At 43.8% G+C, this 114,815-nt stretch carries 111 protein-coding genes, 1 other RNA gene and 1 pseudogene; 75 read left to right on the top strand and 38 right to left on the bottom strand.

What is annotated here, in order from left to right; all coding sequences use genetic code 11:
- Nucleotides 1–315: 315 nt before the first annotated feature.
- Both I8J31_RS20905 and I8J31_RS21050 read right to left on the bottom strand, forming a co-directional pair.
- A complete protein-coding gene (locus tag I8J31_RS20905; RefSeq protein WP_233402824.1) occupies nt 316–576 on the bottom strand; it encodes a VF530 family protein in 261 nt (86 codons plus the stop codon).
- A gap of 103 nt (nt 577–679) precedes the next feature.
- Nucleotides 680–805 (bottom strand): hypothetical protein, encoded by a 126-nt coding sequence (locus I8J31_RS21050; RefSeq protein WP_267905900.1) that lies wholly within the window; start codon nt 803–805, stop codon nt 680–682.
- A gap of 162 nt (nt 806–967) precedes the next feature.
- Here I8J31_RS21050 and I8J31_RS15580 point away from each other — a divergent pair, with 162 nt between their 5' ends.
- Nucleotides 968–1,615 carry a LysE family translocator gene (locus I8J31_RS15580; RefSeq protein ID WP_199469498.1) on the top strand — a complete coding sequence of 216 codons (648 nt, stop codon included), beginning with the start codon at nt 968–970 and terminating at the stop codon, nt 1,613–1,615.
- A 138-nt stretch (nt 1,616–1,753) separates the two neighbouring features.
- Here I8J31_RS15580 and I8J31_RS15575 read toward each other — a convergent pair whose 3' ends face one another.
- A complete protein-coding gene (locus tag I8J31_RS15575; RefSeq protein ID WP_199469497.1) occupies nt 1,754–2,080 on the bottom strand; it encodes a hypothetical protein in 327 nt (108 codons plus the stop codon).
- A gap of 492 nt (nt 2,081–2,572) precedes the next feature.
- On the opposite strand from I8J31_RS15575, the gene umuD reads away from it, so the two are divergent.
- Nucleotides 2,573–3,013, top strand: a complete 441-nt coding sequence (gene umuD, locus I8J31_RS15570; protein WP_199469496.1) for a translesion error-prone DNA polymerase V autoproteolytic subunit — start codon at nt 2,573–2,575, stop codon at nt 3,011–3,013.
- A gap of 11 nt (nt 3,014–3,024) precedes the next feature.
- On the opposite strand, the gene I8J31_RS15565 is transcribed toward umuD, so the two are convergent.
- The 4 genes from I8J31_RS15565 to I8J31_RS15550 form a co-directional block, all read right to left on the bottom strand.
- Nucleotides 3,025–3,921 carry a sensor domain-containing diguanylate cyclase gene (locus I8J31_RS15565; protein WP_199469495.1) on the bottom strand — a complete coding sequence of 299 codons (897 nt, stop codon included), beginning with the start codon at nt 3,919–3,921 and terminating at the stop codon, nt 3,025–3,027.
- Nucleotides 3,921–4,730 carry an alpha/beta fold hydrolase gene (locus I8J31_RS15560; RefSeq protein ID WP_199469494.1) on the bottom strand — a complete coding sequence of 270 codons (810 nt, stop codon included), beginning with the start codon at nt 4,728–4,730 and terminating at the stop codon, nt 3,921–3,923. Before I8J31_RS15560 ends, I8J31_RS15565 begins: the two co-directional genes overlap by 1 nt.
- 191 nt (nt 4,731–4,921) lie before the next feature.
- Nucleotides 4,922–5,122, bottom strand: coding sequence for a carbon storage regulator CsrA (csrA, locus tag I8J31_RS15555; RefSeq protein WP_199469493.1), 201 nt, complete (start codon nt 5,120–5,122; stop codon nt 4,922–4,924).
- Nucleotides 5,123–5,286: 164 nt separating this feature from the next.
- The gene (locus tag I8J31_RS15550; RefSeq protein WP_233402823.1) at nt 5,287–5,976 is read right to left on the bottom strand and encodes a LexA family protein; all 690 of its coding nucleotides are present in this window, start codon (nt 5,974–5,976) and stop codon (nt 5,287–5,289) included.
- A 50-nt stretch (nt 5,977–6,026) separates the two neighbouring features.
- On the opposite strand from I8J31_RS15550, the gene I8J31_RS15545 reads away from it, so the two are divergent.
- The 3 genes from I8J31_RS15545 (at nt 6,027) to I8J31_RS15535 (ending at nt 7,326) form a co-directional block, all read left to right on the top strand.
- On the top strand, nt 6,027–6,236 hold the full coding sequence (locus tag I8J31_RS15545) for a helix-turn-helix domain-containing protein (RefSeq protein WP_199469492.1): 210 nt from the start codon (nt 6,027–6,029) through the stop codon (nt 6,234–6,236).
- A gap of 181 nt (nt 6,237–6,417) precedes the next feature.
- Nucleotides 6,418–6,534: a helix-turn-helix domain-containing protein gene (locus I8J31_RS21045; RefSeq protein ID WP_199469505.1), complete on the top strand. Its 117-nt coding sequence runs from the start codon at nt 6,418–6,420 to the stop codon at nt 6,532–6,534.
- 336 nt (nt 6,535–6,870) lie between these two features.
- Nucleotides 6,871–7,326, top strand: a complete 456-nt coding sequence (locus tag I8J31_RS15535; protein WP_199469491.1) for a S24 family peptidase — start codon at nt 6,871–6,873, stop codon at nt 7,324–7,326.
- Nucleotides 7,327–7,527: 201 nt separating this feature from the next.
- Here the strand turns inward: I8J31_RS15535 and I8J31_RS15530 are convergent, their stop codons facing one another.
- On the bottom strand, nt 7,528–7,743 hold the full coding sequence (locus I8J31_RS15530; protein WP_199469490.1) for a hypothetical protein: 216 nt from the start codon (nt 7,741–7,743) through the stop codon (nt 7,528–7,530).
- A gap of 441 nt (nt 7,744–8,184) precedes the next feature.
- Between I8J31_RS15530 and I8J31_RS15525 the strand changes: the two genes are divergently transcribed.
- Nucleotides 8,185–8,739 carry a YaeQ family protein gene (locus I8J31_RS15525; protein ID WP_199469489.1) on the top strand — a complete coding sequence of 185 codons (555 nt, stop codon included), beginning with the start codon at nt 8,185–8,187 and terminating at the stop codon, nt 8,737–8,739.
- A 34-nt stretch (nt 8,740–8,773) separates the two neighbouring features.
- Here the strand turns inward: I8J31_RS15525 and I8J31_RS15520 are convergent, their stop codons facing one another.
- Nucleotides 8,774–9,517 carry a dienelactone hydrolase family protein gene (locus I8J31_RS15520; protein ID WP_199469488.1) on the bottom strand — a complete coding sequence of 248 codons (744 nt, stop codon included), beginning with the start codon at nt 9,515–9,517 and terminating at the stop codon, nt 8,774–8,776.
- 81 nt (nt 9,518–9,598) lie between these two features.
- Between I8J31_RS15520 and I8J31_RS15515 the strand changes: the two genes are divergently transcribed.
- Together I8J31_RS15515 and I8J31_RS15510 are read left to right on the top strand one after the other, a co-directional pair.
- Nucleotides 9,599–10,729: a tRNA-queuosine alpha-mannosyltransferase domain-containing protein gene (locus tag I8J31_RS15515; RefSeq protein ID WP_199469487.1), complete on the top strand. Its 1,131-nt coding sequence runs from the start codon at nt 9,599–9,601 to the stop codon at nt 10,727–10,729.
- Nucleotides 10,726–11,472, top strand: a complete 747-nt coding sequence (locus tag I8J31_RS15510) for a hypothetical protein (RefSeq protein WP_199469486.1) — start codon at nt 10,726–10,728, stop codon at nt 11,470–11,472. The genes I8J31_RS15515 and I8J31_RS15510 overlap by 4 nt, the downstream gene beginning before the upstream one ends.
- A gap of 55 nt (nt 11,473–11,527) precedes the next feature.
- On the opposite strand, the gene I8J31_RS15505 is transcribed toward I8J31_RS15510, so the two are convergent.
- The 4 genes from I8J31_RS15505 to I8J31_RS15490 are packed head-to-tail and all read right to left on the bottom strand — an operon-like array spanning nt 11,528 to nt 13,917.
- Complete coding sequence (locus I8J31_RS15505; RefSeq protein ID WP_199469485.1) at nt 11,528–11,881, bottom strand: hypothetical protein; 354 nt, start codon at nt 11,879–11,881, stop codon at nt 11,528–11,530.
- Between the two features lie 37 nt (nt 11,882–11,918).
- Entirely contained in the window at nt 11,919–12,737 is an 819-nt protein-coding gene (locus I8J31_RS15500; protein ID WP_199469484.1) for an alpha/beta fold hydrolase, read from the bottom strand.
- Between the two features lie 38 nt (nt 12,738–12,775).
- On the bottom strand, nt 12,776–13,246 hold the full coding sequence (locus tag I8J31_RS15495; protein WP_199469483.1) for a DUF2867 domain-containing protein: 471 nt from the start codon (nt 13,244–13,246) through the stop codon (nt 12,776–12,778).
- 23 nt (nt 13,247–13,269) lie between these two features.
- Nucleotides 13,270–13,917, bottom strand: coding sequence for an MOSC domain-containing protein (locus I8J31_RS15490; protein ID WP_199469482.1), 648 nt, complete (start codon nt 13,915–13,917; stop codon nt 13,270–13,272).
- A gap of 145 nt (nt 13,918–14,062) precedes the next feature.
- Here I8J31_RS15490 and I8J31_RS15485 point away from each other — a divergent pair, with 145 nt between their 5' ends.
- Entirely contained in the window at nt 14,063–14,839 is a 777-nt protein-coding gene (locus tag I8J31_RS15485; protein ID WP_199469481.1) for a helix-turn-helix transcriptional regulator, read from the top strand.
- A 5-nt stretch (nt 14,840–14,844) separates the two neighbouring features.
- Here I8J31_RS15485 and I8J31_RS15480 read toward each other — a convergent pair whose 3' ends face one another.
- The 3 genes from I8J31_RS15480 to I8J31_RS15470 all read right to left on the bottom strand — a co-directional run bounded on the left by I8J31_RS15480 (nt 14,845) and on the right by I8J31_RS15470 (nt 20,013).
- Nucleotides 14,845–16,158 (bottom strand): alpha/beta fold hydrolase, encoded by a 1,314-nt coding sequence (locus I8J31_RS15480; RefSeq protein WP_199469480.1) that lies wholly within the window; start codon nt 16,156–16,158, stop codon nt 14,845–14,847.
- 143 nt (nt 16,159–16,301) lie between these two features.
- Nucleotides 16,302–18,776 (bottom strand): AAA family ATPase, encoded by a 2,475-nt coding sequence (locus I8J31_RS15475; RefSeq protein ID WP_233402822.1) that lies wholly within the window; start codon nt 18,774–18,776, stop codon nt 16,302–16,304.
- A complete protein-coding gene (locus tag I8J31_RS15470) occupies nt 18,757–20,013 on the bottom strand; it encodes an ATP-binding protein (protein WP_233402832.1) in 1,257 nt (418 codons plus the stop codon). Before I8J31_RS15470 ends, I8J31_RS15475 begins: the two co-directional genes overlap by 20 nt.
- A 258-nt stretch (nt 20,014–20,271) precedes the next feature.
- Here I8J31_RS15470 and I8J31_RS15465 point away from each other — a divergent pair, with 258 nt between their 5' ends.
- Entirely contained in the window at nt 20,272–21,318 is a 1,047-nt protein-coding gene (locus I8J31_RS15465) for a hypothetical protein (protein ID WP_199469479.1), read from the top strand.
- A 228-nt stretch (nt 21,319–21,546) separates the two neighbouring features.
- Nucleotides 21,547–21,741 carry a hypothetical protein gene (locus I8J31_RS15460; RefSeq protein ID WP_199469478.1) on the top strand — a complete coding sequence of 65 codons (195 nt, stop codon included), beginning with the start codon at nt 21,547–21,549 and terminating at the stop codon, nt 21,739–21,741.
- A gap of 96 nt (nt 21,742–21,837) precedes the next feature.
- Here I8J31_RS15460 and I8J31_RS15455 read toward each other — a convergent pair whose 3' ends face one another.
- The 3 genes from I8J31_RS15455 to I8J31_RS15445 are packed head-to-tail and all read right to left on the bottom strand — an operon-like array spanning nt 21,838 to nt 25,445.
- Nucleotides 21,838–22,473, bottom strand: a complete 636-nt coding sequence (locus tag I8J31_RS15455) for an ATP-binding cassette domain-containing protein (protein WP_199469477.1) — start codon at nt 22,471–22,473, stop codon at nt 21,838–21,840.
- Nucleotides 22,461–24,221 (bottom strand): ABC transporter permease, encoded by a 1,761-nt coding sequence (locus I8J31_RS15450; protein WP_199469476.1) that lies wholly within the window; start codon nt 24,219–24,221, stop codon nt 22,461–22,463. The genes I8J31_RS15455 and I8J31_RS15450 overlap by 13 nt, the downstream gene beginning before the upstream one ends.
- A gap of 27 nt (nt 24,222–24,248) precedes the next feature.
- The gene (locus tag I8J31_RS15445; protein WP_199469475.1) at nt 24,249–25,445 is read right to left on the bottom strand and encodes an ABC transporter substrate-binding protein; all 1,197 of its coding nucleotides are present in this window, start codon (nt 25,443–25,445) and stop codon (nt 24,249–24,251) included.
- 184 nt (nt 25,446–25,629) lie between these two features.
- Between I8J31_RS15445 and I8J31_RS15440 the strand changes: the two genes are divergently transcribed.
- From I8J31_RS15440 to I8J31_RS15430, 3 genes are read left to right on the top strand one after another with little or no spacing between them, the layout of a single operon-like run.
- Nucleotides 25,630–26,772 (top strand): succinylglutamate desuccinylase/aspartoacylase family protein, encoded by a 1,143-nt coding sequence (locus I8J31_RS15440; protein WP_199469474.1) that lies wholly within the window; start codon nt 25,630–25,632, stop codon nt 26,770–26,772.
- A gap of 40 nt (nt 26,773–26,812) precedes the next feature.
- On the top strand, nt 26,813–29,125 hold the full coding sequence (locus tag I8J31_RS15435; protein ID WP_233402820.1) for an ATP-dependent helicase: 2,313 nt from the start codon (nt 26,813–26,815) through the stop codon (nt 29,123–29,125).
- A gap of 22 nt (nt 29,126–29,147) precedes the next feature.
- The gene (locus I8J31_RS15430; RefSeq protein ID WP_199469473.1) at nt 29,148–30,116 is read left to right on the top strand and encodes an isopenicillin N synthase family dioxygenase; all 969 of its coding nucleotides are present in this window, start codon (nt 29,148–29,150) and stop codon (nt 30,114–30,116) included.
- A 133-nt stretch (nt 30,117–30,249) separates the two neighbouring features.
- Here the strand turns inward: I8J31_RS15430 and I8J31_RS15425 are convergent, their stop codons facing one another.
- The 3 genes from I8J31_RS15425 to hisI form a co-directional block, all read right to left on the bottom strand.
- Nucleotides 30,250–31,035, bottom strand: a complete 786-nt coding sequence (locus tag I8J31_RS15425; RefSeq protein WP_199469472.1) for a class II glutamine amidotransferase — start codon at nt 31,033–31,035, stop codon at nt 30,250–30,252.
- Between the two features lie 79 nt (nt 31,036–31,114).
- Nucleotides 31,115–32,782 (bottom strand): methyl-accepting chemotaxis protein, encoded by a 1,668-nt coding sequence (locus I8J31_RS15420; RefSeq protein ID WP_199469471.1) that lies wholly within the window; start codon nt 32,780–32,782, stop codon nt 31,115–31,117.
- Nucleotides 32,783–33,014: 232 nt separating this feature from the next.
- Nucleotides 33,015–33,419 carry a phosphoribosyl-AMP cyclohydrolase gene (gene hisI, locus I8J31_RS15415; protein WP_199469470.1) on the bottom strand — a complete coding sequence of 135 codons (405 nt, stop codon included), beginning with the start codon at nt 33,417–33,419 and terminating at the stop codon, nt 33,015–33,017.
- Between the two features lie 270 nt (nt 33,420–33,689).
- On the opposite strand from hisI, the gene ffs reads away from it, so the two are divergent.
- The 21 genes from ffs to I8J31_RS15310 all read left to right on the top strand — a co-directional run bounded on the left by ffs (nt 33,690) and on the right by I8J31_RS15310 (nt 52,353).
- An RNA gene (ffs, locus tag I8J31_RS15410) (signal recognition particle sRNA small type) lies at nt 33,690–33,786 on the top strand.
- A 180-nt stretch (nt 33,787–33,966) separates the two neighbouring features.
- Entirely contained in the window at nt 33,967–34,278 is a 312-nt protein-coding gene (locus tag I8J31_RS15405; protein ID WP_199469469.1) for a hypothetical protein, read from the top strand.
- Between the two features lie 31 nt (nt 34,279–34,309).
- Nucleotides 34,310–35,113, top strand: a complete 804-nt coding sequence (locus I8J31_RS15400; protein ID WP_267905899.1) for a transposase — start codon at nt 34,310–34,312, stop codon at nt 35,111–35,113.
- Nucleotides 35,094–37,241, top strand: coding sequence for a poly(ADP-ribose) polymerase family protein (locus I8J31_RS15395; protein ID WP_199469467.1), 2,148 nt, complete (start codon nt 35,094–35,096; stop codon nt 37,239–37,241). Before I8J31_RS15400 ends, I8J31_RS15395 begins: the two co-directional genes overlap by 20 nt.
- 504 nt (nt 37,242–37,745) lie before the next feature.
- On the top strand, nt 37,746–38,288 hold the full coding sequence (locus I8J31_RS15390) for a type II secretion system protein N (RefSeq protein ID WP_199469466.1): 543 nt from the start codon (nt 37,746–37,748) through the stop codon (nt 38,286–38,288).
- A 187-nt stretch (nt 38,289–38,475) separates the two neighbouring features.
- On the top strand, nt 38,476–40,317 hold the full coding sequence (gene gspD, locus I8J31_RS15385) for a type II secretion system secretin GspD (RefSeq protein WP_325101214.1): 1,842 nt from the start codon (nt 38,476–38,478) through the stop codon (nt 40,315–40,317).
- 14 nt (nt 40,318–40,331) lie between these two features.
- Nucleotides 40,332–41,801, top strand: a complete 1,470-nt coding sequence (gspE, locus tag I8J31_RS15380; protein ID WP_199469465.1) for a type II secretion system ATPase GspE — start codon at nt 40,332–40,334, stop codon at nt 41,799–41,801.
- A 4-nt stretch (nt 41,802–41,805) separates the two neighbouring features.
- Entirely contained in the window at nt 41,806–43,008 is a 1,203-nt protein-coding gene (locus tag I8J31_RS15375) for a type II secretion system F family protein (RefSeq protein ID WP_199469464.1), read from the top strand.
- A gap of 15 nt (nt 43,009–43,023) precedes the next feature.
- Nucleotides 43,024–43,551, top strand: coding sequence for a type II secretion system major pseudopilin GspG (gene gspG / locus I8J31_RS15370; RefSeq protein WP_267905898.1), 528 nt, complete (start codon nt 43,024–43,026; stop codon nt 43,549–43,551).
- Nucleotides 43,548–44,063: a pilus assembly FimT family protein gene (locus I8J31_RS15365; RefSeq protein ID WP_199469463.1), complete on the top strand. Its 516-nt coding sequence runs from the start codon at nt 43,548–43,550 to the stop codon at nt 44,061–44,063. The genes gspG and I8J31_RS15365 overlap by 4 nt, the downstream gene beginning before the upstream one ends.
- Nucleotides 44,044–44,436 (top strand): type II secretion system minor pseudopilin GspI, encoded by a 393-nt coding sequence (gene gspI / locus I8J31_RS15360; protein WP_199469462.1) that lies wholly within the window; start codon nt 44,044–44,046, stop codon nt 44,434–44,436. Before I8J31_RS15365 ends, gspI begins: the two co-directional genes overlap by 20 nt.
- Nucleotides 44,433–45,047, top strand: a complete 615-nt coding sequence (gene gspJ, locus I8J31_RS15355; protein ID WP_199469461.1) for a type II secretion system minor pseudopilin GspJ — start codon at nt 44,433–44,435, stop codon at nt 45,045–45,047. The genes gspI and gspJ overlap by 4 nt, the downstream gene beginning before the upstream one ends.
- Before the next feature lies 1 nt (nt 45,048).
- Entirely contained in the window at nt 45,049–46,023 is a 975-nt protein-coding gene (gspK, locus tag I8J31_RS15350) for a type II secretion system minor pseudopilin GspK (protein WP_199469460.1), read from the top strand.
- A gap of 41 nt (nt 46,024–46,064) precedes the next feature.
- Nucleotides 46,065–47,228: a type II secretion system protein L gene (locus I8J31_RS15345; RefSeq protein ID WP_199469459.1), complete on the top strand. Its 1,164-nt coding sequence runs from the start codon at nt 46,065–46,067 to the stop codon at nt 47,226–47,228.
- Nucleotides 47,225–47,740, top strand: a complete 516-nt coding sequence (gene gspM, locus I8J31_RS15340) for a type II secretion system protein GspM (protein WP_199469458.1) — start codon at nt 47,225–47,227, stop codon at nt 47,738–47,740. The genes I8J31_RS15345 and gspM overlap by 4 nt, the downstream gene beginning before the upstream one ends.
- Before the next feature lie 12 nt (nt 47,741–47,752).
- On the top strand, nt 47,753–48,373 hold the full coding sequence (locus tag I8J31_RS15335; protein WP_199469457.1) for a hypothetical protein: 621 nt from the start codon (nt 47,753–47,755) through the stop codon (nt 48,371–48,373).
- A 278-nt stretch (nt 48,374–48,651) separates the two neighbouring features.
- On the top strand, nt 48,652–48,996 hold the full coding sequence (locus I8J31_RS15330; protein WP_199469456.1) for a hypothetical protein: 345 nt from the start codon (nt 48,652–48,654) through the stop codon (nt 48,994–48,996).
- Entirely contained in the window at nt 48,996–49,973 is a 978-nt protein-coding gene (locus I8J31_RS15325; protein ID WP_199469455.1) for a 2-dehydro-3-deoxygalactonokinase, read from the top strand. The genes I8J31_RS15330 and I8J31_RS15325 overlap by 1 nt, the downstream gene beginning before the upstream one ends.
- Nucleotides 49,974–49,975: 2 nt before the next feature.
- Nucleotides 49,976–50,635 (top strand): 2-dehydro-3-deoxy-6-phosphogalactonate aldolase, encoded by a 660-nt coding sequence (locus I8J31_RS15320; RefSeq protein ID WP_199469454.1) that lies wholly within the window; start codon nt 49,976–49,978, stop codon nt 50,633–50,635.
- Nucleotides 50,632–51,528 carry an SMP-30/gluconolactonase/LRE family protein gene (locus I8J31_RS15315; protein WP_199469453.1) on the top strand — a complete coding sequence of 299 codons (897 nt, stop codon included), beginning with the start codon at nt 50,632–50,634 and terminating at the stop codon, nt 51,526–51,528. The genes I8J31_RS15320 and I8J31_RS15315 overlap by 4 nt, the downstream gene beginning before the upstream one ends.
- Nucleotides 51,529–51,810: 282 nt before the next feature.
- The gene (locus I8J31_RS15310; protein WP_199469452.1) at nt 51,811–52,353 is read left to right on the top strand and encodes a phenolic acid decarboxylase; all 543 of its coding nucleotides are present in this window, start codon (nt 51,811–51,813) and stop codon (nt 52,351–52,353) included.
- Between the two features lie 96 nt (nt 52,354–52,449).
- Here I8J31_RS15310 and I8J31_RS15305 read toward each other — a convergent pair whose 3' ends face one another.
- Complete coding sequence (locus tag I8J31_RS15305) at nt 52,450–54,618, bottom strand: cellulase family glycosylhydrolase (protein ID WP_199469451.1); 2,169 nt, start codon at nt 54,616–54,618, stop codon at nt 52,450–52,452.
- 298 nt (nt 54,619–54,916) lie between these two features.
- On the opposite strand from I8J31_RS15305, the gene I8J31_RS15300 reads away from it, so the two are divergent.
- From I8J31_RS15300 to I8J31_RS15270, 7 genes are all read left to right on the top strand, one after another.
- The gene (locus I8J31_RS15300; RefSeq protein WP_233402819.1) at nt 54,917–56,473 is read left to right on the top strand and encodes an ABC transporter substrate-binding protein; all 1,557 of its coding nucleotides are present in this window, start codon (nt 54,917–54,919) and stop codon (nt 56,471–56,473) included.
- Entirely contained in the window at nt 56,470–57,405 is a 936-nt protein-coding gene (locus I8J31_RS15295; protein WP_199469450.1) for an ABC transporter permease, read from the top strand. Before I8J31_RS15300 ends, I8J31_RS15295 begins: the two co-directional genes overlap by 4 nt.
- Complete coding sequence (locus I8J31_RS15290; protein WP_199469449.1) at nt 57,402–58,190, top strand: ABC transporter permease; 789 nt, start codon at nt 57,402–57,404, stop codon at nt 58,188–58,190. The genes I8J31_RS15295 and I8J31_RS15290 overlap by 4 nt, the downstream gene beginning before the upstream one ends.
- Complete coding sequence (locus tag I8J31_RS15285) at nt 58,187–59,578, top strand: ABC transporter ATP-binding protein (RefSeq protein WP_199469448.1); 1,392 nt, start codon at nt 58,187–58,189, stop codon at nt 59,576–59,578. Before I8J31_RS15290 ends, I8J31_RS15285 begins: the two co-directional genes overlap by 4 nt.
- 125 nt (nt 59,579–59,703) lie before the next feature.
- On the top strand, nt 59,704–59,955 hold the full coding sequence (locus tag I8J31_RS15280) for a hypothetical protein (RefSeq protein ID WP_199469447.1): 252 nt from the start codon (nt 59,704–59,706) through the stop codon (nt 59,953–59,955).
- A gap of 134 nt (nt 59,956–60,089) precedes the next feature.
- Complete coding sequence (locus tag I8J31_RS15275) at nt 60,090–64,625, top strand: PAS domain S-box protein (RefSeq protein WP_199469446.1); 4,536 nt, start codon at nt 60,090–60,092, stop codon at nt 64,623–64,625.
- Complete coding sequence (locus I8J31_RS15270) at nt 64,622–65,539, top strand: GGDEF domain-containing response regulator (RefSeq protein WP_199469445.1); 918 nt, start codon at nt 64,622–64,624, stop codon at nt 65,537–65,539. The genes I8J31_RS15275 and I8J31_RS15270 overlap by 4 nt, the downstream gene beginning before the upstream one ends.
- Before the next feature lie 388 nt (nt 65,540–65,927).
- On the opposite strand, the gene leuA is transcribed toward I8J31_RS15270, so the two are convergent.
- The gene (gene leuA / locus I8J31_RS15265) at nt 65,928–67,601 is read right to left on the bottom strand and encodes a 2-isopropylmalate synthase (RefSeq protein ID WP_199469444.1); all 1,674 of its coding nucleotides are present in this window, start codon (nt 67,599–67,601) and stop codon (nt 65,928–65,930) included.
- Nucleotides 67,602–67,795: 194 nt separating this feature from the next.
- On the opposite strand from leuA, the gene I8J31_RS15260 reads away from it, so the two are divergent.
- Both I8J31_RS15260 and ribA read left to right on the top strand, forming a co-directional pair.
- Nucleotides 67,796–68,269 (top strand): Lrp/AsnC family transcriptional regulator, encoded by a 474-nt coding sequence (locus I8J31_RS15260; protein ID WP_199469443.1) that lies wholly within the window; start codon nt 67,796–67,798, stop codon nt 68,267–68,269.
- A 90-nt stretch (nt 68,270–68,359) separates the two neighbouring features.
- The gene (gene ribA, locus I8J31_RS15255) at nt 68,360–68,971 is read left to right on the top strand and encodes a GTP cyclohydrolase II (protein WP_199469442.1); all 612 of its coding nucleotides are present in this window, start codon (nt 68,360–68,362) and stop codon (nt 68,969–68,971) included.
- A gap of 90 nt (nt 68,972–69,061) precedes the next feature.
- On the opposite strand, the gene I8J31_RS15250 is transcribed toward ribA, so the two are convergent.
- A complete protein-coding gene (locus I8J31_RS15250; protein ID WP_199469441.1) occupies nt 69,062–70,264 on the bottom strand; it encodes a DEAD/DEAH box helicase in 1,203 nt (400 codons plus the stop codon).
- 188 nt (nt 70,265–70,452) lie between these two features.
- On the opposite strand from I8J31_RS15250, the gene I8J31_RS15245 reads away from it, so the two are divergent.
- On the top strand, nt 70,453–71,013 hold the full coding sequence (locus tag I8J31_RS15245) for a DUF1415 domain-containing protein (protein ID WP_199469440.1): 561 nt from the start codon (nt 70,453–70,455) through the stop codon (nt 71,011–71,013).
- A gap of 81 nt (nt 71,014–71,094) precedes the next feature.
- Nucleotides 71,095–71,928: a CvfB family protein gene (locus tag I8J31_RS15240; protein ID WP_199469439.1), complete on the top strand. Its 834-nt coding sequence runs from the start codon at nt 71,095–71,097 to the stop codon at nt 71,926–71,928.
- A 27-nt stretch (nt 71,929–71,955) separates the two neighbouring features.
- On the opposite strand, the gene I8J31_RS15235 is transcribed toward I8J31_RS15240, so the two are convergent.
- The gene (locus I8J31_RS15235; RefSeq protein WP_199469438.1) at nt 71,956–72,903 is read right to left on the bottom strand and encodes a ketopantoate reductase family protein; all 948 of its coding nucleotides are present in this window, start codon (nt 72,901–72,903) and stop codon (nt 71,956–71,958) included.
- Nucleotides 72,904–72,988: 85 nt separating this feature from the next.
- Between I8J31_RS15235 and I8J31_RS15230 the strand changes: the two genes are divergently transcribed.
- Entirely contained in the window at nt 72,989–73,471 is a 483-nt protein-coding gene (locus I8J31_RS15230) for a YajQ family cyclic di-GMP-binding protein (protein WP_199469437.1), read from the top strand.
- Between the two features lie 47 nt (nt 73,472–73,518).
- Here the strand turns inward: I8J31_RS15230 and I8J31_RS15225 are convergent, their stop codons facing one another.
- Nucleotides 73,519–73,842, bottom strand: a complete 324-nt coding sequence (locus tag I8J31_RS15225; protein ID WP_199469436.1) for an MGMT family protein — start codon at nt 73,840–73,842, stop codon at nt 73,519–73,521.
- A 36-nt stretch (nt 73,843–73,878) separates the two neighbouring features.
- Between I8J31_RS15225 and I8J31_RS15220 the strand changes: the two genes are divergently transcribed.
- The 14 genes and pseudogenes from I8J31_RS15220 to I8J31_RS15155 form a co-directional block, all read left to right on the top strand.
- The gene (locus I8J31_RS15220; protein WP_199469435.1) at nt 73,879–74,340 is read left to right on the top strand and encodes an FxsA family protein; all 462 of its coding nucleotides are present in this window, start codon (nt 73,879–73,881) and stop codon (nt 74,338–74,340) included.
- Nucleotides 74,341–74,470: 130 nt separating this feature from the next.
- Complete coding sequence (locus I8J31_RS15215; protein WP_024022707.1) at nt 74,471–74,761, top strand: co-chaperone GroES; 291 nt, start codon at nt 74,471–74,473, stop codon at nt 74,759–74,761.
- A 59-nt stretch (nt 74,762–74,820) separates the two neighbouring features.
- On the top strand, nt 74,821–76,467 hold the full coding sequence (groL, locus tag I8J31_RS15210; RefSeq protein ID WP_199469434.1) for a chaperonin GroEL: 1,647 nt from the start codon (nt 74,821–74,823) through the stop codon (nt 76,465–76,467).
- Between the two features lie 372 nt (nt 76,468–76,839).
- Nucleotides 76,840–79,086: a motility hub landmark protein FimV gene (locus I8J31_RS15205; RefSeq protein ID WP_199469433.1), complete on the top strand. Its 2,247-nt coding sequence runs from the start codon at nt 76,840–76,842 to the stop codon at nt 79,084–79,086.
- The gene (gene truA, locus I8J31_RS15200) at nt 79,079–79,933 is read left to right on the top strand and encodes a tRNA pseudouridine(38-40) synthase TruA (protein ID WP_199469432.1); all 855 of its coding nucleotides are present in this window, start codon (nt 79,079–79,081) and stop codon (nt 79,931–79,933) included. Before I8J31_RS15205 ends, truA begins: the two co-directional genes overlap by 8 nt.
- A gap of 11 nt (nt 79,934–79,944) precedes the next feature.
- Nucleotides 79,945–80,565 (top strand): phosphoribosylanthranilate isomerase, encoded by a 621-nt coding sequence (locus I8J31_RS15195; protein WP_233402818.1) that lies wholly within the window; start codon nt 79,945–79,947, stop codon nt 80,563–80,565.
- On the top strand, nt 80,555–81,766 hold the full coding sequence (gene trpB / locus I8J31_RS15190; protein WP_199469430.1) for a tryptophan synthase subunit beta: 1,212 nt from the start codon (nt 80,555–80,557) through the stop codon (nt 81,764–81,766). Before I8J31_RS15195 ends, trpB begins: the two co-directional genes overlap by 11 nt.
- Nucleotides 81,763–82,569 carry a tryptophan synthase subunit alpha gene (gene trpA / locus I8J31_RS15185; protein ID WP_199469429.1) on the top strand — a complete coding sequence of 269 codons (807 nt, stop codon included), beginning with the start codon at nt 81,763–81,765 and terminating at the stop codon, nt 82,567–82,569. Before trpB ends, trpA begins: the two co-directional genes overlap by 4 nt.
- 31 nt (nt 82,570–82,600) lie before the next feature.
- Nucleotides 82,601–83,464, top strand: coding sequence for an acetyl-CoA carboxylase, carboxyltransferase subunit beta (gene accD / locus I8J31_RS15180; protein ID WP_199469428.1), 864 nt, complete (start codon nt 82,601–82,603; stop codon nt 83,462–83,464).
- Between the two features lie 4 nt (nt 83,465–83,468).
- Entirely contained in the window at nt 83,469–84,725 is a 1,257-nt protein-coding gene (folC, locus tag I8J31_RS15175) for a bifunctional tetrahydrofolate synthase/dihydrofolate synthase (protein ID WP_199469427.1), read from the top strand.
- Nucleotides 84,722–85,336, top strand: a complete 615-nt coding sequence (locus I8J31_RS15170) for an SPOR domain-containing protein (RefSeq protein ID WP_199469426.1) — start codon at nt 84,722–84,724, stop codon at nt 85,334–85,336. The genes folC and I8J31_RS15170 overlap by 4 nt, the downstream gene beginning before the upstream one ends.
- Nucleotides 85,337–85,411: 75 nt before the next feature.
- Nucleotides 85,412–85,945: a CvpA family protein gene (locus I8J31_RS15165; protein WP_199469425.1), complete on the top strand. Its 534-nt coding sequence runs from the start codon at nt 85,412–85,414 to the stop codon at nt 85,943–85,945.
- Nucleotides 85,946–86,022: 77 nt separating this feature from the next.
- Nucleotides 86,023–87,531: an amidophosphoribosyltransferase gene (gene purF / locus I8J31_RS15160; RefSeq protein WP_199469424.1), complete on the top strand. Its 1,509-nt coding sequence runs from the start codon at nt 86,023–86,025 to the stop codon at nt 87,529–87,531.
- A 96-nt stretch (nt 87,532–87,627) separates the two neighbouring features.
- Nucleotides 87,628–87,780: pseudogene (locus I8J31_RS15155) on the top strand (PLP-dependent transferase); the annotation flags it as partial.
- A gap of 80 nt (nt 87,781–87,860) precedes the next feature.
- Here the strand turns inward: I8J31_RS15155 and I8J31_RS15150 are convergent.
- Nucleotides 87,861–90,992, bottom strand: coding sequence for an efflux RND transporter permease subunit (locus tag I8J31_RS15150; RefSeq protein WP_199469423.1), 3,132 nt, complete (start codon nt 90,990–90,992; stop codon nt 87,861–87,863).
- A 13-nt stretch (nt 90,993–91,005) separates the two neighbouring features.
- Nucleotides 91,006–92,106: an efflux RND transporter periplasmic adaptor subunit gene (locus I8J31_RS15145; protein ID WP_199469422.1), complete on the bottom strand. Its 1,101-nt coding sequence runs from the start codon at nt 92,104–92,106 to the stop codon at nt 91,006–91,008.
- A 253-nt stretch (nt 92,107–92,359) separates the two neighbouring features.
- On the opposite strand from I8J31_RS15145, the gene I8J31_RS15140 reads away from it, so the two are divergent.
- From I8J31_RS15140 to I8J31_RS15125, 4 genes are read left to right on the top strand one after another with little or no spacing between them, the layout of a single operon-like run.
- Complete coding sequence (locus I8J31_RS15140; RefSeq protein ID WP_199469421.1) at nt 92,360–94,282, top strand: ATP-binding cassette domain-containing protein; 1,923 nt, start codon at nt 92,360–92,362, stop codon at nt 94,280–94,282.
- A 3-nt stretch (nt 94,283–94,285) separates the two neighbouring features.
- Nucleotides 94,286–94,879 carry a DUF2760 domain-containing protein gene (locus I8J31_RS15135; protein ID WP_199469420.1) on the top strand — a complete coding sequence of 198 codons (594 nt, stop codon included), beginning with the start codon at nt 94,286–94,288 and terminating at the stop codon, nt 94,877–94,879.
- A gap of 3 nt (nt 94,880–94,882) precedes the next feature.
- Nucleotides 94,883–96,634, top strand: coding sequence for an Hsp70 family protein (locus I8J31_RS15130; protein ID WP_199469419.1), 1,752 nt, complete (start codon nt 94,883–94,885; stop codon nt 96,632–96,634).
- Nucleotides 96,634–99,336 (top strand): hsp70 family protein, encoded by a 2,703-nt coding sequence (locus I8J31_RS15125; protein ID WP_199469418.1) that lies wholly within the window; start codon nt 96,634–96,636, stop codon nt 99,334–99,336. The genes I8J31_RS15130 and I8J31_RS15125 overlap by 1 nt, the downstream gene beginning before the upstream one ends.
- A gap of 14 nt (nt 99,337–99,350) precedes the next feature.
- Here I8J31_RS15125 and I8J31_RS15120 read toward each other — a convergent pair whose 3' ends face one another.
- Together I8J31_RS15120 and I8J31_RS15115 are read right to left on the bottom strand one after the other, a co-directional pair.
- Nucleotides 99,351–99,659 carry a type II toxin-antitoxin system RelE/ParE family toxin gene (locus I8J31_RS15120; protein WP_199469417.1) on the bottom strand — a complete coding sequence of 103 codons (309 nt, stop codon included), beginning with the start codon at nt 99,657–99,659 and terminating at the stop codon, nt 99,351–99,353.
- A 16-nt stretch (nt 99,660–99,675) separates the two neighbouring features.
- A complete protein-coding gene (locus I8J31_RS15115; protein WP_199469416.1) occupies nt 99,676–99,918 on the bottom strand; it encodes a type II toxin-antitoxin system Phd/YefM family antitoxin in 243 nt (80 codons plus the stop codon).
- Between the two features lie 239 nt (nt 99,919–100,157).
- Between I8J31_RS15115 and I8J31_RS15110 the strand changes: the two genes are divergently transcribed.
- Together I8J31_RS15110 and I8J31_RS15105 are read left to right on the top strand one after the other, a co-directional pair.
- A complete protein-coding gene (locus tag I8J31_RS15110) occupies nt 100,158–100,571 on the top strand; it encodes a GFA family protein (protein WP_199469415.1) in 414 nt (137 codons plus the stop codon).
- A 33-nt stretch (nt 100,572–100,604) separates the two neighbouring features.
- Entirely contained in the window at nt 100,605–101,066 is a 462-nt protein-coding gene (locus I8J31_RS15105) for a GNAT family N-acetyltransferase (RefSeq protein ID WP_199469414.1), read from the top strand.
- Between the two features lie 167 nt (nt 101,067–101,233).
- On the opposite strand, the gene I8J31_RS15100 is transcribed toward I8J31_RS15105, so the two are convergent.
- Complete coding sequence (locus I8J31_RS15100; RefSeq protein ID WP_199469413.1) at nt 101,234–102,103, bottom strand: lipase family protein; 870 nt, start codon at nt 102,101–102,103, stop codon at nt 101,234–101,236.
- A 295-nt stretch (nt 102,104–102,398) separates the two neighbouring features.
- Between I8J31_RS15100 and I8J31_RS15095 the strand changes: the two genes are divergently transcribed.
- Entirely contained in the window at nt 102,399–102,977 is a 579-nt protein-coding gene (locus I8J31_RS15095; RefSeq protein ID WP_199469412.1) for an HD domain-containing protein, read from the top strand.
- A 38-nt stretch (nt 102,978–103,015) separates the two neighbouring features.
- On the top strand, nt 103,016–103,621 hold the full coding sequence (locus I8J31_RS15090) for a MarC family protein (protein ID WP_199469411.1): 606 nt from the start codon (nt 103,016–103,018) through the stop codon (nt 103,619–103,621).
- Between the two features lie 54 nt (nt 103,622–103,675).
- On the opposite strand, the gene I8J31_RS15085 is transcribed toward I8J31_RS15090, so the two are convergent.
- Both I8J31_RS15085 and I8J31_RS15080 read right to left on the bottom strand, forming a co-directional pair.
- Nucleotides 103,676–104,161, bottom strand: a complete 486-nt coding sequence (locus I8J31_RS15085; RefSeq protein ID WP_199469410.1) for a putative 4-hydroxy-4-methyl-2-oxoglutarate aldolase — start codon at nt 104,159–104,161, stop codon at nt 103,676–103,678.
- 30 nt (nt 104,162–104,191) lie between these two features.
- Complete coding sequence (locus I8J31_RS15080; RefSeq protein WP_199469409.1) at nt 104,192–104,707, bottom strand: hypothetical protein; 516 nt, start codon at nt 104,705–104,707, stop codon at nt 104,192–104,194.
- A 37-nt stretch (nt 104,708–104,744) separates the two neighbouring features.
- Between I8J31_RS15080 and I8J31_RS15075 the strand changes: the two genes are divergently transcribed.
- From I8J31_RS15075 to efpL, 3 genes are all read left to right on the top strand, one after another.
- Complete coding sequence (locus I8J31_RS15075; RefSeq protein ID WP_199469408.1) at nt 104,745–105,899, top strand: M14 family metallopeptidase; 1,155 nt, start codon at nt 104,745–104,747, stop codon at nt 105,897–105,899.
- 3 nt (nt 105,900–105,902) lie between these two features.
- Entirely contained in the window at nt 105,903–106,250 is a 348-nt protein-coding gene (locus tag I8J31_RS15070) for a nucleotide pyrophosphohydrolase (protein ID WP_199469499.1), read from the top strand.
- A 97-nt stretch (nt 106,251–106,347) separates the two neighbouring features.
- Nucleotides 106,348–106,920: an elongation factor P-like protein EfpL gene (efpL, locus tag I8J31_RS15065; protein ID WP_199469407.1), complete on the top strand. Its 573-nt coding sequence runs from the start codon at nt 106,348–106,350 to the stop codon at nt 106,918–106,920.
- A gap of 72 nt (nt 106,921–106,992) precedes the next feature.
- Here the strand turns inward: efpL and trmJ are convergent, their stop codons facing one another.
- The 3 genes from trmJ to I8J31_RS15050 all read right to left on the bottom strand — a co-directional run bounded on the left by trmJ (nt 106,993) and on the right by I8J31_RS15050 (nt 111,683).
- Complete coding sequence (trmJ, locus tag I8J31_RS15060; RefSeq protein ID WP_199469406.1) at nt 106,993–107,775, bottom strand: tRNA (cytosine(32)/uridine(32)-2'-O)-methyltransferase TrmJ; 783 nt, start codon at nt 107,773–107,775, stop codon at nt 106,993–106,995.
- A gap of 47 nt (nt 107,776–107,822) precedes the next feature.
- Nucleotides 107,823–109,106 carry a J domain-containing protein gene (locus I8J31_RS15055; protein ID WP_199469405.1) on the bottom strand — a complete coding sequence of 428 codons (1,284 nt, stop codon included), beginning with the start codon at nt 109,104–109,106 and terminating at the stop codon, nt 107,823–107,825.
- Nucleotides 109,107–109,214: 108 nt separating this feature from the next.
- Entirely contained in the window at nt 109,215–111,683 is a 2,469-nt protein-coding gene (locus tag I8J31_RS15050) for an EAL domain-containing protein (RefSeq protein WP_199469404.1), read from the bottom strand.
- A 177-nt stretch (nt 111,684–111,860) separates the two neighbouring features.
- Between I8J31_RS15050 and moaC the strand changes: the two genes are divergently transcribed.
- The 3 genes from moaC to I8J31_RS15035 are packed head-to-tail and all read left to right on the top strand — an operon-like array spanning nt 111,861 to nt 113,046.
- The gene (gene moaC, locus I8J31_RS15045) at nt 111,861–112,343 is read left to right on the top strand and encodes a cyclic pyranopterin monophosphate synthase MoaC (RefSeq protein WP_199469403.1); all 483 of its coding nucleotides are present in this window, start codon (nt 111,861–111,863) and stop codon (nt 112,341–112,343) included.
- Nucleotides 112,336–112,590, top strand: a complete 255-nt coding sequence (locus tag I8J31_RS15040) for a MoaD/ThiS family protein (protein WP_199469402.1) — start codon at nt 112,336–112,338, stop codon at nt 112,588–112,590. The genes moaC and I8J31_RS15040 overlap by 8 nt, the downstream gene beginning before the upstream one ends.
- Entirely contained in the window at nt 112,591–113,046 is a 456-nt protein-coding gene (locus I8J31_RS15035) for a molybdenum cofactor biosynthesis protein MoaE (protein WP_199469401.1), read from the top strand.
- On the opposite strand, the gene I8J31_RS15030 is transcribed toward I8J31_RS15035, so the two are convergent.
- Complete coding sequence (locus I8J31_RS15030) at nt 113,043–114,290, bottom strand: tyrosine-type recombinase/integrase (RefSeq protein ID WP_199469400.1); 1,248 nt, start codon at nt 114,288–114,290, stop codon at nt 113,043–113,045. The two genes, I8J31_RS15035 and I8J31_RS15030, sit on opposite strands and share 4 nt — an antisense overlap.
- Nucleotides 114,291–114,815 lie beyond the last annotated feature (525 nt).

Raw genomic sequence — 114,815 nt, 5'->3', positions numbered from 1 at the left:
TGCTTAACTGTTGTTTAGAACTTTCAGTTTGGCGCATTGACCCCGTAATGAGGAGCGTCCATCTCATCAACCACCTTTCAAACCCTGTCATACCAAGGGGGTTGGTGGTTTTTCTACTAACGCTCTCTGCCTCACCTTGCCCACCACCCCGCGCCTAATGACCGAAGGGCACATCAATCAAACTTGCGGTTTCGGTAACTTTTCGTCTTGCCATGCTCAGCCGCTTTCAGTGCCTGCTTCTCTCGTACGCGTTCAGCATCTTCCAGACTGAGTTCTGCAGGTTCGCGGTGGGGCTTGTCCTTCAGGGGTAATGTGCTATCTAGGTGGCAATTCAAATTGCTCAGAAGAAACACGCGGCAGGTTTTTAAACGTATAAAGATAGAATATTTCCACTTTCTCCCGTGGCCATTCCGTTTTCTTGAGAAACTTCACACTGGATTCAATGCTAGGGTTAGTTTTGAAACAGTTGATGTTTAGATAAGCGTAGAGAATTTTAAAACCGTAGTGATCAACTACCTGGGTGAGCAGCTCTTGTAATCCCAGACCGTGAAGTGGGTTGTTGATCTCGTCGTTCATAAAAGTGTCCGGTAATAAGTCGAAAGGTTTGAATGTCATCATACCTGTGACGCTTTAGACAATATAGTAAAGCTTAGTCTCAGCCGCTGTGGAATAAATTGAGTCAAACCAAAGTTAGCAATGTTTCATCCAGCGCCGGATAATCGAGCTTGTCCACATCATCAAAGCCATCCGATTCTGCCAACAATAAAACACCCAAGTCTGAGAAGGGCAGAGCGAATGACAGCATCGGCAACCTTAACAAGCCACACAAAACGTCCCCATAGAGTTTTTTAAACGACAGATACTAAAAGTAATGGTTTACTGTACAGCTTCTTCTCTAATCTCTTGTTTTTTCAGGGTATGAATAAAATGTACTGTATTAATAAATTATTTAATTAATGAGGAATGTATGGAATTAAGCATGTGGTTACTTTACATAAGCGTGATCAGTATATTGATACTTAGCCCTGGTCCTTCTACTTTATTATGCGTAGCGGATGGCTTGAAATTTGGTAATAAAAAAGCAATACCGACCGTTTTAGGAGGCGCTATTGCTGCACTGGTTCTAATGTTTATTTCGGCTGTTGGCCTTGGCGCGATCTTGGTCGCCTCTGAAACGCTTTTCTTTATTGTGAAAATTATTGGTGCCTGTTATCTGATTTTTTTAGGCTGGACAGCTTGGAAAGAGGGCGCTATAAAAATAGAAAGTCATGCATCGTCTAGCAATCCGCTGATTAATTATTCATGGTACTCACGTTTTCGAAAAGGCTTTATGGTCGGTATCAGTAACCCTAAAGATTTGTTGTTTTTTATTGCGCTATTTCCTAGCTTTATGAACGCTGAGTTGCCACAGGTTGAACAATATATAGTGCTTGCATCTACTTGGTTCTTCATCGATTGTGCATCTATGTTTATGTATGCAAGTATTGGTTCAAAAATAAGTCCTTTTCTGTCTAATGTTCGTCATATGACATTTGTTAACCGTACTGTTGGTAGTGTATTTGTTTTCTTAGGTGGCGCATTAGCCGCTTCTGCCAGTATCAGTAAAAAAATATAACGGGGTGGGGTTGAGAGTTAGTGACAAATTGGCGCTATCCAAACCTCGCCAACTTTACCTTCATTGATTCTCTAAACAACAAACACTAAAAAGCCCACAAATGTGGGCTTTTTAGTGTTTTTTATAATGGTTTACATACTACTGGGCTGTTTCTTCTTTCATTTCATCATGAGCAACGAGGTCACAAGACCAGCCCCAGCCTATTTGCTTTTCTACGAAAGCCGTGGCTTTGTTTTCGCAATAGCCAACTTTGTAGTTTGCGCTCCACAATGTTTTTGTTTCCCCTAATTTTGTGTATTGCACTTCACAGGGAACGTTACCCTCACCAGAGTAAACAATGTCGATAATGCGTGTTTGGTTGTCGTGTACGCACAGGGTAGTTCGGTTTTCCCGTGCTATTGCTGAAGTAGACATGGCAGCAACTAAACAAGTAGAAACGAAGAGGGTTTTATTTAATTTAATCATAATGATTTCCTTATTGGTTGAGTGCATTTTAGTCTGTAAGTTTATGTAAATCAATGTGCCTCAGTCTTATGCCTTTTAGCGTATTACCATGTTAAAAATCGCTTTGTTGGTCAAAGGAAGTCACGGTAGGTGTCTTTGCCATTTTCTTCTAAAGGGTCTGAATTGAGTGGCATATTTTGGTTTATTGATAGTTTACGGATGATTCTACGTGGTAGTTTATTGCTGTTCAAATACTAACCTAATAAGTCGATGTCTGTATAAATATCGACCATTTAAACGATAAGCAAAAAGAGACAGATGAGGCTTTTAAATTGGGCCCTAGGAGAGGAAAGCGATAAAAGGTTTGGAGTTGATGAAGTTTAGAACCAGCCTTTCCTGAAACTTCGCTTATGGCTATGAGTCGAAAATTCTTCGTTGTAGAAAATTTTACTTGGTTATTCGTGACGTTTAAAACTATACTGTACATATATACAGTATATTTTGGTGTGTTTTATGCGGGTAACTTATCTTGGGGTGTCTCATCTTCAATCCTTTATTGATGCGAACAGTGTTCAGATTCCGCTTTATGTAGAAAGGGTGGGGCTTTCTTCTCCTGTTCAGGAATTAGCTGAGCGAGATTTGAATTCGAATGCGCTTTGCATTCCTCATCCGGCAGCGACTTTTTTTGCACGGGCAAAGGGGGAATCTATGCGGGATGTCGGGGTTGTTTCGGGAGATGTGCTTGTTGTCGATCGTTCGCTAACGGCAAAACACGGGGATATTATCATTGCCAGTATTCATGGGGAAATGACGGTGAAGGCGTTAGAGTTAAAACCAGAGGTGTTGCTTCGTCCTAAGAATAAAGCCTATTCACCGATTCCGGTTACCGAGGCGTCTGAATTCGAAGTGTTTGGTGTAGTGAGAAGTGTGGTTCGTCAGTTAGGGAACCACTAATAATAAGCTTTTTAATGTTGAGCAATGTGGGTTCTGTTTCTCCCTGCGTTTTTGGCCTCATAGAGTGCTTTATCAGATAAGGTGAGTAATGTGTAAAAGTCGGTTTGGGTGTTTTGACGAGTGACGACTAAGCCGATGCTTACGGTGATTTTTATGTTTTCGATCGATTGCTTGCCAATCAAGGTTCTTATTTTTTCTGCCAGTAGAAAGGCGTTCTCTTCATCAATGTCTGGTAAGAGTAATACAAACTCTTCACCGCCCACTCTTGCCACTAAATCGTTTTTTCTGCGTTCTTTGCTGAGGGTATTGGCGAGATGAATTAGCACCTTGTCTCCAGTCTGGTGACCATGGGTGTCGTTCACTTGTTTGAAAAAATCGACATCAATAGCAAACAGGGCAAAGGTTGATGATTTTCGCTCTGCTCGATGGGCGATTTTTTGAGCCTGAGCTTGTAATTCACGTCTATTTAAGAGGCCTGTTAAGGGATCGGTTGTCGCGAGGCGAAATAGTTCTTGAGACTGAGCCTCGAGCTTTTCATTGGCTTTTAATAGTTCGTCTTGAAGTTTGTCACGAGTTTCGCAGACGTAAAGTGACCAATAAGACAGGCCGTCTGCCCCAAGTTTTATATTTACAACAATGGGTATTTTCTTGCCACTTTTCCCTAGCCAAGTCATTTGCATTTCTTGTACATAGGATTGGTTAATTAACAGAGGGTATATATAGCTATCAATAAAAATGGTCGAGGCTTTAGTGAAATATTGAGATATAGGGGTACCCAGTAAATTGGCATTAGGGTGACCACTTAAATCGCACATATAGACATTACAAAAAATAATTTTTCTGTCTTTGTTTACAATGATATGACCAGAAAAAAAATCGTTAAAATCTTGATTTATGTTTTCTTTCATCAGGCGATATTTTTAATGAACTTGAGGGTAATCGGTATAATGTCTTGAGGGTTTGTCATGTGTAGGCAATGACCTTCTGCATTGACAATAGCAAGTTCGCTATGGGGGATTTCTTTGTTCATATACTGTCCGATATTGGTGCCGGCTAATGCATCGGATTGACTTTGCAGTATCAGAACTGGGCAGCTGATGTCTTTTAAGATGTCTCTATGATCAGAAAAGAATGTTGCTTTAGCAAAGGTTTTGGCAATGAGGGGGTCGGTACTGCAAAAGCTTCCTGACAGCTCACCAATGAGCTCTTGTGAGTTTGAGCTTCCCATAACGAGAGGGGCTAAATAATTGGCCCAACCAATGTAGTTTTTGCTCATTAACTCAATGAGTTCTTCTAGGTCGCTTCTTTCAAACCCGCCTTCATAATCAGGGGGAATATTGAGAAAACAGGGCGATGGGCACACCATTACGATGCTTTTTATGTGTCCTGGTGCTTCTAGGGAAGCAATGGAAGCAATAATAGAGCTTACCGAGTGGCCAACGATGGTGACATCTTTTAATTCAGATTCTTCAATGATATCTATGATGTCTTCGGCGTAACCTTCTAGTGTCGAGTATTTTTCCTTTGAATAGTCGGTTAATAAAGAGTTGCCCGAACCAACATAATCAAATACGACGATTTTAAAATGGTTTTCTAATTCGGGTAGCATGTAGCGCCACATATTCTGATCGCAGCCAAAGCCATGGGCGAACATTAGGGTGGGGGCGTTTTCTTTCCCCATTATTTTTACGTTATTTCCTAATGTTACGCTGCTCATGGCATTCGCTTCCGTGTTGTTAATATTTGTTTTAATTAGATTCTTATAACGCTTGTATCTATTGTAGCGGGTTCTTCGTAAACCATAGTACCTTTACCAACCTTTAAACAACAGGCGCAAAAAAGCCCGCCGGAGCGAGCTTTTGTGTTTGCTATTTAAAAGTCGATGGAAAGAGGGTTATGTTCACCCTACTAAACAGAATGTATTGGCTTGATTTTCGCCTGATGTTTATCGGACTGAATACGTTGGTAGACTTCTTCGCGATGTACACCTATTTCTTTTGGTGCGGCAATGCCAATGCGAACTTGGTTGCCTTTGATGCCCAATACTGTGACTTCCATATCATCGCCGATATTGATGGTTTCACCGGGACGTCGAGTGACTATTAACATAATTCCTATCCTTTGGTTGTTTTCGACGCCTTTAAAATACAGTTAAAATTGTTTTTATGTCAACAGTTAATTTTGTATTTTTACTTGTAAGTTAAACAAGGTATGGCGGTGGGCAGATGCTATTAGGCGAGAAAAAAGTGGAAGAGAGGTGGTGGTATAAGCACTTAAAACGTCATTTTTGCTTCTTTTACCACACCAATAATGTGGCAGTTTTTATCGGCTTCAATGGGGCGATAATCAGAATTTAGTGATTTTAGATAGGTTTGACCAGCGTCAATAACGAGTTTTTTGAAGGTCACTTCATTACCTGTTTCAAGCTTAGCGATGACCAGGTCGCCATTGTCTGCGGATAGGCTGGGTTCCACCAGAATCAAGTAACCTTCAGGGATGCTAAGGCCAGATGCCGAGGTCATGCTGTCGCCAACGACCCTGAGCCAGAAAGCGTTTTCCCCCACTATGCTAGGCGTTTCCTCCCATATTATATCTTTTGTTATTGGGCTTTTTCCCTCTGCCCATTGCATGGCTTGGAGATAGCTAATGATAGGGGCTTTATGGATAAAGGAAGAAGACGAAGTGGATTTCTGTTGGTTATTATAGAGCAGGGCAGGTTCTCTGATTTCACTTAATACACCCGATTTTAACCATTCAGCAGTGCATTTTAAAGCGCTCGCAATCTCCACCAAATCCCTTGGTTTTTGTGTGCTGCCGTCTTCAATTTTTTGAAGCGCCTGCTGAGATATGCCAACAAGTTTGGCTAACTTGGCTTGAGTCAGCTCTTGTTCGATTCTCTTTTGTTTTATTCGGTCTGCAATCGTCATGATGCTGATGATTACAACTTTTTCTGTATTTGACAAACAATAAAAACTGTATTTAAACTAACAATAAAGGTTGTTAGGGAGGTTATATGTCAGCCATTGCTAAAGCGGTCCAAATTGTAGGGAGTCAAACGGCGCTCGCAAATATTCTCGGTGTAAAGCAAGCCCATGTGTGGAATTGGTTGCACCTTCACAAGCGCTCTCCTGCAAAATATATACGCCGTATTTCACAAGCGACCCAAGGACAGGTTTCCGAAAGTGAGCTATTGCAGGACCACGAGAGTACAAGCTCTGGATAAGGCAAAGCTAAAACGGCACGATCTTATAAGATTTTAATCGTTCAACTATTATTTAGTCTGCTCATTGTGAAGACGGCTGTTTATTGCAGAGGTCAGTGTAAACAATGATGGGTAGGTAAATTTTGAAGAGTGATTTAGGGGAGCAGATGGAGGGGGTAAACCTAAAAAGCAAAGCGATTCCATTAGTCATGCGGCTTTATATTCTGGCTTTAGTGATCAAAGTCATATGACCAATCACTTCACTAAAACATTTGGGTTGTCTCCCGCCCGTTGGTTAAAAATAGTCGGCATTGTCTGACGTATTTTTATTTGCCCTCATGAAGAAAGCGAATTTTTTTTGTGGGAAATAGGCTTTTTTTCCTTTTATAATTTTTTGTAAAACCCATGCCATATTGGCATGAAAATGTATTGCCATGGCTAAGAAAGGGGCTATCCCTTGAGTTAATTGGCCTGATTAACGGTACTTATTTTTAAGGGCTTTTCTTCTTTTTTTAGAGGGGTTCTTGTTTCATTAAGTCAAGAGAAAAAATGCAGCTTTTGCGTATTTTTTATCATGTAAAGTTACTAAAGTTTACTAGGTCATTTGGGCTCCCGAACCTATGATTAACGCATATGCAATTAGAGAGATTTTGTTATGCGTGTTTCCTATCTTGGCTCATCCGAGTCTGCTGCGTTTATTGCCGCAAATAGTGTTCGAATTCCTCTTTATTCGCAATCAGCGGCCCTTTCTTCTGCCGATGAAAGCTTGGCGGAGGAGTCGATGGATTTGAATGAATTATGTATTCAGGATCCAGCGGCGACGTTTTTTGTCCGCGCTCAGGGGGAATCGGAAACTAAGATCGATATCAACTCTGGTGACGTATTAGTCGTTGATAGATCGTTAACCGCCCGCCATGGCGATGTGGTTATTGCTTGTGAATTCGGTGAACTGACAGTGAAAACATTAGAGTTGCAGGCTGATGTATTATTACGACCTAAAAATAAAGCCTATGCCGCGCGTAAAGTGGTGCCGTTAGCCCCAGCCGAAGCCCCTAAACTAGAAGTGTTTGGTGTCGTGACCAGTGTGGTACGCCAGCTAGAGCGCGGTTAGGTATTGTCCAGAGGGTAACGAAAGTCAGTTTGATACCTTCATGGATAAATCGATATGAACCACCTTCGGGTGGTTTTTTATTGTCTGATGTTGGTTAATTTTGAAAAAAGCCCTTTATTACTCGGTAATAAAGGGCTGGATGGCCTGTCGGCCGAGTGGCTTACCGTCACCTTGGTATGCGAGTCCAAGGTGACGAGGTAATTACCCGTCGCTCGGTTGTTCTCTCGGCGGTACGGGCGCTTGCTCTTTGCTTTGACTCTCTAGATCTTTGTTGCCAGCCAATGGACGAATGTGTCCGTTGTCGCGGTAGAAACCAATGTCTTTGAGGTAGTGGTTGTCTAGATGACGAAATACCTGATTGGTACGACGGGCTTCTAAATATTCTTTCGCTAGGTTGAATAGGGCAATGATACTCATAATATTCTCCAATAATGTTTTTTTGGCGGAATTTACGAGGTATTTTTTAGATAGGTGACCGCGTAAATTCCGCGGTCAATGGTGTTTATTACACAGGCATTGAACGCGTTGAGCACAAAGATGGTCGGTTTTGCTTGGTGCAGATGGCCATCGTCAAAGAAGCAATATGATTCATGGTAATGTTTGTCATGTTACTTCTCCTTAATCTGTGCGTTGTATTCAATTGTGTAATAAATGGTCGCTCTGAGAGCTTCTTAATTAAGTGATATTTTCTGACTTATGTCAATCACTTATATATAAATAACCAGAAAAAATATTTTGTTCTTCAGGGTTATCATCTTAATGGAAAATTCGCATATTGAATGGGTGTTTTACGGTATAATCAGTCGTAAATTTTGACTGTCCTTTTCTGATATTGAATTAAGTGTAGTAAGTGAGCCCATGGCAACGAAAGCAACGGTATATAAAGCATCAGTACAAGTGTCCGACATGGACCGACATCACTACCAAGGTTATGACTTAACCTTGGCATTACACCCGTCTGAAACCGAAGAGCGCATGATGGTGCGTTTAGCGGCTTTTGCTTTGTTAGCCGATGAAAAAGAAGGTGGCGAGCAATTAAGTTTTACCAAAGGCATCAGTACCGAAGATGAACCCGATCTTTGGCAGAAGAATTATTCCGATGAAGTCCTGTTGTGGGTAGAGCTGGGTCAACCAGATGAGAAGCGCCTGCGCAAAGCCTGTGGTCGTGCTAAAAACGTTATCATTGTTAACTATAACGACAAGTCAGATATTTGGTGGGAACAGAACAAGGGGAAGAACAGCCGCTTTGATAATATGCGAGTACTGCAATTCCCTGAATCCCAAGTCCAAGCCCTAGCGACAATCTGCGCCCGCTCTATGCAGTTAAATGTCACCATTCAAGACGGTGAAATGTGGGTCTCTGGCGAATTGGGTGAATGCGCGTTGACTCCAAACTGGCGAGGCGAGCAATAAGCTCACCTCCCATTGGTATTGTTCCACTCAATCACTAGGCTTTATGTAGCGTGCGCTGAAATAAAGCGACGGCCTTGTTGTAGCACTCTAGGGCGAGGGCTGGGTCGTATCTATCGCCTTCGTCGCGCATAAAGGCATGTTGGCCGTTGACTTCATGCCAAGTGAATAAACGGTCGGTATCGATGAGTTGCTGGTAAATTTTCTGGCGACCTGTGGTCGGTACATGGGGATCTTGCTTGCCCCATACCATGACCAATTCCCCTTCAATGTCTTCGGTACGAGTAAAGGAGTCATTGCCTTGTGCGCAAGGTAGGGTATTTGAGTGAATATCGGTCGCGTACAGGCAGAAAGCCGCTTGAATACAAGGGTTTAGTGCCGCGCGATAGGCCAGATGACCGCCTAAGCAAACGCCCATGGCGCCGAATTGCCCCGTGCAATACTCTTCCTGCTCGAAGTAGCTAATCATGGCAACCGTGTCGCTGTCATAGTCCTCTAGTGGCTTGGTAAATTTATCTGAATTGCCCTTGTCTTTGCCGACATCGTCGTAATCTAACACAGTGCCTATCGGGTTCAATTCATGGAAAACTTCTGGCACGATGACCACAAAACCGTGCCCCGCCATGATGGCCGCCGAGCGAGCAATCGGAGCCGTTTGCTGGAAAATTTCAGAATAGAAGAAGATACAGGGAAAGCGGCCTTCCGCTTGTGGGCGATAAACCGTGCACCGCATGATGCCGGTTGGCGTGTTAATATCTTGATCCTGTTTTTGAATGATCATGGTATTCCTTAAAGGGGTCGTTATTTGCCACCATGATAGGCGACCTCACCCAGAAAACGAAGAGCAAAGAGACAAGAATCTGTGCGAATTTTACTGATCAGTGCCTACGAAGCCAGCAGCCACAAAGCGTGGGCGAACACCCTAATGACTGGCTTGAGTGACCATCGCTGGTGCTATTTGTCGTTACCTGCGCGCCATTTTGCGTGGCGTATTCGCGGTAATGCCATGAGTTTTGCCTTTGACCCTAAATTTAAGCCCTTATTGGAACAACCCTACGATCTGGTGATCGCCACTTCCATGACAGATTGCGTCGGTCTAAAAGCTTTTTGTCCTGATCTACAAAACATCCCTTGGTTACTGTATTTCCATGAAAATCAATTTGCTTACCCAGTGAGTGACAAGCAACAAGGCTTGCTAGAAATGCAAATGGTTACCCTCTACAGCGCGTTAGCGGCGGATCAATGTGTCTTTAACAGCCAATTTAATAAGGATTCCTTTTTTGATGGGGCACGAGCGCTGTTGAAAAAACTGCCTGACTACGTCTCGCCGGATTGGCTGATTAAGACGGAAGAAAAAGCACAAGTCTTGCCTGTTCCGTTAGACATCGTATTAGAAAGTGCTTTGCCAAGTGACGGTGCCTTACCTAAGAGAGCGCGCACACCAGACAAGCGAATCAAATTGGTTTGGTCGGCTCGTTGGGAATTTGATAAAGGGCCGGATCGATTGCTGGCGATTCTACAAGAATTAGAAAGCCGCTCTATTGATTATCAAATTGCGATTTTAGGCGAGCAGTTTCGCTCCATCCCGCAGGAATTCGAGCAAATCAAAGCGCAGTTTTCTCACCGCATCGTGCAATTTGGCTTTGCTGAAAGCAGAGAAGACTATTTGGCCTTTTTGGTGGCAGCGGACTTTGTGCTTTCCACCGCGCTGCATGAGTTTCAAGGACTCGCTGTATTGGAAGCGGTGGCGTTAGGTTGCGTGCCTATTTTGCCGAATCGACAGGTTTACCCAGAACTGTTTGGCGATGGCTATCTTTATACGAGCCACATAAAGGATGTGCAGCAAGAAGCTAAAGCCGCGGTGGCGCTAATACAACGGCATGCCCTAAATGTCGTCCAAGCGCCGCTGATGAAAAAGTATCAAGCAGATAACTTATTGCCAGAGTACCGAGACCTGATTGAGACAATCGGTGGGGAAGGTCTTCCGCAATGACAGCAAGGCTTCAGTATTCAGCGGTGTACATTCCTGTTCTTCTCGTCTTGTGGTTTGGTTTGTTTTTGGACAGCGCGTTTGTGGCCGAGCGGATGGAATACAGCCAATGGTTAACGAATGGACTGGTTTTTCTGTGCTTCGTTTGGGTTTATGCAAGAGCGACACGAAAAATACAAAAGCTCATGTTGTACGGTGTGGGGCTCGCTTACCTTGGCGAAGTGGTTTTTTCTATCCTACTGGGCATGTACGAATATCGATTAGAGAATGTGCCTATTTATGTGCCTCTCGGACATTGCTTGGTGTACGCGGCGGTGTTTTATATCCATAAAGAAAAATTAATCCAAACCAATAAAGCCGTTATAAAGTCGGTGTTATATTGGGGGATGATGGTCTATTCGAGCCTTTGGTTGATCTTCGATAAAGACATACTGGGCTTTCTCTGTATGTTAGTGGTCGTGCTATTACTGAAGAAAAAAACGGGCAATGAGCTTTTCTTTCTCATTATGTTTTTCATGGTGGTGTATTTAGAGCTATTGGGTACCTATTACGATTGTTGGGTTTGGCCTGATATCTGGTTTGATAAAATTCCTTTTATCACCAGCAGCAATCCACCTAGCGGCATTAGCGTGTTCTACTTCGGTTTTGATATTGCTTGTCTGTGGATTTATAAAAAACTCAATACTAAAAAATGGCAGCGCATGAAATCCCTAAGACAAATTCGAGCGACTAGGGTGGCGAGCTAGGTTTTTGATTGGGTTAAACTGAGCGGCGTTTTTTCTTAAAACTATCACCGGAATTTTAAGCACTATACACGTTGTGGTTCACGTACCAAACGCCGCTTTTTTGATGAATACCGATAGCAATCAGCAATTCTTTTTTCTCAAATACTCCTTTCCAAAAGAACCTCAGACCATCCGGGTATTTATCTTCATTCGACATTTTAATGGAACCAAAATACTCGCGGCTTTGGTAAGCGCCTAACGTTTGCCTCATATGCTCTATATCTTTATGGAAGTTATCCTTGCTTGGGCCATTATGATTGTCTTTCTCAAAGCGTTGCATCCAAGCCTCGTAATCATCTGCTTTTTCGGCGGCAAGCATTTCATCAAGGTACTTTTCGGCTAAGGCTAATTGTTTAGTGATGTCATTCATTTGCATTCTCCTTGGGGGTTGGCAGTTTGATCTAATCTTATGCTTTAAAAAAGCGTCGTATTTCTGTTACTAACACTGTTGGGTTCTCTTCTATGACTAAATGCCCAGCATTAGGCACAGTGACCAGTTTCGAGCCTTCGATTTTACTTTGCAGTACATGCGCTTGTTCGCAAGGTATCCAGGTATCTTCTTCGCCCCAGAGGATGAGAGTTGGAGCGCTAACATCAGCAAACTTGTGTTGGAATTCATCGGTGAATCTTGAGTCAGCCTGCGCAATTTGTCGATAAAAGGCTGACTTTCCGCCTTCGCTAATCCATGGCGTGAGTATGCCATCTATGGTTTCTTGATCTAAAGCCTGATGAGCAGCGGTTTTAATATAGGCCTCTACAATCGCCGCATGAATATAGTCTGGTACACCAGCAAAAGCGCTTTCATGCTGTTCAATATGTTTAAAAAAGGGGGATCCCCATGGTGATAGAGCGACAGGGTCAATCACGACTATTTTCTTGTAGCGACGTTTATCCAAGATATGATTACGTAATACGGTCGTGCCGCCAAAATCATGGCCAACAATAAAAGATTCCTCTAGTTTCCAGTGGTCGATCAAGGCATCAAGCAGCTTGTTTTGTATGCCTAAAGACACATCCGCGTCACTTTTGTCGGATTCGCCATATCCTAGTAGATCAAAGTAATACACAGTGTAATCACGAGATAGATCATGAATTAAATGCCTGAGGTTAAAAGACGACCAAGGCGTACCATGCACCAAAACAAGAGGTTCGCCTTCGCCTGATATACCGTATTTAACCTTTCGGCCTTTAAACTCAAAGTTGTGTGGAAGTGTCCAAGTGTTCACTACGAATCTCTCTAGGTTTCATCAAGGTGTAATCAATATTAGGTTCTAGTTGGTAAGCTCAATGCCTGAACCCTAGCTAAGGCGTTACGCACAATTAATATATGAAAGGGAAGTATGACTTTAAGGTAGATTTTTCCGCCGATATTGTGTGTATGCACCCATGTCGATAAAAATACTTGCCCATTTTGGGAGATGACAGAGAGCCTAAAGTCCAAATGCTTATCGTTAAATCCTGCGATCAACTCCTGATCGTTTTCAGCCTCGACCGGAAAGAAGCCAACCTTATCGTTGGCTTCTGGCCCATCATCTAATAAGCCAAGTTTGGAAACCACAGCATTACGGATTCTCACCAGTAATTGCGCCCACCCAGGGAAATTGGTCACAATGTCAGCGGCTTGGCGGGGTGATAAGTCGGACTCAACGGCGTAGCAATCAACAAAGTCTGACCCCTTTATTCGATCATGAAGAAGGCTAAAAGAGGGAAGTTCCGCTTCTGTTATTTTACTCATAGTTTACATCCTACTAATTGAGTCTAGTTAACTTGCAAGCGATCAGAAATCACATTTCGCCACTCTGGCGCCAGTTCTGTAACCGATAATGCTTTAGTAAAGACAGTATGGGTATCTTGATAATCCTTATCAAATAACGCTCTAAACAAGGTGTTAACGCTCACCGAATCCTCGTGCTGGTGGATATTAACCAGCTCATCACCGGCTTCAATCCTTCCTTCTTGTATGACTCTAAAATACACGCCAGTACGATAACTCTTTGTGAACTGCTTAGGTGCTCGGGTGTTGTTCAAAGCGATACCGAGCTTGTAGCAAGGCATTCTAGGTTGGCTGACCTCTAGGATGCAGTCACCAAGGCGAAAGCGGTCACCAATGTTTATTGCAGCTTCATCTAACGTGGCTATGGTGAGGTTTTCACCAAATGCCCCTGCGGTTAAACCTGGGTCATTGAATGCGTCACGCCAATGGTCGTAACGATCATGAGCAAAGGCATACACGGCTTTATGAATGCCACCGTGGTTTTCAAGGTCTGCTTGCTTGTCGCCTTCAATATTGAGCGTTTTAACAAGAACCTTGCCTTGTATGGGCTTTTTGAAAATACCCGTCTGTATCGTCTCGCCGTTATAGTCAGCGTCTTTTGGTTTGGATACGTTAATAGAGACCAGTTGCATGTCTTTTTCCTCCGTTCGCTTTATGGGCAGGCGCATTCTTCTCTTTTTTCCTTTGAAAGAGTAACCAATGAGGTGAGTATGTTATTTCAAATCGAAATGTCCTGATTTATCCTATAAGACATAAAATATAGATAAGTTGCCAATCATGACGATTAATGAACTCATCAAAAAATATCCGAGTCGCCAAGTTCTTTCAAACACTTACGACCTGCCTGCGCATTTTTCGGAGGAATTGCATCAACACCCTTGGCATCAAATACTGTTTCCAATTTCTGGATTACTTCAATCTGAGATAGCCGGTAAAAATGTCATCGTGCCACACAATGGATTGATCTTTATACCAGCGAACACCCTTCACAAATCGGTATCCGTAACCAGAACACAGTTTCTAGCGGTATTTCTCAACCCAAAGGGGGCGGTAGACTACGGGCATAGCTTTAAATCTTGCTTGGTCAGCGCCTTTTTAAAAGAACTGATTGTTTTACTCATTGATCAAGGCTTAGATAACCAAGCAGAGCAGATGACGACCAACATGCTCAGTGTTTTGCGGGATCAAATCACCATCGCCGAACGTTACGAGATTCCCTTGCTTATTCCAAAGGACAGAAGGTTACTCGCGATTTTTAAAGAACTGAATCAACAGCCGGATCTACCCCTAACTCTCGCTGAATGGGCGGTAAAGGTAGGAGCCTCACAACGAACCCTATCGCGACTGTGTGCCAAGGAGTTTAATCAGTCGTTCTCCATGTGGCGGCAAAACATCAGGCTGGTGTTATCCCTGCAATGTCTAGAAAGCAAACAGTCCATTCAAGACATCGCATTAGAGCTCGGTTACCAATCCGATTCCGCCTACATCCATGCGTTTAAAGGCTTGTTTAACCAGACGCCAAGCCAATATCGTAAACGGTATTTGTTGGGGTAGATTGATTACTTCGATGTTGTCAAAGGGCCACCTTGGTCCAAAAGCAATTGGCGTAGTTGGCAAAACACCTCCGAAGACTGACGCACGCCATCGTGTTCGTAGCTGTTGGTGATCCACACCTTGGTATTGGCCACTTGCTCGGCTGTTTTAAGGGAAAGCTCTCGTGGCACGTACATGTCGTTGTAATACACCGCCGCGACAACGGGGACTTTGTTATTGGCGAGTTTGGCCATGTCGTAAAGGGGCGCGTAGTTTTGGTATTCCGCGAGGGCATTGGCCGCATCGGCAAAGGGGCGTAATGACGTGATTTGCTCGAACATCCACGAATACATCATTTCTCCCGTCAACATCAGCGGCGAATGGCTAGCATCAAATTCCTTATAGTCTTCCCGAACCTGCTGCGCTGACCAGCTTGTGCTCTGGTTAGATTGGCCGTAGATGCTTTCATGAATCGCCGCAAACAGTGGCCCTTCGTGGTAGCTGGTCATTTGCATGACTTGTTCTAAAAACGTATCGCTTAGTTGGTTTTTATCACTGCCAGCAAAGGCTTCGTCGATTAACCAGTGGATTTGGTCAATTCCCTGCCCCATGCCTAATAAAATACCAATACTTTGGAATCGTTCTAATGTGAGTTGATCACCATCGGGTAACAGCACCTTGTTGTTGGTAAGGCACTCAGCAATCTTTGCCATGACCTTGGCATCGTGCGGGTAACGGGCGTAGTAGTCTTGGTTTTTCTCAATAAGGCGCTGATAGGTAAGCTGATAAACCTCTTTTGCCGATTCTTCTAACCCCGCAAGTCCTCCCGTAATGTAACAAGCCGCCAAGCCTTCAGGCGCTTGGGATAAATACGCCAACGTAATGAAGCCGCCATAACTTTGCCCCAAGGTTTCAAACAAACGACCTTGGTAAAGGGTTTTACGAAGATGCTCGCAATCCGCCACTATGCTGTCGGCACGGAATTTCAGTAAATAATCTCGGCCTGCTTCGGCAGACAATTTACTCATAAGACTCTTATCAACACGGCTACTGCGGCCCGTACCTCGTTGGTCGAGTAAAATGACCTTGTGAGTTTTTAACGCCTCACTCATCCAAGGGGACGAATCGGGCATCGGGCGAGGGGACTTACCACCGGGGCCACCTTGCAAAAACAACAGCAAAGGCAACTCATCATCGACTCGATCCAAACTCACCACCTCACGAGCAAAAAGCGTGATGGTGTCGCTCTTCTCGGGTGAGTGCCAATCCAACGGCACCTCTAATTCATAATCACTGACGAGCATGCCTTTCATTTTGTACTGCTGAGTTACTGCTTTCATACTTTCCTCAAGACGGTTTGTGCTGTGGCTGGCACTTTAGCATATTGCTGGATTAGGGGTTATAGGGGAGTGGTTTGATAAAAAGCCAGTCATTGGATACGACTGGCTTTATGTGGACTGTTATAGCGAATGTTCAAAGAGGTTTATTGATACGTTATTGCTAGCTTCTCAATTTCAGCCAGCACTTCTGCAACGGTTTCTTCTAGCTCTGACCCCATCCGTAAATATTCATTCGGATATTCCTCTTTCATTAAAAACATTAATGCATAATGGAGGGGTTTAAACTGTTCTATTAAATCAAACTCTTTAAACCATTTATCGACAAGATGAGTTTGTTTTTTAGCCAAAAAGAGTATTAATAAAAGAAATGTTTCTTTAGTATTTTCTTCTAAAATTTTCGACCATGAATCGAGACTAAATATTTTTTCCATTGAAGACGCTGCAATATCCAGCTCATTATTCCATAGAGCAGTACACACTAATATGTATAAACTATCAAAACCTTCATTATGGCTAACACCTTGTTTTGCATAGTTAAGGGCTTGGCTTTTTTTATCTACCAATTCTAATGAAAAGTGCATTGATGCTATAGCGGAGTAAGCATCGTAAATATTACGTTCAATAGCTTGAAGATAAGCATGTTCTGCTTTAGCAAAATTATAATCATTGTATAGATATAAATAGCCTAAGTATAAATATGCACGGTGATAACCATACTTGATAGCTTTAAGATAGGCTTGCTCAGCCTTAGAAAAATCCTCAAATTTATCTCTATATAAATGACCTAAATGTAAATAGGCGCTGTGGTCACCATGTTCGGTTGCTTTTATATACATTTGCACAGCCCTAGAATAATTTTTAAAGTTGACTTCATATAAATCAGCTAAGCCCATATAGGAATGGGCTTTGTCATCATCATGTTCTATCGCTTCAAGGTAAGTTTGTTCTGCTTTGGTGAAATTTTTAAGATCAATTTTATATAAAGAAGCTAATTGGAAATAGGCAATATCTATGTTGTTCTTGGTAGCTTTTAGATAGTTTTTTTCTGCTAATTTGATGTCAATAAGTTCATAATGATATAAATAAGCAATTATGTAATAGGCTTCAAAAATATTTTTTGATATTGCTTTTTCTGCGTATTTTATTGCTTCTTCAAACTTTTCATTATCCATACAATCAATCGCATGGAGGGCATATTCTTTTCCTTCTATTTCAGGCAGTGAGTTTAAAAAATTAGGTTCATTCTGTTGTTCAAAAAAGGTATGAGCATGTTGATATATCTGTTCTTTTTCATTGATGCTAAGCGTTTTACAACCGAGCAATGCTGAGGTGTAAGCCAAGGTGCCGGGTAGGTAGGCGTCTTTACTTAACCCTGAGGAGAACTGCATTACTCGTTCTGTTAAATCTTCCTTAGTGCACCACATTTCAATAAATCGAGTGAGCCAAAGCAGTTTGTTTTTATCTCGACGGCGGCCATAACGCATGAGATACCAAATATTAAAAAACCGTTCTTGAATTCTGTAGAGGTGGTTTTTGTTGTCGGTGGGGACTTTTTCGATGATCCACTGCTTTTGCAGTTGGGTTAACTGAGCCGATATGGTTTTACTGTTTATGCGGGTTTTTTGGGCGATCTCTTTTACTGAAATCGCATCCCAGTGTTTGGCTATGGCATGTACAATGGGTTTTTGTTGTTTGCTTAGGTCATCCATCCTGTGCTTGTAAATAGGGGAGGCCATGTCTAATGTGTCATCTAAATAACCAAAGGTCGTGCCGTGGGGGCCTTCGGCCAAAATATCAAATAACAAGGCCATGGTTCTGGGGACACCGCCTGTGAGCCGACGAATGGATTCAATTTTTTCAGGTTGTTCCTCTATGGCTAATGTAATTTGTTTAACGGCATCTTCTCCTGCCACTTCCGCCAGTGCTAAGAGTAAGTCTAGGGCTTCTTTTTGGGTCAGTTTTCCTAAGGTGATAACGTTAAAAAACTGATAAAAAGGCTGCTTGTGATCATAGAAATTTTCTAGCGAAATGGCAGAACCACCAATGATTCTAATATTGGCTTTTTGGCTTAATATTTCTCTTAGTATGGCTAAATCCATGTCAGAGAAGTGGTCAAATAATTCAGCGATGTTATCAATAAAAATAATGATTTTTTGCTGATGCTCATTCAAGGCATTATTAAGCAGATTGAAGGCTGCCTTTGCGTCTTCACCCTCTTCTGGCTCTATGTCTTCTATTGTTTCTGTTAAGTCTTTAAAGTTTGTTTTATACAAAGGGTGTTCTTCTAAATCTTCTGCGATACGTAACCAAAAACTGAATAAAGAGCTAATACCATACTCTTCTTCTTTTAGCTGAATCGGGATTAGCCAAGGTGATAGTGAGTCACTTTCTTCTACCTCAATGTAGAGCCGAGTCAGTAAGGTGGTTTTACCAGCCCCTCTTACTCCCTGAATAATATAATGTTGCTCTGGCGATGCCATATCGGACTGTGAAATGGCTTTCCATAGGCGTTTAAACTCCTTCAGTCGGATGGCAAAGGTGCTTTTTAGTACCGCTGTGGATGTATTTTGCGGATTATATTTTTTAGGTATTTCGTTTTTATAAGGCACGGTCGGCATATCTATTCCACCAGTCTTTTAATATGGGTGAGGTAAAGCGGTAGGTTTTTGGTTCTGTCTCAAAAATGTAGCCATCATGCTCCAAGCAATCAATGACATAACCATGTTGAGTATCTTGGTATTTTTCTTGTTGGCTAATATTAAAATAGTCGTTATATGAGATTTGTTTAGATGTGGAGAGTAAATTTAAAAATTCTTTTGCTAATGCTTTTTCTGATTTTTTCAGGCGATTAAGTCGTTCAACCCAATGATTGAAGTTGGAGCGATAAGCTTGATTAAATAAGGTGTTATAAGCGGTGTCGACATCGCTATTTTCTGGTGTGGTATTTTCAATGTCAAAGCAATGGTCCTCAAGTCGCTCCCATAGAATTTCAATATAGTAAGGCATTAGCCACTGTACTTTTTTTAGCATATAGAGAGCGACATCGTGTGTGATTTTTAATGAACTGTCGTTCTTTTTTGTTAGAAAGTGAATAAACGCCAATCCATCTGTTTCATTTAGAGTCGATAAGCTTAATTTGTGTTGATCGTTAATAAGGTTAGATACTTCAAGTCGATTAGCTAATGAATCTAAACCAATAGAACCTGTAAAAATGAACTGCACCATTTGATTGAGTGATGTGTCTTGGCATAGGGTTCGGGTGTTCTTCATGAAATTTTTGACGGCAGATATGCCGTCATTTTCATAGATAGATTCAATGACATCAGGGTATTCATCAACAACGATGACTAGTTTCTTCTCTAATTGAAGCTTGCGAATCACCATTGCTAAGTCTTGGTGGGTGATGTGTCTGGTTTTGTCGGCTAACTTAATACCTGAACCTGCTATGTTTATGTTCTCAATACTTTTTAAAACACTACCTAGCCACTCTTTGCCTTTTTTGTTGGCTCTCTCCAAATTTTTTATAAAATCAGTATCGTACAGTTGATCAAAAATTTGTTTGTAGAACGCTTGTTCCGTCGTGCAAGACTGAACCATGGTATAGAGAAAAATGTAATCTTCTTTAGGGTTTTGCTCCAAATGCCTGAGCATAGATGTTTTGCCTGACCGCCTAGGAGCCAACAGAATAATATGAGCCCCTCTGTCTAAGTATCTCCATACCTTTTGTTGCTCTTTTTCGCGTTTAAAATATTTTTCTCCGAAAACAACCTGACCAGACATACCAACCTCCATGTATTTTGATATTGTTTTTTTTGACAATGAATATTTTGTCAATATATTCGACAATAAAATCATTGTCAAATAAGTTGACTATAAAAATATAGTTAAATTTTTTAGTCGTACCAGTCGTTACTAGGATAGACACGTTAAGAAGCTTGAATTCACAAAAAGACTTCTGCTGCGTCTTATATATTGGAGCAAGGCATTTTCTATTGGTTAAAAAACCATTAGTTAAAAGGCCACTGGAAAGCATCAATCGCTTATAAATTAGCTTGCAGGTGAATTTATTGCTGTTTTATGCGTGTGGCTTAACAATATAGTAGGAAACAATAAATGGATTACCCAGATAATGATGATTTAAAAGCAAGTAATGTGAGCCAAGACGATGGCATTTCGCTAGCGAAGATAGCCGATAGTGCGGCTTCAGTGGCGGCTTTGAAGCCGCTTTATGATGAGTTGCTTGCGGCCATTAACGAAGGCGATGTGACAGAAGACCAGAGTGTGTTGTTACAATTAGCCCTGTCCATGAGTAACCAGATGAGGGCGAAAAAAGTCTTTCTCGCTACCGGAACCGCCAATGACATCGTATTGACCACCCCTGCTGGTAAACAGCCAGTTAAGGCCCTGCAAGAGCATGATGAAATACACTTCACCGTGGCGCTGACCAATACCAGCACTGTTCAGGTTGCTGTTGATGGCCTAGGGCAGATTGGCGTGGCGAATATCGTTTCAGCCAACCAGTTATTTAAGGGGGCCCTAGCGACCATTAGCTATCTTAATGGCCAGTTGTGGTTGACCAAACAGATTAATCCGTTAACGGGCAGTGATGTCAAAGACATGGCAAAAGTCATCACCGACTCGTTGGACATTATCGAAGTGGGGGAAATCGCCCTAGATGGTGCGACACTCAAGCGTGCCGAACACCCAGTCTACTGGGCCAAAGTGCAGGCCACTTCTAACCTGATCGACCAAGCCACGAAGGACGCAGATACAGAAATGTATGCCGGTTTTTATGGTACGGGGGATGGTGAGACCACTTTTACTATCCCGACCTTAGGCGGTGAATTTATCCGTGGTTACGACAACGACCGTGGTGTGGATGTAAAAAAATCGTTTGGACGTTGGCAAAAGGCATCTGTATCAGCAATGGACCCATCATTAAGTTCAATAAATTTATCATCGCTAATTAATTCCAATGATGATGTAGGTAAAATGTTGAGCAGAGCTGGTTATGATGAAATAAATTACAACAATTATTTAGGCGTAAAAAAATCCCATTACAACTCTGGAACTGGTGTAGGTGCTCTAAATGCCAACGGTTTTTTTGCCGGCGGGGCCCGCCCTCGCAACATCGCCTATTTCTTCAAAACCCGAATCTGACCTTGTCATCTTAGAGTCTAATTTTTACTGAAAATACTTTGTTAATAATGCTCTATTTCGTCGTAATTGCTAGCAGTGCAGGGGGCAAAGATCTCGTAAAGTAACTTTTGTTTTTCACAAATTCATGGACGAACCGTCTTATCTATAGGGTTGTAGCAGGCTTCATGGCTCAGATCATGCTAAGGAGTCCCTATATTGATGATACGGAACCAGTAAGAAGGAGTGTTTATGAATACGATTATTTTGACTGTGTTAAAGGTTACACTAACGAAATTGTTTACTGAAAAGGTGTTGATTGCGATTTTTATACATGTCGCGGAATATCTGACTAAAAAGACCAGTAATACCCTTGATGATGAGCTTGTTGCTGAAGTCAAAAAAGCGCTAAATAAATCGCAAGGTTTAGGGCCAGATCAAAAATAGAATGATTGTGCCTCAAAGTTCTTTTCTCTAAATCCCATTAGAAAAGTCGAACTTTGGGCTGAAAGTCCGATAAGAGCCCTTTGGGTTATGTTTGTACTACTTCATTTCCCCCAATTCTAAATATTCCCCTTCCATGGCTGTGGCGTCTTCTGGGTCGTGGGTAACCAGCAGCGTGGGTATGTTAGCGCGGCGTATTTCAGTTAGTACGAATTCTCTGACTTCCCGTCTTAGGGCAGGGTCGAGTTTACTGAAGGGTTCGTCGAGCAGTAGGTAGTCGGGTTGGGACAGTAGGGTACGCAGTAGGGCGACGCGGGCTTGTTGGCCGCCGGAGAGTGTTTTCGGTAGGGTGTTGGCTTTGTCTGGCATGCCGAGCCGTTGCAGGGAGTTTTGTGCCTGTTGTTGTCGGTTGTGTTTGTCGATGTTTGTGGGAATGGCGAAGAGTAGGTTTTCGATGATGCTCATGTGGGGGAAGAGTAAGGGCATTTGCTGTAATAGGCCGACTTTACGTTGTTGGGTGGGTTTGGTGTGTAAGGCTTCGCCATTTAAAAAGGCGTCTCCGGTGGCGCTTAGGGTGTCAGGAAGTGTCCCGCTCAAGTAGTGCAATAAACTGGATTTGCCTATGCCACTTGGCCCCATGATGGATAATACGTGGCCGTCGGCGATGTCGAAGCTTAGGTTGCTGATGAGGGTTTTGTCATCGAGTGACAAAGAAAACGCGTTTACGCTGAGCACTTTTTATTCCTTCTAGGGTTTATTCTTCTTAACGAGGTTTTTAACGCCAGCCGCCATCTTGTCCAACGTGGTGGGATGTATTGTGCCATCCAAAAGATCATGACGGGGAAGAAGGCTTGTAACAAGGCCATGCTGCCCACTTGTTTGCGGTCACCCGAGGCGGCGCGTGCCACGGCTTCTGTGGTTAGGGTGCTGTATCGGCCTTCGCCTGCAATCAGGGTCGGTAAGTATTGGGCGATGCTGACGGAAAAACCAATGGCGAAGGCGGTAAATAAAGCCGGTTTTAACATGGCGAGTTTAATTCGCACGTAGTTACGCCATGTTTGGCGGTTTAACCGATTGGCTTCTTGTAGGTAGTTTTCCTCGTAGGCTAGGTAGGGGCCTTTTAATGTAAGGTAAACATAGGGCAAAACGTACATTAGGTGCAAAGCGATGATGGCGCATAAGTCACCGTTAAGGTTTAGGTAAATCAATAATACGTGCAAGCCAAATAAGAAGCCGATTTGTGGCAAAAGAATCGGTACGTAAATGAGCCAATCAAAAAGATGTGGTTTGTTATAACCTGATGACTTGTTTGTCGAATAGTGGGTTGATCGGCGTAAAGTTTCCAACATTAGAAGCGCGATGAAACAGGCTAATAACGTTGCGCTGAGCGCGATCAGCAAGGTGTTTGAGGTAAGTTCGATCAATAAAGGAGTAGCGCGATCTATGTTGTCCCATGTCCATTTGGCTGGTAAGGCATCGGGAAAGCGCCAACGTTTGGCCAGTGACCAAATGGGTAATAAGGCTAAGGCGATAAAGCCACTGAGCAAGGACATTAGGCCAAGTATTACGCCACTTCTTAATAGGTTATCCGACAAACCAGAGCGTTTGCCGTTGCTGCGCTCTGGTCGAGTGGCTTGGCTGAATATTTGGTGAGCCAGCTCCCAGCCGCCGAGCACCAGCGCAATAACCAGCATGAGGAAGACGGCCCCTGCGCTGGCCATTAAGCGTCGGTCTAAATCTGGGTCGTTAAACCATCGGAACAGGGTCACGGCTAAGGTGGATGGTGTATTGGGGCCGATGATCAAGGCCAAATCCACCACGGTTAAACTAAAGGCGATGACGATAAAAATCGGCAAACGAATAATGGGGTAAAGCTGAGGAATGAGCACTTTGCGCCATAGGGTAAAGCGACGGTAGCCAAGAGCTTGGCAAGCTTTGATGGTGTCGCTTGCTTGTAGGCTTTTCATGGCGCCGAGCATGACAAACAGTAAGTAAGGCATTTCTTTGATGACGAGGGCGAAGATGAGCGAGGCGCCGTATGGGTCTTGTACGCTAATCCAATTGGGTGGTCGGTCAAAGCCAGTAAGCCAAGGGCTAAAGAGCCGTACTAGCCAACCCGAAGGGCTGAGTAAAAATAATAACCCGATGGCGATGGCGGCGTGGGGGATGGCTAAAATGGGGGAAAGCAGTGTTTCGATCTTCCGGAAAAAGGGCCGCTGGTATCCCCATGCCAGTAAGGAAAGGGAAAACCACAGTGCCAAGATGGGCGCACCGATGCCGGTGATGAGGGTGAGTTTTAAGCTGGCGTAAAATTCCCCTTGTTCAAACAGACTATGCCAAGGGTCAAGGGAAAGTGTGTCTTGTCCAAGAGGCGGGAAATACTGAAACGCAGGAAGCAAGGTGCCGATTAGGCCAATGGCAATGGGGAAAGCCAGTAGTAGGGCGATTGTCCATTGTGTCCATTTTATCTTTTGTAATGGCATCTTACTTCTTATTCAGGAGGTTGGTGGTTATTGAGCGTAGCGCTTACGCCATTCTTTTTCTAATGCGCCCACCCAGCTGCTGTGCGGTTCCGGTAGGGTTTTACCCAGCTCTTCTATGCTTAAGGTCGCAATGCCCCGTGGTAAAGCATCAAACTTGGCTTGGTCGCTGGCGGGTAATTTAGTGTAGGACAAAACGCTTAAGTCACCCCAAATGGTGGGGGTTTGTTTTTTGATTTGCGCTTCGGGGGACAGCATAAAGTTGGCGACCACTTGGGCACCTGCGGTGGCGCTGCTGTTGTAGGGAATGGCTAAAAAGTGGGTGTTGCCAATGGTGCCGCCAGTGAAAACATAAGAGCGCACCGTATCTGGTAAGTTGCCTTTATCGATTTGCACTGAGGCGGCGGAAATATCAAAGCTCAATGCCACGTCGATTTCTTGGTCGTCTAGCAGTCGCATCATTTCTTCGGCGCTGGATGGGAAGGTTTGCCCGTTGCGCCACGCGACTTTATGAAGTTGGTCTAAATACGCCCATAACGGCGCGGTGATTTTATCAAAATCCACAGAGTCTACCGGTTGTGATAGAGCTTTACGGTAAGGGCTTAGTTCATACAGAGCTTGTTTTAAGAAGGTGGAACCAAGGAATTGCGGTGGCTCTGGGTAGGTGATGCGCCCCGGGTGTTGTTTGGCATAAGCCAAGAGTTCGACCATGGATTTTGGCGGTTTACTTAGGGTGGCGGTGTCGTGCATGAAGATAACTTGCGCCATGCCCCAAGGGGATTCCATACCATCGACTGGGGTACCGAAATCTTGCGTTAAGCTTTGGCGAGCGTTTTCGTTTACGTATTTTTGGTAGTTTGGAAGAGATGGGCTGAAAGGGCCAAATAGTAGTTGGTTGTCTTTCATGGCGCGGAAGTTTTCGCCATTGATCCACATAAGATCGATGGAGCCATTCGTGTTTTTACCCGCGGCTTTCTCGGCCAATACACGGTTTACTGCATCGGATGTGTCGGTCAGTTTGACTTGCTTTAGAGTGACATTGTATTTGTCTTTGATTCTATCGGCTGCCCATTGAATGTAGTCGTTAATGTTGTCTGCACCGCCCCAAGCATTGAAGTAAACGGTTTGGCCTTCGGCTTGTACCAATGTGTCCTGCCAATCGGCTTGTACTGGGTTAGTAAATGCTAAGGTGGCTGCGATGGAGGCAGCGATGAACGATTTTTTCATTACATGTATCCCTGTCGTTTTTTTGTTGTGTTTTTGGGGTGTGGCAAACGTTTGTACTCTTTTAGACGCAATGACATTAGCATTTCTTACAGAATAATTATTAATGAGAAGGTTTTTCTTCAAATTGGCTTTTAGCGTAACATGTGCGGGCTGAAATTAGTCGAGCAAATTGGTGCGAGGTTGTATGTCTTATCAAGTTTATTCTCATGTTTTACCGAGTGCGACACCCGGTACTCAGCGGACTGTAAAAGCCCACCATTTTGGTGATGCGGGTGCTCGCCCTAAAGTGTATTTTCAAGCCGGCCTTCATGCTGACGAATGGCCCGGTTTTTTGGTCTTAAACACCTTAATTAAATTGCTTAAAAAAGCCGATGATGCGGGTTTAATTAAAGGCGAAATTATCATTGTGCCAGTGTCTAACCCGATTGGTTTGGCGCAAAATTTTCATGGTTATATTCCTGGGCGTTTTGCTTTTTCGGACGGTGGCGGCAACTTTAACCGTAATTGGCCTAGGTTAGGCGCAAAAGTGGAAAAGCGCATTAAAGGCGATATAACGGGCGACCCTCAGGAAAACGTGAATTTGGTTCGTAAAGCGATTCGTGAAGAGTTGGCTTTGTTACCAGAAACCACCGAACTACAAGGTATGAAGAAAACCTTGTTGGCTTTGTCGATGGATGCGGATGAGGTGATTGATCTGCATTGTTCTGGCGAAGCCAGTATGCATGCTTATGTGCCGCAAGAGTTTGAGGAACATTTTAAGCCCTTGTTGGCGTTATTGGGGGCAAAGGTCGGTTTGTCGGAGTTAGAAACCGGCGCGGCGTCTTTTGATGAAACCAATGTCAGTGTGTGGCGAGAATTAAAAGTGCATTATGCGCATTTAGTCCCTTGGGGCAGTCGTTCTGTTACTTTGGAGTTGCGAGGTGAGAATGATATTTCTAATGAATTTGCCTTGCAGGATGCACAGGCCTTATTTGATTACCTTGTGTTACGGGACATTGTTTCTGGTGAGCTGGCAGAGATTGATGATAGCCAAGTGGAATATTACCCACTGGATGCCATGGATTTAGTGAAGGCGCCTTGTGCTGGCATTGTGTGTTATCACAAAGCCATTGGGGAGGAGGTCGAAGCAGGGGAGGTAATTGGTGAAGTGGTGAACCTGATGGACGATGATGTTGAGTCGTCGAGTTATCCGCTTATCGCTCGAACCAATGGGGTATTTTTTGCCCGTGTACAGCGGCGTTTGGTGGTGTGCGGTGAGTCCATTGCGAAGGTCGCGGGCAAAGAGCATCTTTCTTTTAGAGAAATTGGTCATTTGTTTGAAGACTAACATTAGAAAGTAAACACCATTCACACTAGGCATTATTATTTTGACGCAAGCGCAACAGAGTACAGAAACAGGGCATTTGTTAACCGATGAGCAGGGTCTTGTCGTACAGCATGATCTCACCACACCCGCGAAAGTCATCGCGGTGGCGGGGGCCGGAAAAACCACCACGCTCATAGCCCGTATCGAGCACTTATTCGCTCAGGGCGTCGAACCTTCTCAGATTGGCGTGTTTATGTTTAATAAAAGTGCTCAGGAAGAATTTTCTGGGCGCTTAAGTCAGCAAATCACGGCGGCTGGGTATTTTCGTTCTCCCAGTGTGATGACCTTTCATGCGTTTGGGATGAAGCTATGTCGTCGTTTAGAACAGCAAGGCTGGTTACCCTCTGCGAAACTGTTGACCGATGATTTCAGTTTGGTGAAGCTGCTGCGGGAAGCCTTGCAACGCCTGATGCGTAAAGGCGAAAAAGTTGCTCTGCAAGACGAGAAAGATTGGCTAGAAGATGTGCTGTTGTTTGTCGATCAGGTGAAAGCCTCGGCACAGCCTGCGAAAGAGGTGTTTGATGACTTAGGCTGGTCAAAAGAGCGTGCGTTTTTTCCCGCCTTGTATGACGAGTTAGAAAGCTTGCGCAAACGCGATAATACGCGTTTTTTTGCGGACTTATTGAGTGATCCATACGCTTTGTTGAAAGCGTTAGCCGAGCCTGAGCGCATGCAGGTTCAAACCTTTGTACCGCCATTTCGCTATCTACTTATTGATGAGTTTCAAGACATTAACCCGTGTCAATATGAGCTATTAAAGTTGCTGTATCCGCCACAGGCTTGCCAGTGGATGATAGTCGGAGATGTGCAGCAATGTATTTATGAATGGCGTGGCGCTAGCCCGCACATTATGGCAAAGCAATTTGATGAAGAGTTTGGCGCGGTGACGACCTACCCACTGAGTACCAGTTTTCGTTTTGGTCATGCCATTGGTTTAATGGCGTCAAGCGTGATCAGTGAAAATGATCCTGACGCCTTAGTCATTGGTGCTGGGCAGGCAACGCGAGTGTCGTTCGCCAAAGCACCTAAGACAGGTAAAGCCTTGCTTGGCGAATTAAAGTCGTGGGTTGAAGAAGAAAAGGCGTTGAATGAGACTGCGGTGCTGGTTCGGCTCTATAGTGACATGGTGCCAATTCAATTGGCGCTGATGCATAAGGGCGTGCCGTACCAATTGCATGGGGATTCGCCGCTATTAGAAAACCGTCAAATTCGCATGTTGATGTCTTATCTCGCCGTGATTGCTGGTGGGCTGGAAAACCCTAAGGTGTTTTTTCATTCAGATGACATTGAATATCTGCTGATGATTCCTAGCTTGGGTGGTTCCGTGGCGCAGCGTAAAACCTTGATTCAACAGGCCAAGCAAGCGCCGCATTTATTGCCGCAGATTATTGAGTCATTGGCGGACGCGACAGAAGGCTGGCGGGCGAAAAAACTCTATGAACGAGCCGATTGGCTGCGTAGCCTGAGTATTTATCGTACCGATCCGGCGCAAGGTTTGGCCCATACTTTAGAAAAACTGGGTATTTATCGTTACTTTGAAAGCACCAGTAGTAAGGACATTCAAACCCAAGAGAAAATAGCCACGTGTGATGCTTTTATGGCGTATGTTCGCGGTGTGGGTGGGGATGCGGCGTCGGTATTGGCGCAGCTTACTCATTTGAACGAGCGTCAGACGGACGACAGTCATGGGGTGCACTTGATGACGATTCATAAGTCGAAGGGGTTGGAATTTGATCAGGTGTTGCTGTCTGGTTTGCAGGAAGGGCGTTTCCCTTATTATGATGAAGGCCTCAGCGCGATAGATAAAAAAGCCGCCAGTGAATTGGCGTCAGAAAGACGTTTATTTTATGTGGCGATTACCCGTGCTAAGCAAAAACTGGTGCTGTTGGAATCGCCCACTCCGGACGAGCATAAATGCATGAAGCAGGGTACTATTCCTCGGGTGGCGTTAAAGAGTTTGTCCTTGTCACGCTTTGTTTTTGAGGCTCAGCCTTATGCGGTGAGCCGTATTTGTCAGGTGTGGAATCTGGCGTCCGACGAGAACCCTATTGATACGGAAAAAGGCGCGATTTTTCAGCGTTATTTGAATGCCGTGGCGGTATCGCCTGCCTTGGTGTTTCGTCATCGAGTGAATGAGGGGAAGGGACTGTTGCAGTCGGGGGATAAAGTTCGCCACGATCAGTTCGGGCAGGGCGTGGTAGTACGCCAAGAACAAGATGGTAAACAAATGATTTTTGTGGATTTTGGCGAAGTGGGCTTAAAACGCTTTAATCCTAAACATACGCAACTTATTAAATTGTCTTCACGAAGCTAATCTCGCAGTAGGAGAGAAAAACATGTCTATCCCCTTAATTGACTTATCCAAGTTGATTCATGAAAGTGATGTCGTCCGTCAGAATGAAATTAAAGCATTGGATAAAGCGTGTCGTGAAATTGGATTTTTCTACCTGACCAATACTGGTATTCCGACCGAGCTCATGGCCAAGTTGATGCAAGAAGCCAAGCGCTTTTTTGCTCAACCGCAAGACAAGAAAAACGCCATCGACATTACTCACTGCCAGAACCACCGTGGCTACGGCAATATCGGTGAAGAGCAGCTAGACGAAGTGGGTCACGCGGATTGGAAAGAAACCTTTGATATGGCGCTTGATCTGCCGAGTACACATCCCTTGGCGGTTAAATACCCCACCATGTATGGACCAAATCAAAATCCGAGCGACCCTAAAACCGTTGAAGTGCTGCAAGATTATTATGTGGAAGCCTTTCAAGTGGCACAGAAACTTTTAACCGCCATGGCTCAGGCCTTGTCTTTAGATGACGACTTTTTTACCCGTTGCTTCACAGATCATGTGACCGTATTGCGGATGATCCATTATCCGCCTCGTCCAGCCAATGACCATGACAACGGGGCGGGGGCTCATACGGACTATGGCTGTGTGACCTTGTTATTACAAGATCAAACGGGCGGGTTACAGGTAAAAAACCGCAATGGCGAGTGGGTGGATGCAACGCCCATTGAAAATGCGCTCGTTGTCAATATTGGTGACCTGATGCAGCGTTGGACCAATGATGATTATGTGTCTACTGCCCATCGCGTCAGGGCTTCTTTGCCGGATGTGCACAGGTACTCGTTTCCTTTCTTTGTCGAGCCAGACTACGAAACAGAAGTAAGCTGTGTGGCGAGCTGTGCAACAAAAGATAAGCCTGCGAAATACGCACCTATTTTAAGTGGTGATTGGATTCAGTCGCGCTTTGATGCGACTTATGCTTACCGTGAAGAAGAGAGCCGTGAAGAAGAAAGCTGATAAGAGGAAAGTCGTGAAGAGGAAGCGCGAAGAAGGTTAAGTTAATAAAAGTCACTTTTCAGTCGCTAAGCGCTTGTTTCGAAGGAAAGCGTTGCTGCTTTTAAACTCACCCTATTGCACCAAAAATGACCGCTTAGGCGGTCATTTTTAGTAATTCAGGTAAGGACTGAATGTGGAAACGGTTTTCTTTGATCTTCGCCACGTGGCCTGCTGGAACCAGTGTCCAGCTTTCGCTCGAAAGATCCAGTGGTTCCGAACCAATAACGATGTGATTATCAAATTGCTTGCAGTAAAGACTTGGGGCTTGATCATCACTGGAAAAGCGCACGGCAATGATCTCTTCGCCATTAGAAAGCACGGCAGTGAAGCGTAATGGCTCTTCGATCTTTTTCTGCTTCATCATGCTAATAATTTGTTCCAAAGTCACTGTTATTGCTTGCTCTGGATTGCTTTCTAAGCCATTGGCAATCATTAACAGAAAAATGACTTCTGAGTCTGTCGCCCCATGGCGGTGGTTGTATAAGTGCTCGGGAATTAAGCGATCCATTTGCCAACGTAGGGACTCATAACCACCAATTTGACCGTTGTGCATGAACAGCCAATTCTTGTAGCTGAATGGGTGGCAGTTTGAACGATTCGTTTCCGTACCTGTTGAGGCGCGAACATGGGCGAAGAACAATCCACTTTTTATGTGTCTAGCTAGGCTTTTTAAATTGCTGTCGCTCCATGCAGGTAGAACCTCATGATAAAGGCCGGGCTCTTCTCGTTCGTCATACCAACCTAGCCCAAAACCATCTGCATTTACTGTGACTTCAGATTTTCTCGCACTTAAGCTTTGGTGTATTAAGGAATGTTCCTGTTTGAAGAGTAATGATTCAAGGTATACGGGCTCACCGTGATAAGCCATCCAGCGGCACATTTTTGTCTCCTACAGCAGCGCAATGAAAATAAAAAGAGGGAATGAAAACTTCCTTTCTAATCGATAAGTTTAGAGCATTTTACACTTTAAAATAATGAATTTTAGCGGATAGCTGCGTGGCTAGGTCTGCCAGTTGCTCAGCAGATTGAGTAATAGAGTGAATCGAATCCGTTGTTTGGGAGGCAATGTCGGTAATGTTAGAGACATTATTACTTACTTCTGCTGTGACGCTGGCTTGCTCTTCTGCTGTTGCTGAAATTCTATCATTCATATCGCGTATCTTAGAGACGGAAAGGTTGATATTTCTCAGCGAATCTTCTTCGTGTCTTACTTGTTCTACAGCACTCATTGAACGCTTGTAGCTAGAGGACATGGCGGCTACTGCGGAGTTTGTGCCGGTTTGCAATAGGGCGATCATTTTCTCAATTTGTTGTGTGGCATCTTGTGTGTTTCTTGCTAAGTGGCGGACTTCGTCTGCAACCACCGCAAAGCCTCGGCCCTGTTCGCCAGCACGAGCAGCCTCGATAGCGGCGTTAAGAGCAAGTAAGTTGGTTTGTTCTGCAATGCCTAAAATGACATTTAAAAAACTGCTGATTTCTTTGGTATTGGACTGCAAGTTATTGATGGTATCTGCTGAGCCAGAAATTTCTTCTGCCAGTTCTTCAATGTCTTTAATGGTCGCCGAGACTATGTCAGAGCCTTCCGCTGCTGCACTTTCTGCTATATGGGCGGCTTGACTTGCGTCGCTAGTGGATTCAGATACATGTACCGCTGTGGTTTGGATTTCTTGTATGGCTTGTGAAATGAGAGACGTCTCCTGCTGTTGGCGTTCTACCATCTTGGAAGATTCATGGGTGATTGTATTTAGGTTATTTGCTGCGTTGGTCAAAATTGAGCTGGATTCAGCAACTTCATGCAAAATACTGCTTAATTGTTCGACGAGTTTATCCATCGCGATTTCTAGTGAGCCAATTTCGTCTTTACGGGTGCTTTTAGAGGTGGCTTCTACTAATTCGCCAGAGGCAATTTCTTCTGCTCGTTTTACGGCTTTTTTTAGCGGGTTACAGATGCCGTTAACGATAATGAGACTAATAAAAACACCGACAATAATAAGTACAGTTGCTAGTATGCCACTGGTGTAGATGGCGTTATTTAATTTGCTGCTTTGATTGTCAGCAACCTGATGGCTGTATTCATCGATAGAGGTAATGATGGTTTCCATTTGCTCATTGACTGTTTGCAAGCTGGCATCAGCAATACGACGCGATTTGTTCGCCTGCATTGTCTTAAGTTTTACCCACCATTCATAGGTTTTAGTACTGGCTTCTAAGAAAATGGCTTGTTGTTCTTCAAGGGCGTTGATTTGTTCTAATAAGGCGTTTAAACCGTCGCTTTTAGGAAGGTCGGCAAGAATGACCTTGACGTTTTCTATGCTGGTTATCAATTCTGTAGTATAGGTTTTAAATTGTTCAGAGGATTCGGTAATTCGCTCTGTGCCATATCCGCCAAGGGATTTAGCAATAGATACTTGAAAGAAACCTCGTTCGAATTCAACGGTTTGTTGAAGCAAAAGCTGGCGGCTTTTTTCGAGATTTTTCATTAGTTGTAAGCTTTGATCAGACAGTGTCTGTAATTCAGCGGAAACAGATTTACTGGAAAGGGCAGAGCTGACACTAATGCCAATAATGGCAATGGAAAATAGTGCGATAAGAGAGAGTATTTTCGTTCTTACGGAAAAAATTATCATGATTGCTCCAGTTTTATAACTTGGGGAGGTGTCACCCGAATAGATATAAGCAAGTCCTATGCCTAATTACATAGAGTTACACTTATCGTCCGATCATGATAAATAATCTAGTTTTTTTGTCCACTAAATAAGGAAAAAATTAGTAATAAATATAGGAAAAGCGCACACATCCAGTTTTTTATGCGCTTTGTGTAAAGAATATGACTGATCGGTTCGGTTTGGGGTTATATGGTTAGATTGGAGCGGAATTAATAATGACCTCATTGTCTTCAACTTTAAAGAAGAAGCAATCGCGTCGATTGGTGTGGCAAGCAGGGCCTTGTTGATCGACTTTTAATAGAATGCAGTCACCATCACAGTCAAATGACATAGAAACCAAAGATTGACGGTGACCTGAGCTTTCGCCTTTGCGCCAATAGGTTTGACGAGAGCGAGACCAATAGCATACCTGACCTGTTTCGAGGGTTTCACGTATGGATTTTTCATTCATATAGGCCAGCATCAAAACTTCACCCGTGTCGTGTTGCTGAGCAATAGCGGCAATCAAACCAGAAGCGTCGGCTTTTAAGTTGGCTAATATCGTATCTAAAGGCAGCTTGTCGCCTTTTGCGAGATTTTCGTATTCTTTTAAACTCATATGGCTGTTACCTTGCTTTGTTAGTAATTTTTTTGATAAATAACATCAACTTACCAGTTTTATGACTTTCTAGGCGCGTATCTTAGCGTAAATAGATAATCGGTTATAGATAATGGTAGGCATGATAAGGAATTCAGAAAAAGTAAGAGGCAAGGGCGCTCAATACAATGAATCGCTAAGTATTTGAAAAACGTAAGAATGCTGTTGATATTTGAAATTGCCTGCGTATAATTGCGCCCCAAGGTCAACAGGCCTCCTTTATGGTGTCTCTGCTGGTCCCCTCGCAACAATAAACCGTTAATCTGGTCAGGTCCGGAAGGAAGCAGCCACAGCGGTGGACTTGTGTGCCGAGGTGCGGCTGGTGGAGATGCCACCTTAACTTACTTTATTTATATCCTTCCATTATTTTTGAAATGCCCTATTTCTAAAATGGACGTATATAATTCTGCTCCGTGGCGTGTTTAGCTCGGGGGCTAGTCCTGAGGCATCCCCACGAATTATTCAATCTAAAGCTTTTGAAAAACACTGTATTAAGCGTGCTGATCGAGTGCTTTCTAACGTTCACTTACAACAAGAACCGCTCTCTATTTATGCTCACATGTGTCACCTTTTTGCTAGCAAAGGACAACCCATTATCAGTGTCGATTGGTCTGACCTTGATGCTCAAAAACAACACTTTCTCATCAGAGCGGTAGTGGCCTTTCAAGGTCGGCCATTTACTCTATACGAAGAAGTGCATGGTATTAAAACCAAGGAGAAACCCAAAACACATAAGTACTTTCTTTCCAAGCTGAAGTCTCTTTTACCAAAAGATGTCAAACCAATCATTTTCACAGATGCGGGTTTTAAAATGCCTTAGATCGAGTTAGTAAAAAGCTTAGGGTGGGATTATGTCGGACGCGTGCGTCGACCACGACACTTTTTTCGATGAAGTAAGCCAGTCGTGGCGCTGTATTTCACACCTATTTCCTCAAGCAAGTCATACACCAAAGCCTTTTTCATTAACGCTAGGTAAATACAAGTCGTATTTTTGTTACTTAGTGCTCTACAAAGGAAAACTAAAAGGTCGGCACTCCTTAAATCAAGACGGATCAACGAAATCATCAAAGACTTCATTAACCGCTGATCGCGGAGCAAAGGAGCCGTGGTTGTTGATTTCATCACTGCCAAAGAACAGCTCGTTTGCCAAGAAAAGCGTCAAAGTTTATCAAACGAGAATGCAAATTGAAGAAAGTTTTAGATACATGAAAAGTACTGAATTTGGATTAGGCTTTGAGCATAACCACACTAAAAAATTAGCCAGAATGGCGCTGTTGGTTTTGCTCACAACGCTCACTGTCATGGTACTTATTTTGTTGGGTAAAGTTATTGAACTGTCTGGATTGGCTTATCGTTTTCAATCTTCTAGCACTCGAAAACGCAGGAGACTCTCTCACTTTTTTCTGGGCAAAAGAGCGTTATCTACGAACCTCAAAATTACCCTTAAACAATGGCGAGAAGGGATTCGTGAATTCGCCGAACAGCTATTTAAAGGAGAAGGTTTATGGCTTAAATTCGTGGAGATACCTCAGGGACTGAGGCCTAGTCTAGTCGATTTCGCATACTTGTTATGCTTAAAGGTTATGGCTATTATTCGGTTTGGGTATTTCCCTATGACTAAGAAGGATATTGGTTATGAAAATAAGAGTAATTAAGCTAAAAGATCACCATTTTCCACATTTATTGAAAACCGCGAAATATATTTCTGTCACATTACTGGCATTTGCTTCTTTTTCTGTACAAGCAGAGAGGGTGAGGACATGTCATGTCATCCCTGTAGATATAGCTATTGGTATAGATTATAACGGCGATCCAATAACGGCAGGTGGATACCGGTATTCGGCACCTTATACCACGGCTGGACGACATGGGGGAATTCAAGCAAACACCGCGAGAAAGCGTGCTGTCGCTAGGTACAAGGCATGTGCTGAGCAGTTGGTAAATAACCCCACTAAAAACGTGGAAGACATTAGCGAGTGTAATAATAATACTGCAGGCTCTAGTAACCCTTACGATATGTCATACCACCTAGGCCCTAAAAGCTTAACTGAAAAATACGCTTGTCCGCATGCAATTGGTAGTACCTCACAGGCTTCCTTTGACAGTAATTTTTTTATCGACGTGAAAAAATTTACTGTTTCGGGAGAGACTTCCGGGTTGCAAAACTGTTCTTCAACGATTTCCAAAACGGCTTCAGTGCAGAACATCAAGCTCTCACAATTTCACTGCAAAGACATCTATTACCCTCAATATTCACTAAACACAGCCTTTTCCAACCCACGCTACAGCGGTACATCTGTGTTTGTTGCGATGATGAATGGCATTAAAGATATGATGGAAATACTCGCTTCTGAGTCAGATGTTGACAAAATATTTGGGGAAGGGCACCAAAGCAAAGCGAGTGAATTGTTGACTATGCTTGAGCAGGCTAAAAACAATCAAAATACCAGCGCATTGAAACAATGGATGCCGCATGTGTCAGAGTATCAGGAGCTTAGTGGTGCAGAGGTGCTGGGTTATAACGGCCTTACTGTTAATAACGTTGACGGTACGCTTCCTCCTTTTCAAGCTGTTTATGATAGATCAAAAAAAGCGATTTACATGTCTGACCAAGCTCTTTATACCAGGGATGAAATAACCCAATGTACTATGGTACAGGCTCTGGCTCAGCATGTGAGCCATTATTTCGATGGATTTAACGGCCTTAAGACAGAAATACTTGGTTCAGAAGGCATGCTAGCCGCCCTTAGGATTTGTAATCCCTCCATTTTTTCTAGTCTCACCGATGAGCAGATTGAGGCATTGCAAAGAAAGGCGAACTACGCAGATGTTCGCCTCCATGGCAAATACAATATACATAAGGTAGGGCTTAGTTTTTGGTCATACGAGGAAGACGGACTCGCATTAAATTCTCTGTTACCTGAGTCCGCAGAAGTCTTGCTAGAGGCGCCTGTTGTTTCTGTTGCGGGTAATGAGGTGATGCTTCAAGAACTGAGTGATAAGGCGAAGCTTGCGCATAGCTTAAACGAAGTGTTAGTTATGGATAGTAGCGGGTATGGAAACATTATCGGTTCTTCAGAGGCCATCGCTCATGCCAACGACACCCTTTCTGCTGTCGCGCTGCTTGATCGTCCGTATGATGCGAACAAGCTCCATGATTTTACAGGTAGTCAACTTCATCAAGTTCATCTCTACTTGCATGCTGGCGGTTATCAATTTGTAGGCTACCGTTTGGAACCGCAATATGCTGTAGCGCAGGCCATGGTTAACGAGGGTGTAGCAAGAGTGGAGCAGCCGGAGTATGAACAGAGTGATGATAATTATGCGAATAGACGTCAATGGAAAGGACTGAATGTTTCTGAGGATATTGAATTGGCTAGCCAAGCTGGCATCGATAACCAAGTAGCAACAGGTCGTATATTACGTGTCTACCTGCCGAGCGATGCCGCAAATCGTTTGTATAACTTTGGACCCTATTTAGACACTCCAGAAGCGGATAGCTTAGCCCGTGAGTTGGTTGGTTCTGACATTAACTTCTCAAGCGTAAATGATCTTGAACAGCTTTATTTGATGCGTGGTCGAGCGAAAGAGGGTTATGGTAATAGCAATGGTATTGATTACACCGAAACCTTTATTAGCTGGGCTTTAGCAGAGAGGGCCATTGTTATTCCTGCTGCACGACAGATAGACCCAAGTCGCTTCGAGCTGGAAGTGATAAATACCGCAAACCGTTGGGAAGGGGAAGTCCCTATCGTCGCTGGGCGCAGTGATATTGTTCAATAATCTGAAAAAACGATTATGTACATGATGAGATGGTTCAGCATGTGTTGAGACAAAATAAGGCCTCTACTTGGGTTTAAGTAGGGGCCTTATTTTATTAGAGCGGTAGCTGATCTCTAATATTACAAAGAATCGGATTCTCCCAGAGCAATGGCTCAACTTTAGTTTATTTACTAAGTCATCGACTTCTCAAGCCTAGATGTATGAATGCTTAGGGCAAGTAGCCAACAAACTTACTTTTGAAGTGGCTTAAGTTGTGTGTTTAGTTTGAGCGCCAAAATCTATTAAAAACAAACTTTGCTTTTTTAAGGCGATGTTGTTGCAGTGCGGCTTCTAATGTCTGTAAGTTATTGTAATTTCTTTGGTTCACAATGCTTGTGCATTCGCTTGTAAGGCGCTATAAGTAGAGGGGTAAGAGTATGGTGCTTGATTTTAGCGAATATCTAATAGAATCAGAGTGATAAGTACTTTAAATTTTAGCTGGTGGTCGTTAGAAAAGGATATCTTATGACTGTATGGATGAGGCAAAAAATAGCGGTTACGGGGTGTGTTTTCTGCCTCGCTTTAATGGGGGGGGGCGCTTATTTTTTTGATGTGGCGGGCATGATGCCGACGCGAATGGTATGGCTGCCAGATATACAGTTTGACGCCAAAAAAACGACTGACCAAGGTTATTCTGCTCTTTCTGGCGACCTATTTGGCCCGCTTCCTGATATCGAAATAACTCTGACAGAAACCAATTTGAATCTGACTTTAAAGGGAACCGTCCCAGTTTTTAATCAACAAGACGGGATGGCGATTATTATGGTGGGAGCAAAGGACGAGCAGGCTCTTCGTGTTGGGGACGAGGTGCTACGGGGCGTCACCTTAGATGCTGTGTATGGTCAATATGTGGTATTAAGCCGATCAAATGGCAAAGAAGTTTTGCGCTTTCCTAATAGTGACGAGCAACATAAGCTTTTGCCACTTGGAACGAATGTAGCCGTTGAAACGCTTCCCGCACTTGAAGAAGAGCAAGAGGCGTCTATTGGTTTTACGGTGAGTGATTAGTTTGTGCGATAAGCTGGCAATCAAATCAAAAGTAATGAATGATAGTTCCTCAAAAAATAAAAGCTGAATGACTTGGGCTGTATTTTGGCGTTTAAGGATGAATACTAAATAGTAATCAGAGGTTTTTTCTGCTTTTGATGAGATGAACAGAGCAAGATGGCCCCGATGATGAATAATAAGGGTAGATGTGAAAATTATTAATTTTATTAAAATGACAGCGGTAATGTTTGTTTTATTGCCGTGCTTAGCTTTTGGTCAGACATGGAAAGTCAATTTGCAGCAAGCCGACATTCAGGCTTTTCTTAATCAGGTATCTGAAATCACGGGTAAGAGCTTTATTCTAGATCCTAGAGTGAAGGGCAAGGTAACGGTGGTTTCTAAGACTGAATTAGATAAAAAAAGCGTATTGAACCTATTTTTTACTGTGTTGAGTGTGCATGGCTACGCGGCGATTGAAACGCCTGAAGGGATCAAAATTGTCCCGCAGAGTAATGCTAAGCAATCTGGTTTAAGGTTTGACTCCGATAGTAATACCGTTGGTGCCTTATTGGTGACTGAGGTGATTGCTATTAAGAATGTGGTTGCCGCAGAACTTGTCCCTATACTCCGTCCACTTATTCCCCCTTTTGGCCATTTAGCCGCAGTAAAAGAAGCCAATGCGTTAATTATTAGTGACCGGGCAGATAACATCCGTGAATTAGAAAAGCTGATTCAACGCCTTGATAATACTTCGGATAAAGAAATTCGCGTTGTGCAGTTGGTTCATGCTTGGGCTGGCGATTTGTTAAGTTTGCTGACCAATCTGGCCGATGAAAAGAAGGGTGGCAATGGGGCTTCTTCACAACATACGACGAAAGTGATTGCCGATGAAAGTACCAATCGGCTGATTTTAAAAGGTGAGGTTGATGCCTTAGATCAGGTCGAATCATTGATTAAACGGCTTGATCAACCAGCACAACGCTCTAATCGATTGCATGTTGTTCCCCTTCGTTATGCCGATGCAACAGAAACGGCGGAACTTATTTCAAGCTTGCTGGGCGCTGACCCGAAAGATAAAAACAGCCGAGGTTCATCGATTGTTAAAGCCGACAAGTCGATGAACCGTTTAGTGATTAGTGCTGAACCCAGTGCGATGGCGGATTTAACACCCATTATTCAAGAGTTAGATATTCCGCGAGCTCAGGTGTTGGTTGAGGCCATCATTGTTGAAGTTGTTATGGAGGATAATGAAGCGCTTGGTTTTCAATGGTTATTAGAAGACAGCAGTGGGGGTGGCAGTCTGTTAGGCAGCAACTTTACGACCGCTGGAAATAGTATTCTTGGTTTCGCCGATAACCTGAGCACGGGCACGACAGCCTTAGCCGAAGGAGTCACTGGCGGTGGTGCTTTTACCAGTGGTAGTTTGAATATTGCTGGTGTTTTGCAGGCAATTGAAGGCAATTCAAATGCTAACCTTTTGTCTACGCCTAAAATTATGACCTTGGATAATCAAAAATCTAAAATCTTAGTGGGTGAGACGCGCCCATTTCAAACGGGTGGTTATTCGGACACAACCAATAATGCCTTTGTGACCACAGAGCGCCATGATATCGGCCTAACTTTAGAAGTCACGCCACATATTAATGCTGGCGATGAAGTAAAGATGGATGTGACACAAATTGTTGAAGCCGCATCGTCTGAGCAGAGCAGCTTAGGTACTATTACCACTAAGCGTGAAATTACCACTACCGTGATTGCTGGTGATAATCAAACCATCGTTTTGGGTGGTTTAATGCAGGACAATATTAACGAAATTTATCAAAAGGTGCCGTTATTTGGTGATATTCCTGTGCTCGGTGCTTTGTTTCGCAGTCGCTCCATAGAAAAAACAAAGCGTAATCTTTTAGTTTTTATTCGGCCTACGATTTTGCGTAATAAAGAACATGCGAATGCGGTAACGGGGGATAATTATCGCACCTTTAAATCCATCGAAATGATTATGCCAAATGGTGATGTAAGACCTGCGACTGTCGATTCACTGTTTGATTAAGTAGAGGGTTGATTATGTTGAGTTTACCTTTTACTTTTGTTGAAGAAAACGGGGTTTTATTACTGGCAGACGACACTGGTTGTCGTTTAATCCATAAGGAGAGAGCAAGTCTATCTGCCCTGATGGAGGCGGTTAGAGTCAGCCCGTTTGAACCGACAATAGAATTGTTCTCGGATACTGAATTTGATGCTCAAGTGGTGGCTTTCTATCAGCAGGAGAGTAGCGATATTTTGTCTCAGGGGTTTGGTGAAGAAATTGACCTGAATTCTGCGATTGATGCCATTGCGGAAAATGAAGATCTGTTAGAAAGTGAAGGCGATGCGCCTATTATTCGCTTAACCAATGCCATTTTAAGCGAAGCCATTAAAGAAAATGCCTCCGATATTCATATCGAAACCTTTGAAAAAAATATGCGCGTGCGCTTTCGCATTGATGGTGTATTACGGGAAGTGGTACAACCTAAACGCGCACTCGCGCCCATGCTGGTGTCTCGTCTTAAGGTGATGGCAAAGTTGGATATTGCTGAGAAACGCGTCCCTCAAGATGGTCGTCTTGAGCTTCGTTTATCCGGCCAAGAAATCGACGTGCGTGTGTCGACCATTCCTTCGACCTATGGTGAACGTGTGGTGATGCGTTTGCTTCATAAGGAAACCACTCAGTTAGGTTTTGAAAGTCTTGGGATGCGAGAAGAAGAGCTCGAGACCCTGAAAAAACTCATCTATAAGCCGAATGGTATTCTGTTAGTGACTGGCCCAACGGGTTCAGGTAAAACCACTACACTGTATTCTGCCTTGGCCCAGCTTAATGATGGCAAACGTAACATCATGACGGTGGAAGACCCGGTGGAATATCATATTAATGGTATCGGTCAGACCCAAGTGAACGAGAAAGCCAAAATGACTTTTGCCGCTGGCTTGAGGGCGATTTTGCGCCAAGACCCTGATGTGGTGATGGTGGGTGAGGTGCGGGATAAAGAAACCGCAGACATTTCTATTCAGGCCTCGTTAACTGGTCATTTGGTACTGTCAACTTTACATACTAATAGCGCAGCGGGGGCGATTACGCGTTTGCAAGATATGGGGGTAGAACCTTTTCTTATTTCCTCTTCGTTAGTCGGTGTGATTGCTCAGCGTTTAGCAAGACGTTTATGCCCCCATTGTAAGTCTCCCGTGATGGCGGATGATGAAACGAAAAAACTGCTGGAAATGCCACTTGATCAGGAGGTTATTCATTATCAGCCTGAAGGTTGTAATGAGTGTTTTGGGCAGGGCTACCGTGGTCGTTTGGCGTTTTACGAGATTATTGAAGTGGATCACGAGTTGAAGAACTTGATTCATAAAAAGGCGGGTGAATCCGATATTGAGAAATACACCCGCAGTAAACATGCGAGCTTGCAGCAAAGTGGTCTTGCCCAAGTGTTAGCAGGGGAAACCAGTATTAAAGAAATTTTGCGAGTCGAACAAACGATGCAGGCTGAGGCTTAGTAGCATGGCGGCTTATGAGTATTTAGCCTTAAATCCACTGGGCAAAAAACAGAAAGGGGTACTGGAAGCGGAAAGTGAGCGCCATTTACGCAAAAAGCTCAGTGAGCAAAAACTCATTTTAATCCGCTGTAAACAAGGTAAGGAATACCACGCCAGTAATTGGTTTAGCCCTAAGATTAGCGTTAAAGAACGAGCTTTGCTGACAAGGCAGTTAGCCACCTTGATTGAAGCGGGTTTGCCTATCGAAGAGGCTTTATCTGGTGTGGCAAGGCAAAGTAAAAAGAAAAAACTGGTGAGCATGTTGCTGGCGATTCGCTCTAAAGTGTTGGAGGGGAATTCATTGGCGTCTTCTTTAGCCAGTTACCCTAACGCTTTTCCAAAGATTTTTCGTGCTAGTGTCAAGGCAGGTGAGGAGTCTGGTTTTCTTGCTGTGGTGTTGGTTGAGCTGGCGAACTTCAGTGAGCGTACCCGTAATAATCAGCAAAAGTTACGTATGGCGATGCTTTACCCCATTATTCTTACGTTAGTGGCTATTGCGATTGTGGTGTTTTTGTTGGGCTCTGTGATGCCCGATATTGTCACTGCTTTCCAGCGTCAAAACGCTGAATTACCTCCCATTACCTTATTTATGTTGAATATCAGCCATTGGATTCAAGACTATGGCAAGCTCTCTTTAGCCTGTGGCGTGGTGTTGGTGTTCCTTTATGGGCTGGCGATGAAGAAGGCCAGCTTACGCTTAATACGAGACAAGTTAGTGCTGAGTACTCCGTTGTTAAGGGCGCCGGTGAAAACCATCCAGATAACCCGTTATACCAGTACTTTGGCTATGTTGGCTCACAGTGGTGTGTCATTAGTCGACGCGATGAATATCGCCGCTCAGGTCACAGAAAATCAAATCGTTCAGGCCAAGCTTAATGACGCCAGACAAAGGGTAAAAGAAGGCATTGCGCTAGGCACGGCGCTTGATGAAACTGACTTGATGCCACCTATGATGTTGCAGCTTATTATCAGTGGTGAGCAAAGTGGTGAGCTGGATGCCATGTTAATGAAAGCCTCTAAACAGCAAGAGGAAGATACCAATAATTGGATCGGTACCATGGTGGGATTATTTGAACCTGCCATGTTACTGGTGATGGGCGCGGTCGTTATGCTGATTGTGACAGCGATCTTGCTGCCCATTATGAATTTAAATCAACTTTTAGGTTAAATAGGGAAAGACATAATGAAAACTCCATTCAGTATGCGTTCAATGACTCAGACTCCAGTCGCTGAAAAGCAAATTGACCGTGCTGCAACTTCTCAAGAGGCTCTTGTTTTGGGCGCGAAGTCTGGTCAACAGGGCTTTACTCTGCTTGAAATGATGATAGTGCTGGTGATTCTAGGTTTTTTGGTCGGCATGATCGCGCCTAATCTGCTGAGCCGTGCGGATGACGCTAAGGTGTCGGTCACCAAGGCTCAAATGCGTGATGTGGTGACTTCTTTGAACCTTTATAAGTTAGATAATGGCAGTTTCCCTTCGACTGCCCAAGGCTTACAAGCGCTGGTTAGCGAGCCATCGGGTTTCCCAGAAGCAAAGAACTGGAAAAAAGGGGGTTATCTTCCTAAGCAACCACAGGATTCTTGGGGTAACGAATTTATCTACATTAGCCCAGGTTCGTCAGGCAATTACGACCTTTTATCCTTGGGTGCGGATAATGCTGAAGGCGGTGAAGATGATGCCGCTGATATTGCGGCGACTGATTTGCAATGATGGTAAAGAGTGGCTCTGAGCAGCGTGGCTTTACGCTTTTAGAGCTACTGGTTGTGTTGTTTATTCTGGTTTCTATTGTTGGCTTGGTATCGCCTTATATTGCGGTCGGTACTGATGACGATGTGCTGGAGGCCGAAAGCCAAGCATTGCGCTTTGTTTTGCAGGATGTGGTGGATCAGAGTTGGATCAAAGGTAGTACTTTTGTGGTGGTGAGAGAGCCGAATTCCGCTTTGAGTCTATGGCAGGAAAAGCAGGGTGAATGGGAAAAGTTACGTACGCTTTATACCTTGCCAAAGGTTCTTTCATTTCAGCTGGTGACGAATGGCAGTGAAATGGAAGAGGCATTGGAAGTGCTCGATTTTAATAAGAATGGTGTCTTGGTGTTTTTATCAAGTGGCGAATACCTACCTTTTACACTGACTTTATTTTCGGAAGCGAGCTCAGAAGACGCGTTAAGTGATAGTTCAGTGACCCTTAATGGAGATGGCATTAATGAAATCTTCATCGAATAACGGGGGCTTTTCTTTAATTGAAGTGATGATCGCTGTGGTTATTTTGTCTTCTGTGAGTATTTTAGCGATGAAGACCTTGTCTACGGCGATTGATCAGACGGCTTATTTACAGCAAAAGATGCTGGCGGTTTGGGTAGCGGAGAATCGCTTGACGGAATTACGCATTGCCTTGCGTTTAGAGCAAAGTCCTTCTTTTTCTGATGAAGAGGTAGAGCAAGGCGGAGTGGAATGGAAAACCAAATTGTCTATTGGTAAGGCAACGGGCACCTTAACCCGTGTCGAGGTGGATGTTTACCCTGAGGGGAATGTTGATAACCCTATTTATAGTTTAAATAGCTTTGTTCCAACGGTTTTGTTAGCGGGGGCGCAATGAAGTCGAATCAGGCGGGGTTTACACTGATTGAGTTGCTGGTCACCTTGGCGATTACGGGCTTCATTGGCTTGGTGGCTTCTCAGCTAATTACGACCAGTTTTAAAGCTCAGTTGAGTGTGAAGGAAGAGGCTCAACGGTTGGAGAAGGGGGCGCGAGTTTGGTTAAGGCTGGAAAGTGACCTGAGCCAAATTGTAGATCGTCCCATTATTGACGCGCTTGAGAGTCAAGAGGCTGCGTTGATGTTAGACGGTGAGGCGCTGACTTTTACCCGTGCCGGCTGGGCCAATCCGTTAAATGAAGAGCGCTCTCAGTTTCAGCGAGTGTCTTATCGTTTGGCCGATAGTGGTTTGATTCGACGTTTTTGGCGGGTGCTTGATCGAAGTTCTGACAGTGAGCCAATTGAGCAAACCTTTCTGGATGTGAGTGTTTTTGAAGTAGAAGTGATGAATGCGAAAGGGGTTTGGTTAGCAGCATGGTCGGATGAGGATGAAGGTCTTCCTGTTGCCATTAAAGTCACTATGGCCATAAATGACAAAGCCGAGTTTACACGGATTTTTGAAGTTGCTTCTTACTCAATAGATGACACGCCCGTTGCCGGACAAGGAGGCTAGCATGAAGCAGCAGTCAGGTTCTGCTTTGCTTTTGTCTTTAATGGTGCTGGCTTTGGTGAGTGGTATTGCAACGAGTTTGCTGATGTCGGTGCAGAACGAGCAATCTGTGATTGCTAGAATTCAAATGAACAGTGATGTTCGACAACAGTTATTAGGTGGTGAAGCATGGGCCCAAGATTGGTTGATAAAAGAAGGGCTAGTGCAGGACATATCAAGTGGCAATAGTTTTGCTGTTATTCCTACTTCGAGTTTAGTTGTGCATCAGGTATTTGAAACAGAGGCGGGTAGCCTTGATATCAGTCTGTTTGACCTACAGGCTTGCATCAATATCAATCGCTTGGCAAATACCAACAGTGTCGAAATTACCAAACAGCGTCTGACGAAACTGTCGGAATATATCGGTATTGATAAGGGGTGGATTAGCGTTGCTCAGGATTGGTTGGATAATGATCAAAACTTGGCGTCGGGGCAGGGGAGAGAAGATGCTTTTTACTTATCTAAAGAAGAGCCTTATCGAACCAGTCGGTCGTTGATTTTATCAGGGACGGAATGGTCATTATTGGATATACCACAGGCTTCTATCGCATTATTGGCTCCTTATATTTGTGTTCTGCCTGAGAGTATGGGAGTCAATATTAATCGAGCACCTGATATGCTGGTGAAAAGTTATCTACCTACCATTAATACGGAACAGCTGACTGCATTGAATGATATAAGGGCGGTGGGTGGCTTTGATGCGCTCGATGATTTTATTGAAGACGATGCTTTTAAGTCGTTAAAGTTAGAGGAGCAAGATTGGAGTATTAATACGCGTTTCATTTCTGTGTTTAGTAAATTGACGACAGAGGATGGTGAGTATTGGCTTCATTCTCAGTTAAGTCGAGATAAGGACAACAAGGTGAAGGCTTTCTATCGGTCTTTTGCTCCGTTAGATTTTTATAGCAAAGTGAAGATGAATATAGAGAGTGGAATGTAATTATGCATCGAGCAGCAGGGAATTATGTCTAAGGAGTTAGTTTGCATCAGCTAGTGCTACAACTTATTGAACCAAGTGTCATTGATGATCCGTGGACGGCGGATGTCTGGTTGTTTTCAGATAAGATGGTGTTCATTGTCAGTGAGCAATCTCTTGCTATGGCTGATATTGATGCTTGGGTTCAAGAACAGCTTAATGCTAACCATTCAGAGCGTCTGGTTGATCTTATTGCTTTTGCGCCGGCTTCCCGTGGTCATGCGAGGCTATTGACCATTAGTAAAGGTCAGGAAAGATACATTAGTGATATTGCTCCCACTTTGATGGAGTCGTTTTTAGCTCAGCCTATTGAAGACATTCACTTTGTTACCAAGGTTGTTGATTCTAATGGAGTATGGGTGAGTGCCGTTGATCGAGAATACATGGTGCAGCTTAGTCAAATAGTGGACATGGTTACTGCGGTTAAAAAGCGTTTATTACTGCCTCAATCTTTGCTTTATAAGCGGTTTGATGCAGAAGAGTTCGTCTCTTTTATGGGAACAGACTACCGTTTCTTAAATGATCATTTATTTCCCATTCCTCATTCGTTTGCCGCACAATCGGCTACCGCTCCGAGCAAGGTGTTAGATGAGGATTTTCTTCGTCAGTCCTTATTGGATATGAAATCTTGGCAAGGGGTGAACTTGTTTGAGCGGGAGTTTGCTCAGCAGTCGTCTTCTCAGAAGTTTGCGCGTTTTTGGAAAATCGGTGGTTTTTTATCCGCTGTTCTTTTGGCAGGCAGTTGTACTTGGTTGCATTATGAAGCCTCGGTTTATCAGCAGCAGGCCACTTTTATCGAGAACAAGGCGAATAAGGCCTTTTTGACGTTAGCACCTGAAGAAGGCCGAGTGGTGAATTTAAAGCGGCAAATAGAAGGCCGACTGCGCTCAAATGAATCGCAAGAGAAGGTCGATGACCAAGATTATTCTCCTTACTTTGTGTTGAAAAAAATTGAGCAGGCAAAGCAGGACATTAAAGAGCAGAATGAACTTCAGCTGATTGCCTTTCGGGACGGGGTTTATATTCTAGAGTGGGCTGCTGCCGATCAAGACACGCTCGCCAAGATAAGTAAAAGCTTTGCTCGCTTTAAATTGGATGCCTATCTCGATCAGGTAGTACGAGAAGATAAATTGTACGTTGGCTCTTACCGAATTCAGGGGATGTTATGAAACAGTGGCTGATGAATCAGGTGGAAGGAAGTGCTTCGTTACAGGCGATCTTGTCTGCTTTTAATAGCTTATCTCAGTCTAAGCAAAGGTTGGTGATTATTGCTCTTATTGTCATCTTATTTTGGCTAGCGATTAAGCTTGTTTTTACCCCTTATTATAATGACTACCAAAAAGCGAGTAATCGCTTAGCAAATGCCACATCGAATTACTTATTGTTAGCCAAACACGCCAGTGATATTGCTTCGACAGAAGATGCCGGGGTTGATTATCTTGATCGTAACTCGGCTGAGTTGCGAGTTATTGTGAATACCAGTATTAAAAGAACTAAGCTGGCTCCTGAGGTGATCAGTCGTGAAGGGCAGAGCCGCTTAAGGGTTGGTATCTCAGAAGCACCCTATGAGATGGTTGCTCAATGGCTTAACCTGCTCGCACAGCAGAAGGTAAAAATAAACAGTATGCAAATACAGGCTCTGTCTCCGGGCGTTGTGAGCCTGAGTATTTCTTTGGATTAAGGAACAACAGATATGAAGTTAGTCCGTCGGTTTGTGTTGAGCAGCGCCTCCATGCTGATGGTGTTGTCCTGCGATGTGTATGCTAAGGAAGAGCAAGAATCCCAATCCATCGTACCGTCTGTGTTTGTCGAAGTGTCGGGAGGCGATGGTGCTGAGCACCTAGAGTTGGCGGTTGGTTTGGAGCCAGATGATCAAATAGGTAGCTTTGCTGGTCTTTATATCTCGCAATCTTCCTTAGGTGAAGACGGGACAGTGAAAGAAGTGGGTATAACGGCATTTAACTTTGCTGAAGTCAGTAGTGAATCCTATGGTGCAGAAATGCATATTGCGCTTAGTAGAACGTCATTGGATCAATATGAGCGGAGGGGAGCAGAGGTTGGAGTGAATCTTTATGGCTTTTTCACTGAATCCTTTGCTTTGTTTGTTGGGGCCAGTTTAAGGCCTAGGTTTTTTTCCTTGGATTGGAGCAATGACGAGCTTTTTGAAGTGAGCTCTAATATTGGTTTACGTTATCAACTCCCTTATAACTTGAGTATTTTCACTCAGTATCAATACGATAACTTTATTAAAAATAACTGGAAGTCATCGAAAATAGCAGACCATGGCATGGTGGGGATGAACTGGCTTTTTTAATGATGTGATATTTTGGAACTCGGGAGGGTGTAACCACGCCCTCTTGGCTCAGCAATGGTTTTTCTACGTTGCTTCTCACCACTGTTCTTCGGTTTCTGCCCCTCGGTAGCTGTTCCTACGTTGCCCTAACACTTGTATCCATGTAAGCGTCCGCTTTGTCGTCTATTCTTTCCTCATCTTGGCTTTGCTCGAGGCTTGTTGCAAAGGTCTCTTCACTTTTTTATTGCAAATAATGAAACTTCGTTCCATTATTTAGGCTTGGCGATTTTAGTGTTTATTTGGCGAGTAAGTTAATTGGTTTTTACCTATTAAAGGAAGTGAACTTAAGGCTTTTTGTCTCGGTTGCGTTTTACTTTAGCAAGGGGGATTGCTCGCTTAACCTTAGCGACTACGCAAGGCTGATGATGACGGATAATGTTTTAATAAAATGGGTTTTTATCGACAATATAAGGCAAGGCAAAACCTTAGTACTTGTTTGTGCGCAACAGGGGGCTGAGTGGGGGTATGACGAAGTCACTCTTGATATGGGAGGTCGTGATTTGCATTTGCATAATTTTTTGGCTGCGGATGGCAGTCGTATGATTTCCGGACAAAGCTTGGTGGTTAATGGAGGTCGTTTGTAATGGCTGCATTTCATTTTACTGAAGAGAAGGCGAGCTTTATTGCCGTTGATTGGGGAACCACCAATTTACGGGCATTTTTAATGGATCAGCAGGGGCAAATTCAAGCGCAACGTGACAGCCATTTAGGTATGTTAAAGCTGGCTTCTGGTGAGTTTGAAGCGGTACTGTCAGAGTTGTTGGCTGATTGGTTAACACCAGACTTGCCGATTTATATGGCCGGTATGGTGGGTAGCCGTGGGGGATGGCAGGAAGTGCCTTACCAACAATGTCCAATCCAGCTGGATAGCTTGGCTGAGCATTTGTTTTGGCTAACGACGTCGCTGCCTAATCCTGTGGCAATTGTGCCGGGGCTACAGGGCGTTGGTATGAGCGGTTATGCGGATGTGATGCGCGGTGAAGAAACCCAGCTGCTTGGCATTATGGACTGGTTGGCTTCTCAAGGGCGTGAACAGGAAACGCCTTTGTGCTGTATGCCGGGAACCCATTGTAAGTGGGTGAAAATCATTCATGGTAGCGTGGCACAGTTTTCTACTTGTATCACCGGTGAATTGTTTGCGCAGCTCAACGATGATTCCAGTTTGGTAAAAGATTTGCCCCAAGCTAAGGTGTTGAACGAAGATGCTTTTCATAAAGGTCTATTGGCAAGTCAGCAAGCGGGTGGTGTGTTACATCATTTGTTTAGTGCCCGCAGTCGTTTTGTGTGTGGAGAGTTAGGCGCAGAGGAAGTGCGTGACTACCTTTCTGGAGTGGTGATTGGTCATGATGTGAATGATATTTTGCTGTCGCAGAGTGTCGTAGATAAAAACACTCCAATATTGATTGTAGGCAGCCAAGCCTTAAGTGCGCGTTATGCGTTGGCTTTGTCATTCTGTGACCTTCAATCTGAATTTTTAGAGGCCAGCGAAGCGAGTATCCGCGGATTGAAGCGCTTGGCGAGTCGTCAGAACGCGGTTACCAGTGGCGCGGCAGGAGCTTAATAATGAAACATTCTTTTGATGCCTTAATGCAAGAATTTCCTATGGTTGCGATCCTTCGAGGCGTGCAACCTGATGAAGTGGTCGAACACACGCGTGTCTTGATTGAAACAGGTTTTCGTTTAATTGAAGTCCCCCTTAATTCCCCTGACCCCTTTACTAGTATTCGCCTGTTGCAAGACACCTTTGGTGAACAAGCATTGATTGGTGCGGGTACTGTGTTAACCATGTCGCAGTTGACGCAACTTGTTGCAACAGGGGCGGGGCTAATGGTTTGCCCGCATACGGATGTAGAGTTGATTAAAGCAGCCAAAGTCGCTGGTTTGTATGCGATGCCGGGCTTTTTTACCGCAAGTGAGGCTTTCGCGGCCTTGCATGCCGGAGCGGACGCGGTGAAACTATTCCCAGCGGAGGCATTGCCTACCCTCAATGTTATTAACGCTCTGGGGGCGGTTATTCCCGCAGATACTTGGATATGTCCTGTGGGGGGCGTGACGCCAGCGAATGTTGAAGACTATTTGAAAGTCGGTGCCCGTGGTTTTGGTTTGGGTTCGGCTTTGTATAAAAAAGGCCAGTCTGTCGTGACGACGAAAGCGAATGCTGAGGCCTTTATGGCGACATGGAAATCCTATCAGGGCGTTCTTTTTTCAGGAGAAGGTAAATGAAACAAATAAGTACACAACGTCATCAGTTAGCAGAAGGGCCATTTTGGAGCCAAGCTGAGCAAGCTTTGTATTGGGTCGACATTCCCGCTTGTCAGGTATGGCGTTGGCATCAAGAGAGTAACGAATGTCAACATTGGACTTTACCCAAAAAAGTCTCGGCGGTGTTTACGACTCAGAGCGAGCGTTTGTTAGTTTGCATGGCAGATGGTGTCGCTTATTTAGACAAATTGACGGGTGATCTTGAGTATTTATGTGCGCTCGATACGGATTTACCTAGCAATCGCAGCAATGATGCTAAGTGTGACCCTAATGGAACACTTTGGGTTGGCACCATGGATGATGTGGAGAAGAATACTTCTGGTCGTCTGTGGCAAGTGACGGCAGAAGGTAAGAAAACACTGATGTTAGAAGGTGTGGGGGTTGCCAATACTTTGGCATGGGATGAGCAAAGAGGGCGGTTTTATTTTGGCGACTCTATGACGCGACAGATTCACGCTTTTCCTTATCCTGAGTTCTATGACATACGTCGTCAAAAACCGTTTGTAGAAGTCCCTGAAGGAATTGGTGCTGATGGTTCTTGTATCGATCTAGAAGGGTGCTTGTGGAATGCGAATTGGAATGGGGCTCGTATTGTGAGATACAACCCGGATGGTGAGTTATTGGAGACCATTGAACTGCCCTTTGCGAAGCCAACCAGCTGTGTGTTTGGTGGGCCTGAGGGCAAGACCTTATTTATTACGTCTGCCAGTGTTGCCACCAGCGAAGAAGACTTAGCTAAGCAACCTTTAGCGGGTCATGTCTTCGCGATTGATTTAAAAAAGGCTCTTGATCTAAAAAGTGATTTTGAGGTTGATATAGCGGGAGCACCAAGCCAGCCCTTCGCGGGAGGCTAGAATGAAATTAGCTGTTTGTGATTAGCCTGAAACGGATAGTACTAAATTGCTGATTAGTAGCTGAGGGCTAGAAGTGGCTGGTGTCGCCATTTGGAAACGGATAAAGCTAAATTACGAATGCATATTCTGAGTATCCATGGCATGATAAATCTACGGACGTTAGGGCTAATGCGAAGAAAACAACCTTTTTGAGGGTGAGTTATGTTTTCTTCTTAGTGATTTTTTGCTTGTATGGAGCTTGAGGGTTTCTTACATAATGGAGTAATTAACAAGGATGATGATATGGACTTTAATAAAGACGATGTAAGTGGTTTTGTGGGTAAAAGCTTTATTTATATTTATGATGCTGGGTGGCGTTATGAGCTTTATGTAAAAAACGAAGTGACCATTGATTACCGCGTTCATAGCGGCATTGTTGCGGGGCGTTGGGTCAAAGATCAAGCTGTTAATATCGTACGCATAGCAAAGGATGTTTATCGAGTTTCTTGGAGTGAGCCGACTGGGAATAATGTTGCGCTCTCGTTGAATCTGCATAATTACATCGTACATGGCACCATATTTTTCCCTCGCTGGGTAATCAATGACCCGAAAAAAATTGCTTGTTTTCAAAATGAATACCTTAACGAAATGGAGGCTTATAGAGAAGCAGGGCCTGTTTATCCAATAGAGGTAGTGGATAGCTTTGCAACACTCATATACATGCGTGATTGTGGTATTAATAATGAGGAGGTCATTGCTTGTCCGCCAAGTGAACTGCCTGATAACTATCCTGAGTGCTTGTCTGATAAGAATTTATTACCAAAAAAAGAATCTGCTTTGGCGTAAGGCATAAAGAAGGTAATCGGGTATCTGATATAAAAATCCCCCCAGCATGACTTTATGCTGGGGGGATTTTTGTATAATGAACTCACTTAGACGTTTTTAATAAACCATACAACTCGGTTCGCTAAAGCTGTTGTCATGGGTTCCTTGGAAGCCAAAGGTGACGCTTTGCCCCGGTGCTATTGTGCCGTTGTAATTGGCGCTGGTGACTTCAACACTTTGTATGTCAGCACTGAAGATGCCATTCCAGCCAGAGGTGAAGGTAATGACATTATTAAAGTCGACCCTCGCTGCCCAACTGGTGACAGTTTCGTTGCCTAAATTGGTAATAGTGACTGGACTAAGCACAAAGCCTGTAGCCCACACACTTGAACCACCTATCACACAACTCATTTCTGCTGTTGCCGGCCCATTGACGGTGATATTGACACTGTCTGTTGCTGATGTAGGTGTTTGATTTTCGTCTAGTGCTGTCACTAATAGGCTGTAGTTACCTGCTTCGTTCGGCGCTTGTATTTGCCCTGTAGAGCCAGAAAATATCGTGCTGATACCCTTTAATTGCGCTTCAAAACCTGATGCATTGTCTAGTGATACGGTCAGGTTTATGGTGTCGCTGGTTTCAAATGGCGTGCCTTCCGCTGGGGCAAGGATAGAAATCATTGGCTCAAGAGGGACATCATTAACTGCATTTAGGGTGATGCTATCGCTGACTGGTAATTCTATGTTGTTGCTGTCTACGCCAACAAGTCGTACCTCGAAGGTGCCGGCGGTACTGGGTGAGGTCACTGATGCTGAACCAGTGATGCCTTGGGCGATTAATGCATCGTTTAGGTAGACATTGACGGAGGTGGCTTTTGTTAAGCTATAAGCGATTGTGACCTGTGTATCGGTTAATACCTGATCGCCATCGTTTGGCGAGGTGATATCGATAGAGGTTGTTAGGGTGCCAAAGTGATCGCCAAGACTTATTCCTGTTGCTTCGCTACCCAAGGCGACTTGGTGGTCTAGGCTGATAAATTTGCCATTTTCATTGCTCCACAAGGAGGGTTTGAAAAGGGCATATTTTGCTTCATCCCATGTGGTCCAATCGTCGTTAAGTAAACCGCCGGTATCGCCTGAATTTGGGTTGATGCACCAGAATGTATGGTGGAGTTTATATTCGACAATGAGGTCTCGTATGGCGTTCATCCATTTTTCATTATCACCGCCATCCATGAAACCTCCCCATTCTCCGATGAGTAGAGGGGCTATGTTGTCTTCATGAATGTATAGCCAGTTATCCCTCCAAACATCTTGGTATAAAGTGTCTTTATTAAAGCCGTTATAGAACCAATCCTGTTGTGATACGAGGGGGCCATAGTCATGGGGTGAATACAAGAGTTGGCTTTGGCGATTCCCTAAGTCCACTGGGTAATCTTTAACACCACGTAAATTCCCTCCCCACCAATTGTTGTGGTAATCATTGATATTTGAGCTTGTCCAGGTGACGCCATCTTTAGGGAACGAGGCGACACCTTCGCACATAACCAGCATATTAGGATTAATATCTAAAATGCGGTTCGCGGCGTTTTCACAGACCTGTTTCCAGTTGTTGTCATCATTAGAGTTATCCCATTTAGCAAAGGCGCCACCACCCCAAGGCTCGCCGTGGGGCTCGTTTTCGAGGTCAAACGCGAGAATGGTGTCATCATCTCTATAGCGGTCAGTAATCCATTCCCACGTGCTATAAAAGTCTTCCGCGGTAATGTCATCTTGATACCAAAGTGGTTGGAAGTGACCTGCGTTATCGGCTTTTGGACTGTGCATATCTAACAGGACTTTTAAGCCTATTTTGCGAGAATGAGCTAGGAAAGCATCAAAAACTTGCAGTGAATTTGCGCCAGCAAGATTTGGGTTTGCGGATGAGTTGGCATTAGCTGGAGAGTAGATGCCGTTTTTCCATTCTTTGATGAGCTCGGTTGAGATGGGGACTCGTAATAGGTTAATACCACGGCCAGCGATGCTGTCTAATGTGCTTTCTAAGTTGACCGACCAAAGGCCGTGAAAAATACGTTCGTTAGTATTAAAGCCGAACCAGTTAGCACCGGTTAACCAGACTGGGTTGTTGTTAGCATCAAGAATTTGATTACCGCTTACGTGAAGCCAGTCATCACCATTAACGGGTTCGCCAGCTAGAGATAATGAGCCCATTGCCGATAGAACTACGCCAGCAAATAGGGATTTCCAGGTTGGTTTATGTATATTGAGCTTTGCTCTACTGTCCTTCATATCTTGCCTCTTCCTTAAGAAAATAAATTCGCTTGTTATATATAGCTGAGCCATAGACAAAAGTAAGCAGTGCAAAACAAAAGTACTCAATTCGACACAAATGAAAACAAATGCTTCTTCTTTTTTATAAGGGAAATCATGACGCTTTCTGTTTTGGATGAGAATTTTGCCACTGTTATGCTGTTTAGCTTAGTGCGGAATTTCTAGCATTCTCTTCTTTATTTTTAAAATGTTATAACATATCATTTCTTTCGTTTTTTCATATACCCTTGTTAATCTTTACTGGATGGTAGGTTTTATGCGTAGTTTATTTAGATTTATACGACAGATGGGCTTTGGTTTTCTCGCGAGCTTTTTAGTGGTTTATGGCTCTATGTCTTGGGCCGCGTCGAGCAAAGAAAATACTCTGTCTATTAGTAGTGCCTTTGAGTTCACCAGTCTTGATCCATCTAAAAACGGTTATATTTATACTCGTATGCAGCTGCTAGAAACCTTGCTTGATGTGAATTCAAAAGGGCAGTTAGTGCCTGCGTTAGCGAGTAAATGGAAAGTGTCAGAAGATGCCAAGTCTTGGCGTTTTACTTTGCGTGATAAGGTGCATTTTCATGATGGTTCTTTAATGGATGCAAATGCTGTTGTAAAAAGCCTGACGATTGCAAAACAAAAGCATGGTGCATTACGTAAGGCTCCGATTGAGAGCATTCAGGCAATAGATAGTAAGACGGTAGAAGTCAGGTTGACGAAACCTTATCTTCTGCTAGGCGCTATTTTAGCCCATTACTCGAACGCTATTTTGGCACCGGCGTCCTATGGAAAAAAAGGTGATGTGTTGGCTTTGTCGGGAACAGGACCTTACCAACTGTCTCTTTATGCTCCGCCACATAAGTTAGTCGTTGAGAAAAATTCTGCTTATTGGGGTAAAAAAGCCAGTATTCCTTATGTGAGTTATTTGACCGGACATCGGGCGGAAAGCCGTGTAATGCAGGCTCGTAGCGGGCAAGCAGATATTGTTTTTGGCTTGGCACCAGCGGCCTTACCCCTCTTGAAAAAGCTGCCTAGTTTAACGCTATATTCGAATTCTATTCCCCGTACAATCGCATTGAAGGTAAATAGTGGACACCCTTTTCTTAATGATGTGAGAGCACGACAAGCGTTAAGCCTTGCTATCAATCGTACTGGTATTGCCAAAAGTATTTTGCGTATCCCTGATTCAGAAGCTGAGCAGTTGTTGCCGCCTTCTATGACAGATTGGTATTTGCCGACTATTTCTAAAGAGCCCATGCCATTAGAAAGCGCGCAGGCATTGTTAGCCTCATTAGGTTGGAAGAAAAATGCGGATGGGGTTTTGGAGCGTGATGGGAAAACCTTTGATTTGACACTGATTACCTATGCCGATAGGCCAGAATTGACGACAGTAGCCACTGCGCTTCAAGCACAATGGAATGCTATTGGTGTACGTACTAAGGTGAATGTCACTAATTCCAGTGCGATTCCTATGGGGCATCAGGATGGTTCTTTAGAGGTTGCTTTAATGGCGCGTAATTATGGTTTTATTGCTAATCCTCTTGGTGTCATTTTATCTGATTTTGGTGCTAATGGGGGTGATTGGGGGGCGATGAATTGGCATAACAAGACTATGTCAACGTTATTGGGCTCATTGGAACACACAACTGACCCTAAAAAATATCATCAGCTTGCACAACAAGCTGCACAGTTGATTTATCAGCAACGACCTATGATTCCGGTTTCTTATTATGTTCAGCAAACGGCGGTAAATAACCGTGTTAAGGGTTTCCATTTTGACCCTTTTGAACGTAGTTTTTTCCTGAATGATTTGGAATTTAAATCGCCGTGAAGCAGTTGATTTTTAGACGCCTGCTTCAGTTAGTGTGTGTGGTTTGGGGGGTTGGTACGCTAACCTTTGTTCTGATGCGTGCGCTGCCGGGTGATATGGCCTACCGAATCGCAGCAAGTCGTTATGGACAAGATAATGTCGACTCTCAGGCGGCAGCATTAGTTCGTAATGAGCTGCAACTGGATTTACCGCCCTGGTTGGCCTATTGGCATTGGCTAATGGATCTGTTGCAGTTCAAATTGGGCCATTCCTTAGTCAGTGGTGAGCCGGTTATCGATTCTGTCCAACATATGTTGGGCCACTCTTTACTGCTTGCTGTCGCAGGCTTGTGTTTATCTGCCCTGATTGCCGTACCGTTAGGCCTGTTTAGTGCTTGGCGAGGGAACCCATTAGATTCGGTGTTAATGGGGTTATCCAGTATGGTACGTGCCATGCCAGTGTTTGTGCTTGGGGTGCTGCTGTTGTTGGTGTTTGCCTTGCATTGGAACTGGTTTCCTGTCGCTGGCTTTGGCACGGCAATGCATCTTGTATTACCTGCGCTGACGTTAGCGATTAGCTTTGCTGCCATTTCAAATCGTGTGGTGAGAGATTCGGCAAAACAGGTATTCGGTTCGTCTTTTTATACTTTCTCTCAAGTGAAGGGCTTGTCTAAGTGGCGCACTTTTCAGCGTCACGGTATACGCAATATTGCCTTGCCTGTGGTGGCGTTTTTGGGCATTCAGTTGGTCAGTATGATCGAAGGTATTGTGATGATTGAGTCTCTGTTTTCTTGGCCGGGGATTGGCCATGGTTTGGCCCATGCTATTTTTGCTCGAGACATTCCTGTTATTCAGGGGGCCGCTTTAGCTATGGGGGCATTGTTTGTATTGCTAAATACCTTGGTCGATATTGTCTGTCATTGGATTGACCCTAGAGGAGGTATGCCAGTATGACTTTTAGCATGAAGTCTTCTCAAAAATGTGGGCTGATCATTTTGCTTGGCTTGTTGGCTTTTGCGGTATTGGGTTCTTGGTTGTCTCCTTATACGATTTCGCAACAGGATTTGAATGCCATTTTAGAACCACCAAATGCCCAGCATTGGTTAGGAACAGATCATTTTGGACGCAGTATGTTTACTCGCATGGCCTATGCGGTGGGCTTATCCTTTGCGCTTGGCTTGGTATGTGTGATGACTTCGGCTCTTCTTGGCACCTTTTTGGGGGTGTGGGCGGCGTGGTCTGGAAAACAAGTGGACGGTGTTTTAGGTGTGTTTGTAAATATTCTGCTTGCTTTACCTGGATTGGTGATTGTGCTTCTGCTGGCGGCAATTGCTCCTGGTTCCTTTCTGATGCTGTATCTGGCGATTTCCCTTGTCCAATGGGTTGAGTACTTTCGAGTCGTGCGAGCCGTGACTCAAGCGGTGGTTCAAAGTCCTGCGAGGCAATCTTCACAGATGATGGGGTTTGGACGTTGGTATCAATTTAAGCGGCATATTTGGCCTGCTATTGCGCCCTCCGTTTTTACTTTGGCGGCGTTTGGCGGTGCCAATGCTATTTTAACCATGGCTTCTCTCGGTTTTATCTATGTTGGTATTCAGCCTCCCTTGGCGGAACTTGGTTTGATGACGGTGGAGTTGTTTCCTTATTACAGTGAGGCTCCTTGGTTGCTAGTACAGCCTTTAGTGGTGATCGCATTGATCGTGTTTGGATTTCATTTGTTGGCTGGTAAGCGAATATGACGATACTACTTAAGTTAACCAATGTGGCCGTTTATGCTGGAGACAGTTGTCTATTAGAACCGATTTCTTTGTCTTTGGTACAAGGAAGGCCGCTTACTATTTTAGGACAAACAGGTTCGGGGAAAAGCTTATTAGCGCAAGCTGTGATGGGGTTATTACCAGAAGAATTGGCTCTTCAAGGTGAGATTGAAGTTCTCGGTGAGAGCATGACGTGTGATGAACGAAGGGCTTTATGGGGGACAAAATTAGTGATGTTACCCCAAGAACCGTGGAACGCTTTGGACCCTTTAATGAAAGGGGTTGATCAGGTTCAGGAGGTGTATCGCTATGTACATGGCAAGCATCAGCGTGAAGCAATGGCGCTTGCTCAGGCTGATTTACAATATGTTGGTTTGGCTCACAGTGGCGCTAAACGGCCGAGTCAGTTGTCGGGTGGTATGGCGCAACGTTTAGCGATTGCGGCTGCGACAGCTGGCGGGGCATCATTAATTTTAGCGGACGAGCCAACAAAGGGGTTAGATGCCTCTCGCCGTTTGGATATTGTACGTTTACTGCAAACTAGATCTGCAATGGGTGGCTTGTTAACCATTACCCATGATGTGGCTATTGCTCGTCAATTGGGGGGGGATATCTTGGTAATCAAAGCTGGACGCTTGGTAGAGCAAGGTGATGCGCAAACCGTGTTGAGCCACCCAGAAGGAGAATATACTCAAGCTTTATTAGGGGCAGAGCCTAGAGTGTGGAAAGAAGCAAGTTTTAGTGTGCCGCTTCCGGAGTCTCCAGAGGTGGTATTGAATGTTGAAAAATTGTCTATAGAACGAGGCGGTAAGTCTTTATTCAATGATCTTTCATTTCAGGTTAAACAGGGCGAAGTGGTTGGTATTGTTGGTGAAAGTGGCTGTGGAAAGTCTTCTTTAGGGGATGCTTTGCTTGGTTTATTACCGGTTGCTTCTGGACGAATTTCGCGTTTGATTCCAGCTGCTCAGCCTTATCAATGGTTGAAGTTGTATCAAGACCCACCTTCGGCTGTTACTAGCAGTGTGACACTTGGGAAGTTATTAGAGGATCTAGTGGGTTTACACGGTATTGATAGAGGTCGAATTGCTCCTATGATGGATAAGCTATCATTACCTGAGGTGATATTAGAGCGCAGTTGCCATGGTGTATCTGGAGGAGAGTTGCAGCGCTTTGCTATTTTACGAGCCTTGTTATTGAACCCTGTCTTCTTGTTTGCTGATGAGCCTACTTCGCGACTTGATCCTATTACTGCAAAGGAGGTGACAACCTTGCTCTTTAGCTTAGCTAGAGAGACAAAATGTGCTGTTTTGTTGGTGAGTCATGATGCTGATCTAGTCCGAAAAACCTGCGATCAAGTGATTGCGTTATAGATTTAATAATTGAAAACCTCTGTTTTCTGTAGAGCAGGGGTTATTCTTCTCGCTTTTTGTTTGATTTGTGCTCCTGCTGTGGTCTAATTTTTGAGCCGATTAAATATTTTCTACAGGATACTATTATGCCATTTAAGGCTTCGTTTTTTTCTTTCGCTATTGCGTCTTGTGTTGTGCTTACCTCTTCTAACGTGTTGGCGGTAGACGATTACTGTACCCCTAAATTGAATACCTATTTAAAAAATGTTCAAAAGACAGTCGATTCTAAATATGTCTCTCAACGCCAGAAAGAAGTTGCCCAAAAAATTCTTGATAAGGTAAAGGGGAGCCGTAATGAAACTAAAGACTGTGTATTGATCGATAAACTGTTGCCTTAACATTCAACTCTTCACTTTAGCTTTTGATTTATAATCAAGAACGGAGCATTTATTCCGGTCTTGGTTTTGTTTTTTGCTACGCTTTAAGCTTTAAGAGCCAAACTTTTAGCGCTTGTACTTAAAGAGGGGAATACATGAATGAATTTGAAGCGTCTTTAAAAGTCGCTAGGTCGCTTTTAGGTGTGTCATGTGCCGGTCTGATTTTTGATGATAGCCGTGTCGTGACTTCAGGTTCAATTCACGATTTTGACCTTGAGAAGTTTGCATTACAATTGTGGCAAACGAGCTCATTGTCTAGCGCTCGCTACTTCGATTTCTCTCAACTCCTCGCTGGTCTTTCTTCTCTGTCTGTGTCTCCTAAACTTGCTTGTTTTATTGTTGAGCCCGTTCAATTTGTTGGCGGCGGGAAGGCGAGCCTGTTTTTTGTGGATGAGCGATCTTATCAGCAGGAAGAAGGAGAGCTGGAGCAGCATGTATCTTCACTTGTCAGTATGTTTTCTGTACTACCTTTTCCTGGGCCGGATGCGAAGAGCTATCAAAATTTATGTTCGGAACGTGATGACCTTTTGAAGCTAACAGACAATCTTCCTTTGCTTGTTTCTGTGATGAATGAAGAGTTGCGTTACGAGTTTGTTAATAACAGCTATGAGAAGCGTTATTCTTTGCCGAAAGAAGACATTATAGGCATGTATGTTAGTGATCTGATCAATCCTGTTGCTTTTGAACTGATTGAACAAAAGTTGAAGTCGGTGTTAGCAGGGGAGAGTGTCCAATTTGGCTATCCTATAAAGCTGGGTTTGAATGATGAAATTCGCTACCTAGAGTCTTCTTATATTCCTCGTTTTTCAGACGGCAAGGTCAATGGTATTTTTGGTTGTGTTCAGGACGTTACTTCCAGTCGTAGGACTGTACAAACCTTAAGTCGATTACATCAGGTGACGGCGGATAATGCCCTTAGTTTAGATGAAAAATTACAGAAAATTCTATTGGTTGGTGTCGAGCAATTCGGCTTACCCATTGGTTTGATTAGTTCCATTAAAGACAATGTTTATCGTGTGGAATACTGCCACACGCCGAATGGTGAGGTTGAGGCTGGAGCTACCTTTGGGTTAGAGGATACCTATTGTGTACATACACTAAAAAGCGATACTCCGACTTCTTATTATCATACTGCGCTCAGTGAAATTTGTGATCATCCTTGTTATAAAAGCTTTGGCTTAGAGGCTTATATTGGTGTTGTTGTTTATGTTGACGGGGAGCGTTGGGGAACACTCAATTTTTCAAGTCCTAATCCCAAAGGCCAGCCTTTTGGTGATGATGACGATGAACTAATGAAGTTGCTTTCCCAGTGGGTGGGTAATGAAATTACTCGTCATAGATGGGAGGTATCTTTAAAAGCCGCTGAACGTCAACAAAGGTTGATTTTAGAATCGGTTCACGAAGGGATCATAGGTTTAAATAGTGTCGGCAAGATTACTTTTGTTAATCCCGCTGCTTGTAGGATGACAGGTTATGACAGTGAAGAGTTATTAGGACAAACCTTATATAAGTTGTTTTATCAGGATAAGCCAATAGATGGTACCTCCTACGCCTATGAGGATTGTCCGGTTAATACAACGCTCTTTTCTGGTGCGAGTAACCATGTTCGCGGAGAGTCTTTTTATCGTAAGAATGGCACCACTTTCGTTTCTGAATACATCACTATTCCTATGTATTCTGAGGAAGGTGTTGTCGAGGGTGGCGTGGTCACCTTCCAGGACAGAACAGAGCAGTTGAGTGCCGAAAAAGAGTTAAAAGAACAAAAGCAACTGTTTGAGTCCTTGTTCGTTGATGCACCAGAGGCGATTGCTTTAGTCAGTGTGGATCGTAAGATTCAAATGGTAAATCCCGCTTTTTGTGACTTGTTTGGCTACTCTGTTGACGAAGCTGTGGGTAAATCAACGCAAATGTTTTATGCCGATGAAGGCGAGTTTGCTGAGACTGGCTTAGTGATGGAGTGTCTTGTTCATAAACATGAGTCGGCACGCTATCGAGTCAGTTATCGAGACAAACAGGGACGAGCTTTTCAAACAGAGACAGTGAGTAGCATGGTTCGTAATGCTGATGGTGGCTTGGGAGGCTACATAGGCCATATTCGTGATGTGACGGAACGCCTTAAAGTAGAGCAAAAAATGATAGACACCAATTTACGTTTATCTATGGCGGCTAATGCGGCAGGTATCGGTGTTTGGGATTGGAATTTATACGACGGTACATTGCACTGGGATGAGTGGATGTATCGTATATTTGGTTTGGTTAAAAATAAAGACAGTGATCCTTATCAGGCTTGGGAAGAGGGGGTTGGGGAAGATAAGGCTTGGATTACGGAAGGCAGTGAGAGGCTAAAGGCGTTAGCAGGAAAATCAAAATATGAAATTGAAAATTCAGACTTTGACTTTGCTGATCTTGACCTTGATTTTCGAATTCTGAGAACGGATGGACAAACCCGCTATCTTCAATCTAATGCCGTGATTGTGTATGACGAAAATGGTCGAGCCTCTCATATTGTGGGCGTTAATATGGATGTAACGGCGCGAAAAGAAACCGAAGCCGTATTGAGAGCAGCGAGTGAGCAGGCTGTGGCGGCAAGTCAGGCAAAAAGTAATTTCCTCGCTACCATGAGCCATGAAATTAGGACACCTTTAAATGGTGTGCTAGGTATGGCGGAGTTGTTGTCTGGCTCCGCGCTCTCTTCAGAACAAAGGGGGCAGTTGAAAGTGCTTCGTGACTCTGGCGAAGGTTTGTTGGAATTGATCAATGAAATTTTGGATTTTTCTAAGATTGAAGCGGGTCATTTATCCATTGAACGGGTGGATTTTAATTTAGAAAAAGTCATTTATGATGTGGCCCGCTTACTGATGGTGCGGGCAGAAGAAAAAGGCATCGATTTATTGGTTGAATACGATAATGATTGTCCTCGTATGCTGGTGGGGGATGCTTTTCGTATCAAGCAAATTATCAGTAATTTGGTTAGTAACGCGGTTAAGTTTACTCATGTGGGGCAAGTGGTTATTTCGACTAAGGGGGTTACCGATGCGTTAGGAGGTGTTTCCTTACACTTATCGGTTAGCGACACAGGAGTCGGCATCGCAAGCCATGTTCAGCCGTATTTATTTAATGCCTTTACACAGGCGGACAATTCCACAACACGCAGATTTGGCGGCACTGGGCTTGGTTTGGCTATTACTAAGCAATTGGTCGACCTAATGTCTGGTGAGGTATCTTTAGTCAGTGAGCCTGATGTGGGATCGGTATTTTCGGTGCGTTTGAACTTACCTGAGAGCTATGTGCCTTTAGAGGCAGAAAATATGATTGACTTGTCTTCGTTAGCAGGTCAAAAAACCTTAGTGGTTGACGATAACGAAACCAATTTGACCATTTTAAAAAATCAATTGTCTGCCTGTGATATTGATGCAGATACAGAGTTAAACCCTGAAGTCGCTTTGGATCGAATTATACAGGCCATAACAGAGGGGCAACCATACAGTATCGTGATATTAGATTATTTGATGCCGGATCTAGATGGCTTGATGTTGTGTCGGCTGATACGTGAAGTCACTCATTCTAGTTATCGACCAACAATACTAATGACCTCCTCTTCTGGGCAGTTATCTAGGGATGTTTTGGTTGAAGCAGGGGTTAATATTTGCATTGCTAAGCCGATGGATTGCACAACATTAAAAGAAGCTTTAGTGGCCACGGTTTCTTCCTCTGTTTTGGGATATTTAATTTCTTATGCAGAATCTGGTCATGGCGATGTAGAGGAAAAATTAAGTTCTGGTGTGGTTCGTGGACGTGCTTTAGTGGTTGAGGATATGGCTGCCAACATGGCGGTAGCTCGTGGATTGCTTAACCGTCTTGGGGTTGAGGTAGTTGAAGCTGAAAACGGAGAAGTTGGTATAGAAATGTGGGAAAAATATCGCCCTGATATTATTTTCATGGATTTACATATGCCTGTTATGGATGGCATTTCAGCCATGCGACATATTAGGCAGGCGGAAAGCAGACAAGTAGAGAAAGGGAATGGTAACAGAGTCCCTATTTTTGCTTTAACGGCAGATGTGCTGCCTGAACGTTTGGTTGAAGTGAAGCAGGCGGGTGGTGATGGCTTAATTCCTAAACCTTTTAATTATAAGGAGTTAAGTGATGCTCTGGATAAATGGTTGCCATTGCATAATGGTGCCGACCTCAAAGAGACGAGAACCAAAGAAGCTAATATTGAAGAGGTTGTTATGGAGGATGTACAGTCTGTTACTTTAAGTGAGCCTTCTTCAAGCGAGTTACCTTCACTACTTGATAGGCAGGTTCTCAATGAATTAAAAGCCTTGTTACGCAGTGATTTCCCCTTATTGATTGATGCATTTTTTGCCGATGCTGATAGCGCTTTAAATTATTTTGAGTCACTCGATGGCGTAGAGTCTGTAGATCTAAATGAGGTGTTTGCTCGTTCCCATAGCCTAAAGTCTATTAGTCAGAATGTTGGTGCTATGGAATTATCCAAAGCAGCTGCTAAGCTTGAGAAAGAAAGCCGTCAAGGAGATGTGCCCAAATTGGATGAACAATTACGTGATTTAATTGCTATGTACCACGGTGTAAAAAGGGAACTTAAAACTTTGGTTGCAGAATTATGAAAGTACTCATTGTAGATGATACCAATACTGATAGATTATTACTTAAACTGCATTTGGTTAAATTAGGTTACCGAGTGGTAGAAGCCGGCAATGGGCAAGAGGCGATTGAGCAATTTCTGGAACACTCTCTTGATCTAGATCTTATCTTAATTGATGTTCAAATGCCTAAAATGAATGGTTTTGAAGCGGTTAAAGCCATTCGAAAAATACAGCAAGAGAAAAAACAAGAATGGTTACCTGTTATCTTTCTGAGTGCCAGCGCAGAAGCTGATGATGTGGAAGATGGTATTTTAGCAGGCGGTGATGATTATCTTGTTAAGCCATTAAGCCAAAAAATATTGTCTGCGAAAATGCTTGCCATGCAACGAATTGCTGATATGCGGCGTCGCTTGGTGGAGTCCAATATTGCGCTTGAAGAGCAGGCCTCAACGGATTATTTGACTGGTGTTGCCAATCGACGTGCTTTTGAAGTTCTTTTAGAGCGAGAAATGTCTCGTACGAGGCGATACGGCAGCCATTTAGCTTGTGCTGTGATGGATTTGGATAAGTTTAAAGACGTTAATGATACTTTTGGTCATGATGCAGGGGATACTGTTCTCGTTGAGGTGGTGTCACGAATTCAGTCAAATCTAAGGGACGATGACGTCATAGGTCGGCTTGGCGGTGAAGAGTTTGGCATCATTTTAGCGAATACAAAAGCGGAAGAGTTGTTGGCTATTTGTAATCGTTACCGCCATCTTATTGGTGATACAGAGGTCATACACGATGATGTCTCTATACCAGTGACAGCGAGTATCGGAGTCACTACTTTTCATGGTGAAAAAGAGACAAAGGCGGCTTTTATAAAACGTGCAGATGAAGCGTTGTATGAAGCAAAAGAGACTGGCCGTGATAAGGTGGTTTATTATCCCTAGCGTTTTAATGAGACCTTTGCACGACTGCTGTGTGCGCCAACACATTGTTAAAAATAGACTCAAAGGGCTCAAAAATCTGTGGGAACAGATTTAAACAGCTTTAGCTGGCTCGAAGGGTGGAGCGCAGGGATGCGCGGAGTATTTATAACCCATAAACGCGGCTTTGGCATCCTCGGCAATAGCGCCTACATTGCCCTATTAACCACATCCGTGTGGTTATGCGTCGCCCTAACACTTACATCCATATAAGTGTCCGCTTTTTCGTCTGTTTTTGCCTTGTCTTGGCTTTGCTCGCGATCTCGTGCAAAGGTCTCTTATTGAAATTTAAAAGATATAAAAAACCGAAAATTCACATTTTCGGTTTTTTTATACTTAAGGTTTATGTTTATTATGCAACAGCCGTTTCATTGTGTTGAGTGATTTTTTGATTCACTGTTGCGACTAGTGCTTGAACGGATGCTGAAACAATATCGCTGTCGATGGCGACACCATTGAAACGATCCCCATTAATATTGGCTTGTACATAGGCGATAGCTTGTGAGTCACTGCCTACGGTTAAGGCATGTTCTTGGTATTGAATGATATCAACACGAATGCCAAAGTGTTTGCCTAATGCTTCGCTAAACGCAGACAAGGCGCCATTACCTGTACCACTGATTTTGACAAGGCCTGATGTGCTGGTTATTTCGGCATGTACCGTGTCTACATCATCTTTCACATGTTCGTATTTACCTAGTTTGTATGGGGTTTCGCCTGTCATAAAGCTGCTTTCAAACAAGTTTCTCATCGATTTTGCATTGACTACGCCACCTTCTTGTTCAGCAAACTGTTGAACGATTGGGCTGAATTCTACTTGCAGCCAGCGTGGTAAAGCTAAGCCGTATTCTTGTTCTAGGGTATAAGCAACACCACCTTTGCCTGACTGGCTATTAACGCGAATCACTTCTTGGTAACTGCGTCCAACATCACGAGGGTCGATGGGTAAGTAAGCCACGTCCCAAGGTTTGTCATCGGTTTGGTTGGCCAAACATTTTTTGATGGCGTCTTGATGAGAGCCAGAGAAAGCCGTAAACACCAATTCGCCTGCGTAAGGGTGGCGCGGGTGAACTTGTAACAAGGTGCAGGCTTGAACTACGCTGATGATGCGATCCATATCGCCCAACATTAACTCTGGGTCAACCCCATGACTGTACATGTTCATCGCCATAGTCACTATGTCCATGTTCCCTGTACGTTCACCATTACCAAGTAAGGTACCTTCGATACGGTCTGCACCAGCCATTAAGCCTAATTCTGCTGCTGCCACACCACAGCCACGGTCATTGTGTGTGTGTAAGCTGATGATCATGCTGTCACGCTGTTTGACGTTGCGACAAAAGTATTCTATTTGGTCCGCAAAGCGGTTTGGCGTGGCTACTTCAACGGTCGCAGGTAAGTTGATAATTATTTTGTTGTTGGCAGTGGGTTGCCATACATCAGCCACAGCATCAACGACTTCAATGGCATAGTCTGTTTCGGTTCCAGTAAAGCTTTCTGGAGAGTATTGGAAAACCCACTCTGTCTCAGGGTGCTTTTCTGCGTGCTCTTTAACGCATTGTGCACCTTTTACAGCGATGTTTTTAATGCCTTCTTTATCTAGGCGGAAAACTTGTTCTCGCTGAGTTTTAGAGGTGGAGTTATAAACATGGACAATGGCTTTCTTTGCACCTTTTAGTGATTCGTAGGTGCGAGCAATCAATTCAGGACGTGCTTGAGTCAAAACCTGGATATAAACATCATCAGGTACTTGGTCTTCTTCGATCAACCAGCGCACGAAATCAAAATCTAATTGAGAGGCGGCAGGAAAGCCAACCTCGATTTCTTTAAAGCCAACATCAACCAGTAGGGCGAAAAATTGTTTCTTTTGTTCCACAGTCATTGGCTCAACGAGCGCTTGGTTGCCATCACGTAAATCAACACTAGACCAAATTGGTGCTGTGGTGATTTCTTGGTCTGGCCAAGTCCTGTTTGCAATGGCAACCGGCTTAAATGGTACGTATTTAGTGTGGTCAAAAGATGTCATGATCTTTCCCCTTTCTTATGTTGAGGAGTCGATAAACTCCAGTGCTTAATATTATAGGTCTTGGTTGGCGACCTTCTATGTATCTATCATAGCTAACTTTTTAGGGTAAAAGATTGCGTTTTTTACAATAAGATGATTTTATTTGAAATTATATTGCTATATTTTAATAATTTTAACAATTTACGGTCTTATATATGAAATTTGATAAGATGGATTTAAGTATTCTTCATGAATTACAGCAAGATTCTAGCTTAACCAATCAAGACTTGGCAGATCGAGTTGGTTTATCTGCCTCACCTTGTTTGCGCCGAGTTAAGGCGTTGGAGGAAAGTGGCATTATTGATCGTAAGGTAACGTTGCTTAATCAAAAAAAACTTGGTCTTAAGTTAACTGCCTTTATTCAGATTAGTATGGACCGCCATATTCCAGATCGGTTTGAAGTGTTTGAAGAATCTTTGGCGTCTTTTCCTGAAGTGACGTCATGCAATCTGGTTACTGGTCAATCGGCAGACTACTTATTAGAAGTCGTAGTGGAAGATATGGAGCGTTATCATGAATTTTTGCTTGGTCGATTGACACGTATACCAGGAGTGACGGGCGTACACTCTAGTTTTCTATTAAGAAAAATCATCGATAGAACCTCTTTGCCGCTAGACCATTTAATTTAAAGTGGTATTTACAGGTAAGAGCATTGAATTCTTATGGTTTGACCAAATGTATGGGGTCTATGATAAGAAAGATCCCTAAGAGAAGTAGTTATGAGTGATTTGACTGTAAAGCGTCGAGTAATGATACCTGTTAGAGCAGGTGACGTGATGGCTGAATTCATTTCCTTCAATGGTGATGATTCAGGCAAAGAACACATAGGGATATTTTTTGAAGGCAGGCAGCTTAAAAATAAGGGGGCTATCCCTTTGGTTCGTTTGCACTCTGAATGTTTAACGGGCGATGTTTTTGGGTCTGGGCGCTGTGATTGCGGAGAACAGCTTGACGAAGCGATTGACCGCATTAATGAGGAAGGAGGGTATATTCTCTACTTGCGTCAGGAAGGTCGTGGAATTGGTTTGTATGCAAAATTAGAAGCCTATGCGTTACAAGATAAAGGCTTTGATACTTATCAGGCGAATGAAATGCTGCATTTACCTGAAGATGGTCGTGATTTTGGTATTGCTGCGAAGATGTTAGCGTCTCTTGGCGTATCCAAGGTGAGATTGCTGACTAACAATCCAGATAAGGCGCAGCAGCTTATAGAATACGGCATTGACGTGGTTGAGCTAGTACCGACTAAGGTTCATGTTAACCAGCATAACCGTCAATATTTGAAAACCAAAGCGGATCGTAAGCAGCATACGATGAAGTTTGACGATTAATTATATTGGTCAAGCAAGAGATAGGGTTCATAAAAGGCAGCATCTTTTATTGAGGTGCTGCCTTGTTAGTTTTCAGAGGCTGATTTTTCGTTATTTTTTGGAGGGGGCTCTTTTCTTTTTCTTCTTACTGCTTGGCGAACGGGCCTTGGTTTTGGGCTCAAGCCCCTCAATGCGGCCAAATTTAATGTTTGTCTGCATAAAACGTTGTATTTTTTCTATCATTGGTAGGTCGTTAATATCGATCAACGAAATGCAATCACCTGCAGCTCCTTCACGAGAGGCGCGTCCTGCACGGTGAATATAGGCGTCCGCTTTACGAGGCAGACGCAGGTTAATGACTGTGTTTATTTCAGGTAGATCGATACCCCGAGATGCTACGTCGGTCGCGACTAAAACCTGTAACCGACCACGTTTCATTTGCTTCATGTGCTCGCTACGGTCACCTTGCTTCATTTCGCCATGTAAGCCATCACACATCAATCCCATGTTGCGAATACGTTGTACCCATACATCCACATGCTCTCGGTTTGATACAAATAATACCGCTTGTTGAACCCGTTCTTGGGTGAGTAGGTGTTTTAGAACGGCTTCTTTGTGCTCTTCGCTGTCCACTCGGTAGGCTATTTGACGAATTTGGTTTGGCACAGTACGGGCCGATTCGCCAAGCCGAAGTTGTTGCGGGTCATCATTAAGTAGGGCGCTAGCAAAGCGGCCCATTTTTTCACCTTCAAGGGTGGCAGAAAACATTAATGTTTGGTGTTCCTGTGGCAGCTCTTTGGCGATGTGATTAATAGCATTAACAAAGCCCATATCCAGCATACGGTCAGCTTCGTCAATGACAAAATAAGACACATCGGTTAGATCAAGCCATTGTTTTTCATCTAGTTCCACAAGCCGGCCAGGAGTTGCAATCAATATGTCACAAGGTTCGCTTAGTTGCTGCTGCTGCATACCATAGGGCGTACCGCCAATAATCAAGTGAGATTGAATGCGAGTGTGTTGAGTCACTTGTTCTACGACGTTAAATATTTGCCGAGCCAGTTCACGGCTTGGTGCTAGAATGAGTACTTTAGGTGCGGTTGTTGATTGTTCATCACGGTCTAGGATGTGTTGAATGGCAGGGGCGCAAAAAGCAATGGTCTTGCCGGTTCCTGTTGGCGCTGTTGCGAGTAAGTCTGAGCCGTCCAATGCGATTGGGATGGCCTGCTCTTGGATCTCTGTCGGGGTTTCAAAGCCAAGGTCACTAATGGCTTTTTCTATGGTGAAATCCAGATCTAATTCAGCAAATGACATGTAAATTCTCTGTTACGGGGAAAATGGTACAGCCAAAGATTAAGTCATGTTTTCAGTGGGGCCGTATATGCGCTATATGATACCTTGTTTTACAGGGCTTCGAAATCGAAACCTTGGGTGCTGACTTGATAAGTTAGACCCGGTGTGTGCTTTGCACTAAAATGGAGAAAATTATAAAGAAGGCGGATATGCAGTTATCGGATGAGTTGGTCACGACCCAAACCATGAAGTGGGTTAATGAGTTTATTATTAAATTAAATGTTTGTCCGTTCGCCAAGCGTGAGGTAGAACGCGAGTCTGTTCGTTTTGTTGTGCTTAGGTCCAAAAAAGTGGACGTGGCGTTAGAAGAATTAATGACAGAGGTTGCGTGGTTGGACGAACACCCAGAAACAGAAACCACTTTATTGATTTTTCCTACCTTATTTAAAGATTTTTTTCGTTATTTGGATTTTGTCGAAGTCGCTGAGAACTTGATGTTTGATCAAGGCTGCGAAGGGGTTTATCAACTTGCGACCTTTCACCCTGATTATTGCTTTGCTGGTGCTGAACCGGGTGATGTTTCTAATTATACCAACCGATCGCCTTATCCTATGTTGCATTTATTAAGAGAGGGTAGCCTTGATAAGGCGATTGAGATTTATGGGGATACCTCAGCGATTCCAGTTCGCAATGTAGAGAAAATGGAAGAACAGGGTGCAGCTAAACTTGAGACTATTTTTGCTTCTTGCATGAAGGTAGGCAAGGATTAACGAATGGTTTCAACATATCAGTATTGCGCTTGTTAATTAAGTGCGTATAGTTCGAAAAAAATTGCTTCCCTCGGAGAGTTTATGACCACACAAATAGGTCGCTTAAATACCTTAAGAGTCGTTAAAGAAAAAGATTTTGGTGTCTATCTAGATGCCGATGAATTAGGCGAAGTCTTGCTGCCTAAGCGTTATGTTCCAAAAGACCTAAGGGTTGATCAAGAGGTTGAAGTATTCATTTATTTAGATTCAGACGATAAATTGATTGCGACGACGGATATGCCAAAGGCGCAGGTGGGCGAGTTTGCTGCACTGACCGCGATTGCGGTGAATCAAGTGGGTGCTTTTTTTGATTGGGGCTTGCCAAAAGATTTATTGGTCCCTTTTAGTCAGCAAAAAAACCGCGTTGAAGAAGGCGAAACCCATTTGTTATTTATCTATTTGGATAATATAACCAATCGTATTGTAGCGACGACTAGGGTCGATGCTCTATTAAACCGTGAAGAAGCACCTTATAAAGTGGGCGATAAGGTGTCCATTATTATTGGCGATAAAACTAACATAGGTTTTAAATGCGTCATTGACAATCGCTTTTGGGGAGTGTTGTTTTTTGACGATGCGTTTAGGCAATTACGTAAAGGCGAGAAAACGACGGGCTTTATTAAGCAAATGCGAGAAGACGGCAAGATTGATTTAAGTCTGCAAGAAGTTGGTTATAAAAAGGTGCGTAACATTTTAGATGATGTGCTTGATTATCTTGATTCACATGGTGGTGAGTCACCATTGACAGATAAAGCCTCGCCAGAAGCGATTTACGCGGTATTTAAGGTCAGTAAGGCCACCTATAAAAAAGCTTTAGGTGCCCTATATAAAGATAAAAAAATTCTACTCACAAAAGAAAAAATCACTAAAATTTAGTTGTTTTTTTCTTATCAAAAAAAGCTCTTAAGTCATGCTTAGGAGCTTTTTTTTGATTTCTTCGCTGAGTAGGGGGAAGTCGATACCATTGTATAGTAAAGACTGAATTGGCAGTTCAACCGGACTGTTCTCCACAAGGAAACCGGAGATGAATTCATTCTCGGTTGGTCGTTGTAACCTAAAGTCTTCATACATGGAGGAGCGGTTTAAGCGCGTGAGCTGCGCAACCGTATTCACTCGGTTGGTTAGGTTGTCTAGGGTTAAGTGTTTACTTTGCTCGGCGTAGATGAACTTGGGGTTTGTAAAGACACTGGCGAGCTCTGTTAAGGTGGCATTCAATAATGGGTGAAACTGCTCTTCTAGCAAGTCGCCATTATGAATAGAAAATAGCGCCGTAAGTGGGTTGATGGCGGCATTAACAGCTAGCTTTTCAATTAACCTCTGATGAATATTGGGTACCACGAAAGAGTCAAGAGGGAAGTCTTTGGTCTCTGTATCTTTTAGCCACTGACCAAAGTAGGTGTCGCCTAGCCCTGTATGTTTTATGTGGTTTTCATTTATCTTTAATACGCCTTCGCTAGTGGTGCCTGCCCATAGGATTTGTTTTGGCATTAGAGCCTTTTGCAGTGCTGCTTGTGCCCCCATTCCATTGCATAAGCAAGCTATAGTCGCGTCTTCGGTGACGTGATCGGATACTTGCTTAAAGGCGTCCACTAGATCGTAGGCTTTTGTGCATAGCAGGACTTTATCGTATTGCTTGCTGAGATCCTGTGCGAGAAAGCTCTTAATTTTGTGTTCAGATGAGGTGATCTTCTGTTGGCCATCTTCATTCGCTAGCGCTTCTAACGTTATTTTTTTCTTAGGGCTCGTTGAGCGATACACTAAATGGACTGAATAACCTAGTTTTTGCAGCTTACAGGCCCAGAATAAGCCAATAGCACCAGCTCCGACAATGAGCCATTGTGGTTTTTTCATGTTGAGGTTTCCATTAGGTGTTTTATTTTAATTCCTGTTATTATCGCGCCAAAATACATTGTTGAAAATGCCAAGGAGCATAAAAATGCCATCATTTGACGTAGTATCAGAACTCGACTGGCACGAAGTGACCAATGCGGTTGATCAGGCGAACAGAGAAATTACAACACGTTATGATTTCAAAGGTGTGAAAGCAAGCTATGAAGTGAAAGATAAAAACGTGGTCATGGAAGCCGAAGCTGAGCCTCAGCTTCGCCAAATGTCTGATATTTTTAATCAGAAGTTAGTAAAACGCGGCATCGATTTGAAAAGCTTAGAGAAAGAGGCGGTTGAAAAAGGCAATATGCGTGCCTCACAAGCAATCAAAATGAAAGAAGGCTTGGAAACGGACGAAGCGAAGAAAATCGTTAAGTTAATTAAAGGAAGTAAGATTAAGGTGCAGGCGCAAATTCAGGGTGATCAACTTCGTGTAACCGGTAAAAAACGCGATGACTTGCAGCAAGTTATGGCTTTATTACGCGGTGCGGATCTGGCTCAACCAGTGCAGTTTACTAACTTTAGAGACTAGCTGAGAGGGGCGCTGCATGAGTTTGATGTGGCGTCTATACGCTGCTTTTAGCTATTTTCATTAAGCACTAGTTTTGTGCCTACAATCACCCAGCCTTCCTGTTCTAATCTCGTTTTTTGTCTCAAGTAAGCATCTGTATTTTCAGCAAAGCTGATTCTTTGTTGCGCATTAACCACCCTATGCCAAGGTAGTTTTGTATCCTTGGGCAGGTTTTTCATTAAACTACCAACTTGTCGTGCATGGCTTGGAAAGCCAGCTTTTTTAGCTAGCTCGCCATAAGCGATGCATTCGCCTCTTGGTATTTCACTTAAAAACAAAAATACCTGTGATTTAAAAAGTGCCATTGCTTGATTAGTCAATGCTTTGCCCATAGATAGGTAATTGAATTTGAAATTAAGAAGATGATTATGAAATATGCTCTTTTGATTTTTATCCTAGTACCTATCATTGAAATGACTGTATTGATTCAAGTCGGCAGTGAAATAGGCAGCTTGGCTACGGTTGGTTTGGTTTTTCTCACCGCTATTGTAGGCGTGACATTGATTCGTAAGCAAGGCTTGCAAACCTCATTGAAAGCACAGGAAAAGATGCAGCGCGGTGAATTGCCTGCCTCTGAAGTTGCGGAAGGTTTGATGTTGATGTTCGCTGGCTTGTGTTTGTTGATTCCTGGCTTTGTGACCGATGGCATTGGTGCTCTATTGTTGATTTCGCCATTAAGAAAGTTATTTGCTGCAGGTTTGATTGTTAAATTTATGAGCTCAATGATGGCTCGAGGAGCGCAGTGGCGCGGTACTAGCTCCCAGCAACAAGGGGACATCATTGAAGGCGAATATGTTAATGATGATAATGACTTACTGGATAAAAAATAATTTGCTTTTTTGGGGTTGAAATACTTTTTTGTAACCGTATATAAGACCTCGATAAGGTTCTTGCCGTTATTAGGTAAGAGCGGTCCTGCCAGGGGATTCCTGGTATTGTTTTAATTGGAGAAAATGATTGATGAATATTCGTCCTTTGCACGATCGTGTCGTTGTTCGCCGTAAAGAAGAAGAAACAACAACAGCATCTGGTATTGTTTTACCTGGATCTGCTACAGAGAAACCGACACAAGGTGAGGTTTTAGCTGTTGGCACTGGTCGTATTCAATCTAATGGTGATGTACAAGCATTGGCTGTTAGCGTTGGTGACACTGTGTTGTTTGGTCAATACTCTGGCCAAACCGTGAAAATCAATGGTGAAGAACTGCTTATCATGAAAGAAGATGAAATCTACGGCGTTGTTGAAGCCTAGTTCATTTTTGTAGTTCATATTCGATTTGTAACATTTAAAACAGTTAAAGGTATAAAAGAATGTCAGCTAAAGAAGTTAAATTTGGAGACAGTGCACGTCAGCAAATGCTGAAGGGTGTTAACGTTCTTGCAGATGCAGTGAAAGTGACTTTGGGGCCTAAAGGTCGCCATGTTGTTATTGAAAAATCGTTTGGTTCACCTCTAGTGACCAAAGATGGGGTGACCGTTGCCAAAGAAATCGAACTAGAAAATAAATTTGAGAATATGGGCGCTCAAATGGTGAAAGAAGTCGCCTCTCAAGCCAACGATGTTGCTGGTGACGGTACAACGACAGCGACTGTATTGGCGCAATCTTTAGTAACGGAAGGTTTGAAATCTGTTGCTGCTGGTCGTAATCCAATGGACTTGAAACGTGGTATTGACCAAGCTGCTGCCGCTGTTGTTGAGCAACTTGCTGCTTTATCTACACCATGTGCAGACACTAAAGCGGTTGAGCAAGTGGGTACGATTTCTGCTAACTCTGATTCCTCTGTTGGCAAGATCATTGCTGAAGCAATGGAGCGTGTTGGTAAAGAAGGTGTTATTACCGTAGAAGAAGGTTCTGGTTTTGAAGATGAGCTAGCGGTGGTAGAAGGTATGCAGTTTGATCGCGGTTACCTATCGCCTTACTTCATTAACAACCAAGAAACCATGAGTGCAGAGCTAGAAAACCCATTCATCCTATTGGTTGACAAGAAAATTTCTAACATCCGTGACTTGCTGCCGATATTGGAAGGGGTTGCTAAAGCATCACGTCCATTATTGATCATCGCAGAAGATGTTGAAGGCGAAGCGTTAGCGACTTTGGTTGTTAATAGTATGCGCGGAATCGTTAAGGTTTCTGCGGCGAAAGCGCCTGGTTTTGGTGATCGTCGTAAAGCTATGCTAGAAGACATTGCTATCTTGACTGGCGCTGTTGTTATCTCTGAAGAGGTTGGCTTAAACCTAGAAACAACAACACTAGAGCAGCTAGGTACCGCTAAACGTGTCACCCTTACTAAAGAAAGCACAACCATCGTTGATGGTGCTGGTGCTGCTGCGAATATCACTGGTCGTGTTGACCAAATTCGTGCAGAAATTGCGAACTCTTCTTCTGATTACGATAAGGAGAAGCTTCAAGAACGTGTGGCTAAATTGGCCGGTGGCGTTGCCGTTATCAAGATAGGTGCAGCCACTGAAGTCGCAATGAAAGAGAAAAAAGCCCGTGTTGATGATGCTCTACATGCGACTCGCGCTGCGGTAGAAGAAGGTGTTGTTGCTGGTGGTGGTGTTGCTCTTGTTCGCGCATTGACCAATGTTATTGGTCTTTCTGGTGAGAATGAAGATCAAAACGTCGGTATTGCATTAGCGCTACGTGCGATGGAAGCACCAATGCGTCAAATCGTTAGCAATGCAGGGGATGAAGCCTCTGTTGTTGTCGATAAAGTGAAGCAGGGTGAAGGTAACTATGGTTACAACGCAGCGACAGGTGTATACGGCGATATGTTAGATATGGGTATTCTTGACCCAGCTAAAGTGACTCGTTCTGCATTACAGGCGGCGGCCTCTGTTGCGGGTCTAATGATCACTACAGAAGCAATGATCGCAGATCTTCCTAAAGAAGATGGTCCAGCTATGCCTGATATGGGTGGCATGGGCGGAATGGGTGGCATGGGCGGCATGATGTAAATCACCCCCTAGTCATTTGTTGAAAAAGACCTCGCTTAATATGGCGAGGTTTTTTTTGTCTAAAATAAGCTTTAAATGGTTATGGCGATTGATGTCAGTCAGGTTGACATCAATCGTGGCAAAGGTTTGAAAGCCATTGCTCTCCAAGAAATGTTAAACTTTGCTAAACTCATTGAGAGTGATTTCATAAGATAGACTTAAAGTAAGGCGTTATTTTGCGCGATAAGCAAATAAAATAGGTGCTATTTTGTGGATTTTTTCGCTCTCGTGCTCTAAGTGCAAACCATTGATTCTAAAGCTATTGATAAATAGTCACCTGTGTAAGATACTTGGTTAATGTCTATGTCCATTTTTGTAGAGAAAGGGAAACTTATGCTCAGGAAAACCCTCACTAGTATTGCTGTATTAGGCGCATTATATGTCTCCAGCAGTTACGCATTGGAACTGGGTGAGTTAACTTCTCAATCAACTTTAGGCGAACCTTATCGCGGTAAGATCGAATTATCAGATGTAGGGGCATTACTACCAAAAGATATTTTGATTCGTTTAGGCAGTGAAAGTGAATTTCGTCAAGCTGGCCTAGCGCCAACCAGTGTTCTTTCCCAGTTGAAATTTGAAGTGGCCCGGGAAAAAAGCGACATTGTTGTTCAGATTAGCTCTGATAAAGCCCTAGAAGTCGATGAGTTACATTTTGTGCTTGCTGCCCGTTGGCCAAGTGGCCAAGTGGTACGAGAGTATCAAGCTCCGCTCAAGCAAACTGTTTTGGTAGATAAATCCCAAGAAGAAGTCGTGCAGTCTTCAAAGCTTGCTTCAACCGATAGTACATCAAAGCAATCTGTTTTTCGTGATGCTGTTGTCGCCGCTGAAAAAACACCTGTAAAAGGGATGATGTCAGTTTCTAGAGGCAATACCTTGTGGTCTATTGCTGGGCGCAATCAACCAACAAATCAGTTGACCATTTATCAAACTATGATGGCGATTCAATCGCTAAATAAAGATGCCTTTTCTGCTAATAATATTAATTTATTAAAAGAAGGTGCGATTTTACGCTTGCCAACACAAGAGCAGATTGCTCTGTTTAATAGGTCCATGTCTAAAAAAGAGTTCCAACGTCAACATGAAGCGTGGATGGCTCTAAAAGGCACCAAAGGCTCGAAAGGAGTCAGCAAGGAGCAATTGAATGCACAAGCTAAAGCCAAGGCTGCGGCGGCTAAGCCTGCGGAAGGTTCTGATAAATTAACCCTTGCTGCAGGGCAAAGTGCGTTACCAGAAAAGTCTGCTAGCTCCAATGCCGGTAATGAACAAGCATTAGCCGATATTAAAAATGAACTGTCTGCTTCTCAAGAAATGCTAGACAAGGAAAAACGCGAGAAAGCAGAGTTATCTACGAAACTAGAGGATTTGAACAAGCAGTTTGAAACGCTTGAAAAACTGATTGCTTTAAAAGATAAGCAGCTGGCAGAGCTACAGCAGCAATTTGTTAGTGCACAGCAAGCTTTGCAAGAGCAAAAAAATACCGTTGATCAGTTATTAGAAGCGGATCAAATTCGTAGAGAAAAAGAGTTAGCAGAAGCTGATTCTTTGATGAATAAGATAGTTGATAATCCTATTATTCTCGCTATGGGCGCGGTAGTCCTCATACTACTTGGCTTCTTAATTGGCCTTGTTATGCGTCGTGCAGGAAAAAAACGCCTAGAAAAAAATGAGCCGGTTGATGATGAGTTTGATCTAGCTTCTTCGGCGGCAGCGGCGGCGATACCTGCCACAATGGCGGTTGCAGAGGAACCTGAGGTAGAAGAGCCAGAAGAAGATCCTTTTGCTTTTGATTTTGATGCAGCTGATGATAATAACATGGATGATATGGCTGGCGATTTGCAAGGGTTTGATGAATTTGACTCTGAAATTGCCTCTATGGATGAGCCGCAAGGGGAAGAAGAGGCGTTTGATTTTCCTGATGATGCGACCGTTGATGATTTAGAGACGGAAGAGGAAGCGGTACCAGAAGATGAACTTGCTTTTGGCGAGGACGAATTTACCTCTTTTGAAGATGAGGTCGAAGTTGAAGAAACTTCAGTGGAAGAGGAAGAAGCGTTGGCAGACCTCGATTTATCTGAAGATAGCCTTGAAGAATTATCTGCAGACGACCTAGAAGATTTTGTCGAAGACGATGTGCCAACAGTTGAACCAATCGACGAAGTTGTTGAAGATGCAGAAATTAGTGAGGAAGAGTCTTTTGTTTCCAGCCTGTTGGACGATACTGAGCAGGAAGATAGTGATGAAGAGTCTATCTTCAATAAAGAGCCGAATGAATCGTTAGCCGATAGTATTGAAGAAAGTTTAGCAGAAGCTCAAGATGACTTAGATGAGCTAGATGTCCCAGAATTTGGTGAAACTGAAGCGGCTGGAGATGAAGAAGTTAGTGACGATGAAGAAGAATTTGATTTCTTTGATGCCAGTGGTGATGAGGCCGCGACTAAGCTTGATTTGGCAAGGGCTTATATGGATATGGGTGATGAAGAAGGTGCTCGTGTTATCCTAGAAGATGTTGTTGGGTCAGGTAATGAACAGCAAATTGCCGAAGCAAAAAATATGATGGAGCGGATGTTCCCAAGTGACTAAAAAAGTTGTTTTGGTTGTTGAATACGATGGCTCGGCATATAAGGGTTGGCAATCGCAAAAGTTTGGTGTTCCAAGTGTTCAAGAAAAAATAGAGACAGCTCTGAGTGTTATTGCAAATCATGATGTAAAGGTGATTTGTGCAGGGCGTACAGACTCCGGTGTTCATGCTAGTGCTCAAGTGATTCATTTTGAGACACCAGTAGAACGTTCTGTTCGATCATGGACACTGGGTACTAATACCCACCTCCCTCCTGATATTTCGATTGTTGCTGCGAGTTATGTGGCAGAGGACTTTCATGCTCGTTTTAGCGCTTTAAGTCGTCGCTATCGTTATGTGATTTATCAGTCTGCCTTACGTCCCGCAGTTCTAGCAAAAGGCGTGACTTGGACTTATAAAGAGCTTGATGCAGGCGCGATGGCAGAAGCTGCGAGCGTTTTTTTGGGTACCCATGATTTCACTTCTTTTCGTGCTGTAGGCTGTCAAGCCAATACACCAGTACGCACTATTTTGAATTTTAGTGTTCATCAGTTTGGTCAGTATATTGTCTTGGATGTTAGAGCGAATGCCTTTCTTCATCATATGATAAGGAATTTTGCTGGGGTTTTGATGGCCATAGGAGCAGGTGAGAAGCCGGTTGCTTGGGCGAAAGAAGTGCTGGATGCAAAAGACCGTTGCAAAGGCGGAATAACAGCACCACCATTCGGCCTATACTTTGTTGACGCTGAATACCCGCCAGCCTTTAATGTTCCTAAATTACCGCTAGGACCACATTTTTTGCCCTATGTTGAGGAGCTGCCTTATGTTGAGGAAGCACTTTCTTCTGTAGATAAAGTCATTTCATGTTAAAGGGCCAAATGATGAACTGCCGTGTTAAAATTTGTGGCATAACAAACGTAGAGGATGCGCTAATGGCGTGTCGTCATGGCGCGGATGCCTTGGGTTTTGTTTTTTATGCAAAAAGTCCAAGGTATGTGTCGCCAGAAGTGGCCAATGACATTGTGGCTCAATTACCGCCTTTTGTGACTCCTGTTGCTTTGTTTGTCGACGCGGACGAGTCGCTTATTACTAAAGTTGTTACGGCTAATTCCCGTTGGATGATTCAATTCCATGGCTCCGAAACGGAGGCTGAATGCTCAGGTTATCAGCGTCCCTATATGAAAGCGCTTAGGGTGAAGGAAGGGGATGATATTGCGTCTCTTACTGACCAGTACCCAACGGCAAGTGCGATTCTTTTGGATGCATATAAGGCGGGTGTGCCCGGTGGTACGGGAGAGGTGTTTAATTGGTCTTTGATACCAGCCAGTTTGTCGAAGCCGTTAGTATTAGCTGGCGGGCTTACAGTAGAGAATGTTGAGCAAGCTGTTAAACAGGTTGCACCCTATGCTGTCGATGTCAGTGGCGGGGTAGAGTTATCGAAAGGCCTTAAGAGCGAATCTAAGGTTCAAGAATTTATTAGTGGAGCAAAGCGTGGACAGTAAAGAAATCAATCAAGACTTGCCAGATTCCCATGGCCGTTTTGGGCAGTATGGCGGTGTGTTTGTGTCCGAAACTCTAATGGCAGCATTAGAGGATCTGACTGAAATGTATGAGCGCTTATCGAAAGACAGTCAATTTCAGGCTGCCTTTGATCATGATCTAGCCCACTATGTTGGTCGTCCTTCACCGCTTTATTTTGCTGAGCGTCTTACCGAAAAAGCCGGTGGTGCGAAAATTTACCTTAAGCGGGAAGATCTGAATCACACTGGTGCTCATAAAATCAATAATACGATTGGGCAGGCCTTGCTGGCTAAACATATGGGCAAACCAAATATTATTGCTGAAACAGGTGCTGGCCAACATGGCGTGGCGTCAGCAACAGTTGCTGCTCGTTTGGGTTTAAAATGTAAAGTATTTATGGGGGCAGAAGATATTCGTCGCCAATCTTTAAATGTTTATCGCATGAAGTTGCTTGGCGCGGAAGTGATTGCCGTTGAGTCAGGTACGAAAACGTTAAAAGATGCGTTAAATGAAGCCATGCGTCACTGGGTAGGAAACGTTGATGATACCTTTTATATTATCGGCACGGCAGCGGGGCCACATCCTTATCCTAAATTGGTTCGAGATTTTCAGTCGGTCATTGGTCGAGAGACGAAACAGCAATGTCTAGCTCAAGAAGGGCGCTTGCCTGATGCTCTTGTGGCTTGTGTTGGCGGTGGTTCGAATGCTATCGGCTTGTTTCACCCTTTCATTAAAGATGAAGGGGTTGCTATGTATGGTGTAGAAGCCGGTGGTGATGGTATTGAAACAGGTCGTCATGCAGCGCCTTTGTCTGCTGGTCGTCCGGGGGTTTTGCACGGTAATCGTACCTATGTGATGGCTGATGACGATGGTCAAATTATTGGCACCCACTCTATTTCAGCGGGTTTGGATTATCCGGGAGTTGGCCCTGAACATGCGTGGTTAAAAGACATTGGCCGTGCGAATTATGTGGCGATCAATGACGATGAGGCGATGGCGGGGTTTCGTGATCTAACGCGTCTAGAAGGAATTATGCCTGCCCTTGAGTCAAGTCATGCGGTTGCTTATGGCATGAAATTAGCGGCTACCATGGAAAAAGACAAGATAGTTGTGATTAATTTGTCTGGTCGCGGAGACAAGGACATTCTTACTGTTGCCGAATTGGATGGAATTGAAGTATGAGCCGTATTAAACAAAGTTTTGAAAATCTTGCTAAATCTGGTAAAAAGGCGCTTATTCCATACATCACGGCAGGAGACCCTTCTCCAGAGCATACAGTTACCTTGATGAAGGCCTTGGTTGCTGCTGGTGCTGATGTGATTGAAATTGGTATGCCTTTTTCGGATCCAATGGCAGATGGGCCAGTTATTCAGTTGGCTTGTGAACGCAGTCTAGAGGCAGGTACCAGTGTGCGGAAAACCTTACAGATTATTGCTGAGTTTCGTCAGCAGGATAAGGTAACGCCAGTTGTTTTGATGGGCTATTTAAACCCTATTGAGTTTTTTGGTTATCAAGCTTTTGCTGATGCGGCAAAAGAAGCCGGTGTAGATGGCATTTTATTGGTCGATCTGACTCCAGAAGAAGCGACAGATGTAGTAGAATGCTTCCGACAAAACGAAATTGATCTGATTTATCTGTTGTCGCCCACGACAACACCGGAACGTGCGAAGAAAATATGTGATCTTGCCTCAGGGTATGTGTATTACGTTTCTGTGAAAGGGGTGACAGGGTCTGCTGAGTTGGATGTAGATAGTGTTAAGAAACATGTTGACTCTCTGCGCGAGGTGACCAGTTTACCGATAGGGGTTGGTTTTGGTATTCGTGATGCGAAAACGGCCGCTGCAGTTAGCAAATGTGCTGATGGCGTGATTGTTGGTAGTGTGCTGGTGAATACCATTGCAGAAAATAAAGATAGTCAGAAAGAATTGATAGCTGACGCTTTAGGGTCGATTTTAGCGCCTATGCGTGCCGAAATGGATGCCTAAGCGGCAGTAAACAAGATATGTGGAGAAATAAATGAGTAGTTGGTTAGATAAATTTGTACCTTCGATTGTGCGTAGCGAAAAGCGCAGTTCATCGGCTTCAGTGCCGGAAGGTCTTTGGAAGAAATGTCCAAAATGTGAAAATGTGTTGTATCGTCCAGAGTTAGAGAAAAATCTAGATGTTTGTCCGAAATGTGATCACCATTTACGAGTTAATGCTCGTCGCCGTTTAGATATCTTTTTAGACAAGGAAGGTCGCCATGAAATTGGTGCGCACCTTGAGCCTGAAGATAAATTGAAGTTTAAAGATACGAAGCGCTATAAAGATCGTATTACCGCAGCACAAAAAAATACTGGCGAAAAGGACGCGCTGGTTGCAATGGAAGGTGTTTTGAATGGTATGCCGGTTGTGGCTGTGGCGTTTGAATTCAGTTTCTTGGGCGGTTCTATGGGGGCCATTGTTGGTGAGCGTTTTATTCAAGCGGTTAATGTTTGTTTAGAAAAACGTATTCCACTGATTTGTTTCTCTGCTAGTGGTGGTGCACGTATGCAAGAAGCGCTGATTTCTTTGATGCAAATGGCCAAAACCAGTGCCGGTCTAGAGCGTATGAAGCAAGAAGGTATTCCTTATATCTCTGTAATGACGGATCCTGTGTTTGGTGGTGTGTCTGCTTCCCTTGCCATGCTTGGTGATTTGAATGTTGCTGAACCAAATGCGTTGATTGGTTTCGCAGGCCCTCGTGTTATTGAACAGACTGTCCGTGAAAAATTGCCAGAAGGTTTTCAGCGCAGTGAGTTTTTGTTAGACAAGGGTGCGTTGGACATGATTATTAAGCGCGATGAAATGCGTGCGCGTTTATTCAATATTCTATCTCTGCTTACCAATAGAGTGGCGTGATTAAATGACATCTAGGTCATTAGACGGTTGGCTTTCATATATTGAAAGCCAACACCCTTCTGAGATAGAACTCGGTTTAGATAGGGGGAGTAAGGTTTTAGCGAAGCTGAACCTATCCAGACCAAAAGTCAAAGTAATAACGGTAGCGGGAACGAATGGTAAGGGCTCAACTTGTGCTATGTTGACCCAATATCTGGTTTCACAAAACTATTCTGTTGGTACCTATACCTCTCCCCATTTTCTTACTTTTAATGAGCGCATTGCCTTAGATGGTTCTCCTTGTCAGAATGATTTAATCTGTCAGGCTTTTGATGTTATTGAAACGGCCCGAGAAGACATTCCGTTAACCTATTTTGAGTTTAGTACGCTGGCTGCTTTATGGATCTTTGATCAAGCAAAACTTGATTTTTGGGTGTTGGAAGTCGGTTTGGGAGGGCGTTTGGACTCAGTCAATATGGTGGATACGGATGTGGCTGTGGTGACCTCTGTCTCTCTAGATCATGTTGATTGGTTAGGTAATAACATCGCTGTGATCGCCCAAGAGAAAGCAGGGATAGCAAGAAAAGGTAAGTTTTTGATCAGTGGCGTGGTCAACCCGCCAAGCTCCCTCGCCCATGTTGCCAGAGAAGTTGGCGCTATACTGATTCAAAAAGGCGATGACTTTGTTTTTCAGCTTAATCAAGGTACATGGTCTTGGTCTGGCAATGGCGTGTCTTATAACGACTTGCCAATACCTAGTTTGCCACTAGAAAATGCGGCGACGGTTGTTGCCGTATTGAGCTATATGGGGTTGTTACCTAAGCAGCAAGATCTAGTCGCGTTATTTAGCACGGCTCAGTTGGTCGGGCGTTTCCAAAAAGTGGCTGCTGATCCTGATGTCTATATAGACGTAGCTCATAACCCCGAAGCCGCTGTTGAGTTAGCTAATCGGCTTGCCTCTTTTCCTTGTGCACCTATTGCTGTTTTTGGCATGTTAAAAGATAAAGATATTAACAGCGTAGTAGCACATCTGGCGGAATGCTTCTCTGATTGGTTTTGTGCCGATTTATCTGGCGTAAGGGGAGCAAAGGCGTCCGAGTTGGTTAGTGTCATTACAGCCGTGACGGCAGAGGTGAATACGTATGCTTTTGATAGTGTTGAAATAGCATTTAACGCAGCTTTGTTGAAAGCAGAGCAAGAACAGCGTGCAGTGGTCGTGTTTGGGTCTTTTGTTACTGTCTCAGAGTATTTGACATTGAGTCAAAGGAAGAGTGATTTATGATAGATAGAAGCATAGTGTATAGACTGATTGGTGCCGGCATTATTGTATTATCTGCCGCTGTCTTATTACCGCTTATTTTAGATGGCGAACGTCCCGCAGAATTAGACGTGCAGGTGAATGTGACCGAGCCACCAGCTTTTCCTGTGGTGAAAATTGCTCCAGTGCAACCTGTTGACAGTATGTCTTCTAAACCTCAGAAAACAGAGAAGACAGAAGCTAAAGCCGCGCAAGACATTAGTTTGCTTCCTGCTCCGAAAAAAACCGTTGAACCTAAGTCAATTGCTAAAGCTGAGCCAGCTAAGCAAATTCTGGCCCCCGTAAAAAAAGTACCAGCTCCTGTTAAAAAAATAACGGTAACTGAGAAGAAAGCTGTGTTACCTGTTGAGCGCTGGACGGTGCAAATTGGCTCTTTTAAAAATCAAACGAATGCGACTGGCTTGGTCAAAAAACTAAAAGCATCGAATTATGATGCTTATAGCATCACCAAAGGCTCCCTCTATAAGGTTTATGTTGGGCCTGAATTTAAGAGAGGGGCTTCTGAAACCACCCGAGATGATATAAAGAAAAAATTCGGTCTTGCTGGCATCGTTGTTAAATACTTTGTGAATTAAGGTGAGTTTTGTGTCGCAGTCTATGGAAATGTTGAGTGATCTGGTAAACTCCGCTGCGATTTTAAAGGGGGATTCATGGATCAAGTAAATTCATTATCAACCATTGACTGGCTGATAATTGCAGTGGTTATTGTGTCCTCCTTGCTAAGTTTGAGAAGGGGGTTTGTGAAAGAAGTCTTGTCCCTCTTAACTTGGGTGGTGGCTTTTGTTGTCGCCGTTAAGTTTTCAGATCAAATGCAGGCTTTATTGCTTGAGCAAGTTCAGGACGATCAGATTCGTTATATTGTTGCCTTCATTTCTTTATTTGTGGCGACGTTAGTGGTTGGGTCGCTGGTGAGTTTTTTGCTGGGTTCTTTGATTCAAGTAACTGGGTTGTCGGGAACAGATAGAGTGCTGGGTATGATATTTGGCTTTGCCCGAGGCAGTTTGATTGTTGTCGCTTTTGTTTCCCTGTTGAGTCTAAGTCCAGCAATGGAAAAAACGGAATTTTGGAAGACCTCACAATTGATTCCTCAACTAGGGCAATTGAATGGTTGGACACGGGAAATGTTAGGCAAGAGTTCGGATTTGATGAATCCGTCTCTCATTGATCGTGTTCTTGGTAATTAGTCACTTTCTCGAGTGGCAAATAGATAAATAATGTTATGCAGCTTTAGCTGTAACTCCCCAACACGAGGATCTAGAACATGTGTGGTATCGTTGGTGTCGTAGGCACGTCCGTGGTTAATCAGGCAATTTTTGATGCATTAACCGTCCTTCAGCATCGTGGGCAAGATGCTGCTGGTATGGTCACTAGCCATAATGGCCGCTTATGTTTACGTAAAGACAATGGTCCGGTAAGTGAAGTGTTTCGTACCCGTCATATGAAAAAAATGCACGGTAACATAGGTATCGGACATGTCCGTTATCCTACTGCTGGTACTTCTAGTTCAGCGGAAGCTCAGCCTTTTTATGTTAACTCTCCTTACGGTATTTCCCTCGCTCATAATGGCAATTTGACCAATACTGCACAGCTTAAACGTGAAGTGTTTGAATCGGATTTACGCCACATTAACACCACCTCTGATTCAGAAGTGCTAGTGAATGTGCTAGCCCATGAACTTCATGAAGAAGGTAAGTTAATTCCAACGCCAGAAGATATTTTTAATGCGTTAGAACGAGTCTATAAGCGCATTGAGGGTGGTTATGCGGTCGTTGCCTTAATTACGGGTTACGGTATTTTGGCTTTCCGTGATCCAGATGGCATTCGTCCATTGATTTATGGTTCTAGAAAAACGGAGACTGGTGTTGAATACATGGTGGCTTCTGAAAGTGTTGCACTCGATGCTGCTGGCTTTAAGATTGAACGCGATATTCGACCGGGAGAAGCTATTTTTGTGGATGTGAATCATAAGGTTCATATGCGCCAATGCACACCGGAAAAAGCGCCGCGCCCTTGCTTGTTTGAATATGTTTATTTTGCTCGCCCAGATACCGTCATTGACAGTGTTTCTGTTTATAAAGCGCGTATTAACATGGGGGATCGTTTGGCGGCGAAAATTCAGCGTGAATGGTTAGATCATGATATCGATGTGGTGATTCCTATTCCTGATACTAGCCGTACTGCAGCGCTGCAAATTGCTCAGGCTTTAGCTATTCCATTCCGTGAGGGGTTGGTTAAAAACCGCTATATTGGCCGGACTTTTATTATGCCGGGACAAACGGTACGTAAAAAGTCGGTACGTCAAAAACTCAACCCAGTACCATTTGAGTTTAAAGATAAAACCGTGCTTTTGGTGGATGACTCCATTGTGCGTGGTACGACCAGTAAAGAGATTATTGAAATGGCTCGGGATGCCGGAGCGAAAAAAGTCTACATTGCTTCTGCGGCACCAGAAGTGCGCTATCCAAACGTGTATGGTATTGATATGCCAGCGGCCCATGAATTGATCGCCCATAATCGTAATGTGGATGATATTTGTGAATTGATCGGCGCAGATAAACTTATTTTTCAAGACTTAGATGATTTGATCGAAGCTTGTATTGATGAGAAACACTCTGATGTTCGTGAGTTTGATGCATCTGTTTTCGATGGTAAATACATTGCGGGTAATATTGATGCGGCCTACTTGAACCGTCTTGAGGATGATCGTAATGATTCCAATAAGTCGGTGGTAGAAATAACAGTTGGCAGCGATATGATGCACCCTATGTGATTTTCCGTTATTGGGTGACGAGGTAAAATTAAGCCAGGTCGTACCTGGCTTAATTGTTTTTAGATAGTAGGTTAACTTGGATAATATAAAACTCTAGTCGTTCATTCTGTTATGACGACTCATGGTCGCTTAACCGATGAAGAGAAACAGAAAGCTGGCATAGCCGAAGGGCTAGGACGTATTTCTGTTGGTTTAGAAGACATTGTCGTGGATGTGAAAACGGCGTTGAATCAATTGCCTCAGGCTTAAACTTTATTTAGTAAAATAAAGGATAAAAAAACCGCTGACTAGAAAATATCTAGTCAGCGGTTTTTTATGGCGTGATATTGCTATGCCAGTGTACCTTCTAGTGCGGTAAGTTGTTTTCTTTCTTTCCTGCGATAACCTAATACCAGCAAGCAAGGTGTCAGGATTAAGGTGAGTAGGGTTGCAAAAACCAACCCGCCAGCAATGGCAGTCGACAGCTGGGTCCACCATTGGGCTGATGGCGCGCCAATGCTTAATGTTTGGTGCATGAGGTCAATGTTTAGCTGGAATACCATAGGTACCAAGCCGAGAATGGTCGTAATAGTCGTCAGCAATACTGGTCTCAGACGTTGAACTCCCGTTCTAATCGCCGCTTCTCGAACCATCAAACCCTGTTTGCGCAGTCCATTAAAGGTATCGATTAAGACAATATTGTTATTCACCACTATGCCGGCTAGGGCGATGACACCAATACCGCTCATGACCACGCCAAAAGGTTCGCCTTTGAGCATTAGGGCAATCAATACCCCCATGGTAGAGAAGATCACCGCGCTCAAGATTAATAAGCATTGGAAGAAATTATTAAATTGAGTGACCAAAATAATAGCCATCATGAAGAAAGCGACACCAAATGCCTTGAGTAGGAAAGTCATGGCTTTCTGCTGATCTTCCGTATTACCGCGGAACTCGTAGCTAACATTTTTATCTAGATTTGCTGCATCCAATTCCATTTTAAAGGCTTTGATGACCTCATCTACAATTAAACCATCTTTCACATCGGCATCAATTTTGATGGTCTTTTTGCCATCAGTTCGATTAATCAGTCCTTGCTTTTGTCCTGCGTAACGATGGATAAAGTTACTGGCAGGGATGCTGCCTTGATTGGTCGGGATTTGTAAATTATCTAGTTGGTCTAGGCTACGTTGATTGACTGGATAGCGCAGTACTATGTCAATTTTGTCGTCTGCACCTTCAGGTAAGAAATCACTTAGGGTGATGCCTGTCGTGACCAGTTTAATCACATTGCCAAGGCTATTAATATCGACCCCATAGCGGCTTGCTTCGGCACGGTCAATATCAATACGCCACTCAATGCCGGGTAAAGACCTATCATCATTAACTGAAACGATCTCGCTTCTGGCGAGCAGTTTTTTTGAGATCTCATCGGCTGTTAGATTGAGTGCCTCGGTGTAATTAGAGCTCAACTGTAACTGAATATCAGCACCAGATTGGGGGCCACCTTGTTGTTTTTCCGCACTGACTTCAATACCCGGGATCAACTTGGTTTTATCTCGAATTCTATCCAAAATCAGGCTGGCTGATTGGCGCTTGTCCCAATCGGTGAATTCCATGCTAATGGAACCTATGCTATCAGGAGACGCATTATTGCCCGGAGTTGAGTAGGAGGTAACAACCACGCTTTCTAACTCTGGAATGCCAAGGATCTGCTGTTCTACTTGCTTAACAAGCGCATCTTTTTCATCTAATGACAGGTCACCACGGGCGCGTATGTCTAGGTTTGCTGATTCAGGTTCGATAGTAGGGAAAAACTCTAGGCCTTTACCAAATTTACCATAGCTTATAAAAACGCTAATCAATAAGACGATGGTAAAGGTTAATACCCAGATAGGGCTTTCTACTAAGCGGGTTAACATTCTACTGTATAAGCCTGTAGGGCCAGTTAGGTCTTTTAAATCACCCGCTTCTGCCGTTTTGAGGGCGTGCATGGTTTTTTCTGAGTAGGCGCCTTTTTTACCTATTATGGACCCTATAGTCGGAATAACGATTAACGCCATCACCAAGGAAGAGGCTAGGGTAGCAATAATGGTGATAGGTAGGTAACGCATGAACTCACCAACGATATCAGGCCAAAATAGCAATGGCATGAATACCGCTAGGGTTGTTGCGGTTGACGCAATAATGGGCCACGCCATGCGCTTTGCTGCTTCGCCATAGGCCTGACGTTTAGAAGCGCCTTCAGCGAGCTTTCTGTCAGCGTATTCGGTGACCACTATGGCGCCGTCCACCAACATACCAACACTTAGTATCAGGGCAAATAGCACCACCATATTGATGGTAAAGCCCTGCATGTCGAGGATTAAAATACCGGCTAAGAAGGCTCCGGGAATGGCGATGCCAACGAGGAATGCACTACGAATTCCCAGCGCCCAAACGATGACTATCATAACCAGTAAGGTAGAGGCTAATACGTTGTTGAATAGGTCATTTAGAGAGGTTTCAATCTCCGTTGATTTATCACCTGACAGGTTATATTCAACACCTTCAGGCCATTGTTTGCTGGCTTCTTCGACTGTTTCTTTAACTGCACCAATGGTATCTATTATGTTGGCACCAACACGCTTTGATACCGCAAGCGTGATGCTTTTTTTACCACCCACACGGGCATAACTGGTTGGGTCTTCAAAGGCCAATTCGCCAGTGGCTATGTCTTTCAGTTTTACCAGCTGATCGCCATCGACTTTGATAGGAAGGTTGATAATATCTTCTGTGGTCTTGAGTAATCCCGGTACTTTTAGGGGAAAACGTCCAGCGCCTGTGTCAAGGTTGCCAGCCGCTATTAAACGATTGTTTCCTGAGACAAAGTTAACCACATCAGTCAAGGAAAGGTTATAGGATTCCATGAGCTCTGGACGAATAATGATCTGTGCCTGCTGATCACGGTCGCCGCTAATTTTGGCTTCTAGTACTCCGGGGGTTGCTTCTATTGCATCCTGTAAGGTGCCAGCAACACGACTGAGTTCAAAGAAATCAACATTGCCAGAGAGGTTTATCCGTAATACAGGAAAGGTGGATAGATTGATTTCTGTGACGGTTGGTTCGTCGGCATCGTCGGGGAGGTCACTCTTAGCTCTATCTATTTTTTCTCGAGTATCAGTGAGTGCTTGATCAATATCTACACCGGAATCAAATTCGAGCATGATGGAGGCATGGCCTTCAGACGCTGTTGAGGTCAGCTCCTTTAGCCCTTCTAAGCCTTTTAATTCTTTTTCTAGTGGGTGTACCAATAAACTATCGGCATCCTCTGGTGAAATGCCTTCCAAACTGACAGAAACATACGCCATTGGAATGGTGATATCAGGGTCATTTTCCTTGGCTATTTCAATATAAGCCACGATTCCCATAATTAGAACTAACACAAAGAGCATCATTACCGTACGTGAGCGAGCTAAGGCCGCTTCAATCAATGCTTGCATCTAGAAAGCCTCCTTAGTTTTGGTAATGAGCGTCAACAGTGTCACCAGGGTTAACAAAACCTTGTCCAACTGTGATGATGTTAACTTGATCTGGAAGGCCACTGACCCAAATTTCATCGCGATCAGACTTAATAACTTCGACGGGGATTAGTTTGACCTTGTTATCTAGGTCGATGGTTTTAATTGCTGTCTTGCCATCATTATCCAAAGTGAGCAGTGCAGGGGAAAAAGCATGAGCTTTTTGTTCATCTAAAATAAAATCTACTTTGGCGGTAAGTCCAGTCGGGATGCTGTTATCAGGGTTATCGACTAATAGTTCTACACTAATAGATCGACTGCTTTCATTCGCCGCTGCGCTAATATAAGAAACGACACCTTCTACTTTCTGTCCTGACTCTAGGGCTATTTCTCCTGTTGTTCCCTGGGTGATTTGATAGATTTTATTTTGCGGAATATTGACTGTGATGCGAATAGGGTTTAAGGCAATCAAGGTACCTATGCTGGTTTTGTCAGCAATGACTTGCCCTTGTTGGACGTCCAGTGTGTTTAATATGCCGGAAAAAGGCGCGGTAACTGTTGCATTTTCAAGACTGACAAGCAGGGCTTTTTCGTTTGCTTGAGCAGAGGCAAGTTCTGTTTCGGCTTGAGCTAGGTTAACCTTTGAGGCGAAGTTTCCTGCTTTTAGCTTTTTCATACCGTCTAATTCAAGCTTGCGTTGTTTTACCAGTAGCTTAGCTTGTGATAACTGGCTTTTAAGGGTACGAGTATCAATTTGAATAATGGCATCGCCTTTTTTCACAAAGGTGCCTTTTTCTACCAACACTTTTGTTACGCGTCCAGGGTAGGTATTAGTGAGAGTCAGGCTTTCATTAGCAAGGGTTTTTCCGCTGAGAGGGAGATGCACCGCAATAGACTGGACTGTTAGTGCTTTTGCTTGCACTGAGTAGGCGATTAAGTTTTCTGCTTGCTGGTTTGATACTTCCTTCTCGGTAGTAACGGGTTGGGCTCCAGTTGGACTAACTGTAATGCCATTTCCAGATAAAACCATCCAAGCGACTAGTCCACTAGCAATAACGACTGCAGTAATCGGCCCGACTTTACTTTTCCACTCCATTAAGTGCTCCACAAGATGAAAGATATGATTGTTTTATTATATTCATAACATAGATGTATAAACACACCACATGCAAGGATTGTAATGATGATAGCAGAATATTTGTTATGCCTTTGTGACTGGAATTGCTGAAAAGAGATTTATATGTGGAAACCTTTACTGATTTCTAGTGCTACAGCATCGTATTTGCTGAATCTGGTATCAGAAGGGTGATACTATATCGCCACAAAATTTTTACATTATATGGATAGATATGAGTCTATTGTCGTTAGAACAGATTAGTGTTGCTTTTGGGCATAATCCACTACTGTCGAAAGTGAGTTTCGCTGCTGAAGCAGGTGAGCGTGTGGCCATCATCGGTCGTAATGGCGCGGGCAAATCCACCTTATTAAAAATCATCTCTGGAGAACAAGTTCCAGATGAAGGTGTGGTACGTATTGAAGGCGGCATGCGTGTTGCGCAATTGCCTCAAGAACTACCAGCAGCCAATGCAAAAACGGTTCGAGAAGTGGTCAGTGAGGGGGCTGGTGAGGCCCATGAGTTAATGACTCGCTATTTTAAACTGCTAGAAGACTTCGAAAATGATCACTCAGAGGAATTGGGTAATATTCAAACTGAGTTGGATAAGATTCAAGGCTGGGACTTAGAGCAACGTGTGAATAACATGATTCAGCGTTTAGCCTTACCGGCGGATAAGCTAATGTCTGAGTTGTCGGGTGGTTGGCGTCGTCGTGTCATACTTGCACAAGCCTTGATTTCGAACCCTGATGTCTTGCTGTTGGACGAGCCGACTAACCATCTGGACGTGCCTACTATCGAATGGATGGAGCAACAGCTACAACAGTTTCGTGGTTTGATCCTCTTTATTACCCATGATCGTCGTTTTCTTGAAAAACTAGCCAACCGTATTATTGAGTTGGATCGTGGTAACTTGATTTCTTTCAGCGGCAACATTAATGCTTTTCTTGTTTTTAAAGAGAAGCTATTGGAAGAAGAAGAGCGTGCCAACGCTCTCTTTGATAAGCGATTAGCCGAAGAAGAAGTATGGATTCGCCAAGGTATCAAAGCCCGTCGAACCCGTAATGAAGGCCGTGTTCGAGCTTTGGAAGCCCTACGTAGCGAACGTTCAGAGCGTATTAATCGTCAAGGCAAGGCTAAAATGGCGATTGAGACCAAAGACAAGTCTGGCAAGTTGGTGGCTGAGTTTAGCCAAGTGAGTCACGCTTTTGAGGACAAAGTAATTCTTAAACCCATGGACCTTATCGTGTCTCGTGGTGACCGCATTGGTCTGATTGGACCAAATGGTTGCGGTAAGAGTACTTTTCTGAAAATCTTGTTGGGCAGCTTGGAACCCAAGTCCGGTGAGGTTCGCCAAGGGACCAAGTTAAATATCGCCTACTTTGACCAATTACGTGAGCAGCTAGATCCAGAGCAAACAGTCGCTGAAAACGTCGGTGAAGGTAAAGACGTTATCGAGATCAATGGTCAAAACAAACACGTTATTGGTTACCTTGGCGATTTCCTTTTTCCCCCTGAACGTGCCCGTACTCCGGTAAAAGCCCTATCTGGTGGTGAACGAAATCGTGTTTTATTAGCAAAACTCTTTACTCGACCCGCTAATCTATTGGTGATGGATGAGCCGACCAACGACCTTGATGTGGAAACATTAGAGCTGCTTGAAGAGCTACTAATGAACTACGATGGCACCTTATTATTGGTCAGCCATGACCGTACTTTTCTTGATAATGTGGTGACCAGCGTGATTGCCTTTGAAGGCGAAGGGAATGTGAAAGAATACGTTGGAGGTTATAACGATTGGATTCGTCAAGGCGGTAAATTCCCAACGGAATCGACCTCGCAAACGGATGAAGCACCAAAGTCTAAAAAAGAGACGAAAAAAACAAGTCCGGAAGCGGTTGCTGAAAAAGCGCCTGCGGCTAAGCCGAAAGCCAAATTAAGCTATAAGTTACAGCGTGAATTCGAAACCATGCCAGAAACCATTGCTAAGTTAGAAGAAGAGATTGCTGCTCTGCATGCAGTGACAAGCGCAGCAGACTTTTACACAGGTGATGCAGAAAAAGTGCAGCAAACCTTAGCTAACATGGCAGACAAAGAACATGAGCTTGAGACAAGCATGGAGCGTTGGCTTGAGTTAGAAGACATGCAGAATGGATAAGTTATGAGTAAAAAAATTACGCCAGTGTCGTTTGTTCCACGCTTTTTTGGTGCCTTTGGGCAGTTTTTTAAATACATGGGAAGTGGTGATTACGCTGCTCGTTGTCAGCAGATTGCTGCGGGTGACGTGTTAGCCAGTGAAACGGAGCCACAAACCATCACAGAGACGGTTGAAGTGATTCGTGAAATTGAAGTCGCGGCGCCAGCTTTGGATACGGTAAGTTCCGATGGGGCATACCAGTTGTTGCAACTCTTGCAGCAGGAAGCACGCTTTATCGACTTTACCCAAGAAAGCATTGACGGTTACGACGATGCGGATGTGGGTGCGGCCGCGCGCCAGATTCACGCTGGTTGCGCTAAGGTGATTCAGCAACACTTCACCATTGAAACGGTGAAGGACGCAGCAGAAAACAGTCGCATAGACATTCCTGTGGGTTACGATGCCAAGCAAGTTAAGCTGCAAGGTCGAGTAGCAGGCGATGGCCCTTACACTGGTACCTTGATTCATCCCGGTTGGAAGGTGGTGGAAACACGTTTACCTAAAGTTGCCAGTACCGATAGCCTGCATATTTTAGCGCCTGCCGAAGTCGAGGTTTAATGCGTGAGTGATTATTTTATTGGTATCGATTTAGGTACCACCCATTCGGCTGTCTACTATTCAGCAACAGGCGGTGCAGGACAGAGTGGCATTCAACAACTGATGATTCCGCAGTTTACCGCGGCGGGTAGAGTGGATGAGTTAACTCTACTGCCATCTTTTGTGTATTTTCCGCACAAAACAGAATTCCTTGAAAGTGATTTGCAGCTTCCTTGGGGCAAGACCGATGCCATTGTGGGCCAGTTAGCCCGCGAACTTGGGGCCAAGTCCTCTGGCCGTCTCGTGCAAAGCGCCAAAAGCTGGCTTTGCCATGCTAGCGTGGGCGCAGACGAAACGGTGTTGCCCGTGGATGCTCTAGAAGAAGTCAGCAAGGTCTCGCCAGCACACATAACAGAAACCTTATTGTCACACCTAGTTAATGCTTGGACGTTGGCTTTTCCCAATGCGCCGATGAGCGAGCAAGATGTGGTGATTACCATTCCTGCGTCGTTTGACCCGGCGGCTCGTACGATTACTGAGCAAGCGGCGCAAAGCTTAGGCTTACGCGCACGTTTAATTGAAGAACCCCTAGCGGCTTTCTATGCTTGGTTGAGTGATCAAGCATCTTGGACTGACAGTTTAGAGGTTAACGAACACATCCTAGTGGTCGATGTTGGTGGTGGCACGACAGATTTGTCCCTAATAAAAGCGGTCGAGCAAGAGGGGGCTTTAGGATTAGAGCGTGTTGCTGTGGGCCGTCATATCTTATTGGGTGGCGACAACATGGATATGACGCTGACCTACCATTTAGCCGCCCAGTTGGCGCAAGCGGGCACTAATCTAGAGGCATGGCAGATTACTGGGTTAACTCAAGCCTGCCGGGACGCTAAAGAACGTCTATTGTCAAATGCTGACTTAGACAGGGTGAGTGTCGTCGTGCCTAGCCGTGGCCGTAGCTTGTTTAATAACAGTATCAAAGCCAGCTTGAGCCAAGTGGAAGTGCAGCAATTATTGATTGATGGCTTTTTTCCTGTTGTACAGTTTGGTGAGCGAGCTCAAAAAACACCCCGTAGCGGTTTTAGTCGCATTAACTTGGACTACGAAAGTGACCCTGCCATCACTCGACACATCAGCGAATTCTTAGCCCAGCATAATATTAAGCCAAGCAAGGTATTGCTCAATGGCGGGGTTTTTAACGCGCCACTTATTCGCAGCACTATAGAGGCTCGAATAGAAAGCTTATTGGCAGACGGTCCGCTTGTTATGCTAGCACCTTCCCACTTGGACTATGCGGTGGCCAAGGGAGCGACCTATTACGCACAGGTTCAAGCTGAGGGCGGTGTTAAGGTGAAAAGTGGCTTAGCGGCCAATTATTACATTGGCGTTGCTAGCCCTATGCCAGCGATTCCGGGCATGGTGCCCCCTGTTGATGCCTTATGTGTGGCACCTTTCGGTTTGGAAGAAGGCTCAGAAGAGCAAATGCTACCGAATGAGTTTTCTTTGGTCGTGGGTGAAGTCGTCACCTTTCGTTTTTTTCAATCGCAAACCAGTGATGTAGACAGCATAGGTAAAGTTATCTCATCCTTCGCGATTGGTCAGTTGAGCGAGTTGAACCCTTTGTCTGTCAGCTTAGAGGCAGGGCACTATAAAGAAGGCGACATGGTGCGCATTTATTTGACCTCTAGAGTGACGGAACTTGGTCTGTTATTGCTCCAAGCCCACGATACTCAATCTGATTTAGTCTGGACCATCGAGTTTTTAGTTAGGGAGTCCTAATGGCTGTATCGACCTATCGAGTCGGAATTGATTTAGGGACGACCAATTGCGTCGTCTCTTACCTTTCAACAGTATCGAATCATGTAGCTATGCCTAAATTGTTGTCTATTCCACAATGCATGGCCGACGGTTCGGTGCAGGAATTTACCCATCTTCCTAGTGCGATTTACCTGATTGCCAAGGATGAAAAGCGAGAGTCTGTATTGCCTTGGTCAAAAGTGGGGCGCGGTGAAGATAGAGACAAAATAGTTGGCGTCGGCGCCTTGGCGTTAGGTCAACGTCGAGCCAACCAGCTCGTGCAAAGCGCGAAGAGCTGGTTAAGCCATCGACAGGTAGATCGTCGTTCTAATATCTTACCGTGGGGCAGTGACATTGCGAAAAAGCTCAGCCCTTTAGATGCCAGTCGTGCGTTACTTGCTCATATTCATGCCAGTTGGAACCATCAGTTTCCTAATGCACCATTGGAAAATCAAGCGGTTGCCTTAACCTTACCCGCCTCCTTTGACGAAGAAGCCCGTGCTTTGACCTTAGAAGCGGCTCACTTGGCGGGCTTATCTAACCTCTATTTACTCGAAGAACCGCAAGCGGCTTGTTATTACTACATGAATGACGAAGCTAAGTTGTCGGCATTAGCAGATAAAAAAATGCTCTTGGTGGTAGACATTGGTGGTGGTACCAGTGACTTTAGTTTGGTGTCGATTCATCCTGTTAAAGATAAAATAGCGCTTAAGCGTATCGCGGTGGGGGAGCACCTGTTATTAGGTGGTGACAACCTTGACCAAGCCTTGGCTTTTCAGCTCGATCCAAAGCAAATCTCGGCGCTGTCAGCGACTCGTTTAGCCGCCTTGGTTCAGCAAACTCGTCAGGCGAAAGAAACCTTGTTGGGTGACGATGCCCCAGAGCAACTCAGTATTAGGGTATTGGGTGGCGGTAGTCGTTTGATCGGTGGCTCGCAAAAATTTCATGTGGCTCGTGATGCTTTATTAGAACAGGTTCAATCTGGATTTTTTCCGCAAATAGAGTTGAATACTGGGGTGCAAAAGAGCGGTTACGCCATGCATACCTTGGGCTTGCCTTATGAAACTGATCCGGCTTTCACTCGCCATCTAGCGGCTTTTCTAACAGCACACCAAAAAGATATTCAAGCCGCGACGGGCAGCGACATGCCTGATGCGGTGTTATTCAATGGTGGCTTGTTCAATAGCCCTATATTGAAAGAGCGCTTGCTTGGACAATTAAATACCTGGTCTTCGTCCCCTATCTTGGCTTGCATCGCGCCGGAACCTAATGACGCGGTAGCTAAGGGTGCTGCCTTGTATTTGAGCGCCCTTGCAGGGGAGAGCGCACGCATTGAAAGCGGCGCAGCCCATGCTTTGTACCTGAAAATAGACGAAGATCAGTTTGTTGGCATCTTGCCGAAAGGCACTCCTAAAGGGGAAGTGCTGACACTGGATCAAGATTTTCAACTGACTTTGGGTGAGCGCGTTCAGTTCCCCTTGTATCGTTCTGAGGATCATCTTGAATGTCTGTCTGGGCAAGTCCGCCGTGGCGATGATTTGCATTATGTATCGACTTTGACGACCGAGCTGGATGCTTCTCAAGCGGCTAATCAAATTAGTGTCAAGCTCGCGGTTCAACTCACCGAAGTCGGTGTGTTGCAAGTTGAATTGAAAGCAGAAAATCAGCGTGATGTTTGGCGGTTGGATTTTTCTACTCAACAAGATGCAGCAGCAGAAGAGGAAGGTTCAGGCAAGCAAGCTTTACTGCACGGTAACATGGGCGCGGCTGAAGAACACTTGGTGACATGCTTTTCTAGTGCCGGTCAAAAGCAAAACCCAGATCTCGTTAAATCTCTTAAGCAAGATTTGGATCAGTTATTGGGTTCCCGTGACGATTGGAACCTAGCCACTTCGCGGCGCTTGGTAGACAAGTTGCTTAGCGTGAAATCAGGCCGAATGAAAAGTGCGCAGCATGAACGTCAATGGTTACAGCTTGTCGGCTATTGTTTACGCCCCGGTTATGGTGCCGATGAAGATGCAGCGCGTGTGACGCAAGTGGTCAACCTCATTAAAGCGGGCACGCATCATGATAGCGCCGCCGTGTGGGGCCAATACTGGACGCTTTATCGCCGCATTGCTGGTGGTTTAGACGAAAGCCGTCAACAGGCTTTATTCAAAGAATTTAGTCAGTTTTATTCGCCCACTGGTCAACGTTCGCGGGAGAAAATGAAAACCCTGACAACGCGTTCTAGCGATGACTTGATTCGCCTTGTCGGTGCGCTAGAAGGCTTGTCATATGATGACAAAACAACCGCTATTGATTGGTTGGTAAAGCGTCTGAAGAAATCCTCTGAACCCGATACCGCATGGTGGACGGTAGGGCGCTTGGCCTCTCGTCAACTTTTGTCCCATGACCTTGATGCCAGACTGCCGGAAGCAGACCTTTATCCGCTATTGGATGCAGCATTGAAAGAAGACTGGAAAAAGCGCAAACAGGCAGGTCTCGCTGCGGTGCTTATGAGTCAGGTCTCGACAGACGAAACCGAGAAAATGACCGGTTATCGAAAAAAAGTGGCTGCCAAGCTGAAGAAAGACAAATGTCCAATCCAATGGTTAGAGCGTTTATCTAGCAAGAATGAAATCAACGAAGACGAACTTAATGCATTGCTTGGTGAAAGCCTACCGATTGGGTTGCGACTTTAGTTTTTGTCAGGGCTTTAAGCCCGACTATCAAGGTGTTTTTGAGGTAGCTGGGATTGTCCTAAAACGGCAACGATAAGAATAAAGTCTTTTTCTTTGGTGTAATAGGCTACATGTTTACCGACAGGAAAATAGAAGCCTTTTTGATAGATGTCATCACAGCTTCGCCCCAATCCTTCGTTATTGGCCAAATTTTGAAAGCCAGAAAGTAAGGTGGTTTTATATTTTTGCCACTGTGCGTCTGAATAGTTTTCTACCGTATAGCTCTTGATTTTTAGTAGATGTTCTTGGGCTAAGCGGCTGAGTTTGTATGGTTTGTCCTGCATATGTGTTAATGAACTATTAAAGAGAGCTTATAAAAGCGTCACCATCGACAGTGGCTCCACTGTCTAAATCTTTTTTTGCCGACTCAAAGCAGTGTTTAAGGTAATCAAGCTTCATGGCTTCAAGCTCTTCAAAGTCTTTCATCGACATAACCACAACCGTGTTTTTACTATTTTTACTAATGATGACAGGTTCACGTTGAGCGTTTAAAAGTAGTTCGCCAAAATTTCTCTTGGCATCGTTTGCTGTTAGTGTATGCATGATTAAGTTCCATGTTTAAAATTACACAAAAGTATAATTTATGGTGCTTTTTAATTAAAGTGATTAAATCGTGTGATTTTTGTTATGAATGGGCGTTATTTTAAAAGTAGATGGTTCGATCGCGGGGGCCGAGTGCAGAAGTTGACGGACTATTTTTGCATTGCTTCGCGGCTACAAAATTAACGCAAAGCTCTAGGTTAGCGGATGAAAAGTATCTCTCATAAAAAATTGGAGGGTCTATGAAAAGCCATGGTAAGTGTTTATGTGGTTCAGTTACTTTAGAAGTTGAGTATGCCAGCAGCGAAATAGCGGTATGCCACTGTAGTATGTGTCGCAACTGGGGTGGCGGTCCAATGCTCGCAATCGACTGTGCTGATTCTGTAAAAATATCAGATGAAACAAGTGTTACAAGGTATTCATCATCAGAGTGGGCAGATAGGGGCTTTTGTAAACAATGCGGCACCCATTTATTTTATTACCTTAAACCAGCGAATCAGTATCATCTTCCTATTGGTTTGTTGCAAACGGATGATCACTTTACCTTTACCCACCAAATATTTATTGATGAAAAGCCCGAATATTATGAGTTCAAAAACGAAACACACAATATGACGGGTGCTGAAGTATTTGCGCATTTTGAAGCAGAAGGGTAACAGAGTTAGCGGTGCATCGAACTTGGGAACATTATGCCTACGATAGAATATGTAAAATTTAGTGAGGTAAATCCAGAAAGCTTTTTACCTCTGTTAAATAAGCTAAAAATTAGAGAGCATTTGATCCAACATGAATTATTTGACCGCGATTCTGCTGCAGCTTGGATGAAATCTAAGGTAGACGTTGATGCTAGCCATGGATGTAAAGTCCGCGCTATAAATGTAGATGATCAACTTATTGGGTGGTGCGGTATCCAGCTAGAGGATGCTAAGTACGAGATCGCAATAGTGATAGACGATGGTTCGTGGGGGCTTGGTATTAAGATATTCCATGAAATGATGGGCTGGGCTAAAGCGATGGGACATGACGAAGTTTACATTCATTTTCTACATACCCGTCCTAACTATAAGTTTCTGCAAAAAATGGCTAAAAAAACCTACGAAAGTGACATTTTGGGCAATAAATTTAATACCTATCTACTCGCTGTAAACTAGTCCATACCAAGTGAAATGACATTCTAATCAGGTAGACGCTAGTTTTGTGGAGGAATGTCATTTCAACTTTTGGTTTAAACGTTGTCATTAGGTCGCGTGGTTTTAAACTTTAAAGATCATCACCTTTTGTCTTTGATCATTTTTCCAGAAAGAATCCTGTAATTAGATCAGTCTAACGAAAAGCCAAACAAGCCTATGTTCGTTTTATAGGGAACCTCTACAGGTGAGTCCTGTAGTTCATCGATTAAGCTCATGTAGGTTGTCATTTGATGGGCTAAGAGGTTTTTGTCACTCGGGATAGAAGTGGTGAATTTGGTGGCTCTTAACATGCTTTTGACGCCGTTGGTCTGTGCGTATTTGTTATCACCTCTTAAAATGATCTCTTCTCCCATATGCCAATAGATATCCAAGTTCTTTATCTGCAAAGGGCTTAGAGGTGGCACCAATGGCACTATGTCGTTGGGTGTAACGACTCTAGTTAGAGGTAAGTCTGAAAATTTATTCGCGCCTGTGACATTGGTGACTTTCGGCTGGCCAAAGGTTATGACCTGGGTGACTTGATAACCATCCTGCTGCAAATACATGGCAAGTATGACAGCGATGGCTCCGCCTAAACTGTGTCCTGTTATCTGCACTGGTTTGTCAGTGCTAAGAAAAGGTTTTATATCTTCATAAACAGCTTTCGCGCCTGAGGCAAAGCCCCTATGTAGGTCGATATCAAGCTTAGCGTCGGGTTGCAATGAAATATCCAAATCCAACATGGCATTTTCTAGGTTTGCTGTGCCTCGGATAGCGATGTTCTGCACGTCATTGGCTTGGCTCAAAAAGTAACTCACTTCGGAAACGGGAATCACGGCTTGATGAACGAATTCTTGTGCTTGTTGTTGAAGTACGTTTTTAATCTCGGCTGCTTCAAGGTAAGAGTCGTTCGATAACTGGGCTTGGATTTTAATCTCTGCGAAATTTTGTCCAGCGAAAGCAGCCTGAAATGGATTCAGTAAAGTAAGAGTGATAATGGCGATTAATATTTTAAACATGTTTAGTGTGTCAGCTCGTTTACTCGAAGTCGGTGAGGGTACTAAAAAATGCCACAATCTAATAGTGTCTTTGCGTTAAGCAGACATTTTTGTTTTATAGCTTTTAAATTTCATAAAAGCTTTGCCATACTGAGTGGTTTTTTCATTAATGGAGTATCGAATGCTAAGTTCTAAAGCCAGTTGTCAAAGTCGAACGTCTGTTACCGCTAGAAACTGGAATGCTGTCAGTAGGTTTAGGGAACTGGCTAAGCAATTATGATTGACTCATAAAAAATTGAACCTTTAAGGAAGCGTTATGGAAGCAATAGAAAAAGTACTCACTTTTATTGTTGAGATAGAAAAACTTAAAGACGTGCAACGTAATACCAAGCCAGTTGGTTTGGAACGTTATGAAAACTCCGCCGAGCACAGTTGGCATGTGTGTTTATCGGCTTTGATGTTGCACAGTTTTTCAAATGAAGCGGTTAACATTGATCGTGTGATCAAGATGTTATTGATACACGATCTGGGTGAAATAGATGCAGGGGATACCATAGTATATGCCAGTGAAACAGCGGCGGTAAAGAAGGAGGAAATAGCTGGGATTCAGCGTATTTTGTCTCTTTTACCAGATGACATGGGTAACGATTTTTTTACCTTATGGCATGAGTTTGAATCTGGTGATACGGCGGATGCTCGTTTTGCCAAGGCCATCGATAGAGTCCCGCCATTACTGCATAACATTCACGGAGATGGCCATAGTTGGAAAAAGCATGGTATCAGCAAGGAGCAGGTTTTTTCTGTTAATCAACGCATTGGGCAAGGCAGCGAAGTACTCTGGTCGGTAATGCGTGGTAAGTTAGAAGAGGCTGTAGATCAAGGCATTCTCGAGTAAACTATAGATTCGTACAAGAAAATAAGAATGAGTATTTAATGAGTGCTGAATTTTCGATTTTATCTGCTACCTTGTTGTTTTTATTCGTCATCGATCCGTTTGGTAATATTCCAATTTTATTGTCAGTGATGAAGGGCGTGCCGCAGAAACGTCAATATCAAATTGTTTTGCGAGACGGTTTGATCGGTCTGATCATTTTGGTGTGTTTTTTGTTTTTTGGGGCGCAATTCCTAGCCTTGCTGCATTTAGAGACTGAGTCGATCTCTATTGCGGGTGGTGTGGTGTTGTTTGTGATTGCCCTGAAGATGATTTTCCCGAAACCGGTTAGTTTGGAATCTGGGCCTGTGATGGAACCTTTTATCGTGCCGATTTCCATTCCTATGTTGGCTGGGCCGTCTACCTTGGCGACATTGTTGGTGATGGTGAAAGGGTTTCCAGCTAAGCAAGACGATTTATTGATTGCAGTGATGGCGGCGTGGGGCATTTCTGTGGTGATCTTGATGATGGCGCCACTGCTGAACCGAATTCTAAGGGAGAAGGGTTTAGCCGCGTTAGAGCGTTTGATGGGGATGCTGTTGTTGATGATGTCGGTGCAGATGTTGGTGAATGGCGTAAGAGGGTTGATTACGCACACGGTCTTGTAGAGATCTTTGCATGATTACCATGCTCGTAACATCGTGAAAAGGCCTCTTATTTTGTTATGGCAAAGTAAGGGGCTTTTTTGCTACCGCGATGCCATTAAGGTCGCAATAAATATAATCCCCTTGGGCAATCTGGATTCCTGCGATGTGTAGGGATTTTCCTAGATCGCCAAGGCCACGCTTTTCCGTTGGCATGGGATGAGCACAAAGGGCGTGAATGCCGACCTCAATTGTCGCTTGAGCGGCGATGTCTCGAATCGCACCATAAATTACAAAACCCTCCCAGCCATTGTTGGCGGCTTTTTGTGCCAGCATGTCGCCTAATAGGGCCCGTCTTTTACTGCCACCGCCATCGATTACCATGACTTTTCCTGTGCCGTTTTCATTGACGAGTTCACGTACTCGGCTGTTGTCTTCAAAGCAGGATATGGTCACTACTTCACCATAGAAGTGACTGCGTTTACCGTAGGAGGTGAAGATAGGCTCGGCAATTTTCAGTTGCTCTGGATACAGGTCACATAAATCTGGCAGCAGGTCTTTCATAGGGGCACCTCTTGTTTGTGATGAATCGAATCAGTCTACTTGGTCTGGTATGTCGCTTGGGTCGATAAGGCCGTGCTCTACCGCAATGTGCAGCAGTTGGATGACGAGTTCATCGGGCGGAAGTAAATGCAATGGCGTGTTGTTACCTTGCTCTGCTACGGCGTCGTCTAGGTTGACATCTCGCTCTTCAAACCAAGAGTGGATGCTTTGCACTTCAAAGCTTGGTTCAAGACCTTTGGTGTCGTAAGTGGCTTGCACCAATAGGCTGATAGCATCGGGGTCTAATCCGTAGATGACGTCGGTATCAAATTCGTTGGTCCATTCTGCGAGTATGTCGCTGGCTTCAAATCCAAATTCGTAAAGTTGTTGTTCGTTAAGGTCATGAAGGTTGGGTTCAATGGTGTGGTTTTCTAGCCACTTATCGTCTGGGATCACCAGTACTTCTTTTACTTGAGTTTCTGGCGTTGACCAAGTGAAGAGTAGTGGGAAAGCTGGCTCGTCGGAAGAGTTGGCGACAGCCGTCATGAATATAGGTAAACTTGCCATAATGTAGAACCAATACCTGATTGTTAAGGAAAAATAAATGACCAGCCGAATCAAGATCAGTAGTGCATTTGATGGCGGTAACATCTCCGTGATTGAAGCCTTGGAGCCGGACAATATTAGAGTAAAGATCCCTAATGATACAAACTCTAAATTCTTGCAGTGGTTTTATTTTCGCTTACAGGGTGGAATGGGAGAGCAATGCACCATTCATTTTGAAAATGCCAGTGATGCGGCTTACCCAGATGGTTGGACGAATTATCAAGCCGTGGCCTCCTATGACCGCGAATATTGGTTCCGTGTGCCGACTGACTATGTCGATGGCAAGTTGGTGATTTCCCATCAACCGGAACAAGACAGTGTGTATTATGCCTATTTTGCCCCTTACAGCTATGAAAGGCACCTTGATATGGTGGCGTGGGCAGCTAGCCATGAGGATTGTATTACTGATCATTTGGGTGAAACCGCCGAAGGTCGTGATATCACCTTGTTAGAAGTCAGCAAAACCCAAGGTTTAGCGAAGAACATCTGGATCATTGCCCGTCAGCATCCGGGTGAAACCATGGCGGAATGGTTTATAGAAGGCTTACTAGAGCGTTTGTTTGATGAATCTCACCCGATTGCCCGTTCTCTTTTGAGACAGTGCCGTTTTTACGTGGTGCCGAATATGAACCCTGATGGGGCTGTGCATGGTAATCTGCGAGTGAATTCTAAAGGCGTCAATTTAAACCGTGAATGGAAGAATCCGACTAAGGAATTCAGCCCTGAAGTCTTGGCCGTACAAGCGAAGATGGCCGAAACGGGAGTAGATTTGTTCTTGGACATTCATGGTGATGAGGCCCTACCTGTGAATTTTGTCGACGGTTGTCAAGGAGTGCCTTCGTTTGATAATCGTATGGCAGCCATGGAAAATTTATTTAAGGATGTGTTTGAAGCGGTCAGTCCAGATTTTCAAAGTGAATTGGGCTATGCCCCTGATCAATTTGGTGAGGCTAATTTAACGGTAGCGACTAAGTGGGTAGGGGAAACCTATAAGTGTCTTTCTTTTACCTTGGAAATGCCCTTTAAAGACAACCAAAATTTGCCGGATGAGGTGGTGGGGTGGTCTCCTGAACGAGCGAAAATTTTGGGTGCGGATGTGTTGTATCCTATCTATCAAGTGATTATGAGCCCACAGATGAAGGTGGAAGGCTAAGTGATGGATTCTTTAGCCGAGCTTAAGTTGGCGATGCGTCAATTTGCACAGGAAAGGGACTGGGAGCAATTCCATTCGCCTAAAAACCTGTCAATGGCGTTAGCAGGAGAAACCGCAGAGTTACTGGATTGTTTTCGTTGGCTCACAGAAAAAGCATCCTATGAATTAGATGCTCAGCAACAACAGGCGGTGCAAGAGGAGTTGGCGGATGTGTTGTTATTTACTATACGTCTTGCCGATAAGCTGGATATTGATCTGCTTTCTGCCGCGCAACAGAAAATCATTAAAAACGCTGAGCGTTATCCAACTGATAAAGTCAAAGGCCAGTCAAAAAAATATAATCAGTATTAGTTTACTCTAGCGGTCTGCACAGAAGTAGATTAGCATCATGAACGAATTTAAACACTGATATCGATTTTATAACACGTTATTTTTAGGACGACAAAAAATGCCTAAGGCGAGTGAAATTAAAAAGAACATGGCTGTCGATTATGACGGCAAAACTTTTATTGTAAAAGACATTGAACGCTCAGTACCTCAGGGTCGAGCTGGCGGCAGCTTGTATCGTATGCGTATGTACGATGTGGTGACTGGCCGCAAGGTAGACGAAACCTTTAAAGACTCAGAGATGATTGGTTTGGCGGATTTGATTCGCAGACCAGCGATGTTTTCTTATGAAGATGGCGACGAGTATGTCTTCATGGATAATGAAGATTACACGCCTTATAACTTGAATAAGTCCGCGATTGAAGAAGAAATGCTGTTTATTAATGAAGAAACCACGGGCATTCAGGTAATTCTAGTTAATGACGCACCAGTCGCTTTGGATCTGCCGACCAATGTTGAGCTAGAGGTGATCGAAACGGATCCTTCTATTAAAGGCGCTTCCGCCACGTCACGAAATAAACCTGCTACCTTGTCGACAGGGGCGATTGTTCAGGTGCCTGAGCATATTTCTACAGGAGACCGTATTAAGGTCAATGTGGAAGAGCGTAAGTTTGCGGGTCGAGCAGATAAATAATAAGGCATCTCGTTATGATTGAAGCGCAGCCAAGTGGCTGCGTTTTTTATTGCTATTGAAAAGGTACTTTTGTTATTCAGGCTTTTCTTTGACGTCATTTTTTGTGACGCTACGCTTTTCGGGATGATTGTTGGCTTCTGTTAGTCCTGCTTCGCGCTGTACGGCGGCGAGAACGCCTCGCAAGATACCCAGCTCTTGTTTTTCAGGGCGAGAGCGGTTGAAGAACCTATGCAGCTTATCTAATACTTTCCCCGGATGGTTACGAATAATGAAGTTGATACCGTAGAGGGTTTCTTCTAGGTGTTCGTAGAACAGATCCATGTCTTTTTTACGGGGATATTCTGGCGCTTCTGTTTTCTTGAAACAGTTATTTTGGTTGGCCATCCAAATTTCATAAGCGACAATTTGTACCGCTTGGGAGATGTTCAATACTGGGTATTCGTCGTTGGCGTCGATGTACACTTGGCGATGACACTGGGCGATTTCTTCGTTTAGAAGCCCTGTGGTCTCACGACCAAAGACAATGGCGACGTTATGGTCTTTGGCTTCTGGAATCACGCTTTCAGCACATTCTCGGGCGTTCATTAATGGTAGTTGGAAAGTACGATGACGGGCGCTGGTGCCCACCACTAGACTGCAATCCGCAATAGCGTCTTCTAAAGTTGATACCAGGGTGGCATTTTCGAGCAGATCCACGGCACCCGCCGCTCGGCTGGTGGCTTCTTCTGATGGGTAGTCGTTTGGGTCGACCAAATATAAATTAGTGAGTCCCATGTTCTTCATCGCGCGGGCAATAGCGCCGACGTTGCCTGGGTGAAAGGTGTTAATCAGTACGATTCGGATATTACTTAGCATGGGTCTTGATGTACTCAGGGTTGTTTGTCTTTAGAAAGGGCTTTGATTTATTGCTTTAGCGTGAGGGTTTGCTCAGTGCCAGCAAAATCAACATTTTCTAAAATGACTTTGGTTGTGTCGTTAAAGAGGAATTGATTACAGGCGTGATGATACAGGGAACCTGTCTCTAATACCAAGCGGTAACGACCACGGGGAATGTAATTGGCGGCGTAGGCTTGTCTGGCATTCAGGTAAATAGAGAAGGGAGCCTGACCATCGAAGGATTCAAATCTTAGCATGCTAGGGGATTGCAGTTGATTGAGTATGCGTAATCGACTTTTGCCACTGGCATTGCCAATAACTTGCCCGTGCCGAGGCGCTACTCCCGGCTGTCCTAGGCAATTTTTATCTATGGCGGTTTGCGCTGAACCAAAGCCAACATCTTTTGCTTGTACCCAACCATTGACTCCTTGGTAGCGGACGGTCAACCAGTCCCCCTGCATTTTGATGCTTTGTAAGTTGGAAAGCATGGGGATGCCGAGTAATTCCGTCGTCGATAGATCAGGTTCCGCATACAACTTGATGTCCGTTAAGCTGTAGTTTGTACCGGTGCGGAATTGTGGGTAAAGACCGCGTATATAGGACGTGTCTAAGGTTTCTTCTAGTGCTGTTTGTTGGGCAGACTGCCAGTATAAAGTGGTATAAATGCCAGCGGCGAAGCAGGCAATATAAGTGGCGGCTCGAAAAGCCGCTTTCGCAGCATATAGGCGGATAGGGCGGCTAACCGTTTGAGTACTTTGAGGTGGTGTTTCTTCATGATCAACAAAGGATTGATAAGGTGGAATGTCTGTTTGCTGATAGCTTTGTTGGTTTTCAGTGTAACCTTGTGAGGTAAAATTTTTTGAGCTTTTAAAGGCTTCTTCATAGATGGCTTTAACGCGCTTTTCATTGAGTGTATTGCGTGCTGATTTGATCGCGTCGTTACGCGTTTTCTCCTGTTGCATGCTATTGCGCTTCATTTCTTCATAGGCGCGCTGCCGTTCTTTGATAAAGGCTTTTTGTTCTTTGTCTGTAGCAGAAGAGGCGTGGTAGCGGTTGTTTTCTGAGCGACTTTGAGTATGAGCTTGGGTGAAGCTATAAGGCTTCCAATCGTTAACTTGCATACCTTGTTTTATGGCGTCTTGCACATTTTGGTAGGCCGCCTGCAAGCGTTGGAAGTGCTCTGTGGTATCTATGTCAGGGTTTTTGTCTGGATGATAGCGTCTTGCTAAACGTCTGAAAGCGCTTTTGGCGTCTTGCTCGCTGGCGGAGGTAGGAATCTCCAGCAATTGGTAGTCGTCTATAAGGCTCATGCAATCCTAGGTATTAAGTGTGCTGTTTATAATAAATTGACCAAAGCATTATGCACGATTTATTAACAGTGACAAAGCCTCATTAAGTTGCAGTGAGCAAGGTGGTAATTAGCTTAATAGGGCAAGGTATTGATCTGGAGACATGGGGCGATGTAGGTGATACCCCTGTCCTATTTGGCAATGCCATGATTGTAATAGTTGGGCGACTTCTTCTGATTCAATTCCTTCAGCAACACAGGTAATGTTTAGTGTTTTACTTAGGTTGATTATGCTTTGGCATAGGGTTTGGCTCTGTGGGTTATTGAGGAGGTTAATGACAAAGAATCGGTCGATTTTTAATTCACCTGTTTCTAATGCAATGATATTTTGCATGGAGTTGTACCCGACGCCAAAGTCATCAATGGACAGTTTGAACCCTGCTTGATGCAGATGTTTGACGTTATTATCCACGATTTCATTATTATGAAGGGCACTGGTTTCTGTGATTTCTATGGTGAAATTTTCCGGTTTGAGGTTATAGCGTTTGCTTAATGTTGTGATGCGTTCTGCAAAGTCACTTTGTAGAAGATCAAGTGCCGATATATTAATAGATAAACTTTGGGCACTGAGTATCCTTGGGTGCTCTGCGGTCCACTGGAAAATCTTGTCAAATACCATATCTGTTAGCTTATAAATGAGCCCTGTTTGCTCCGCTAATGGAATGAATTCATCAGGTGATATTTGACCTAGGTGTTCATTTCGCCAACGTACTAGTACTTCTCCACCAATAACCTCCCTGCTTGATAAAGTGACTTGAGGTTGGATCTCAAAATACAGTTTTCCTTGCTGGATATCGTCTGTTAGCAGTGTGATTAGGTGTAGTTGATGGGCATGATTGTTTTTTAGTTCATTATTAAAAGTTACCCAGCCCTGTGAATAATTTGTGACTGAGTGACTAGCAATAAGAGCATTTTGATAGAGTTTATCTAGATTTGCTCCTTGTGAAGGGTAAAGGGCGCTACCTACTTGGTATTGCAATCGAAATTGCACCTTACTGACTAGCGTCGGTGTTGTCAGTGTATTCTGAAGTTGCTGAATTTGCTGGTTGATCTCGGTGGGGGTGATACTAAAAAATGCGAAGGTTTCAGGGTTAATATGGATGAGTTTTTTAGTGCTTTTATTTGGCAAAGGCAAAGATAAAATACCGTCCATGCTCATTAGCCGTTGATTAATGTTTAACATCACTTGAGCAATAGCAGAATCCGCTTCTTCTGGTCCGAATGCTTGGCTTAATTGTGGGTGGCTAGTGGTTTTAACCATAACAAAGATAAGCTCTGTTGGGTCTTGTTTCGGTAAGTACTCTATTAAGGTATCAAAATAATAGGAGCGATTTGGTAGGCCGGTGGCCGCATCTGTTAGAGTTTGCAGTTGACGAGCTTGTTCTATGTGTTTTGCTTTGTCGGCAAAAGCGAAGGAAAAAATGAGTAATTGCAAAACACTGGCTGCTGGAAGGATAGATTCGGTGAGCATATTAAGGGGCAATATTTGCCAATAAATCATGGTGTTTAATAGGGCTCCTATCATTAAAACCAGCCAAGCAGAGAGGTAAAAACGAACGGCAATAAAACCTTTGGAATAGGCCCGTATGCTCCAGTAAATACAAATTGTAAATAGCAGGGCTTCAATACCTGCAAATAGTATCGCAGAGGTTTTTACTGAAGCAATTTGGGTGACTAATAGAAAAACTAGAAATACGCCATCTCCGTATTTTCTAATAAAAGATGAAGTGGCAGGTATTCGAACTTCTTGAAGAAAATAAAGGGTGAAACGATAGAGCACCCATGCACCTAGGCCAAATATGAAGAATAGATTATGTACTAGCCATTGGCTTATTTGCTCAGGAAAAAGCCAACGATTAAAGCCAGTAAGTACTGAAAGTGATGCAAAAATTATAATGTTGAGAGCAAGGTAATAAATAAATCCAGGCTGCTTGAGCAAAATAAAGACAAAGAAATTATGGGCGAATAAAATGGCTAGACAACTTATGGTAATGGTCCAAAAAAGCCTTCTAGCTTCCTTTTCTGATGCGGCTTCTTCCGGGTTAAAAGATTTAATAGGAGTAAGAAGCGGACTGGTGCCTTGTTTACGAATTAATAGGGTCGTTTTGTGGTTGTTAGAAAGAGGAATAGGTATCCAAATGCCATAATAGGCTTTTGCTTTCATATTCCAGTCTTGTCGCATTCCTCTTTGCCAATGGTTGATTAATTTATTGTTTTGGAATACGTAAAAATCGAGGTAATCAATTACATGGTAGTTGAGTTCCAAATGAATGGTTTTATCTGCTTGTTTGGGGGGCGTTTGAGTGATGGCTGGAAACTCAAGTTTGTGCCAATAGGCATGTTTAGAAAAGTCTTGCGATTCTTGGTATAGATTTGGTTGGAATTGGGCTGTTTGTAGTACATTGAGGGCGGACGTTTGTCTTGTTTCTTGATAGGTTGGCAGAGACGTGTGGGTGTTATTTTGAGATTGATCTGAGCTAAGAACATATTGCGACGAAAGCAATAAGGTTAGTAAAAAAAGCTTGGCCCAATGTCTCATTGCTACGTGCCCTACATGAAGGTTATGTTGTCAGTGTTAAAGTCGACATTTATTAATGTGTAGTTGTGGGTGGATCTCACTGATTCTGTGAATTCATTAGACTTTGCTTGCATTCGTTTGTGCTTTCTTAAAATATAGATGAAATTTTTACGATATGTGTAATCTTTAGGAACTTTAATGACCGACAAACTTACTCATTTGGACCATCAGGGCCATGCCCATATGGTTGATGTTTCAAATAAAAATGATACTAAGCGTACAGCAACAGCTCAAGCTGTGTTGTTTATGCAGGCTTCTACCTTAACCAAAGTAATTGAAGGCGGTTTACCGAAAGGGGATGTTTTAGCCACTGCACGTATTGCTGGTATTCAGGCTGCGAAGAAAACCTCTGACCTTATTCCACTTTGTCACCCACTTATGCTGACTAAGGTGAGTGTGGACATTAATGTTTTAAGTGAAAATGAGCTGGAAGTATTGTGTAGCTGTTCTTTGGCAGGGAAAACGGGTGTAGAAATGGAGGCTTTAACTGGGGCGAGCATCGCCGCTTTAACACTTTATGATATGTGTAAAGCCGTCGATAAGGGCATTATTATTAATAATGTGGCTTTGCTTGAGAAGAAGGGCGGGAAGAGCGGTGACTGGAAAAAAGCAGATGTCTAAGGTTAATGTGGTTTTCTTTGCTTCTCTTAAAGAGTCTTTGGGCCAAAGCGCGTATCAGGCTGAGCTTGAGTTACCAATGAGTATCGGGCAGCTAAAACAGCATTTGGCTGAGTGCTTTGAAAATGGTAAGACCTTGTTGGATAGCGGGATTCAATCCTCCATTGATTTTGAATTCGCGAGAGATGGCGACATGGTTTCTGCATCGGTAAAAGAGGTGGCATTTTTCCCTCCGGTGACAGGGGGCTAGATGATTAGAGTGCAACAAGAAGACTTTCAGGTGGATACTCTATATAACCATTTATTAAAAGCCAATAAGACTGGTGCTGTTGCCATGTTTGTTGGTTTAGTTCGTCAGTTTGCTGATTTACCCAAGGAAGCCTGTAGCTTTGAGCTTGAGCATTATGCGGGCATGACAGAGCATAACTTACAGGCGATTGTAGATGAGGCGAACACACGTTGGCCTTTATTAGATGTTTGCATTGTTCATCGTGTTGGTCGTCTATTAGTGGACGACCAAATTGTCTTTGTTGGTGTCAGTGCTTCTCACCGATCAGAAGCCTTTCAAGCCTGTGATTTCATCATGGACTACCTAAAAAGTCGAGCTGCCTTCTGGAAAAAAGAAACACAAGGTACCGAAAGTAAATGGGTAGAAGCCAATACCAAAGATGAGAAAAGTTTAGAACGTTGGAAGAACTTAAGTTAATGAGGCCTTAGTGTCTTTTTACGGCCACTGGCATGACGTTCTCGGTACTCTGTGTCTATGTATTTATCTGTCGTCGCCATGCTGGCGTGGCCTGCGTCTTCTCTAACGTGTTCTTTGGGTCTAGTTTTGACATCTTCCGAAATGCCCGTATGACGTAGCCAGTGGACAGTGGCGACTCTTAAGTCTTCTGCATCGGCTCTCATACCATCCTCACACATACGTTCGTAGGCTTTATCAAAACAGGATTGCACAATGTTCCTGACCTGTCTCGAGCTGGTCATTGGGCCTTGACCTCTATTTTTTGGTACTAAAGGCGTATTTTCTGCGATGGTTGGCAGGTTTGGCAGATCACGAAAGCGACGGTAGCGGATGAGGGCATTTAGCATGTCGTCAGACACCGCCACGAGTCGTTCTTTATTTCCCTTCGATAATACTTTAAACCACCAATGGCCATCTGAGTCTTTAATAAAGTCGCCCATGACTGGAGCGGACCTTTCATCAGCTACTAATTCTGAAATACGCAAATACATACCGAGTAGGGCATTCATCACAAACAAGGTTCGCTCATGCATAGTTGGGTCTTCTTGCGCTAATATTTCTGCGGTTTCTATGACGTAATCCCATTGTAAATTAGAGATGCGTCTCACTTGCTTTCTGGTGATTTCTTTTTTGACAAATTTACTTTTTTGCCGGATCAAAGCCACTGGGTTTTGTTGTGCTGCATCTTCCTGCATGAGAAAGCCGTAATAAGATGACAGGATAGAAAAAGTGGCTCGAATGGCTGATTGAGAAAGCGAGTGTTGTTTTGCCAATGGTGTTTCACCATTTTTAAACTCTAGTTTGCTGACATGGGCAACAAAAGGTCGCCAAGATTTATTAGGGACTCTCTCTCCCATGGACAATTTAAAACGAGCCACATTTTTTGTGCCTATCCAGCTTTCTGGCGGTGAAATACAAAAATGGATGAATTCCTCGATTTGCTCTCGTTTTAATTGCGTTGTTGGGCAAGATGCCTTGTGCCATGACCAGAGCAGCAAGCGTTCAACTTCTCTTCGATAAGAGTTAAAAGTCGCTTGAGAGCCGTTGTAGCTATATATAAAACAGAGGGCCAACTGTAGGTCGCGACGGTAGTCTGGATCCATTAGCTGGGGGATGCTTCCCTCTAAGTTCGCTACAATGCGATCGAATTGAGTAAAAGGGTTCGGCAAATGTTCTAGGTTATCGATTAAAGCAAAAGGCGTCATAGTCTTTCATATCCAAACAGAGGTGATAGATTAGCAAATTTTTTCGCTGAGCCCTATCTATGTTGAATTTTCTGTTGAATTTTTGAGACCTTTTTCAGGGAAAGGCTTTTTGTTTTTAAATAATCGCTGAATTTTTAACGATTGACTCTTTGAATAATGCATAGATAAAGGTTGGTGTTTGTGACATTTATGCAAAGTGTTACTTTTGTTTGCACTCTTTGCTATAACCTCTGCTCATATTTTGATCTCTTATATTTTAATACATGACTATTTAGTTATTGTTTCCACATTTAGTCTGCAATGACGTTCTTTCTTGCGATAAATCGTTAATGTGACAAGTATTTATTCGTATTCGAATAAAAGGTGGAAGTGTTGTTTGGCATCTATTTATTTATTTTTAAAACACTAATATGTAAAACATCGAAACGTTGAACTGATTAAAAGTTCAGAAATAAAAGTCAAATAACTTTCTCTAAAGGAGATGAATATGAAAAATTTTACTAAAACTGCCTTAACTCTTCTTAC

Source organism: Marinomonas transparens (assembly GCF_016463975.1).
GTDB lineage: Bacteria > Pseudomonadota > Gammaproteobacteria > Pseudomonadales > Marinomonadaceae > Marinomonas > Marinomonas transparens.
Note: the sequence above shows the minus strand (reverse complement) of the source record. Positions and strands in the feature narration are given on the sequence as shown.

Bases quoted from the DNA above. Each gene is read 5' to 3' on its own strand.
- I8J31_RS15105 (WP_199469414.1), top strand. From the start codon at position 100,605: ATGCCTACGATAGAATATGTAAAATTTAGTGAGGTAAATCCAGAAAGC.
- I8J31_RS15260 (WP_199469443.1), top strand. From the start codon at position 67,796: ATGAAATTTGATAAGATGGATTTAAGTATTCTTCATGAATTACAGCAA.
- I8J31_RS15080 (WP_199469409.1), bottom strand. From the start codon at position 104,707: ATGGCAAGTTTACCTATATTCATGACGGCTGTCGCCAACTCTTCCGAC.
- I8J31_RS15450 (WP_199469476.1), bottom strand. From the start codon at position 24,221: ATGCCATTACAAAAGATAAAATGGACACAATGGACAATCGCCCTACTA.
- I8J31_RS15150 (WP_199469423.1), bottom strand. From the start codon at position 90,992: ATGCAAGCATTGATTGAAGCGGCCTTAGCTCGCTCACGTACGGTAATG.
- I8J31_RS15270 (WP_199469445.1), top strand. From the start codon at position 64,622: ATGAAAGTACTCATTGTAGATGATACCAATACTGATAGATTATTACTT.
- I8J31_RS15195 (WP_233402818.1), top strand. From the start codon at position 79,945: ATGAACTGCCGTGTTAAAATTTGTGGCATAACAAACGTAGAGGATGCG.
- I8J31_RS15030 (WP_199469400.1), bottom strand. From the start codon at position 114,290: ATGACGCCTTTTGCTTTAATCGATAACCTAGAACATTTGCCGAACCCT.
- I8J31_RS15425 (WP_199469472.1), bottom strand. From the start codon at position 31,035: ATGTGCCGCTGGATGGCTTATCACGGTGAGCCCGTATACCTTGAATCA.
- I8J31_RS15315 (WP_199469453.1), top strand. From the start codon at position 50,632: ATGAAACAAATAAGTACACAACGTCATCAGTTAGCAGAAGGGCCATTT.
- I8J31_RS15580 (WP_199469498.1), top strand. From the start codon at position 968: ATGGAATTAAGCATGTGGTTACTTTACATAAGCGTGATCAGTATATTG.
- accD (WP_199469428.1), top strand. From the start codon at position 82,601: ATGAGTAGTTGGTTAGATAAATTTGTACCTTCGATTGTGCGTAGCGAA.
- I8J31_RS15095 (WP_199469412.1), top strand. From the start codon at position 102,399: ATGGAAGCAATAGAAAAAGTACTCACTTTTATTGTTGAGATAGAAAAA.
- I8J31_RS15430 (WP_199469473.1), top strand. From the start codon at position 29,148: ATGTCTATCCCCTTAATTGACTTATCCAAGTTGATTCATGAAAGTGAT.
- I8J31_RS15230 (WP_199469437.1), top strand. From the start codon at position 72,989: ATGCCATCATTTGACGTAGTATCAGAACTCGACTGGCACGAAGTGACC.
- I8J31_RS15090 (WP_199469411.1), top strand. From the start codon at position 103,016: ATGAGTGCTGAATTTTCGATTTTATCTGCTACCTTGTTGTTTTTATTC.
- gspJ (WP_199469461.1), top strand. From the start codon at position 44,433: ATGAAGTCGAATCAGGCGGGGTTTACACTGATTGAGTTGCTGGTCACC.
- moaC (WP_199469403.1), top strand. From the start codon at position 111,861: ATGACCGACAAACTTACTCATTTGGACCATCAGGGCCATGCCCATATG.
- I8J31_RS15395 (WP_199469467.1), top strand. From the start codon at position 35,094: ATGAAAATAAGAGTAATTAAGCTAAAAGATCACCATTTTCCACATTTA.
- I8J31_RS15170 (WP_199469426.1), top strand. From the start codon at position 84,722: ATGATAGATAGAAGCATAGTGTATAGACTGATTGGTGCCGGCATTATT.
- hisI (WP_199469470.1), bottom strand. From the start codon at position 33,419: ATGAGTTTAAAAGAATACGAAAATCTCGCAAAAGGCGACAAGCTGCCT.
- I8J31_RS15365 (WP_199469463.1), top strand. From the start codon at position 43,548: ATGATGGTAAAGAGTGGCTCTGAGCAGCGTGGCTTTACGCTTTTAGAG.
- I8J31_RS15525 (WP_199469489.1), top strand. From the start codon at position 8,185: ATGGCAACGAAAGCAACGGTATATAAAGCATCAGTACAAGTGTCCGAC.
- purF (WP_199469424.1), top strand. From the start codon at position 86,023: ATGTGTGGTATCGTTGGTGTCGTAGGCACGTCCGTGGTTAATCAGGCA.
- I8J31_RS15480 (WP_199469480.1), bottom strand. From the start codon at position 16,158: ATGAAAGCAGTAACTCAGCAGTACAAAATGAAAGGCATGCTCGTCAGT.
- I8J31_RS15100 (WP_199469413.1), bottom strand. From the start codon at position 102,103: ATGTTTAAAATATTAATCGCCATTATCACTCTTACTTTACTGAATCCA.
- I8J31_RS15075 (WP_199469408.1), top strand. From the start codon at position 104,745: ATGACCAGCCGAATCAAGATCAGTAGTGCATTTGATGGCGGTAACATC.
- I8J31_RS15110 (WP_199469415.1), top strand. From the start codon at position 100,158: ATGAAAAGCCATGGTAAGTGTTTATGTGGTTCAGTTACTTTAGAAGTT.
- I8J31_RS15460 (WP_199469478.1), top strand. From the start codon at position 21,547: ATGAATACGATTATTTTGACTGTGTTAAAGGTTACACTAACGAAATTG.
- gspK (WP_199469460.1), top strand. From the start codon at position 45,049: ATGAAGCAGCAGTCAGGTTCTGCTTTGCTTTTGTCTTTAATGGTGCTG.
- I8J31_RS15510 (WP_199469486.1), top strand. From the start codon at position 10,726: ATGACAGCAAGGCTTCAGTATTCAGCGGTGTACATTCCTGTTCTTCTC.
- I8J31_RS15325 (WP_199469455.1), top strand. From the start codon at position 48,996: ATGGCTGCATTTCATTTTACTGAAGAGAAGGCGAGCTTTATTGCCGTT.
- I8J31_RS15050 (WP_199469404.1), bottom strand. From the start codon at position 111,683: ATGAGACATTGGGCCAAGCTTTTTTTACTAACCTTATTGCTTTCGTCG.
- I8J31_RS15140 (WP_199469421.1), top strand. From the start codon at position 92,360: ATGAGTCTATTGTCGTTAGAACAGATTAGTGTTGCTTTTGGGCATAAT.
- I8J31_RS15310 (WP_199469452.1), top strand. From the start codon at position 51,811: ATGGACTTTAATAAAGACGATGTAAGTGGTTTTGTGGGTAAAAGCTTT.
- I8J31_RS15390 (WP_199469466.1), top strand. From the start codon at position 37,746: ATGACTGTATGGATGAGGCAAAAAATAGCGGTTACGGGGTGTGTTTTC.
- I8J31_RS15120 (WP_199469417.1), bottom strand. From the start codon at position 99,659: ATGCAGGACAAACCATACAAACTCAGCCGCTTAGCCCAAGAACATCTA.
- I8J31_RS15040 (WP_199469402.1), top strand. From the start codon at position 112,336: ATGTCTAAGGTTAATGTGGTTTTCTTTGCTTCTCTTAAAGAGTCTTTG.
- groL (WP_199469434.1), top strand. From the start codon at position 74,821: ATGTCAGCTAAAGAAGTTAAATTTGGAGACAGTGCACGTCAGCAAATG.
- I8J31_RS15290 (WP_199469449.1), top strand. From the start codon at position 57,402: ATGACTTTTAGCATGAAGTCTTCTCAAAAATGTGGGCTGATCATTTTG.
- I8J31_RS15215 (WP_024022707.1), top strand. From the start codon at position 74,471: ATGAATATTCGTCCTTTGCACGATCGTGTCGTTGTTCGCCGTAAAGAA.
- trpA (WP_199469429.1), top strand. From the start codon at position 81,763: ATGAGCCGTATTAAACAAAGTTTTGAAAATCTTGCTAAATCTGGTAAA.
- I8J31_RS15505 (WP_199469485.1), bottom strand. From the start codon at position 11,881: ATGAATGACATCACTAAACAATTAGCCTTAGCCGAAAAGTACCTTGAT.
- I8J31_RS15575 (WP_199469497.1), bottom strand. From the start codon at position 2,080: ATGATTAAATTAAATAAAACCCTCTTCGTTTCTACTTGTTTAGTTGCT.
- I8J31_RS15560 (WP_199469494.1), bottom strand. From the start codon at position 4,730: ATGAGCAGCGTAACATTAGGAAATAACGTAAAAATAATGGGGAAAGAA.
- I8J31_RS15275 (WP_199469446.1), top strand. From the start codon at position 60,090: ATGAATGAATTTGAAGCGTCTTTAAAAGTCGCTAGGTCGCTTTTAGGT.
- I8J31_RS15445 (WP_199469475.1), bottom strand. From the start codon at position 25,445: ATGAAAAAATCGTTCATCGCTGCCTCCATCGCAGCCACCTTAGCATTT.
- I8J31_RS15115 (WP_199469416.1), bottom strand. From the start codon at position 99,918: ATGCATACACTAACAGCAAACGATGCCAAGAGAAATTTTGGCGAACTA.
- umuD (WP_199469496.1), top strand. From the start codon at position 2,573: ATGCGGGTAACTTATCTTGGGGTGTCTCATCTTCAATCCTTTATTGAT.
- gspE (WP_199469465.1), top strand. From the start codon at position 40,332: ATGTTGAGTTTACCTTTTACTTTTGTTGAAGAAAACGGGGTTTTATTA.
- I8J31_RS15225 (WP_199469436.1), bottom strand. From the start codon at position 73,842: ATGGGCAAAGCATTGACTAATCAAGCAATGGCACTTTTTAAATCACAG.
- I8J31_RS15465 (WP_199469479.1), top strand. From the start codon at position 20,272: ATGGATTACCCAGATAATGATGATTTAAAAGCAAGTAATGTGAGCCAA.
- I8J31_RS15135 (WP_199469420.1), top strand. From the start codon at position 94,286: ATGAGTAAAAAAATTACGCCAGTGTCGTTTGTTCCACGCTTTTTTGGT.
- I8J31_RS15300 (WP_233402819.1), top strand. From the start codon at position 54,917: ATGCGTAGTTTATTTAGATTTATACGACAGATGGGCTTTGGTTTTCTC.
- I8J31_RS15475 (WP_233402822.1), bottom strand. From the start codon at position 18,776: ATGCCGACCGTGCCTTATAAAAACGAAATACCTAAAAAATATAATCCG.
- I8J31_RS15520 (WP_199469488.1), bottom strand. From the start codon at position 9,517: ATGATCATTCAAAAACAGGATCAAGATATTAACACGCCAACCGGCATC.
- gspG (WP_267905898.1), top strand. From the start codon at position 43,024: ATGAAAACTCCATTCAGTATGCGTTCAATGACTCAGACTCCAGTCGCT.
- gspM (WP_199469458.1), top strand. From the start codon at position 47,225: ATGAAACAGTGGCTGATGAATCAGGTGGAAGGAAGTGCTTCGTTACAG.
- trmJ (WP_199469406.1), bottom strand. From the start codon at position 107,775: ATGCTAAGTAATATCCGAATCGTACTGATTAACACCTTTCACCCAGGC.
- I8J31_RS15145 (WP_199469422.1), bottom strand. From the start codon at position 92,106: ATGGAGTGGAAAAGTAAAGTCGGGCCGATTACTGCAGTCGTTATTGCT.
- I8J31_RS15565 (WP_199469495.1), bottom strand. From the start codon at position 3,921: ATGAAAGAAAACATAAATCAAGATTTTAACGATTTTTTTTCTGGTCAT.
- I8J31_RS15470 (WP_233402832.1), bottom strand. From the start codon at position 20,013: ATGATTTTATTGTCGAATATATTGACAAAATATTCATTGTCAAAAAAA.
- ribA (WP_199469442.1), top strand. From the start codon at position 68,360: ATGAGTGATTTGACTGTAAAGCGTCGAGTAATGATACCTGTTAGAGCA.
- csrA (WP_199469493.1), bottom strand. From the start codon at position 5,122: ATGTTAATAGTCACTCGACGTCCCGGTGAAACCATCAATATCGGCGAT.
- I8J31_RS15285 (WP_199469448.1), top strand. From the start codon at position 58,187: ATGACGATACTACTTAAGTTAACCAATGTGGCCGTTTATGCTGGAGAC.
- I8J31_RS15545 (WP_199469492.1), top strand. From the start codon at position 6,027: ATGTCAGCCATTGCTAAAGCGGTCCAAATTGTAGGGAGTCAAACGGCG.
- I8J31_RS15165 (WP_199469425.1), top strand. From the start codon at position 85,412: ATGGATCAAGTAAATTCATTATCAACCATTGACTGGCTGATAATTGCA.
- I8J31_RS15485 (WP_199469481.1), top strand. From the start codon at position 14,063: ATGACGATTAATGAACTCATCAAAAAATATCCGAGTCGCCAAGTTCTT.
- gspI (WP_199469462.1), top strand. From the start codon at position 44,044: ATGAAATCTTCATCGAATAACGGGGGCTTTTCTTTAATTGAAGTGATG.
- efpL (WP_199469407.1), top strand. From the start codon at position 106,348: ATGCCTAAGGCGAGTGAAATTAAAAAGAACATGGCTGTCGATTATGAC.
- I8J31_RS15400 (WP_267905899.1), top strand. From the start codon at position 34,310: ATGTCGGACGCGTGCGTCGACCACGACACTTTTTTCGATGAAGTAAGC.
- folC (WP_199469427.1), top strand. From the start codon at position 83,469: ATGACATCTAGGTCATTAGACGGTTGGCTTTCATATATTGAAAGCCAA.
- I8J31_RS15535 (WP_199469491.1), top strand. From the start codon at position 6,871: ATGCGTGTTTCCTATCTTGGCTCATCCGAGTCTGCTGCGTTTATTGCC.
- I8J31_RS15490 (WP_199469482.1), bottom strand. From the start codon at position 13,917: ATGCAACTGGTCTCTATTAACGTATCCAAACCAAAAGACGCTGACTAT.
- I8J31_RS15530 (WP_199469490.1), bottom strand. From the start codon at position 7,743: ATGAGTATCATTGCCCTATTCAACCTAGCGAAAGAATATTTAGAAGCC.
- I8J31_RS15205 (WP_199469433.1), top strand. From the start codon at position 76,840: ATGCTCAGGAAAACCCTCACTAGTATTGCTGTATTAGGCGCATTATAT.
- I8J31_RS21050 (WP_267905900.1), bottom strand. From the start codon at position 805: ATGCTGTCATTCGCTCTGCCCTTCTCAGACTTGGGTGTTTTATTGTTG.
- I8J31_RS15335 (WP_199469457.1), top strand. From the start codon at position 47,753: ATGAAGTTAGTCCGTCGGTTTGTGTTGAGCAGCGCCTCCATGCTGATG.
- I8J31_RS15245 (WP_199469440.1), top strand. From the start codon at position 70,453: ATGCAGTTATCGGATGAGTTGGTCACGACCCAAACCATGAAGTGGGTT.
- I8J31_RS20905 (WP_233402824.1), bottom strand. From the start codon at position 576: ATGAACGACGAGATCAACAACCCACTTCACGGTCTGGGATTACAAGAG.
- I8J31_RS15305 (WP_199469451.1), bottom strand. From the start codon at position 54,618: ATGAAGGACAGTAGAGCAAAGCTCAATATACATAAACCAACCTGGAAA.
- I8J31_RS15055 (WP_199469405.1), bottom strand. From the start codon at position 109,106: ATGAGCCTTATAGACGACTACCAATTGCTGGAGATTCCTACCTCCGCC.
- I8J31_RS15070 (WP_199469499.1), top strand. From the start codon at position 105,903: ATGGATTCTTTAGCCGAGCTTAAGTTGGCGATGCGTCAATTTGCACAG.
- leuA (WP_199469444.1), bottom strand. From the start codon at position 67,601: ATGACATCTTTTGACCACACTAAATACGTACCATTTAAGCCGGTTGCC.
- I8J31_RS15280 (WP_199469447.1), top strand. From the start codon at position 59,704: ATGCCATTTAAGGCTTCGTTTTTTTCTTTCGCTATTGCGTCTTGTGTT.
- I8J31_RS15375 (WP_199469464.1), top strand. From the start codon at position 41,806: ATGGCGGCTTATGAGTATTTAGCCTTAAATCCACTGGGCAAAAAACAG.
- I8J31_RS15235 (WP_199469438.1), bottom strand. From the start codon at position 72,903: ATGAAAAAACCACAATGGCTCATTGTCGGAGCTGGTGCTATTGGCTTA.
- I8J31_RS15495 (WP_199469483.1), bottom strand. From the start codon at position 13,246: ATGAGTAAAATAACAGAAGCGGAACTTCCCTCTTTTAGCCTTCTTCAT.
- I8J31_RS15035 (WP_199469401.1), top strand. From the start codon at position 112,591: ATGATTAGAGTGCAACAAGAAGACTTTCAGGTGGATACTCTATATAAC.
- I8J31_RS15125 (WP_199469418.1), top strand. From the start codon at position 96,634: ATGGCTGTATCGACCTATCGAGTCGGAATTGATTTAGGGACGACCAAT.
- I8J31_RS15440 (WP_199469474.1), top strand. From the start codon at position 25,630: ATGTCTTATCAAGTTTATTCTCATGTTTTACCGAGTGCGACACCCGGT.
- I8J31_RS15240 (WP_199469439.1), top strand. From the start codon at position 71,095: ATGACCACACAAATAGGTCGCTTAAATACCTTAAGAGTCGTTAAAGAA.
- I8J31_RS15085 (WP_199469410.1), bottom strand. From the start codon at position 104,161: ATGAAAGACCTGCTGCCAGATTTATGTGACCTGTATCCAGAGCAACTG.
- I8J31_RS15220 (WP_199469435.1), top strand. From the start codon at position 73,879: ATGAAATATGCTCTTTTGATTTTTATCCTAGTACCTATCATTGAAATG.
- I8J31_RS15250 (WP_199469441.1), bottom strand. From the start codon at position 70,264: ATGTCATTTGCTGAATTAGATCTGGATTTCACCATAGAAAAAGCCATT.
- I8J31_RS15320 (WP_199469454.1), top strand. From the start codon at position 49,976: ATGAAACATTCTTTTGATGCCTTAATGCAAGAATTTCCTATGGTTGCG.
- I8J31_RS15420 (WP_199469471.1), bottom strand. From the start codon at position 32,782: ATGATAATTTTTTCCGTAAGAACGAAAATACTCTCTCTTATCGCACTA.